This window comes from Maribacter aquivivus, assembly GCF_900142175.1.
Taxonomy (GTDB): domain Bacteria; phylum Bacteroidota; class Bacteroidia; order Flavobacteriales; family Flavobacteriaceae; genus Maribacter; species Maribacter aquivivus.
In genome coordinates, this window is record NZ_FQZX01000001.1 from 1,268,770 (window position 1) to 1,384,112 (window position 115,343).

Sequence of the window (115,343 nt, forward strand, 5' to 3'; positions counted from 1 at the left end):
GGGTTGGTCATATCCATAGATAAAGCAGAAGCCCCGGTTATGGTATCAACGAACAGTACATTTTTCCAAGTATCACCACCATCTGTAGACTTATAGATTCCTCGTTGAGAAGAAGGTCCATATTGTGCTCCTTGGGCAGATACAAAAATGATATCAGGATTTTTAGGGTCAATAATTACATCAGAAATATGCCTTGTTTCATTAAGTCCCATATGCTTCCAGGTTTTACCTGCATCGGTAGATTTGTATACGCCGTCGCCCATAGAAGTCATTACACCACGGGCAGCATGTTCGCCCATCCCTGCAATTACAATGTTAGGGTTGCTTTCAGAAACGGAGATTGCACCTACAGTAGCTGTTTTTAAAAATCCGTCAGAAATATTTTTCCAGGTAATTCCGTCATCCGTAGTTTTCCAAATTCCTCCGCCTACAGTACCCATGTAGTACACCATTGGTTGACCTAGAACTCCAGTCGATGCCACGCTTCTTCCGCCCCTGAACGGACCAATATTTCGCCATTTTAATCCGGTGAAGAGCGAATCTTTTAATTGAATAGTTGGTTCGGTATTCTTGTTTTTTCTGCGTTGAGATTGCAAAGCTAAAGGTGCCAAAATAATAAGCACGAGCAGAAGTCTAATAGTTTTCATGGTGTGGTCTGATTTGTTGTTGAATAGGGAAGATAATAAAAGCCTTTGTAAAAAGATAGTGTATGAAATGAATTTGGTTATTCTAAGTTTATGGGCTTAATTTTTATGGTTTTAACCAATATTAATTTGCTAAAATGACGAATTTGTTTTAATGAACCAGCAGCTTCTTTTTTCGCTTTTATCTGGTTAAGTTAGAAGAAGTATGACACACCAAATTAGAGTTTTAAAGCAAGAAATAACGACAGAAAAATTAAAAGAATACTTCCCTAAAGGAAGTTTTAAAACATATCCCAAAGGTTATGCTATCAGTTATATTCATAAAAAAGTCGAGACTTTTAGATGGCTCTTAGAAGGTAGTGTCAACTACTATATTTCACTTGACAACCCTGATAGCGATATTCTTGTTTGCCAAAACTCAGAACCTTTTTCTACTATTGGTTTAAACGGATTTAATACGCCCAAGCGATTTACCTATAAAGCTACTGTTGCTTCACCAAAAGCGTCATTCTTTGAAATACCATTTCAAGAGCTTGAAGCTTATCTGAAAAAAGGACATCAGAATATTTTACTTAAAAATATTGGTGCAAAATTGTACCGTGTGCTGCATACGGCTTTAACCAAACAAACGGAATTGTTGAGTCCAGTACGGTTTCAACCCTTTGTTGAAGATAGACAATTTTTTATATCACCTGTTGCCGAGCAAGAAGAGATTGTTTCATTAATGAGACGCTCGCCTTTTCTAGATTATTTTGAAGAAAAGAACTTAATGGCGTTGGCTGCTTTGGCAGAACGACGAGAGTATGAGCCAGATGAAGTTTTGTATGTGCAAGATGGCTCTAGTAACGGATTGTTTATTCTTATACATGGGGAAGTTACGGTTAAGCGAATAGAAAATACCATAGAGATCAAACAACGCTCCATTAAAAATTCCGGATTTGTATTTGGGTGGTCATGCCTATTGAAGGAGAAAGATATTTGCTCTGCTATTACGAACACGAAGACCTCTGCTTATTTTATTCCTGAAGGCGATTTAATGAAATTGTTTCAGCTAGATGATGCTTTTGAAGGTCAGTTTTATCAGCGATTATTGTGGTTAATGGGCAACCAATTAAATGCTGCTTTTGTACGTTATGTTGGCTTGTTGGGTAAGCACAATCTGCAGGCCGTTTATCAATTGATCAAGAATAATAAATCGCGATTATTGTTGTCGTCACCGTTGCATCAAGTGCCTCATCTTCTAAAAAGTAACACTACCAAACAATTTGCTTATGATGCATTAACTAGCTTGGTAAAAAAAGGAACTGCGTTAGAACGGCATATTGCCTCATTAAGTTTAGAACTGCTGGGTGAAGATCAAAAAGAGCATGAGTTTATAAGCGGTTTACAGCAGATTTATGAGAATGTAGCAGAAAAGAACAGTAAAGATGCTACGCAAAATAGAAAGGTTTGCGCCGAGTTGACCATGAAGGTGTTTAAAAACGTGCCCTATATTATTGAAGGTTGGGAGAATTTGCCTAATGATACCGGTAATATTTTCATCTATAACCACTTAATCAATGACCCACATTATACCTTAAACAATAATTTTCAGATTACGCTAGATTCCCATTTTCTAAGTGCTATGGTCTTATATAAAAAATATCAAGAACCGGGTATAAGAACAGTTAGAATAGGGCAGGGACAAGAATACGGTCATCAGAATTATTATGACAACCTTGGTTATATTAATGTGTATACTAAAGAATCTGATGAAACTTCTAATAATAGAAAAGAAGAGGCAAGAAGTATATTTTACAGTGAAGCATCTAAACATTTAAAACAGAAATACAATTTAATTATAAGCCCTGAAGGCACTTCTTACAGAACAGACGAATCTCCCGGCCCTTTTAAAATGGGCGCTTTTAAATTGGCATTACATACTGAGCCAGAGCCTTATATAATACCTGTAGTCATGGTAAATTTTGACCATAGAATTGGCAAATCTTTATATTACTGTGCTATTAAAGAACCCTTTTTATTGAGTGAAAAAGTACCTTCTAAAAGTAATGAAGATTTATATGCGTTTATGGAGCAATACCAAGCGGAATATCAAGGCTATGTACAAGAAGCGATTGAAAGAGCTGAACAATTGAATGTGTCTAGCTCGGGTGCAGATAGTTTAGAGGAGCCACCTGCTATTTGGTGTAATGAGATCAAAAGGCTTAAAAGACGAGTAGCTAAATTACCGACCCAAGAGAATCTGATAGCTTTCTACGGAAGTTCTTCGGTGCGTTTGTGGGTGAACATGAAGCGAGATCTTAGTCCCTTCAATGTGGTGAATCTCGGTTTTGGCGGGTCTACATTTGCTTGGTGTATTCATTATTTCGATGAGATATTTACTGAAGCGAATCCGTCTAAAATAGTATTGTACGCTGGGGAGAATGATTTAAATAGTGGTAAAACTCCGCAAGAGGTACTTTCTGGTTGTATGGAGTTGGTGGGATTGATAACTAACAAATATCCCGATGCAGAATTGGCGTTAATTAGTTTAAAACCAAGTGTAGAGCGTGAAGCTTTAATTCCACTGATTATGGAGACAAATTTAATGTTGTCCAAATATTTCATCACAGAATTAAATGCGCAATACATCAATGTTTTTGCACAGATGATTACCACAGATAACAGACCGATACCAGAATTATACCTTTCTGACGGATTGCATTTAAACAAGCAAGGCTATGCACTGTGGAGTACTGCTATAAAGAAAGCACTACAAGCAGCGGATAGCCTTGAGCTTGAAAATCAATTATAATTATTTATTCGTCTTGCCCACCTTTACGTTGTGGTGTTCTTGGTGTTGGCCATTCTCCTTTTTCACCAGATCTAGGGTTAATACCTAATACTGCTTTTTCGCGCGATGTTTTCTCTGGATCTTCACAAGCCATATAGGTAAGTATAGCAGTTAGTATGGCATTGTTACGCACATCATCGAATACAATCTTGTCATAGGTGTCTAAATTGGTGTGCCATGTGTAATTCCAATAATCCCAACTAAGAGAGCTTAGAGAAAAAGCCGGAGCACCTGCTGCTACAAACGAGGCATAATCAGATCCACCACGACTAGGTGACCCAGGAAAGGTAGTTTCTATTTCATTTTTATACGTTTCAGGTACAGCTTCTAACCAACGCCCTAAGTAATCGTAGGCATGTAAAAATCCTTGTCCCGATAAACGAACAACGCGACCAGTTCCATTATCTTGATTAAAAACAGCTTGTACACCCGCTACAATTTCTGGATTATCTTGAACAAATGAACTAGAACCATTCAATCCCTGTTCCTCGCTTCCCCAATGACCAATTAAAATCGTTCGTTTAGGATTCGGATATACCTTTTTAAGAATACGAGCAGCTTCTAACATGGTAATTGTTCCTGTACCGTTATCCGTTGCACCGGTACCACCATCCCATGAATCGAAATGAGCAGAAAGAATAACATACTCATCTGGGAATTCTGTGCCAGGTATGGTTGCAATAGTATTAAAAGTAGGTACTACACCTAAATCTTTAGATTCCGCCACTATTTTAATTTTAGTGTCTGCACCATGTTCTACCATTCTGTAAAGCATACCGTAGTCTTCTAAAGAAATATCTACAGCAGGAATTTTATCTGTACCTGCGCTGAAAATTTTGTTAGCTCCAAAGCCTTCAGACCATCTGGATTGTGCAATACCAACTGCGCCTGCTCTTTCAAATGCAGAATTGATATTTCTACTCGTATATCCTGTATTATTAATATTTTGTCTCCATATTTTTTCAATAGAATCGCGCTCCGCTTTCATTTTCTCGAAGGATGCTTCTGTCGCGTATTCTTCCCAGTTTTCATCAGGTCTACCTGTGGGTTGTAACATGCTAATCATTACTATTTTTCCTTTCACACTAGGAAGCCACTTTACAAATGATAATGAGTCTTTGAAACTAGGTAATGTAATTAAAGATGCGGTAACACCTTTAGTGCTTGTACCTGGGTTCCATGCCAATTGTGTAGCGTGAAGTGATGCTACTCGTGGCGATACCATATCTACATGTGTAACACCTCTTTGCCAACCTTTCCAAGTACCCCATTGTTGGTTTTCAGCAGAAATACCCCATTTTTTATAGGTATTTATTGCCCAATCATGTGCGCTTTTCATTTCTGGAGTGCCTACCAAACGTGGACCGTTGAGGTCCATTAATTCGTAAGCTAATTGCTCTAGTTGAGAGTTTTCAATACCTTCTTTTTCAATGGCATTTACAATGTCTTCGGTGGATTGAGAAAATCCGAAAGTGGCACATAACAAGTATGCACCAAAGAGTAGTCCTTTTTTCATGTTCAAGATAGTTTGTTAGTTGAACTAAGGTACTAATTTAAGGTCTTAAGAAGGATATTAAAATTTAATGGATTTCTGTAAGAATTCAAAAAGTCTTTTTTTAATCAGATACTTCCACCCCGCTACACCACTTTCTCTTTTAAACTCGGGGATGTCTGTTGGAAATTCTTTTAAAACTTCACTTGTAACTGTAAGTATTGTCCGGTGTTCTTCTTTTGAGAGCCTAAATGTAGAAATGCTCTCGCCAGGGTATTCGTCAAAAGTCCAACGATAACTAATTTTTGATTGAGGAATTACTTCCGTTACTTTCCAATTATGCGTAAAATTTCGCCCTTCGTTCATAATCAGAAAGCTTGTTTGAAAAGAGACTTCCGGTTTAAAATCAGTAATCACATCAAAATACCATAGCCGCATTTGTTTCACATTCGTTAATGCCTCCCATACCTGTTCTAAGGAAGCATTAAAAAGGTGCGTAACAATTATGGGTTCATTGTCTTTCATAAATGGTTATTTCAGTTTCTTGTCTAATGCCAATATGGTTTGCAAAAGTACATTGGCGCCATTTACCATGTCAACTGCAGAGGTAAATTCTTTAGGAGAATGACTAATGCCATTTTTACTGGGAACGAATATCATTCCCGTTGGGGCAATAAGTGCCATGTCTTGGGCATCATGACCAGCGCCACTTGGCATCGATTTGTAACTCAATTCAAGAGATTGAACACTTTTTTCAATTTCAGATTGTATGGTCAAATCCATAATTGCGGGGTCTGCTGTAGTATCTAGTTTGTTAAAAGTGATATCTACGCCAGATTCCTTGCTAATTTCTTCCGCTCTTTTTTTGATTGCAGTATATACCTTTTCAATAACCTCAGAAGACAAATCTCTAATTTCAAGACTCGTAACAACATGACCAGGTATTACATTAGGTGCGCCTGGTTCTGACTTTATTCTACCTACTGTAGCAACTTGGGTGCCATCGAAACTTGTGGCAACTTCGTTGACCGCAATGATAAATTTTGAGGCTGCTAATAATGCATCTTTTCTTGCATTCATTGGTGTTGTACCTGCATGGTTAGCAAAACCGTTAAATTCTACATCCCACCATTTTAATCCCACAATACCTTTTACTATTCCAATCTCTAAATTTTCTTTTTCAAGAGTGCCTCCTTGTTCAATGTGTAGTTCTAAAAAAGCAGCGACTTCTCCTTTTTTACGAGCAACTTCTGCAAGTCTGGTGGTGTCTCCACCTAATCTCATCATACCTTCACCAATGCTGTATCCTGTAGAATTTTTAACAGCAAAAGCACTTTCTTTCAAATGCCCGGCAATCGCTCTGCTACCTACAACACCACCTTCTTCATTAGAGAAGATTATAATTTCTAATGGGTGTTTTGTTTTAACGTTGTTTTCATTTAGCACCTTAAGAATTTCTAAAGAGGCCATACTACCAACACAGCCGTCATAATTACCCCCATGCGGAACGCGATCAATATGTGAACCAAATGAAATCGGTTTCATATTTGGTTTTGTGCCTTTTCGTATCCCAATTACATTACCGGCAAAATCAATATGGGTTTCAATATCCATGGCTTTTAATTGCTCAATAACCCATTGCTGGGCAGCAACATCGGCATCACTAAAAGCAACACGTTCGGTTTCTCCATTTTCTTGTATGCCAAACTGGGCAAGATCCTTAATGCGTTTTTCTAATCGCTCTTGATTCACCGACATTTGAGCAATACCTAATAATGGGCTAACAATTAAAAGTATAGCGATTATATTCTTATATTTTTTCATGTTTCTCTGTGCTAAAGTGTTTGTATTATTCTGCAAATATTCCAAAAATAGTTGAGCTAGAATTATAAACTATTGATTAACCTTTCCATTCTATTTTTCTGTGCAATCCATCGCAAAATGGTTTGTTTTCTGAAACACCACAATGACAAAATCCTGTAGTACCTTCTTTTGTGACAATTTCGCCAGAGGCTAATTGAATCTACATATTTTAAAGGTTTTAAGGTAATCAAAAAATGCCTGTTTTGAGAGTTATGGCAATAGCGAATTATTAAATAATTGTTTTGATTTTTTATATGGTAGTTTATAAACCCAATTTTATAATACGAATCGAGGTTGTATATTTATTGCCATAGTCAGTGATGAAAATTAAAATTTGAAATAGCATATATTAATGAAGAAGGAATTAAATATTGAGGAATGGAATAGGGCAGGTCATTTTAAGTTTTTTTCACAGTTCAGCGAACCTTTTCATGGGGTAACCGTAAAAGTGAATTGTTCTAAAGCCTATGATTATGCGAAACAATCTGGCAACTCATTTTTCTTGATTTATTTACATAGAACTTTAAAGGCTGCCAATGCCATAACTCCGTTTAAATATCGAATTGAAGATGGTAAGGTTTTCAAGTATGATCAGGTGCATGCATCGCCAACCATTGGTAGAGATAACGGAACATTTGGTTTTTCTTATATTGAATATGAGGAGTCATTTAATGAATTTAGAGACGCTGCCAATAAAGTGATTGAAGAGGTTAAAAAGTCAACGGGACTAGAATTGCCCACTTGCGGTATCAACGTATTACATTGTTCTAGCATGCCATGGCTAGATTTTACTTCGGTTTCTCATGCACGACATTTTGAATTTGCAGATAGCTGCCCCAAGATCTCTTTTGGTAAAATGACGGGTGAAGGTGAGCATAGGTCTATGCCGGTATCAATACATGTGCACCATGCTTTAATGGATGGTTATGAGGTTGGTTTGTTCGTTGCCGAGTTTCAAAGGCTTATGTCTTTAGATGGTGAAGCTTAATTTTTGGTCAAGTGATTAGAGTTATTGACTTAAAGTTTTAAATGTTAGAATAATCTCTGTACCCTTATTGATTTCACTTTTACATATGATTTCACCATCGTTCATTTCTACAAAATCTTTAGTGATCATTAAGCCAAAACCAGTACCTTTTTCACCATTGGTGCCTTCGCGAACTGTAGTTTGATTATTGTTTTCTGACTGATTATGCCAATCAGTATTCATTCCCAATCCAAAATCTTTGACCCTTATTTCAACACTATCAGAAGTGCATTGAGATGATAATATTACTTTTTGACCTCTCTTACTAAACTTAATAGCATTAGAAATTAAATTGCGAAGCATTACTTTTAGCATGTTTTCATCAATAACGAGTTCTTGACAAGAAATGTCTAGCTCTATTTCTATGGCTTTATCATCTGCCATTCTTTGAAATTCGTTTTTTATTGAATTAAAAAGAGTTTCTAAATTGCATAGTTTTTTGTCTAAAGTGACGCCTTCTAATTGTTTGTATGACCAATCAAGTAATACATTAACCATAGAAATTCTATCAGTTACTTCATTCTTTAATTTTTTGGTAATCTCTTTTAGCTCACTTTCGTCTAACTGACTTTCTATCATTTCAATAATCGTACTTACATTATTAAGCGGTCCTCTAACATCATGGGTAAGTAGTGAAAATAATTTGTTCTTAAGTTTATTTACTTTTTCAAGTTCCTCATTTTGTTTTTCTAAATCTTCTTTTGCTATTTGTAAATGTTTGGTCTGTTTTTCAACTTCGGTTGCAAGTTTATCGTTGGCTTCAACCTGCATATTAATATTATGGTCTTCAATAGATTTAAACTTATAACTAACTAAAATGGAGAACAAAATTAATTGTAATGTCACTAACACTGAGGTAATTAATATGACACCATCGGTTTCTACTTGATAATAATTTTTTGAAAACCAGGCTGCTATATAAAGAATTGAACCGAAAAGATACGGGGTGTATGAGTACAAATAATACTTGTTGAATTTTTCAGTGTTATATAATCGAAATCCTGAAAATAAACAAAGTAGGGTAGTGGATAATGCTGTCATTGCAGCTACCATTATTGTAATATTACGTATCCATTCAAGCTTTATTATAAAATGATTTAATATGTATACTACAGGTAGACTTACTAAAATTATGATAAACACTTTATAAATTGAAGACAGTGTTCGGTGGTTAATTGGAGATATGTTTAAATAGCTCTTTGTGAACATTAATAGTCCAAAAGTGGAAATGACTGCCGTGATTGGGGATACATTGTAAGCCATTAACTTTGCTTGTTCACTAAACGAACCTTCATAAATAAAAATGAGGCTATAATGTAGCGTCAAACCAATGATTAGAATAAAATAGTATAGTAAGATTTTGTGTCTTAGGACTATATAAGATAACAAGTGATAAATACCAAAAACGCCGTAAATTGACGTGAATAGTATAGTAGTAAATTGCTTGTAGTTCAAAATATCCATACTAAAGCTTACAGGTGTTTATGATATAGAGATTGGTTTAAATATCTCTGAACTTATAAGTTAGAGTTTTTTCTTGAGAAAGCGTAAAGGTATTTTAAGCTTCGTCCAAAATATTAGATGTTAGATTTAATTTTTGGAGTTTTTGTTTATTTTAAAGTTTGATTTGTTCAGGAATGAATATTTTGCACAACATAGAAAACTGATTGAAATGGCAGAACTCATAGAACAACTTAAAAATCCCGTTTGGTATTCGTTAAATGAAACACATAAAAGGTTTCTTGTTGAATATGACGGAGTACGATTCTATGATCAAGAGGTGTGCACTTTTGGATCTTTTTTCGATGCATCAAAAACCGAAAAGGCAGCTAGTCAATATATAAAAACGACTGATAGTTTCTTCTTCGTTTCAGAGAATCAAATTCCGATTATTGATGAGACTAAAATTGTTTTAGAACGAAAAATAGATGGTTGTCAAATGGTTTTAAATAAACTGCCGGAAGTTTCAATCACAGATGATATTGTTTTATTGACCAATGAATATATTGATGAGGTGTATGACTTAATCTGGTTGGTTATGCCTGGCTATTATCGTAGAAGAACTTTTGAAATGGGTAATTATTACGGAATTTTTAAGGATGGAAAACTGGTTTCAATAACCGGTCAGCGAATGCAAACTAACCTATTTGTAGAAGTAAGTGCCGTTGTAACTCACCCAGATTATACTAAAAGAGGACTGGCAAAACAACTCATAGCGCACACTACAAAGCAAATTTTAAAAGATAATAAAAAGCCAATTCTACATACCAATAAAGGTAACTTGGCTATACCACTTTATCAGAAATTAGGGTATGAATTAACAAGGGATATGAACTGGTGGATGTATCGTAAAATTTGATTCATCTCATTTTCTAAGGTTAATATTTTCGTATTTTTTAATGATTTAATGAATTAATCCCTTTTTTATTTCATTTTTAAATTTTTTAAAATATCTGATTATTAGTTATATAAAAGTTTTTAAACGACTGTAAACGATAACAAACGAAAGTAAGCGTTTGCAAACCGATTAATCTTTCAATGCTGTTCTAGGTTTGCAGTGTCGAGTCACAATGACTTGATAGTATGAACTGTTAAACCATAAAAATTAGAGAGATGAACGCATTAAAAAACAAAGTACAGTTGATTGGTAATTTAGGGCAAGACCCAGAAATCGTAAACTTAGAAGGTGGCACCAAATTGGCTAAATTTTCTATCGCCACTACAGATAGTTATAAAAACGCGAAAGGTGAAAAAGTTGATGATACACAATGGCATAATATTGTTGCCTGGGGAAAAACAGCTGAGATTGTAGAGAACTATTTAAGCAAAGGAAAGCAAGTTGCCGTGGAAGGTAAACTTACCCATCGTTCTTATGAAACAAAAGAAGGGGAGAAAAGATATATCACAGAAGTAAGGTGTAATGAATTGCTGATGTTGGGGAAGTAGATTGATACGTCTTCACGAGCAGCTACGACGAAGTGATCTGTTAGTTCGGTACACGAATTTGACAGATTGCTTCTTGCTTCGTAAAAATCTAATCCTGTGAAAAGACCTGCTAAAGACATTTTCAAACACTATTTTTGCAAAACATGATTACAACAGAAAAAGACTTAATACCATTATTAAAAAAGCATTTTGGTTACGATTCATTTAAGCCGAATCAATTATCAATAATTGAAGATGCACTTAGTAAAAAAGATGTGTTGGCCATTATGCCTACAGGTGGTGGTAAGTCCCTTTGTTATCAGCTGACGGCATTGGCTCTAGAAGGAACTGCAATTGTGATTTCTCCGTTAATAGCTTTAATGAAGGATCAAGTAGATGTTCTAAAAGCTAACGGAATTGCAGCTGAATATTATAACAGTTCTCAGACCCAAGAAACTCAGCAAGAAATTCTTGGAAAATTAGAAAGAGGAGAGTTGAAACTATTCTATGTAGCACCAGAGAGTTTAGGCTTTTTTAATAACATTCTCGGTAACTTAAAGATTAGTCTTTTTGCTGTAGATGAGGCGCATTGTATTTCATCATGGGGGCATGATTTTAGACCTGCATATACTCAGCTTGGCGGATTAAAAAGAAGATTTCCTAATATCCCAGTGATGGCTCTTACGGCAACTGCTGATAAGACTACTCAAGACGATATTGCTGATCAATTACAAATTCCGAATGCTGAGCGTCACTTGGCATCTTTTAATAGGCCTAATTTATATCTTGATGTAAAACCTGCTCAAGATCGAATAAAACATATTCTCGATTTCTTAGACGATAGACCAAACGAAAGCGGAATTATTTATTGTCTAAGTCGTAAGAGTACAGAATCTATTGCGGAGAAATTACGTAATGCCGGTTTTAAAGCCAAAGCATATCATGCAGGTATGTCTTCAGGTGAACGTTCTTCTGTTCAAGAAGAATTCATTACCGATAAGGTGCCTATAATTGCAGCAACCATTGCTTTTGGTATGGGTATAGATAAAAGTAATGTGCGTTGGGTCATTCATTATAACCTGCCAAAGAACATAGAAGGGTACTACCAAGAAATTGGTCGTGGTGGTCGTGACGGACTCCCAGCTCACGCATTATTATTTTACAGTTTTGCCGATGTGGCTCAGTTGCGTAGGTTTATTACACAAAGTGAAAATGCTGATGTTGAGTATGCTAAGTTAGAGCGCATGCAACAATTCGCCGAGGCATTGAGTTGTCGTAGAATTGCTTTGTTAAATTATTTTGGAGAACAAGTTAGCGAAGGTTGTGGAAACTGTGATATCTGTAATTCGCCACCAGCATATTTTGATGCTACATTATTAGCTCAGAAAGTTTGCTCTGGGGTTGCACGGCTAAAGGAACGCGAGCCTATGGGTATGGTAATAGATGTTTTAAGGGGTGCGCAGAACGCACACGTTTTAGAGAAAGGTTATCAGAACATAAAAACTTATGGTGCTGTAAAAGATGTTTCTTGGTTAGACCTGCAGCAATATGTTATTCAGCTATTGAACCAAGGCGTGCTAGATATTAATTTTAGGGAAGGTGCAAGACTCGGATTAACAGAACAGGCAAAAGAGGTTTTATTTTCTGGTAAAAAGGTTCAGCTTGCAGTATTGCAAAAGGAAACTGAAAAGAAAAAGGCTGCATCAAAATCACGAACTACGAAAACCAATTTATTCGAAAAGCTTCGTTTACTTAGACAACAAATTGCAACGGAACAGAATGTACCTGCTTATGTTGTTTTTGGTGACGCGAGTTTAAAAGATATGGAGGCTAAACTCCCCAAAAACAGGGAAGAGTTTATGCAAGTCTCTGGAGTAGGGCAGGCGAAGTTAGAAAAGTACGCAGATGTGTTTATTGCTGAAATAACTAAAAATGCCCCTGCTAAGAAGTCGAAAAAAGCAACGCACGACCAAACCTTTGAATTGTTTAGTAAAGGATCAACAGTTTCTGAAATAGCTACGTCAAGAAATTTGTCCGAAAATACGATATACGGACATCTAATGAAAAAACATGCCGAAGGTGAAGAGCTAGATTTAAATCAGTTTGTTGATTCAAAAGAAATAGCTGAAATAGAAAAAGCAAAATCTGAACTTACAGATGCTACCGGTCTAAAAGACTATTTTGAATATTTTGAAGAAAAAGTTCCTTATTGGAAAATTAAGTTTGCCTTGTACATGTTAGATTCTTAAAAATAGATATTAGTCCAGTTTAAAAATTAACGGTAACACCCAATTGACCTGGTCCAAAATTAAGATTCCAACTTACCATTTTTGTTTGGTCGTTGTATTTCTCATCATACCTTTTATCTAAATATCGATCAATAGATTCTACGGTAGCAATACTTATGGCAAAGGCAAACACCATATCACTTAAATAATGCTGGCCATCCCAAACACGAGAAATACCCGGAATTGCACCTAAAGTATAAATACCTGCTTTTACCCAAGGATTTTTAAATTGTTTCCCAATTGCGTAAGCATTTGTAAAAGCTAATAATGCATGCCCAGAAGGGAACGAATGAAAGTTTCTGCTTGAATTGAAAGGGTCAAAAGTATCTTTGCCTAAATCTGCCAAAGGTCTTGCTCTACCTACTACAGATTTTAGCACTTGTTGTAGAAGTCCGGCTGAAGTAGCTGATGATATTAATAATACACCTGTTCGTCTTAGTTTTTCATTTTTGGTAATTAATCCTACAGCATATACACCTGATGTTGCTAAATAATTATTTGAAGGACTGCCATAAAATTCACCATAATCACGAATAACTCTAGGGATACCTTCTCTGTTATTTCTAATAAATCTTGATGTTTCGTCATCTACTAAATAAATTAATCCTGTACCAGCTACAACAGCGCCAAATTGAGCCCATTGATCACCTTTCCAATGAAATGGGCGTGCATATGAATATCCAACCCCTGTAAAAATACTACCAACATCGTACTTAAGCATATTCCACCGTGTTTCTGTAGAATCTTTAACGGAGTCTTGAGCTTTTAATGAAATACAAAAGGTTATGCCTAAGAGGATTATTACTTTTTTCATGGCGTAAATTTAAAGTTCTAGTTGTTTATAATATAGTTAATAGCAAATAATATTTAACTCTAAAACTCTTGAAAGAGCTTAAAAATAAATGTTTTGTGCTAATCGGAATGTATTAGCATGCGCTTCAACTATAATCTTAATATTTGGTGAGTAACCACCGCCCATACTACATTGCACCGGTATATTAAAGTTATGACATGTACTTAAAACAAATTCATCCCGTTTTTTACATCCTTCTAATGTCATGCTAAGCGTGCCTAATTTGTCACTTTCTAGAATGTCAACACCACAGAGGTAAAAGATAAAATCTGGCTTAACTGTATTAATTAGTTTGGGTAAATTTTCCTTTAGTATAGAAAGGTATATTTCATCAGTAGTTCCTTTTGGCAATGGAATATCTAAGTCTGACTGTTCTTTTTTAAACGGATAATTACCTTCACCATGCATTGAAAATGTAAAAACTGCATCATCATTCTTAAATATTTCTGCAGTTCCGTTTCCTTGATGCACATCTAGGTCTATAATGAGAATTTTTTTAGCAAGACCATTATTCATTAAGTATCTAGCGCCAATTGCTTGATCGTTTAACATGCAAAATGCCTCACCATGATTGCTAAAAGCATGGTGAGTACCACCGGCAATGTTCATGGCAATTCCATATTCTAAAGCAAAATCACATCCTTTTATGGTACCATCTGCAATAATACGTTCGCGTTCTACCAAGTCTTCTGAAAGTGGAAAACCTATTTTACGTGCCATTTTGGGCGAAATCATCATATTCAATAAATCATAGAAGTACTCAGGATCGTGAACTGCTACAATATGTTTGTCATTTGGTATTTCTGGTTCAAAGAAATTTTCTTCTGCGCAGGTACCTTCATAAATTAATTGCTGTGGTAATAGCTCATATTTTTCCATAGGAAAACGATGTCCCTCTGGTAACGGATGTTTATATATAGGGTGATTTGCTATTTTTAGCATCCGGTTTAATTATTTATGTAGCTTTAATTGAATACGTTTTCTTTGAACATCAACTTCTAAAACTTTCACAATAATTTGCTGATGTAAGTGTACATGTTCATTCACATCTTTAACAAAAGAATCTGATAGGTTAGAAACATGAATTAATCCGCTTTCTTTAATACCGATATCTACAAAACACCCGAAGTTGGTAATGTTATTTACAATTCCTGGTAACAATTGCCCGCTATGTAAATCTGTTATAGATTTAATAGTTTGATCAAATGTAAAAACCTTTGCTTTTTCTCTACGGTCTAAACCTGGTTTTTCTAGTTCTGAGCGAATGTCTTCTAAGGTAGGTAGCCCAACCTCATTAGTACAATACTTATGAAGATCAATTTCTTTAAGTATTGTTTTGTTCCCAATCAGCGATAAAATTTCTGTTTCTTTATCTTTTGCCATTTGCTTAACTATGCCATAACTTTCTGGGTGTACGGCAGAATCGTCAAGTGGATTCTTAGCGTCTTTTATTCGTAGAAAAGCTGCACCTTGCTCAAATGCCTTACCACCTAAACGTGGAACATCCATAATATCTTTTCGACTTGTAAAAGCTCCTTTTTCTTTTCTCTGAGCAACAATATTTTCTGCTAATTTTGGTCCAATACCAGATACATAACTTAATAACGGAACGCTAGCGGTGTTGATGTTTACGCCAACAGAATTTACACAACTTTCAACAACCGTATCTAGTGAGTTCTTTAATTTGCTCTGATCAACATCATGTTGGTATTGCCCAACACCAATAGATTTTGGGTCTATTTTTACAAGTTCAGCAAGTGGATCTGCTAAACGCCTACCAATAGAAACGGCACCACGTACGGTAACATCATAATTTGGGAATTCATCTCTGGCAATTTTAGAGGCGGAATAAATGGAAGCGCCAGCCTCACTTACCACAAATACCTCAACAGGATTATTGAAAATCACCTTCTTTACAACTTGCTCTGTTTCTCTAGATGCCGTACCGTTACCAATGGCGATTGCCTCTATTTTATATGCATTTGCCAACGAACTTAATTTCTTTATTGCGCCAGCAACATCATTTTGTGGCGCATGCGGATAAATAGTTTCATTATGTACCAAATTGCCTTGAGCATCTAGGCAGACCACTTTACAACCCGTTCTAAAACCTGGATCTATGGCAAGAATTCGTTTTTCACCTAAAGGAGCACCCAATAATAATTGTCTTAGATTATTAGAGAAAACAGCAATTGCTTCATCATCTGCTTTTTCTTTTGCTGCTTTTAATAGTTCGTTGGATAAAGACGGGAATAGTAACCTTTTATATGCATCTGAAATGGCTAGCTCAATTTGTTTTCCACAGGCATTATTAGTTTTAATGATTCTGTTTTCGATTCGGTCCAGTAATCGTTCATCATCTAGCTCAATTTTAACCCGGATAAATTTTTCTGATTCGGCACGTAAAATGGCAAGTAATCGGTGAGACGGACATTTATTTAAAGGCTCGCTCCACTCAAAATAATCGCGGAATTTCTGTGCCTTTTCATCATCTTTTTTAGTACCTATTACTTTTGTACTAATAATGGCAAATCTTGCTAATTGGGATCTTATGGAACTTCTTATGTCTGTACGTTCATTAATCCATTCAGAAATAATGTGTCTAGCACCTTCTAAGGCATCATCTTCATTTTCTACCTCTTTGCTGAGATATTTAGATGCCGTAAATTCAATGTCATCATTTCGCTGCGCCATAATGATTTTAGCCAATGGCTCTAATCCGTTTTTACGTGCAACTTCAGCTTTGGTTTTTTTACTTTTTTTGAATGGGAGGTATAAATCTTCTAACTGGGTAAGATCTTCAGAATTATTGAACTTTTGTTTTAGCTCAGCCGTTAAGACGCCTTGTTCGTCAACAGCTTTTATAATGGCTTTTTTTCTCTTTTCTAATGCTTCAAACTGTTCTTTAAATTGAACGATAGCACCAACTTGTACTTCATCTAAATTACCAGTTCTTTCTTTACGATATCTAGAAATGAAAGGTATGGTACAATCGGCATTTAAAAGCTCAATAGTATTTTGAATCCCCTTCTCTGGTAGTTGGGTGTATTTAAGTATATATGGGAGTAATTGCATGTATAATCGTTTAGAACATTTAAAAATACCCATTATTAGGTATTGAAATCAAGCAGTACAAGGTATTTGTGTAGATTTTAATATCCTTTCTTTTCTATTTTTGAATATTTACGGATATCACCTTAAAACCTAAAAGTATAATTACGTCTATAACGGGGTTCTATTTAAAAGCAAAAAGCCTTGGTGAATATTCACCAAGGCTTTTTAAGTTATATTAAAATAGTCTCTAGTTAATCCCTTCCCCATTACCAACACTATCCTCATCTGGGTTTACAAACACTAATTTGCCATCGGCATTTTCCGTCATTAAAATCATGCCTTCACTATCAACACCACGTAAAGCTCTTGGTGCTAGGTTGACCAAAACAGTAACTTTTTTACCGACTATTTCTTCTGGTTTAAAGCTTTCTGCAATACCAGAAACTATAGTTCTAACGTCTAAGCCAGTATCCACTTTTAAGACTAAAAGTTTTTTAGCTTTTGCCATTTTTTCAGCTTCGATAATAGTACCAACACGCATATCTAGTTTTGAAAAATCATCATATGTTATGGTATCTTTTTGTGGCATTAGTTTTTTGTTTTCGTTTTCGTTCGCTTTTTTGGTCGCTTCTAACTTATCCAGTTGAGCTTGAATTTCAGTGTCCTCAATTTTTCTAAATAATAGTTCTGCTTGGTTTATTTGATGTTCAGGCTGTAATAATGCTTCTTTTGTTGAAACATCATTCCAATTTAGACCATCACCTGCGCTTGAATCGATATTTAGAATATTCTTTAACTTGTTAGAAGTAAACGGTAAAAATGGTTCGCTTAAAACGGCTAAACCAGCCGCAATTTGTAAAGCAATATTCATGATTGTTTTTACGCGTTCTTCATCAACCTTAATCACTTTCCAAGGTTCTGCATCGGCTAAGTATTTATTACCTAAACGAGCGAGATTCATTAATTCTTGACCCGCTTCTCTAAAACGGTAGCGCTCAATAGAACTGGAAATGATTCCTGGGTATTTTGATAATTGTTCAAGAGTCTCAGTATCAACATCGGTTAAGTTTCCTGCAGCAGGTACTTTGCCTTCATAATACTTGTTGGTCAGTACCACGACTCTGTTAATGAAATTACCTAAAATGGCTACTAGTTCATTATTGTTACGTGCTTGAAAATCTTTCCAAGTGAAATCGTTATCCTTTGTTTCTGGTGCGTTTGCAGTTAACGTATAACGCAACGAATCTTGCATTTCAGGAAAATCTACTAGGTACTCATGCAACCAAACCGCCCAGTTTTTAGAAGTAGACAGTTTGTTTCCTTCTAAATTCAAGAATTCATTTGCGGGTACATTTTCAGGTAGAATATAACTGCCTTCCGCCTTTAACATAGAAGGGAAAATGATACAGTGAAAAACAATATTATCCTTCCCAATGAAGTGAACTAATTTGGTGTTTTCATCTTTCCAATAGGGTTCCCAATCTTTTCCTTCACGGGCTGCCCATTCTTTGGTAGATGAAATATATCCTATAGGAGCATCAAACCAAACATATAATACTTTGCCTTCACCACCTGGTACAGGCACGGGTATTCCCCAATCTAAATCTCTAGTTACGGCTCTTGGCTCTAAACCGCCATCGATCCATGATTTACACTGTCCATATACATTGGGTTTCCAATCGTCTTTATGACCTTTTAGGATCCACTCTCTTAAAAAATCCTCATACCTGTCTAAAGGTAAAAACCAGTGTTTTGTTTCTTTAGTTGTAGGTACGGTTCCGGTTATGGTTGATTTCGGATTTATTAAATCTGTCGCATTTAAACTAGATCCACAATTTTCACATTGATCTCCGTACGCCTCTTCATTACCACATTTAGGGCATGTGCCTATTACAAAACGATCTGCCAAAAACTGTTGTGCTTCCTCATCATATAATTGTGCCGTAGTTTCTTCAATAAAATCTCCTTTATCATAAAGATTTATAAAGAATTCTGAAGCAGTATCGTGATGAACCTGTGCAGAGGTTCTTGAATAATTGTCAAACGTTATACCAAAATCTACAAAAGACTGCTTAATAATTGCATGATATTTATCGATAATATCTTTAGGAGTTACGCCTTCCTTTTTTGCTTTCATTGAAATGGCTACACCATGTTCATCGCTACCACAAACAAAGGCAACGTCTTTACCTGTTAATCTTAGGTAACGAGCGTAAATATCTGCTGGTACGTAAACACCGGCTAAATGACCAATATGTATTGGACCGTTTGTATATGGTAATGCAGCAGTAATCGTATATCTAGAGGGTGATTTAATATCGGACATCAAAATAAATTAAGCTACAAAAATACTGAATTTGAAGTGAGAATTACTAATTACTTGAGATTAGTAGTAAGCTACTAGATGAAAATTTTAACCGTTTCTAACTATGTCGTTCATGGATATTTTATACTAAAAACATTTAGAATCTGTTATAATGTAAGAAAATACCTATTTATAAACTAAAACATAGATGTTATGGCTGTTGGTAATTCAAGAAAGTTAAAGCTTGATGAAAGCTTAGAGAAATTTAACGCAGGAATAGAAGATGCACAAACAAGTAAAGAAGATGTTGTGCGGCTTTACAAAGACAAGAATCATAGAGTAAAAAAAGAATTGCGGTTTGAGTCCAAAATGAACAATACTAAATTATCATAAAATAAAAAGCCCTATTCAATTTAATTGAATAGGGCTTTTTACATAGTGGGAAACAGATTAAACTACCATCACTGATTTACTCATTTTTTGGTTTTGTACATTAATACGATAAATGTACTTACCTGTTGATAGTTGTTCGGGCATGCGCTCTCGTATATTTATTTCGGTAGAACCTTCAAACATCATTTCGTTAAAAACAGTGCCTACTTTCTGACCTAGAATATTAAAAAGTTCTATATCTACATGTGCCGAAAATGGCATTTCTAAATAGATATGTGGTGTACTATCCGTTGGATAAAAAGGTTTATGTACAACGGCATTTATTAAGTCTGGGTTAAACGGAGTCTCTGCTTCCTCATCAGGATACACAGGTGGTGTTACTTCGCCATCACTATATACAATATCGGGGAAAGCCTCTCCACTACAACTAAAGCCTAAGTCTACCGGTACATACGGTTTGTAATTCAATAAATGCGCCTCAACCAATGGTATGTCTACACATAGCCATTCTGCTAGAACGGTAGCATAGAGATCTCTAAAATCCATTGTGTATTCTAAGTTTCCGCGTCCATCTGGGTCGTCAAGGGTTGGGTGATCGCCAACAAATGCACTACCATTTAAACCTGAACCAAAAAATAAGGTCGGTGTTGCTTTACCATGATCGGTACCATTAGAGCCATTTTCAAAAATTCGTCGTCCGAATTCAGAGAAGGTCATGCTCAATACTTTATCATCTTGTTGGGTAAAGGCTATGTCTTCATAGAAGTTGTTTACCGCAACAGATAAATTGGTCATTAAATTGGCATGTGCCTGTGGTTGATTACCATGGGTGTCAAAACCGCCCATTGAAATCATATACACCTTTGTGCCAAGGTTACCTTTTATTAATCTTGCGATAAGTGCCAATTGGCGGGCAAAGCTATTGTCTTGATATTCTACTTGATTTTGCCCACGTGTGTAAGCATCGTGTATAATACCAGAATATTCATAAGTTGTATTGGCTACTCCTCTCAAAAATTTCAACTGGTCACCGTACATGCAGTCATTGAATAAGGTATCATCTAAACCATAGACAACGCCAGATTCTGCAATTTCCTCTAGTTGATCAACATTAGAAGTTACAAATGCATAGTTTGTTTCATCACCCTGAAAAACCAAACTACCAAACTGCCCAATTTGTATGGCAGCTGGTGCCGCTGGGGGATTAACTAAATAATCTGGGTACATGTTTTCAAAATGCCTACCCATCCATCCGGTATTTAAACCGCTGAATCCTGTAGTTTCTATGTCGGTGTTAGCAAAGATATCTGAACCTGTAAAGTGAGATAAACTTTGTCCTTCATAACCTACACCATGCACTGCTTTGAACTGACCTTCTTCCCACATTGGAGCCAAAGAACTCATGTATGATGGTACACCGAATTCATCAGTCAATTTTAAAACCTTACTTTCTGGTATATAGATATTAGGTCTTGCATTGGCATAACTATCATATTGTTCAATAGGTATGACCGTGCTTAATCCATCATTACCACCAGACAGGCGAATAAGTATTAAGATATTATCTGTTTCGGCAGCTGATATGCCCGCCGATAATGGCGATGGGGCAGAAGCCGATAACATATTTGCACCTAGCATCATTGAGCCTGAGCCCGCAATGCCCATTGCTTGTAAAAAAGAGCGTCTGCTCCATGTTTTATGTTCTTCATCATGACCTTCGTGTTGAAGACCTTTAAATGGGGAGTGGTGTGTGTTGCACATAAGAGTAGGTGTTATTTTAATTGAAACTCAGGTTGTCTAGCTAAATACTGAAAAAGGAGGTAAACTTGAAACGGACCTTGTTGCCAAGTAGCCAGCGTCCACGATTCTTGATTACCACCATTGTAGTAAACATCTTCTACATCACTTCTGAATATGGCAAATGCTTTGGCATATTCTTCTTCATTTAGAAGACCCTTAGTTAAAACGAAATCTATAATTAGTCTAGCAACCTCGTCGGGGTTTGAGCTTGTTAAACCTGTATTTCCTGATATTTCTAGTCCAAATGTTCTAAATTGCTCATTGTCTGCCATATAGAATTCTTCTAATATGCTTTCAATGGTAAGCCAACGCCCAATCATAAAATTGGTGTTGATCCATGACCTGTCTCTTTGCCAACCGGCAACATCAAAAGGTTCAAATATTTCTTGGCTTAATAAGGCACTGTAATTGACCATTTCGGCAACATTAGTGTCTGTGTAGCTAAAGCCTGATTCATTTAGTGTGTTAAAATAGAAATCTACCGGACTCTTTATAATTACTCCAATAGCTTCATCGTCAAAAAAGTGCTGACTCTTAAATAAAAGTCTTAACACTGGTGCCAATTCAAAGTCATTGGTTACTAATGTGGCAGCCAAACCATCAATAATCATTTGTGCGTTATTCGCATCATCTTTAGAATCTGGGTGCACAAAAAATTCATATAATTTACGGCAGATGAATTCTGCTATTTCTGGTGCTCTTTGTTCGAAGAGTATATTGATAACATCATCATATCCCCAATTGCCGGTTTGACCTAATATAGTTTTGGAACCTTCATCATGCTTAGTAGCATCAAAGGCTACAGGTGAACAACCAACTTCGCCACGTTCTACATAACCACTTAAGGCTTTTGCTGTTTCAATTATATCTTCTTCAGTATATCCGTTGCCTTCACCCAAAGTAAATAGCTCATACAATTCACGAGCATAATTTTCATTAGGGTTGTTACCATTGTTATACACACCATCTAAGTAATATAACATGGCATTGGTTAACCCAATTTCACTAGTAAAGGTTTTAAAATTACCTAAAGAGTTACGTTGAAGACAGTCTATATATTGATATAAAAAAGAATTACAGTTATAAACTTCTAATTCAGTAACAAAATGATTGCTCCAGAAAAAGCTTAACCGATCTCTTAAATTGTTATTTAAAAGACCATTGGCATACGCCAATTGAAATTCAGATTTTTGTTCTCTCTTTAGTTGATTGCTTGCATCACTGTCTGCAGGGTAATTGTCATTGTTCCAATTTGCCCAAGCTGGCGTAGCTATTTCTGGCATGCTTAAAGCTTCATCTATTAAACTATCTACCAATGCAGCGGCAGATTGACCGGTAGCTTGGTTTATAGTGGCGACAGAGGCGCTAAATCCTAATCGTCTGTATAAATGAGCTGCTCTTAGCTGATCTAGATTAGCTGTATACGGAGCAAGAGTAGAAGTATTACAATTAATGAAATATTCCATATCTTAAAATAGGCGTTTGTATTACGTTCGTAGAGTTGGGGCTTCTATGTAAACGTCTCGAAATTTGGTATAGTATTTAAAACTATCTATTTTCGATAATCAGAAGTCAAATAACGAGATTTATTGGTAAAAAGGCGTTAAAATTCCAATATTTTCGATGAATTGCACAATCCACTAACAACATCATGGGAAAACATAATGAATTTGGTAAAGAAGGGGAACAGATAGCAGTTGATTTTCTCAAAAAGAACGGGTATATAATTAAGTATAAAAACTATAGATATCTGCAGGCCGAAATTGATATTATAGCAAGAAAGGGTGACATTTTGGCAATTGTTGAAGTTCGTTCAAGAAGTTCAGATTTTATAGAGAATATAGCTGAAACGGTAACTGCAAAAAAAATTAAGCTGTTGGTTATGGCCGCAGACCACTACGTTACCGATAATAACTTAGACGTTGAGGTGCGTTTTGATATTATAACCATACTCAAAAATAAGAGTAAATTTGAGTTAGAACATTTAGAATCTGCCTTTTATCATTTCTGAGTAATCTACTAAAAGAGTAGATTTATTAAAAAACATTTTGTTTTATTTGTAACAAGTTGTTATATTTGCACAACAACCATACAGTAAAATGAAAACAATATCATCAGTCGTTGAAGAGTACATTAAGAAAAAGCCATTTTTACAAAGTGCTCTAGCTCAGGGTATCATCAATCTTACATCGCTATCTAGAATAGTGAAACCAGAGATTGAGCATGAATTAGGTAAAGACATTCGTAATGGCGCAATTGTAATGGCATTAAAACGCCTGTCCGATGATTTGGAGTTTAGGGCGACCCATAAGATCCTAAAAGTGTTGAAAAATATTGGTGAGATAACCGTAAGATCATCACTTACCGATTATACTTTTTTAGCTTCAGATAAAATATTGGTACATCAAGCTAAGTTGCTTGAAGAGATCAATAATAATCAAGATGTTTTCTACACCTCTAGCCGTGGTGTAAACGAAATCAACATAGTAATTAGTAATGTGATGGATAAAACAGTTGAGAGACTTTTCAAAGACGAAAAGTGTACTCAAAAAGCGGAAGAGCTTTCATCCATTACCGTAAAACTACCTGCAGAAAACGTTTCAGTACCTGGTATTTATTACTTTATATTTCAAAGGTTAGCTTGGGAAGGGATTGTTCTTTATGAAGTAATCTCAACCACAAATGAATTTACTATTCTAGTAAATGATGCTCAAGTAGATATGGCATTTAAAACAATAAAGGATTTAAAGGCGCTTTAGTTTTCTAAAAACTCTACCACTTCTTTATCAGATTCTGGTTTAGCCAAAAAACGTTTTTCACTATCCAATATAAAATAGGTAGGTGTGCTTTGTATGCCAAATGTATGTGCATACTCACTTTCCCATCTACCTAATGCTATAGCGTGATTAAAGCTTGGTAATGTTGCAGAAACTTCTTTCCAGTTAACATTATCATCTTCTAGACCAATAGCGATAATTTTTAGATTGTCATACTCTTTAACTTCTTCATGTAATGCAGGAAGCTCTTTTAAGCAGTGAGAGCAAGTGCTGCTCCAAAACACTAGCAGATAATTTTCGGCTTCTTCCATCGTTAAAAGCGATTGTTTTTTACCATTTGCCTGCCAAATGATATCTGGCGAAACTGCTCCAATTCTTAATCGAGCTGCCAGTTCTAGCTCATCGACCAATTTTTGATTATTGTTGGCTATTGCCAATTTCTTCAAATGGTTTTTAAAAATATAATCTTGAACACTAGGCATATCATTTACATCTGCTATTTTCCATAATTGATGCATAGACCTTTCTTGAAAACCGATCGGAGTAGATTTTATAAACTCAGCTGTGGTCTTTACGTTTTTGTTTACCTCAATTGCTAATTGTTCCTTTGTAGTGATATCTGTAGGGAGTGCCGAAAAAACATAACTAGCGAATTTATCGGTTAAGAAATTAGAGCCTTGTAGAACGGGATCATTTATTGCTAAATGGTCAAAATGATGTTGCTTTTTATTTTTAAGAAATGTTTCTAAATCTTCAAATTCTGAAGGAATGTAACTTCTGTTCGCCTTAATAAATTTGTGGGCAATAGTTGTAGCATGCTTTTCTTCAAAAGAGGTCTGTATCGCATTTAATTCTTTTATAATGCTTGTATATTCTTTGTTCGGTTCGTTATTGGTTTCATAAAACTCTATCAGCTTATCTTGCGCAGCAGTTATCTTAGAAAAGTATTCTCGGTACCACTTATTTTCTTCAGAATTTGTAATGGTCAAGCCATCTTGAAGATTGAAATTGAATTTTACATCTTCTTTTTTATTGTAAATGACATCAATATAAAATTCATCTTGTGGTACTGCATATACCAATCTATACATACCAGCTTGAGCGGTTAAAGGCATTTCTAGTTCAAATGAGCCATCTCTTACGGCGCTGTCAACGCTATAACGTTCACCATTTGGTGTTAGCTCATAGGCGATCAACCATTTAAAATCTTTTGGAGGGGAGAAGTTTCCGGCAATGGAACCTTGGGCTTGAATACTTAATGAAATAAATAGGAGGCAAATACTAATAAGAACTTTCATACTTTTTTTAAAACAATTATCGGACCAATATGTATTGTACTAATTACAAAATATGCTATTATGTTTTTATAAATCCATGTAAAACACTGATGTAATGGGGTATACTATAAAGTTAATAAAAGTAATATTCAGAAAGCAATTGTGGGCTTTAATTTTGAAAAGCTTATGAAAATTCTTTTTTGATCTCCATATGGCCCAGAGCTTCAGCTATTTTTACAAGCTCCTTATCGTGAAGAAAACCATCAGAAATAGCCACTTCGTTTAAAAGTTTGGCAACTTCTTTCTTTTTAGGTAAAGACATTAAGCTAAGAATATTAAAAGCTTTGTCCTTATTCAAATTTCTAGCTTGACCTACAAAGAAACTATCAAAAGTAAAACGATCCATTAATTGCGTAAGATATCGCATTTCGGCAGGGTCTACTTTGCTATCTGCTAAAATAACATAGTCTACCATTTTTACTAAAGCTAATTTCTCTTCTTTTGTAAAATCTACCATTCTCTTAATTACTCTGTTTCTTCTCCAAGACCAATATTAATAAATGTATCAATAATAAGGTCCATTTCTTTTTTATGGATGGCACCATCAGATATAGCTACTTCATCAAGAATCTCTGCTAAGGCCTTCTTTTGTTCGTGTGGTAAATTGTAGAGTGTTACTAAAGCATTATCATACTCTAACAATTTTGCGCGTTCTAAAAATGCATCGTCAAAACCAATTTTGACTTTAAGTTTATTTAAGGTTTCTACTTCTGCAGGATGAATTTTACCGTCGGCCTCTATAACTTCATAAATCATCTTTACAAAGGCTGCTTTTACAAACTCTTCAAACTCCATACATTTTATTTTTGGAGTCGAAAGATAAGGAAAATGGTAAGACTTTTTAATATGGTTGTGAAAGGAGTTCTACAACATTTTTAAAAGTTATGAGTAGTAGCTGTTAACAAGTTCGAAGCGAATATTTTAAGCTTTGTATATTTAATTTTTATTATGCTTTTTTAGAGAGCCCTATTTCAGAGAAAACATGTCGTATAACATCACTTTCTTTCTCATGAATATAGCCGTCAGATATGGCTACGTCTTTTAATATTTGGGCTAATTCGCTTTTTTTATCCTCAGACATATCTTTTAAGATGTTTACACTTTGCTCTAAATCGATACTTCTAGCCTGAATCAAGAAATTACTATCAAAGTCAATGATGGTCATCAATTTTGTTAGGGCATTAATTTCGCCGTTATGCACTTCGCCATCGGCTACAATAACTGAATCGATTAAATGAACCATGGCTAATTTTTCTGGTATTTCAAATTCCATTATACAGTTGTTTTTTCTTTAATTTCAAAAGGCTTTAATGCCAAATATGCTCTATCAGTAGATCTTATATTTTCAAAAACCAATAATAAGCGTAATCCGTTTCGGGTCTTTTTTTCTTTGATTTTACATTGCTGTGCATGTGACTGTACATATTGTAAAACCCTTGTAAATGTTGAAGTCTGGTAAAATTCTGATTGTTGGTCGCTTAAAAAGTACCCAATCATTTTACCTTGTTTCATCACTATTTTCTCTAGACCAATGCTATTTGCTATCCATTTTATTCGAACAGAATTTAATAGATCTTGAGCTTCTTCTGGTAATTCGCCAAAGCGATCCACTAATTGTGCCTCAAATTTTTGAAGCGCTGCTTCGTCTTTTACCTGGTTGAGTTCTGTATATAACGTTAGTCTTTCAGTTATATTATTAATATAATCGTCTGGAAAGAGCAATTCGAAGTCAGAATCTATCTGTGTTTCTTTAACAAAAATCTTCTCATGCTTACCTTCAACCTCTTCGTATAGGTCTTTAAATTCATTCTCTTTTAGTTCATCTATGGCTTCAGCTAATATTTTCTGATATGTTTCAAAACCTATTTCATTGATGAATCCGCTTTGTTCACCACCTAACAAATCTCCTGCACCACGAATCTCTAAATCTTTCATGGCAATATTAAAGCCGCTGCCCAATTCTGTAAATTGTTCTAATGCTTCAATACGTTTACGTGCATCATTGGTCATTACTTCATAAGGCGGAGTTATAAAGTAACAAAATGCCTTTTTATTTCCACGACCAACACGACCACGCATTTGGTGTAAATCACTCAATCCAAAATTATTGGCGTTGTTTATGAAAATGGTATTAGCATTGGTAACATCCAGCCCACTCTCAACAATAGTGGTAGAGACCAAAACATCGAACTCACTATTCATGAAGCCAAGCATTAATGCTTCTAGTTTTTTTCCTTCCATTTGACCATGACCAACTGCAACCTTGGCATCTGGTACCAAACGCTGGATCATTCCTGCAACTTCTTTAATATTTTCAATTCTATTATGAATGAAGAATACCTGGCCGCCACGTTCAATTTCATAACTAACGGCGTCTCGTATAATTTCTTCATTAAAGCGTACTACCCGACTTTCAATAGGGTATCTATTTGGTGGTGCCGTTGTAATCGTAGAAAGATCACGAGCAGCCATCAAACTAAATTGAAGTGTTCTTGGTATTGGCGTAGCCGTTAATGTAAGTACATCAACATTTTCTTTGATCGACTTTAATTTGTCTTTTACGGCTACTCCAAATTTTTGTTCTTCATCAACAATTAATAACCCTAGATCTTTAAATTGAACATTTTTGTTTACCAGTTGATGGGTACCAATAATGATATCGACCTTGCCTTCGCCTAATCGTTGTATTGTATCTTTTTTCTCTTTTGCAGTTCTAAATCTGTTCAGATAATCTACCGTTACCGGCATATCCTTTAATCGTTCTGCAAAAGTACGATGGTGTTGAAATGCCAATATAGTAGTAGGTACTAAAACTGCTACTTGTTTGCCATTATCAACGGCCTTGAATGCTGCACGAATAGCTATTTCTGTTTTTCCGAAACCTACATCTCCACAAATTAAACGATCCATAGGTCGCTCACTTTCCATGTCTCTTTTTACATCTTCGGTAGCAGTACTTTGATCGGGAGTATCTTCATAAATAAATGAAGCCTCAAGTTCATTTTGCAAATAACTATCTGGGTTATATTGAAATCCCTTTTCTAGCCTTCGTTTTGCATAAATTTTAATAAGATTAAACGCAATTTTCTTAACACGCGATTTGGTCTTATCCTTAATTTTTTTCCAAGCTCCAGATCCTAGTTTGTAAATTTTTGGCGGTGCACCATCTTTACCATTGAACTTTGAAATTTTGTGTAAAGAATGTATGCTAACGTATAGGATATCTCGCTCACCATACATCAATTTTATAGCTTCTTGCTTTTTGCCTTCAACATCTATTTTTTGTAATCCGCCAAACTTACCAATACCGTGATCAATATGGGTTACGTAATCACCAATCTCTAGTTTGTTAATTTCCTTTAAAGTAATTGCTTGCTTTTTAGCATAACCGTTTTTTAAATGGAATTTATGATACCGTTCAAAAATTTGATGATCGGTATAACAAACCAATTTTTGGTCGTCATCTATAAAGCCTTGAAATAGGGGAGAAACAATAATTTGATAATGTACATGTTCGTTAACCTCTTCAAAAATATCATGAAAACGTTTGGCTTGTTGCTCACTGGCACAAAAGATGTAATTGGTGTAGCCTTTATCTTTATAGCTATTTAAATTTTCAATTAATAAATCGAATTTTTTATTAAAAGAAGGTTGTGGTTTAGAGTGGAATTCGACAAAGTCAATAGCATCTCGCTTAGCATCTTGGGTTAAAAGTGTAAAGCCAGATAGTTGTTGTTTAAATTCAGCACCGCCCATAAATAACTCTTCTGGTTCGGCATGCTTAATGTCTTTTGATAATTTTGTAAAAGCTTCTTTAGCCTTTTCAAAGAAATCATTTAATCTGTCATATAAATAGTCGGTATTTTTAGCAAAAACGAGCGTATTCGATGCCACGTAGGTCAAAAAACTCTGTCTTTTATCAATCAAAAACTTGTCGGCCATATTCGGCACAATTGTTATTGATTTTACCTTTTCTTTTGAAAGTTGTGTTTCTACATCAAAGGTTCTAATACTATCTATTTCATCACCAAAAAACTCTATTCTATAAGGCTCATCATGCGAGAAAGAGTACACGTCGACTATACCACCACGAACCGAAAATTCACCTGGTTCGGTAATAAAATCTACTCGTTTAAATTTGTATTCAAATAAAATTTCATTTAAAAAATCTAAAGAAAGTGTATCCCCTAATTTCATTTTTAGGGTATTCTTGTCTAATTCTTTTCTTGTAACTACTTTTTCAAAAAGTGCGTCTGGGTAGGTGACTATTACCGCTGGTTTTTTTCTAGAGTTTATTCTGTTTAAAACTTCGGCGCGTAAAAGTACATTGGCATTATCTGTCTCTTCTATTTGGTAAGGTCTTCTATAACTACCTGGGTAGAAAAGTACCTTGTCTTCGCCAATAAGACGTTCTAGATCATTTAAATAATAGGCAGCTTCTTCCTTGTCATTAAAAATAGCCAAGAATGGCCGGTCTTCTGCATTGAATATACTGGTAAGCACAAATGAAAGTGATGACCCTACAAGACCTTTTAATTGAATGTTTTGGGATTCTGATTTTTTAGAATCGGCAATAGTATTTTGCAGTTTCCCTATCTGGGGAGACTGATTATACCGTTGTTGGATAGAAGAATGACTCAACAGTTTAAAATTTTTACAAATATACACATACCTAAGAAATGGATAAGACTCATTATTATCGAATATGGGTTACAAGTTGCCTCTAAAAAGTTGCACCTTGGAGTGTAGTAGAAAAAAAGTGATATGGAAGATAATGAGTTTGATGTTTTTGTAATAGGAAGTGGTATTGCAGGGCAAACAGTTGCTAAAGCCTGTGTGGCTAAAGATTTAAAAGTTGCCATTACCGATAATCGTGAATTTGGTGGCACTTGTGCAAATAGAGGTTGTGATCCTAAGAAAATATTACTTGGTGCAATAGAAGCATATGAGTTGAGTAAAAACTTAAAAGGAAAAGGTATAAGCAAAACTGCGAAAATTGATTGGAAGCAATTGCAAAAGTTCAAACGAAATTTCACCTCTAATATACCTGCATCTACAGAGCATAATTTGGCAGAACTGGGTATTACGTTGTTCCATCAATCTCCCGCGTTTTTAGACGAGAATACCATTTTGGTGGAAGGAAAGAAAGTCGTTGCCAAGAAAATTGTAATTGCAACGGGTTTAGTACCACGTACTTTAATAATGCCTGGAGCAAAGCACTTCAGGGAGAGTGATGATTTTTTAAATCTAAAAAAGCTACCAAAGAAAATTGTTTTTGTTGGAGGAGGATATATTGGGATGGAGTTTGCTCATATGGCAGCAAGAGCTGGTGCCAAGGTTACTGTAATTGATACAGGTAAGAGACCTTTACATGCTTTTGAGGCAGATTTGGTTGATGAACTTAGAAAGTACTCTGAATCTTTAGGGATAAATTTCATTTTTAAGGCTACACCAAAGGCATTGAAAAAGAAACGAAAAAAACTCACGCTAAGGTATGAGATAGAAGGGAAGGAACACACTATTGAAGCCGAAGCATTTTTTAATACCGCTGGTCGTGTACCCGCATTGGCAGGTTTAGATTTAGAAAAGGGAAATGTTCAATTTGGAGATAAGGGTGTAGAAACAAATACTTATTTACAAAGTACTAGTAACCCAAATGTTTATGCTTGTGGAGATGTGTCTGACAAGAATTTACCGCTTACTCCGCTTTCGGGCAGACAAGGTTATGTGGTTGCTGAAAATATAATTAATGGAAATGACAAGAAATTAGATGTGCCAGTAATACCATCTGTAGTATTTACTTCTCCAAACTTGGCTACTGTTGGGTATTCTGAAGAAGAAGCACGTAGCCGTTATAAAAATATAAGAGTAAATTTTGAGGTTGCAACTGGTTGGTTTAATGCAAAGCGAATAAATGCACCATTGTATGCATACAAAGTGATTATAAATGATAAAACTGGCGAAATTGTTGGTGCGCATCTGTTAGGACCTGATGCTGGAGAAACCATCAATATATTTACGTTGTCCATCAATAATAAAATGACTGATCGCGATATAAAATCTACTATATTCTCTTATCCATCTTGGGGTAATGATATAAAAAGTATGGTTTAAGATTTCTCTTGTAATCGTTCTTGCAATTTTTTAAACGGACTAGTTTCTCGGTTTTTGAATGCATGAAAGGCAATGGCAATAAAGAGAATTACGGTTCCTGTCATTGCTGCGTATGCGATGTAAATATTCGATTCATTATGTCGTACATAAATAGCGAATAATGCCCAAATACCAACAAGGGCAAATTCTCGCATATTTCTTTTCCAAATCATTAACAAATTAATGATGGTGGCTGCTACAATCATATTTATCGTCCAGGCTTGTTCAGATAATACTCCGCCGTTCCAATCTAATTTGCTCAAAAAAGCTGATATGTTTGCAATAGTGGCTACAGTAATCCATCCACTATAAAAACAAATGGGCCACCATATAAAGGCAATGGTAGTTACTGGAGCATCCCAACGCTCCATATTGGTATTTAGAATAATCTTAATCAATGAAAGCAATATTCCGAACATAATAATCACTGAGAGTCCGGTGTAGTTGTACATGAACGCAATTACCCAGCAACAGTTTAAAATGTTCGCTAAGACAAACCAATACCCTGTTTGTTCAATGAAATCGCTTGGTTTATCACTAAAAAAAGCTCTTTTTACTTGAAATATGCCATAGCCCAACAATCCTAAAAAGATTACGCCCCAAATGGCAAAAGCGTATGCTGCAGGAGTAAACAAGTTTGCATACTGTGCACTCATCTCACCAATTGTAGTATCGTTAAGTGAAAATGCTTGCGAAATGTAATTAACCACAATAACTAAAACTACAGATGCTAAATTGAGTATGGATAATTTCTTTTTCATAACTGTAAAGCTATTATGGTTATCTTATAAAGTTATGCTCTTTAGCGTATTAAAAGAACTATTTTCGGTAATTCCGCTTTTTTTTTACCTCTTTTATAGGAACGGGCAGTACAGCATCACCTAAAAGGGCGAAAACTTCACAACCTTCACAAGGTTCTAAGGTGTATGTACCTGTAAATTCACCAAATGCCGGTACAATCATTTGATGATCGGTTTTGTAAAAGCAAGGTAATCGAACAGATTGTCTTCCTAATCCACTAAGTTTTATTGCAGGATGTATATGTCCTGAAAAGTTGAATAAACCATCTCGTTCTTCTGGGTGATGGGTCAAAAGAAAAGATTCTAATACTAATTCTGGTATTACTTTTATATGTAATTCTTCATATTTCAGTGGAGAAATAATATCGTGATTGCCGCTCACTAAAATTATTTCTTGTGGAGTAGCCTTCACCCATTGTTCAAAAAGAAACCATTCTGTGTTTAATGCAGAATGAAACAAATCGCCTAAAAAAAGTATTGATTCTGGTTTAAAATGATTCACTACAGAGGTTAATGCATCAAAATTTTGTTGTACCGCCTGTTGTGGAACTGCAGCACCATATTTTCTAAAATGAGAAACTTTGCCTAAATGAACATCACTAATTATTAACATTGATTTTTCTACCCAAAAGAGCGAGCCAGAAAAGTGCATTTCAAAGGTTGAGTCGTGAAGGGTAATTGAATGGGTCATCGATGCAAAATTACCTATTTCTTCATCAATAGTGCAGCCATTTTTTTAATTCGGTCAGCCAATTTTTCACTTGATAATTTTTCGCGCCCCACACGTTCCGTAATCAAAGGGAAAGAAAATGGTGTAGGTTGCTCGCACGCTTTCCAAACAATATCTTGAGTGGCAATACGCTCTAATGAAAGTCTTAAACGACCTTCTTCTAACTGGTGTTCAAAAGTCTCTGTAAATGCTTGTTGAAATAATAGATTATCTGGTTCGTAATCTCTAAAAACATCGAACAATAATTGAGAACTGCTTTGTAAATGTTTCATTTTAATCCCTTTTTTAGGGTAGCCAGTAAATACCATTCCGCTAATAATAGCAACATCCCTAAATCTACGACGTGCCATTTCTGTGGCATTCAGACTTTTCTGTAAATCGTCTAGCATAAAATCTGTGGTAAACAAATCATTATCCAACACTTGTTGTATATCTATTGGTTGATCTGATAGTAGTTCAAAACCGTAATCATTAAAGGCCAATGAAAAAGTAATAGGGGATAGTAGGCTAATTCGATACCCTAATAAACTGCCCATGGCTTCATGTACAAATCTACCTTCAAAAGGATAAAAGAGATGATGGTAGCCATCGCGAGTTTTAAAGGTTTCAATTAGAAATTCTGATGGTTTGGGTACAATACTATCTCTTCTTTGTCGGTCAAAAAGAGGTTTCAATGCTCTTATTTCTGCAGATTGATTTTTTATAGGTTCGCCCGAGCTGTACAGTTCATTTCTGAGAAGCTCAGACATTTGTGCAGATAGGGTTAGACGACTTCCCATCCAACTAGAAATTTTATTGGTTTTCTTATTGGAATTTCGCACCTGTACGGTCATTTCTTTAATTCGAATAAATTCTAAATTTCTGCCAGCAAATGTGAATACATCACCTTTGTTAAGTTTAGAAATGAAAAATTCTTCAATAGAACCTATATACCCGCCTTTTTGGTATTTAACGGCTAAGTTTACATCGCCTACTATGGTGCCAATTTGAAAACGATGCCGCATTGCTACGCCACGATTGTTGACCTTGAATTTTCCGTCTTCTTCAACTTCTACTTTTTTATATTCATCATAACTCTGTAAGCTTTGACTACCCATGACCAAAAAGTTCAATAACCATTGCCATTTATCTTCGGTAAGGGCTTGATAGCAAAAAGTCTGTTTTACTTCTTGGTAAATTTCTTTAGGATAGAATCCGTCTGAAATCGCCAAGGTGGTCAAGTATTGCAATAGCACATCATAGCTATTAAGATATGGCATACGGTCTTCTACTGTGTTCAACTTTACCGCTTTTTGTAATGCCGATGCTTCTATAAGTTCAATGGCGTGCGTTGGTAGAAAATAGATAACACTTTCTTTACCAGGTCTATGACCACTGCGCCCTGCACGTTGCAGGAAACGAGCAACACCTTTGGGTCCGCCAATTTGAATAACAGTTTCTACAGGGGCAAAATCTACCCCCAAATCTAAACTTGAAGTACAAACTACCGCCTTTAGCTGTTCATTACGAATAGCATTTTCAACCCAAACTCTTGTCTCTTTATTTATACTGCCATGATGCATTGCCATTTCACCCGCATATTCAGGGTGTTTTTCCAAAATTTTCTGAAACCAGATTTCGCATTGACTTCTGGTATTTGTGAACAGTAGGGTGGTTTTGCTATTGTTTATAATGGGAATTACTTCTTCCAACAAATGAAGTCCTAAATGACCTCGCCAAGGAAAGGTTTCCATCTTTTTCGGAATAATACTCTTTACGGTTATCTTCTTATTGATATTGGCTTTGATGAGAACGGAGTTTTCTAGAGCTTTAGATTCAGTACCCAGTAACACATCTCTGGCTTGTTCTAAATTACCAATGGTTGCAGATATGCCCCAAATTCTTAATTGAGGGGATACATTTTTAAGCCGAGATAAGGCAAGTTCCATTTGTACACCTCTTTTGGTACCCAAAATTTCATGCCATTCATCTACTACAATGGCGGTGCAATCTTTAAATATTTTCTCGTAGCCTTTTGTAGCTAGTAATAGTTGCAAGCTTTCGGGAGTGGTAATTAGCAGATCTGGCATTTGCTTTTTTTGCTGCGCCCTTTCTTTTGTTGAAGTATCGCCAGAACGGATGCCAACTGTCATTTGCGTACCTAAATCTAAGGTGATGCGTTCTGCGGATTGTTTTATTTCTTGTGAAAGCGCACGCAGCGGAGTAATCCAAATTGCCTTTAATCCTTTTTTGTGTTTAGTTTTATAATTAGGATTGTTTTTAATGTAATTCAGTACTATAGGAAACCACAATGCATAGGTTTTACCACTGCCTGTCGGAGCGTTTAGTAGCCCGTTTTTACCCTGCAGAAATGCCTTCCAAGTATCTTTTTGGAATTTAAATGGTTTCCAATCTTGTTCTTGAAACCAATTTTCTGCAATGGAATACAATTGTTCTCGGTTCATTACGGAATTAAGTTTTTCAAATCATCCAACGTATTTGCTTCGTGAATGTTCTTGTCCTTTCTCCATCGTAACATTCTTGGAAAACGTGTGGCTATACCACTTTTATGACGTTTTGATAATGCAATACCTTCAAAAGCGATTTCGAATACATGATGCGGAGTAACACTACGAACAGGACCGAAACGTTCTAAAGTGTTTTTCTTTATCCATGCATCTAGTTTTCTAAATTCTGCATCTGTTAATCCGGAATAGGCTTTTGCAAACGTAACCAATTCCTTTTCTCCTTCTTCATTATCCTTCCAAAGGGCAAATGTATAATCTGTAAAAAGGTTGCTTCGTCTACCGTGACCTCTCATGGCATAAGTAAGTACGGCATCTATAGTTAATGGGTCTACTTTCCATTTCCACCAATCACCCTTTTTCCTGCCTACTAAATAAGGAGAATCCTTTCTCTTAAGCATGAGTCCTTCACTATGCATTTCGCGAGAGCGATCGCGTTCATCTGCCAATTCAATCCAAGAACTAAAATGCATTGTTTCAGATAGATGTAAAGGTATATTGGCTTGTTTATGTTCAGATACCACGTTTTTAAACATGTTCTCTAATATATGTCTACGCTCAATAAAAGGTAGCTGACGAATGTCTTTACCTTCCCATTCTAAAATATCATAGGCTTTTAAAATAACAGGAACTTTTTTTAAGAGTGCTGCTGATATATTTTTGCGACCTATACGCGTCTGTAGATCATTGAAAGTGCCGATGGTTCCTTCAATATAAGGTAGAATTTCTCCGTCTATAACGGTGCCGTTTGGTATAACGTTTACAAATTCATTAAACTCCGGGTACTTATCCGTTACCAATTCTTCACCACGGCTCCATACAAACAGTTCATCATTTCTAAGAATTACCTGAGAGCGAATGCCATCCCATTTATGTTCTGCCGACCATTCATTTATATCGCCTAAATCTGCTGCTTCGCCTTCTATAGCATAGGCTAAATAAAAAGGGTAAGGTTTAGATAGGTAATCGCTTTCGTTTTCTTCGAGAACCAACTGTTGAAAAGATATTGTATTTGGGTCCCAGTTCCCCATCAATTTATAAGCTAAAATATCCTCGTCTATTTCAGTTGCTTTAGCCAATGCGCGGGTCATTAATTTTTGACTAACGCCAATTCTGAATCCGCCAGTAATGAGTTTTGTAAAAACAAAGCGTTCATAATAGTTAAGCACTTTCCAGTTTTCATAGAGATATGCTTTTTTATCATCATCTGTCTTCTTTTTTAGGGCAATCATTTCTTCTAGAAAAACCGTTAAACCTTTTTCTGAAGATTGATTGGCTGCAGGAATGACCAAGGCAATAGTTTCTGCTAAATCACCAACGATATGGTAACTCTCTTCAAATAACCAAAGTGGAATATTTGCCAATTCAGACGCCCAAGTTCTTAGCAGGGTAGTGTTAACTGGTCTTGGTGGTCTACGATGCGAGAGTATGGCAATTGTCCAAACTTTGTCCACATCACTGGCTTTTAGAAAGTAGTCTGTTAAGGCCTGTACTTTTATAGTAGTCTTATTGGTACTATCTAGTGTTTTTATAAGGAGTGCGAAGTTTTTCATGCTGATATAGATGATTTTGAAGCTACGGCAGCTTCTATTTCTTCCTCTCCATATTGTGTTGCTTCGGTGCGGGCATCATAGCCTTGTTCGCGAAGGTATTTTGAAAATATATCTGTATATCCGTGTGTGCAAATAATCTTTTCGGCTCCTGTAGCTTCAATACTCTCTAAAAGCCCTGGCCAATCGCAATGGTCACTTAATACAAAGCCTTTATCAATTGCTCTTCTTCTTCGGGCACCTCTAAAAGTCATCCATCCGCTTGCGGAAGCAGTTACATATGGTACCATTTTTCTTATCCATGTACTGCCATGTGCACTTGGTGGTGCTAATACAATATTACCCAACAATTGCTCTTTATTCGTTTCTCTAGTAATAAGTGTTGTTTTTGGAAACTCTACCAGTGGGCGCAGCACCTCCGTCATATTTTCAATGGCACCATGGGTGTATATTTCACCAATATCAGTATTCAGGTATTTTAATAGACGTTGTGCTTTACCTAAGCTATATCCAAAAAGAATTGATGTTTTGCCTTCGGCTTTATTTTCTGCCCACCAATTATTTATATTTTCTAGAACTTCTGCTTGAGGTATCCATTTAAATGCCGGCAAACCAAAAGTGCATTCCGTAATAAACGTGTTGCATTTAATGGGCTCGTACGGAGTGGAGATACCATCATTTTCAGTTTTATAATCTCCAGTAAATACCCAAACCTCGCCTTTATGCTCAACTCTTATTTGTGATGAACCAATAATATGACCTGCTGGGTGAAGACTAAATTTTACATTGTTGATAACAAAAGACTCTCCCCATTCTTTTCCTTCAACATTAATTTCGCCTAATCGATGCAGAATAATCGGAACGTTTCTGTGGTGGGTAATATACTTTTTGTGACCATATCTACTATGGTCAGCATGCCCATGCGAAATAATGGCATGTTCTACTGGTTTCCACGGGTCAAGATAGACCTTAGCTTTTTCGCAATAAATGCCATTGGCAGTAAATTGTAATAGAGGAGTTTTCATAGCGACAACAAGTTACAAATTTCGCATGCAAACAAAGTTGATGACAAACTAAACTATGACCTCTAAAAAATTTATATTTGCTCAATAATTAAAAAATAAGATATGTCTTTTGCAGATTTATATAGTAGCGGTGAGCACAGAAGAAACTTAGCTCATTTCGCAGCTTTGGCAACTTTAGCGTCTATTGACGGTGAAATTAGTACTGAAGAAAAAAAATTATTAGATCGTTTCGCTACTAAATTAGATATCACTGATTCTGAGTATTTAGAGGTTTTTAAGAAAGAAAATAAATACCCTATTGATTCTACACCAGATTCTGAAAAAAGATTAGAGCGTTTATATGATTTATTCAGAATTGTATATTCTGATCATGAAATTGACGATGAAGAAAGACTATTAATAAAGAAATATGCTATTGGTCTTGGCTTTACTGAAGAAAAAGCTGATGTTATTATAGAACGTTCTGTAGCTATTTTTGGTGGTAAAATAGATTTTGATGATTATCTGTACTTAGTAAAACACTAAGTTTTTAAAAAAAAAGGAAAATAAAAAAAGGGAGCAATTTGCTCCCTTTTTTTATTAATGATACTTATTTAAAAATTCTTGTAGTTTTTCAACCATGTTTTTGCTTCCGCAGAAGAACGGAACCCGTTGATGGAGTTCTGTTGGTTGAATATCCATAATACGATTTTTACCGCCTATAGCTATTCCGTTTGCTTGCTCGGCTAAAAAAGCCATAGGGTTGCATTCGTATAACAATCTTAGTTTACCACTTTCACTTACGCTACTTTTTGGGTACATATATATACCACCTTTGATCATGTTTCTATGAAAATCAGAAACTAAAGATCCTATGTACCTAGAAGTATAAGGTCTGTCGTCCTCTTCCATTTGGCAGTACTTAATATAATCTTTTACCCCTTGATGAAAATGCACATAGTTTCCTTCGTTTACAGAGTAGATTCTTCCATTTTCAGGAAACTTCATATTAGGGTGAGATAGGTAAAAAGTACCTAATGCTGGGTTTAACGTAAAGCCATTTACACCATCACCAGTTGTATATACTAACATGGTAGAGGTACCGTACACTACATAACCTGCGGCAACTTGTTTATTACCAGGTTGTAAAAAATCTTCCATGGTAACCGGTGTACCTACGGGAGTTATACGTCTGTAAATAGAAAAAATAGTACCTACCGATACATTTACATCAATATTAGAAGATCCGTCTAATGGATCTATTAGTACTACATATTTATTTTGGTGATTGTCATCATTACTATTTATACTAATGAAACTATCTTCTTCTTCAGAGGCAATACCGCATACGATTTCCCTGTTTTTTAAAGTCTGAATAAATTTATCATTAGCAAATAGGTCAAGCTTTTGCTGATCTTCACCTTGAATGTTGGTTTCGCCAACTCCGCCTAAAATATCTATTAGACCTGCTTTGCTAACTTCATGGTTAACAACTTTAGCGGCTAATCTAATTGCATTGATAAGCTTTGATAATTCACCTGAGGAATATTGAAATGAATCTTGATTTTCAATAATAAATTCCCCTAGGGTCTGATTTCTTTTTGGAGACATCTTTTAGTTTATGGTTAATACAAATATCGTGTATTTTGTTAAACGTTCAATTTTGATTTTAATTACATTTTTTAAATTTATAACTTTGTGTTTTATTTGTAACAATTATGGATTATAGAATTAGAGTTGCCCAGAGAGAAGATATGAAGCAAGTGCTTCAATTAATTCAAGAATTAGCCTCTTTTGAAAAGGAAGATGATGCCGTGGAAGTGAGTGTGCAGAATTTAGAGGAAGATGGTTTTGGTAAACAGAAATTGTTTCACTGTTTTGTTGCAGAGAAGAACGATAAAATTGTGGGTATGGCTTTGGTGTACCCTAGGTATTCTACTTGGAAAGGACCTGTTATTCATTTAGAAGATTTAATTGTAACAGAAGAAATGCGTGGTAGTGGCTTAGGTACCGCACTTTTAAATGAGGTCGTTAAATATGGCGATGCATTAGGGGTAAAAAGAATAAGTTGGGAAGTAATTGATTGGAACGAGCCGGCAATTGGTTTTTACGAAAGTAAAGGTGCCAATGTAATGCGAGATTGGGATGTTGTTCAGTTAGATGAAACCGGTATGAAAGAGTATTTAAGCGCATTAGCTTAATTAAAAAGAACTATAAAATTTAGAGAGCAATAGCATATGAGAGTTTTTAAATTTGGAGGAGCATCGGTTAAAGATGCAAATGCGGTTAAAAATGTAGTTAAGGTTTTGAAAGAAGTAGGGTATGAAAATACGCTATTGGTAGTATCGGCAATGGGTAAGACCACCAATGCTATGGAAGATATTATAAATGCTTATTTCAATGATAAAAAAGATATACCATCTAAGGTAGCTGAAATGGTTGATTATCATTTAGATATCGTATCTGAATTATTTCCGAATGCACAACATGCTATTTATAAAGAAATAAAGGTGCTTGTAGATGAAATCAACGGCTTCTTAGTCTGGAATAAATCGCCCAATTATAATTTCGTTTATGATCAAATAGTCGGCTACGGAGAATTGATTTCTACTACGATTATCAGTGCTTATTTTAAAGAAATAGGTATCGCCAATAATTGGTTAGACGTTAGAAATTTTATTAAAACAGATAGCAATTATAGAGACACTACTGTAGATTGGGAGCGTACTCAAAAGAACGTTACTACAATAGATCAAAAAGTATTGAATATTACACAAGGATTTTTGGGTAGTGATGATAATAACTTTTCTACCACCTTGGGTCGTGAAGGTTCAGATTATTCTGCTGCAATATTAGCCTATTGTTTAAATGCCGATTCTGTTACTATTTGGAAAGATGTACCGGGAGTTTTAAATGCCGATCCTAGGTATTTTGAAGAAACGCAATTGCTTAATAATATATCTTATAGAGAAGCAATTGAGTTAGCATTTTACGGGGCATCTGTAATTCACCCAAAAACATTACAACCTCTACAGCGAAAAGAGATTCCACTACATGTAAAATCATTTGTTAATCCTACCGGTAAAGGGACTACGGTTGGTAAAGGTGTTGGTATAGAGCCAAAAGTACCTTGTTTTATAGTGAAGAAGAATCAGGTTTTAATGAAATTATCTTCGCTAGATTTTTCTTTTATTGTTGAAGATAGTATTAGCGAACTTTTTAGGCTATTTCATCAGCATAAAATAAAGGTAGGTTTAATTCAAAATTCTGCAATTAGCTTTTCTGTTTGTATCGATAATAAGTTTGGTGGGTTAGATGCACTTTTGCAGCAACTAAAAAGCAAATTTAAAGTGGCTCATCATGAGAATGTTTCATTATACACCATTAGACATTTTAATACTAAAGCGTTAGAATCATTACAGAACGGTCATGAGTTATTATTAGAACAACGTGGTACAGAAACGGTACAGTTGGTTGTGAAGTAGTTCTAGAGTCATTTCAATAATTTTTAATAGGTAGCTACAAAGGCTATTTTCCTATATTTACAGTCTAATCGATGATGATTTATGGGTTTAGTTACCGCTAAGGAAATTGCCACGGCTATCAATCTCTCTAAATATGGGGTTTTTGGTACTTTTATTGGTTGGGTATTACTGAAGGTAACACGCTTGTCTCGTATTAACAGAGATTATGATAGCATTGCCCATTTAGAAGGGGAAGATTATGCCAATGCTATTTTAAAGCTTTATGAAATTGACTACGAAATACCTGAGGAAGATTTTAGACGTTTACCGAAAGATGGTCCGTATGTAACCATTAGTAATCACCCGTTAGGGGCTATTGATGGTATTTTGTTGTTCAAATTAATGGTAAAGCAACGGCCAGATTATAAGATAATGGCTAATTTCTTATTACAAAGAATGGTGCCGCTAGAGCCTTTTGTTTTACCGGTAAATCCGTTTACCGAGCATAAAGATGCAAGAAGTAATTTAGCCGGATTCAAGAAAACTTTAGAGCATTTAAAAAATGGTCACGTGTTGGGCGTTTTTCCTGCAGGTGAAGTTTCTACCTATAAAGATGGTAAGCTCATTGTTGATAAACCTTGGGAAGAAGCTGCAATAAAATTGATTAGAAAGGCAGATGTGCCTGTTGTTCCTATTTATTTTCACGCCAAAAATAGTTCGTTGTTTTACCGTATTTCTAAATTGGGAGATTCATTACGGACGGCAATGATTCCTTCTCAATTATTTTCGCAAAGAAATAGACCTATAAAGGTTAGAATAGGGCAGCCTATTTCTGTGGCTACCCAAAAAGAACAACAAAGTTTAGAAGAATACACTGATCTTCTGCGTCGTAAAACCTATATGCTGTCTAACGCATATGAGAAAGAGCGTTTAATAGATCAAATACCGACTTCCCTTAAAATACCTAAGCAACCTAAAAAAATTGCAGATGCAGTTCGTAAAGAGGTTATGGAAGGTGAAATAGAGAAACTTAGAGAAAAAGACTGTCGTTTGCTGCAAAGTAAGAATTATGAAGTTTTTCTAGCTACAGAGAAGGATATGCCTTTTATTTTGAAGGAAATAGGAAGACAGCGTGAGGTTACCTTTAGAGCCATTGGCGAGGGTACAAATAAAGCAATTGATCTTGATAGTTTTGACAGCTATTATCATCATCTTTTTTTATGGGATTCTGAGGCTAAATGTATAGTTGGTGCCTATAGAATGGGGATGGGCTCTGAAATTTTTCCTAAATATGGCATTGATGGTTTTTATCTTCAAGATCTTTTTAGAGTAGAACCGGAATTGTATGATATGATGGAGCACTCTATTGAAATGGGTCGTGCCTACATTACTAAAGAATACCAGCAAAAACCAATGCCGTTATTTTTACTTTGGAAGGGAATTGTTCATACGACATTGAGGTTCCCAGAACACAAGTATTTAATAGGTGGGGTAAGTATCAGTAATCAGTTTTCTAACTTCTCTAAATCTTTGATGATCGAATTTATGAAATCTAATTATTGGGATCCTTATGTAGCGCAATACATTAGACCTAAAAAGGAATTCAAGGTAAAATTGAAGGATGCCGATAAGGAGTTCGTTTTTGATGAAACCCAAGCCGATTTAAATAAGTTTGATCGTTTAATTGATGAGGTAGAACCAGGTAATTTACGTTTACCGGTATTAATTAAAAAATACATTAAACAAAATGCGAGAGTGGTAGCATTTAATGTAGATCCATTGTTCAATAATTCAGTAGACGGATTAATGTATATTAAAATTGCTGATTTACCTGAAAGTACAGTAAAACCGGTAATGGAAGAGTTTCAGGCAGAATTGGAACGTAAATTACATGAATCTCAAAATTTAGATGCAGAGCAGTAATTTAATCTATACCCACAACGCTACTTCGTCTTTCAAAAAGTACATTATCTACCCACTTGCCGTGTAATTTGCCAACACGTTCGCGTTTGCCGATTTTTCTGAAACCTGTGGCTTCATGAAGTTTAATGCTACCATAGTTTGTTGGGAATACACCAGATTGTAGCGTCCAAATACCTTCTTGTTCGCTTGCGGTTATCACATGTTGTAATAATAATTTACCCAGACCGTTACCACGGCTATTTTTAGAAATATAAACGCTTATTTCTGCTACACCACCATAAACGCACCTATTGGAAACTGGTGATAGTGCAACCCACCCTAAAATATGATGATTGTTTTCTGCAACAAAACGACAAGTGCTCATATGTGCCGAGTTCCAAGCTTTATACGTTGGTACGTTTGTTTCAAAAGTGGCTATACCGGTATCAATCCCTTCTTGATATATATTGGCAACAGAATTCCAGTCCGTCGACAACATGGTTCTAATTGTTATATCATTCATATTAATTTCTATTAGCAACAGTTACCTTTAGTAGTGTCAAAGAAAGAATTAAGCAGTCTTTGTATCTCTGTCCATTTAGGTAGGTTAATACAGTAGCATACTTTTTTGCCTTCTATTTCACCTCTAATTAAATCTATACTCTTAAGTTCTTTTAAATGCTGTGAAATTGTAGGTTGTGCCAAGCCAATTTCATCAACGATATCATTGCAGATACACGCATCTTGCTGACTTATGTATTGTAAGATGGCAATACGGGCAGGGTTGGATAATACCTTGAAAATGACTGCGAGTTCATTCTGCTGTACATTGAATATTTGTGTTTTAGTAACTCCCATTTTATATTTATATATTGCTATATTACGATAATAATAAATATAAAAAAAGCCAGCTGAAATTTCAACTGGCTTATCGATTTATAAACTTTTAAACCAATCTTGGAAATATTCACCCAAAACAGGCGTCGGTACTTGTTTTTCATTAGCAGCATTAATTAAACTCATAACGACTAAAACCAGGCATATTATAAAAGCAAAACAACCAACAATAGGTATCCAGCTTAATACAAGAGTCAAAATCCATATTCCTAAAGTTTGTCTTATGTAATAACTACCTAATTCAGTTTTATTACCATTGTTCATAATAAGAGCAACTATCCATCCGATAAAGGTTATATGCGAAATTATAGCAACAGATTTTCCATTGTCTACATTACTGTTTTCGAAAGCTTTCTTGGCATCATCTGAAAACTCTTTTGCTGATTCTTTAGCACTATCAAAAGCATCTTCTGCTTTATCTCCAAAATCTTTATTCTCGTCTGACATTTTTTGTTGTTTGGTGGTTATTATAAGTATTAAATGTAGTAATTATTTAAACATCATAGCAATGCTTTATCAATTGGTTCCCAAAGTTCTAGCTTATTTCCGTCGGGATCTAAAATCCATCCGAATTTTCCGTATTCGAATTCTTGCATCTCTCCAACAACAGTAACTCCTTCTTGCTTCAAAACTTCTAATAGCTCTACAAGATTTTCAACCCTAAAATTCATCATAAAACTAGATTGGCTAGGTTTGAAATAATCAGTATCTGCATTCATGGGGCTCCATTGTGTTGAGCAATCATTTCCTTCCTTATCTTTCCACCAAAAAGTACAGCCATATTGGTCTGTATTCAGCCCTAAATGCTTGTTGTACCAATTTTTTGATTGATCTGGATCTTTGGTTTTAAAAAAGAATCCGCCTAAACCAGTTACTCTTTTTTTCATATCGATTTATTTTTTGATATTCTTCTCGTATAAACTAATCCATTCTGTCGGAGTCATTTTAGTACATAGTTCTGCAATGAGCTCGTAAGGAATATCATCCATACTTTTAAACCGAACACAACTTTTACCCATGTCTAACTTGCGTTTGCAATGATTTGGGTATTCGTTCTTGAACCAGTTCATTATAGCAGGCTCTGCATAAATGCCAGAGTGATAAAGCGCAATAAAGTTTTTCTGAGAAGCCAAATTAATAAAAGGTAACGGTAGTTCTGGTTGCACATGATACCCTGCCGGATATAATGAATGTGGCACTATATAGCCCAACATGCCATAACTTAATTGCTCTTCAAAACCATTAGGTAAATTTTCTAAAATAGTACCTCTTAGTTTTTCAATTACCACTTTGCGTTCTTGTGGTAATTGCGCAATATATTCATTTGGCGTGTTGGCTTCATATTTCATGCTACTCCAAAAATTTAGCTTTTATCTTGTCTACTACGGTCTGTGCTAATTTAATTTTACTTTCAACCGTCCACCCTGCTACATGTGGTGATAGGATTACTTGATCAGACTTAATTAGATATTGAAATGCTTCAGGTAAATTATCATCTGTGAACATATTTTCGAAAGAGGCTTTTTCATATTCCAGCACATCTAACCCAGCACCTAAAACTTTGCCCGATTTTAAAGCGTCTACCAAATCTGCAGTTATTATACATTTACCTCTAGCTGTATTAATTATCCAAATAGGATTATTGAATTTCTCAAGAAACTCTGAATTGACCATACCTATAGTCAATTCTGTCTGTGGAACATGTAGGCTTATAACGTCTACCCTATTTTGAAACTCTAGAATACCTACTTGACGTGCATTTTCATTTTCTACACCACCTTGAATGTCATAGCAAATAACTTCTTCTACATCAAAACCTTTTAGTTTTTTAGCAAATGCTTTACCCATATTACCATAACCAATAATACCAACAACCTTGCCTTCTAGCTCTATGCCACGGTTACCTTCGCGATCCCATTTGCCACTTCTTACCTCTTTGTCTGCGGTGTTCAGTTTATTAAACAGCGATAAAAGCATGCCTAGAGCATGTTCACCTACAGCATTACGATTGCCTTCTGGTGCGGCAGCAAGAAATATACCAAGCGACTTAGCATGTTGCGTATCTATATTCTCAAGTCCGGCGCCTAATCTTCCTATAAACTTCAGGTTCTTAGCTTTGTCTAAAAACGCAGCATCTATGGAGAATCTACTGCGGATTATGAGTCCGTCATAATCTTCTATTTTAGCTTCAATCTGTTCTTTGGTAGAGCTATAGTCTTCATCGTTCTGAAAACCTAATTCAGAAAACTGCTCAATGATAAGTGGGTGGTTTATATCTACGTGTAATATTTTCATTTATGCTTAATTATATTTTGGGGTAATCTGTTTGTGTTTTCTCGTCTTTTACATTACCGGTATGTGCAGTGCTTAATTTTTCAAATAACATGAGTTGTACCACTTCATCGTTTTTAGTCATTGGGCAGTGCTCAACACCTTTAGGTACTATAATAATTTCACCTTGTTGTACAACTTCTGTGCGATCTCTAAACTGCATATAAAGCGTTCCTTTGACTACTTGAAAAAGTTCGTCTTCATTTTCATGTGAATGCCATACAAACTCACCTTTAATCTTTGCCAATAAAACTTGCATATTGTCAACAATACCTATTTGGTGTGGATGCCAAAAATCATTTACATGATCATACTTTTCTTTTAGGTTGATACTTTTCATGTGTGTTCGTTTCATCCTGCTTTAGGATAAAAGGATAGTTTATTTTTTATAAATGTAAAATTTGATATAGTAAGATACACAAAGCGCCACTATTCTAAAAAGAAGATGAGCTGTTTATTAAATGCCTAAAATCAATTTTGCAATAGAGAAGTAAATTAAAATTCCGAAAATGTCATTACTGGTCGTAATGAAAGGTCCGGTTGCTATGGCAGGGTCTATGCCTCTTTTGTCTAAAAATAATGGAACAAAAGTACCAATGAATCCTGCTACTACGATTACAGCAATCAACGAAATTGAAATTGCTAATGAGGTAGGGAAATCTCCCTTCCATATCCATGTAAAAATCAATAATAAACACGAAAGAATAAATCCGTTCAGTAATGCCAAAAGCATTTCTTTAATTAATCTGCTACTTATACTTCCTTTAATATCATCATTTGCAAGACCTTGAACAATAATAGCGCTAGACTGAACACCAACATTACCTGCCATTGCAGCTATAAGCGGAGTAAAAAGGAATAGCACAGTATATTCGCGAAACATTTCTTCAAAACCTCCCATAATTACCGCTGCTCCTGCACCACCAAAAAGACCTAGAATTAACCACGGTAAACGTGCTTTTGTAAGATCCCAAATACTATCATCTGCTTCTACATCTTGTGATATACCCGCTGCCATTTGGTAATCGCGTTCAGCTTCTTCTTTTATAACATCTATAATGTCATCAATGGTAATACGACCTACCAGTCTACCAATTTCATCAACAACAGGTATGGCTTCTAAGTCATACTTACTCATTATTCTCGCTACTTCTTCTGGATCTTCGTTGACGTTGACAGAATCTACATTCTTTATAAAAACATCTTTAATGTGAGTTTTGGTAGAAGTGGTTAATAAATCTTTTAAAGATAATCTTCCTTTTAGTTTGTCTTCATCATCGACAACATAAATAGAATGTACGCGTGTAACATTTTCTGCCTGCGCCCTCATTTCTTTTACACAGGTAAGAACGTTCCAGTTTTCATTAACCTTTACAAGTTCTTTTGCCATAAGTCCGCCAGCAGAATCGTCAGCATATCTTAATAGATCAACGATATCTTTTGCATGTTCCCTATCTTCAATTTTAGAGATAACATCCTGTATCTGATCCTTGGGTAGCTCGCCAATGATATCTGCAGCATCATCAGTATCTAGCTCCTCTAGTTCACCAGCAATTTCTTTTGTAGAAAGACTGCTTAATATAGCTTCACGTACGTCTTCATCTAACTCTGTAAGTACATCTGAGGTTTTGTCACTATCTAATAACTTAATTAGATAGGTGGCTTTTTCCTTATCTAATTCATTGATGATCTCGGCGACATCTGCATAATGCACAGCACCTAACATAGAATTAAGTTCAGCATCATTGTTCTGTTCAATGAGCTGTTCTATCTCTACTACAAATTCTTCGGTAAGCTTAAAGGGTGTCATTTGCTATTTTGTTCGTCAATGCTATAAAATCGTCTACCGCTAATTGTTCTGGTCGAAGGTCAAATATAGTATCTTCTCTTAAATTATCTGATAATGTAAATGTTTTTAAACTGTTACGTAAGGTCTTTCTACGTTGATTAAATGCAGTTTTTACCACACGATACAAAAGTTGCTCATCGCAAGAAAGCTCAAAGTTTGCTTTACGGGTTAATCGTAATACGCCCGACTGTACTTTAGGCGGAGGGTCAAAAACATCTGGTTCAACTGTAAAAAGATATTCTGCCTTATAGAAAGCTTGTACCAAAACCGAAAGAATACCATATGCCTTACTACCTTCAGGAGAGCAAATACGTTGGGCGACTTCTTTTTGAAACATCCCTGAAAATTCAGGTATTTGATTTCTAAGGGTCAACATTTTAAAAACTATCTGCGTAGAGATATTATATGGGAAATTACCAGTTATACCAAATTGCTCATCGCCAAAAAGGGTTGAGGTATCAAAATTTAGAAAATCTGCTTCAATTACTTTGAAAGTACCATTGCCCTCAAATGCTTTGGGATGTTCTAGAGGGAAGGTCTCATTTAAGTAAGTGATGGACTCCGTATCCAAATCCATAGCCACTAAATTGCTATCTCGTAAAAGGAGGTATTTAGTTAGTACGCCTGTACCTGGACCAATTTCTATTACATTCTTATAATCTTGCTGTAAGAGGGTTTCTGCAATTTGTCTGGCAATGTCCTCATCTTTTAAAAAGTGTTGACCTAAGTATTTCTTTGCTTTTACAGGACCTTTTTCGTATTGCTTTTTATGAGCATACTTATCACCTTTATTCTTCTTTCTTTTCGTTCCCATAAGTTTGATTTAACGGTGCCTTATTTTGCAATGTAAGCCCAAGCATTTTTACCAGAAGCTAATTGAATTTGAATTCTTTCGTAAGCTTCACCTTCGTATCTATCTGCTTTTTGTAATTCTTGATGAGATATGGTATACACTTGCCCCTTTATAGCATCTTCCTTAACTCCTGTATGCCGTAAAGTAGGGTAGAGGTCCGCTACTTTTATATCAGAAATTGTATACAAAGGTAATTCGTCTTCAAATCCGTTTAAAGGTCTAGAGAAGACTCCCAATTGTACTTCTCTTTCTTGTAAAGTTCCGTACGTAAATAAATAATGTGTAGCAGTTGCTCTTTGTACAAAGAATTCATCTACCACTTCTAATTCGGTTTTAAAAGAAACCAATTGGCCAGCAAACTTCTTTTGAATACTTTCTATTAGCGCCGGTGCATCTTCTTCATAGTATCTTTCTAAGGTAGCTTTATCCTTTACGGTGTATTGTACTGAGTAAGTATAGCCGCCCATATCTTCTTCAACTAGTACTTTTGAGAATTTTGCACTTAAGAATTTACCGGTTGATAGTACTTGTGGAATATGTGTTTCTTTCATCCACTGCAGCCAGGTTTCATGAGCTGTTTCTTCAATATTCGTGGTAACGTTATATATATACATGGGTTATATCAAATTCTATTTGAAATGTAAAGTTAGTTCAACTAGGGCTTAAAACGAATTAGATAATACCTGATTTTAATTTATAGCGTCTCCCCTTAAGATTCTAAAGTTCTTTCTTGCTTCAGGAAAGTAGTAACTATCTTGATAATTGTAGATGATTTTCTCGTACTGCTCTTTAGCCTTTTGAGGGTCGTTCAATACTTTCCTATACAATTCGCCCAAAGCATAGTAGGCATCATCTGCTAGAATGCCATTACCATAGAATGTGATGATTTTCTGATAGTTTAATTGTGCCTCTTCGTATTTCTTTTGCTTCTCAAATAATTGTGCTTGTTTTAAAAGCGCCTCGTCTTCAATTTTTTCGCCCTTATGGTTTTCCAAAATATCGCCCAATGCGGTTATTGCTTCGCCGGTTTTATTCTGATAGGCTAAAAAATCTGCCCTTGCATATTTTTTTAGAGCAGTTTGTGTAGAGTCTTCAAGTGAGTTGTCTGATATTAATAGGCTCAGCTGCATAGCATCGTTAGCAATTAGTTGAGAAGTAGAACTTCGCAGTACCTTTAATTGCGTTAAAGCCCAATCGAAATCTCCTTTGTAAAAACTAGTTTGTGCTACTTTATAACGGGCATCTTGACCAAGTACATCGTTCTTTAATTTTTGCTGAATTTGTGAGAAGTAGATGAGTGCTTCGTTAAACTTTTTGTCATACACCAAAATATCGCCTAACGCTAATTTTAAATACGCGGTACCTCTGTCACTTAATGGCAGCTCTAAACTATTCTTCAATAATTTTTGTGCAGGTGCGGGATCATTCTTTGTAAATGTTAGAAAATTAGCATAGGCAACTTGAAGTTGTAATGATTGCGTTTTGTAGCCATATTCATCTACTAAAGCATCGTATTTTTTTTGAATAGCATCTAATTGATTAGTAGAAGCATTTAATAATTCAATATCAATGAGGTTTAACTCGGCATCTAACTGTGTTATTTTATTACTGGTATTTTCAATGATATAGCTGTAAATATCTTTGGCAACTTCATGTTCTTCATTGTCTAGGGCATCATTGCCTAAATTTTCTAAGCGAGTGGTAGAGCTGCCGTTCATGCGTTTGAAAATGGCTTTTTCTTGCCTAAACGCACTGCCGTATTGCTTTTGTTGAATGAATAACCAACTTAAAAGTTCGTTCCAAAGAATATCAGGATTCTTTTGTGCACGCTCTAAAAGTACTTTTTTTAATAGAATGTTGTTTTTGTCCTCAGCATCTTCAGAAACGAAATCATCAATACTTCTTAGTATGTTAGATTTAGATGTTTTACCGTCAATAACCAGATTTAGGTATGAATTATACATTGCTTCAACATTGCCTTGTTCCCCATAAATTCTAGCAAGCTGAAAGTTAAAGTTTAATGCAGGATTTAGCTTCATTGATGTTTGAAAGGCTTTTATAGCCATGTCTAAAAGACTGTATTTTTGAAATTGAAGACCTATCGCATATCCATAATTAGGATTTTTAGAGATGATATCCAACGCTTTATCATAATACGTTTGTGCCATTTCTTCTTTTTCTTGAAGGGCATAATTGTAACCTAAGTCTATTAATAATGTTGGGTAAGGATTACGGTCATTTAGGCGCTGATTTAAAAAATTTTCAGCTTCTTGGTAACGTTCTAATTGCTGATAGCAAGCAACTAAATCCTGAACATATTCTGTTCTTCTAGGGTTTTTTTCTACGAGCTTTTCATAAAAAACAACTGCTTTTTCAAAATCACCATCAGCAAAATATTGCTTTGCCAAGAAATCATCTTGGGCAAAGGCAAATGTAGATAGTGCTAAATATGTTATTAGGAAAAAGATAAAGCGCATAATCAAATATACATAGAATGCAGTAAGTTGTTGTTAAGTAGATGCTAACAAGCACTTGAATTTATGCTATAATAATTTTAATTTTTTAGTGAGCGAATTTTGTAATGACAATATCATTAATGAGATACTACTTTAAGTCCTATGATAGAACCTATTAATGTGGTAATGAAAAGTATACGTAAAAAAGTTGCTGGTTCTTTGAATACGAATATACCAACTAGTACTGTGCCTACTGCACCAATACCTGTCCATACTGCATATGCGGTACCGATTGGTAATGTTTGTGTCGCTTTCACTAATAGTATCATACTTATGGCAAGTGTGACTAAAAAGCCAACATACCACATGTACATTTCGTTGCCAGTGGTTTCTTTTGCTTTACCTAAACAGAAGGCAAAAGCTACTTCAAAAAGACCCGCGATTATTAATAGTGCCCAATTCATAATGCAAATATTTAGTTATACTAAAGGTCAATAATCTTTAAAATTTATTCATTGTAATGAAGGTATTTTTTTACTGTGGTGTCTTCGCAGATAAATGAAAGGTCTTCGTTGTAAATAGCTTGGTAATCAGTATAAACCTGATTGCAGTTGCTTTCGTTATAATGAATTATAATAACAAGTTTTTCGTCATCTAAAAAACTTTGGGCTCCAGAGGTATCCCACCAGTTTTTTTCATCATTGTATGATTCATAAGTGACACCATCAAAATCCTCTGCATTTTCAACGAAGTTCTTAGCCATGCACTTCATGCCTTTTTCATGCACATAATTACAAAGTTCTTGATAGTAGGCAATTCCTTGTTCTTTCGAAACTTCTATACCATATGTCTCTCGCGTTTCATCATACAATGCCCAATCCATATTATCAAACTCTACCCAATCAAAACCCAAATCTGCAATTTTATCAATTCGAGCTTTCATGACGTCGATTATTCCGGTTGTAGTAGTGTTCACAAAATATTCACCTGGCCACTCTGCCCATTGTTCGGTAGTTAAAAAAGGTTGAAGTTCATTAAAATCATCTCTCCAGTCTTCACCTGTACCAATACTGATATAGGCTGCTATTTGATTGCCGTTGGCTTTTATTTCAGCTATCGATTCTGCAACGTTATCTTCAAACGGATCAACTAATACATATGCATTTGTTGCATTTAAAGCAATGTAGGCTAATTGGTCTACTTCATAATTTTCAATATATGCATGGTTATAGACTGGTATAGCGCTGAAATTTTCATTTTCTTCCGTTACCTCTTCCGTATTTGTATAGTCATCTTGGTTACTGCAAGCAAGAAAGACCGATAACATTAAAAGTAGAATGAAATTTTTCATAATAAGTATTTAAGGTATAAATTTTATGGGGAATAAAAGACTGTCTGTTTATATACGCCTAAGAATAAGAATTAGCCTATTCGAACCTTAATATGAAAGTTGATGCTATTTTAAATCGGGTGATTTTCTGTGTTTGGTGCCCTGTTCATAAGAATAGGTAAGTCCTATTAAAATAGGCTCGTCATACATTCTGCCCAGAAACTGGAGTCCTGCAGGTAGATTATTATTTGTAAAACCCATAGGAACGGTAAAAGCTGGCTGCCCCGTATGCGGACTAATAATTTGACTATTGTCTCCCTTGTATTCTTCTTGAAATTGATCAATAGGTGCTGGTGGATTGTTCCATGATGGATATACAATGGCATCTAGTTGTAAAGAATCCATCATGTTTTCTATAGCTTCTCTAAAAGCAATTCTGCGTATATCTGTATAAGCATCTAAACAGGGTATTTCTGAATCTTCCCATCTTCCAGTGTGGGCGGTATTTCTTACTAACCTTTCTCTTGCAAAATCAGACTTGCTTCCTACTTCAATAATATCTTCAATGGTTTTTAGTGAATCATTTTTAACATAATCAGATAAAAAAGTCTCGACATCTTTGCGAAAAGTGGCACACCATTGGTTTTGTTTTAAGTTTTGAAAATCAGGTACGATAACCGAATCGATTACCGAAGCTCCTAAAGAGTCTAATTGGAGAAGTGCATTATTAAATAATTGATTTATTTCAGGATGCGGACTGTCATCACTTAAGGTTCTCAGAACACCTATTCTAGAACCGTTAAGGGCATCTTTTTTAAGGAATTGTGTATAACCTGCTGGTGTCTTCCCTTCTGAATATGCTGTTAGTGGGTCTTTAGGGTCTATGTCTGCAATAACTTCTAAAACTTTAGTTGCATCTTCAACAGTTCTGCACATAGGGCCAACTACATCATTCCTCAAATAAAGCGGAACAATTGCGCTTCTACTAACTAAACCTAGGGTGGTTCTAAACCCTACTAATGCATTATGAGAAGACGGGCCTCTAATGGAATTTCCGGTATCTGTTCCTAGCCCTATAGTTCCGAAATTAGCAGCGATAGAAGCACCTGTACCACCACTAGATCCAGCAGGTACATAATTGGTATTATATGGATTTCTAGTTGTGCCAACTGTTGAACTTTCACTGTGCATTGGGCTAAATGCCCATTCGGCCATGTTGGATTTTGCAATTATTATAGCACCGGCTTCCACAAGTTTTTCAATAATAAACGCATTTTCTTCAGGTATATAGTTTTGCAGTGCTAGTGAACCGGCAGTAGTAGGTAAACCTTCTGTATTGATATTGTCTTTAACAATTAGCGGTATGCCGTGTAAAGGTCGTAGAGTGCCTGTTCGTTGGTATTCTTTATCAAGTTCTTTTGCTATTTTTAGGGCTTGGGGGTTGATCACAGTAATTGCGTTCAAAGTGCTATCAAAATTTTCAATTCTTTCAAGATAGATCTTCACTAGCTGTTCACTGTTGAAGGTTTTATCTTGATATGATTTATGTATATCGGAAATGGTTAATTCTTCAATATTTATCTCTTTTTCTTTTATACTTTTTTCATCAGAGCAGCCAAGAAAAATCATACTCATAATTAATAGACAGCAATTGAATTTGAAATTCATAATGAAGAAGGTTTTAAGATTTTACCAGTTCATGTTTGAACAGGACGTTTTACTAAAATAATGAATATAGATGTGGTTATATAGAAGAATTCTTTCATAAAAAGTGGTTTCACGAATTCTTCATTTTTGACCATATCATTTAAAGAAAACCCTATTTAAATAGCCATTAAATCGCAAAGGGTTTTAAATTGACTATAGAATAAAAAAAAGATTGTTTTATCTTATCAAGGAGAAGTGCCCAGTAACAATTGTACTTCCTTCTTCTTCAACAAACCTATACCAATAATCTGTTGCCGTTAGTCTTCTTCCATTAAAAGTTCCGTTCCAGCTTCCGGTTTCGGCATTGAACTGATAAAGTAGTTTCCCGTAGCGGTCATAAATGGTAACTGTTCCCCTAAGAGTGAAGAAATCTTGGTCAACCTCCCAAACATCATTAGTGCCATCTTCATTAGGGGTAAAGAAATTAGGGAATTTTAATTTTATCGCTTCATCAGAATTTTCACAGGCTATTAGATCTATAGTAACTTGAAAACTTGATTCAGCAAAACAAACTTCATTAGTATCATAAATATAGATTGTACTATTTTCTGTTATAGATTCACCAGCTGTCAAAATACTTCCTGCTCCGCCGGGCTGAGTGTAATAGATTCCGTTGTTTAATTGCGGTAAAATAAATACTCCACATTCTGTGACATCTTCTAATTCGTCAACTGCTAAAACAGGTTCTATAGTCACCGTAAAATTGGATTGATCTGAGCAATTACCTACACCAGCATAAATATAAATGGTCTGCGTTATGGTAATATTTTCTCCAGCCTGTAATTGAGTGCCTTCGGCATTGGGTTGTGTATAGTAGTTGTTGCTTAAATCTAATTCTGGCAACGTAAAACTTCCGCAAACCGTTGTATCTGCTAATTGTTCTGCAGTGGCAGGCAATGTCGTTATCAAATTAAACGAAGTCTCGTCAGAACAACCACTAGAATTGACAACGCGAACAGTTATGGTTTGTGTGTTGGGTGTGGTGTTGGTAAAATTGTCGATTAAGGGCAGGGGATTTCCTGATACATCGTAATAGGAGACTGTCAACCCTGTTTGGCTTCCAATTGTTTGAGATTCCAAGTCGGCAAGATTGATAGGGAAAATGGCAAATCCGTCTCCATCCGGATCACAAATACTAATATCTACTATTTCATTGGCGGTAGGTGCATTATTGTTTACTGTAACAGTTATAGGGTTTCGCTCTAGGGTCAGGTCTGTTACTATGGTGCTTGTAATTTCGCAAGTATACACTCCTGCATCTGTTACACTTAAAGGATCAAGAATTAGATCAGCATCGTTTGCTCCTGATATGGGAGAGCCATCTTTAAACCATTGATAAACATTTGCCGTACCACTAACTAGAGTTGATAACGTTACGCTAGAGCCTACGCAATTATCAAAAGTTTCAATATCATTTACGCTGGCTTGGTCATTATAGAAAAACCCAAAAAGTTCTTGGTTGTAATAATCAAATTCATCTTCGAAATCTCCAAATTGAAACCTGTTATTGTTTATTTGTATGAATTCTCCCTGAATGTCGTCAGTAAGAACAGCTGTGAAATCCGGTACTGGTCCTTCAAATTGATTATGTTGAAAATTAAGTCCTTGCGCATTGGTCCAGTTAGCAAAATCTGGAGATAGTTGACCGCTGAATTGATTGTGACCTATATTAAATATTTCTAGATTAGTCCAATTGGAATACGTATCTGGTAGTTCGCCACTAAATTCATTATCACGTATATTTAAATATGTAATATTATTCCAGTTTGAAAAGAGAGGAGATAATTCTCCTGAAAAATTATTATAAGATACTTCGAAATTGGTCATATTAATAAAACTAGCATAGCTTTCAGGAATGAAGCCTGTAAGTTGATTGGATCCCGCTTTAAAGGTTATTAATTGACTCCATTGTCCAAAATTAGGTGATAGTTCGCCTGATAATTCATTATTGAAAACTTCAAAATTTCTTAGTTGTGTTAGATTGGCAAGTGAAGCCGGAATTGTACCTGTTAGTTCATTTATATATAGACGTAAACTTTGTAACTCAGTAAGATCTCCGAATGATTCTGGAATACTGTCAGATATATTCGCTGAACTAATGTCCATAAACTCTAAGTTACTTAGGTTTCCAAGATTGTCTGGTAGAGTACCATTTAAATCATTTCTACCAATATTTAAAAACCTTAAGCTAGTCATATTGCCTAGTTCAGGAGGGATAGTCCCCGTAAGTGAATTGCTGAATAAATAGAAAGTTTCAAGATTAACGAGGTTTTCGTACTCAGGATATAAAAAGCCTGTAAGTTGGTTTGATCCAAGTTTTAAAGTTATCAATTGAATCATATTAGTCAATTCAATCGGAATTTCTCCTGATAGGTTATTACCTGAAAGTTCTAAAGATTCAAGATTGGTAAGCGTTGTTATAGAAACCGGTATTTCTCCATCAAAATTGTTGTTGGTAAGGTATAAATTGACAAGGTTAACGAGTTGAGAAATCTCGTCTGGTATTTCTCCAGATAAATTATTGGCCACTAAATTGAGATAGGAAAGCTCGGTTAAATCAAAGAGACTGGCAGGTAAATTTCCTGTCAGGTTTTCGCCTGCTAAATTAAGTAGCCTTAAAGATGGGAAATTACCAATTTCATTGGGTATTGTACCTGTTAGATTATTTGCCTCAGTTATTAATTGATTAGGGTTCATGTTAATACTTATCACATTGCCGCCAAAGATTGTTATTCCTTTCCAGTCATTCGTTACAGGACCAGAGAAATCCCAATCGTCTGTTGGGTCAGCATCATTCTCGCTAAACCAATTTGGACCATCTGTTGCATTATAAAAGGCTAACAACGCTGCTCTTTCTGCCGGAGTAACTTGGGCTTGTGATAAATGACAAAAAGTGAAGGTGATTAATAGTAAGCAGAATCTCATGTAATAGTGGTTGATTTTGTTGTTTGAAAACAACTTTGGTCAAGACAATATACAATTTTCACTTGTCTTGTATATACAGCGGTATCTAAATTTAATTGAGATGGACATATATTTGATGAAGGGTAAAATTGAACTTTTCTAAGTTCTAATTATTTACAAAATATAAAAGGGGTATTGTATGTGCTACAATACCCCTTTTATGTGCTTAAATTTATTAGCGATTATTGAATAATCAAGGTTAATCAATCATATCAAAACCACAATAAGGTACTAATACATCTGGAATTTTAATTCCGTCTGCAGTTTGGTAGTTTTCTAGAATACCAGCTAAAACACGAGGTAATGCTAAAGAGCTTCCATTTAATGTATGAGCTAGTTGATTCTTTCCGCTTTCATCTTTAAAACGTAGTTTTAGTCTATTAGCCTGGTATGTTTCAAAATTTGAAACAGAGCTAATTTCTAACCATCTGTCTTGTGCAGTTGAGAACACTTCAAAGTCAAACGTAAGTGCAGCTGTAAAGCCTAAATCACCACCACATAGTCTTAGAATTCGGTATGGCAATTTTAATTCTCGTAGAATATTTTTTATATGCTCAACCATACCATCTAAGGCATCATATGATTTTGAAGGATGCTCTACACGTACAATTTCAACTTTATCGAATTGGTGTAAGCGGTTTAGACCACGTACATGTGCGCCATAACTACCTGCTTCTCTTCTAAAACATGGAGTATACCCCGTATATGTAATAGGAAAATCACTTTCATTTACAATAACATCTCTAAAAATATTTGTAACCGGAACTTCTGCAGTTGGTATTAAATAAAGATCATCTGCCGTTACATGGTACATTTGACCTTCCTTGTCTGGCAATTGACCTGTGCCATAACCTGAAAGTTCGTTTACCAAATGCGGAACTTGAATTTCAGTATAACCAGCTTCGGTATTTTTATCTAAGAAATAGGCAATTAAAGCACGTTGTAAACGGGCACCTTTACCTTTATACACAGGAAAACCTGCGCCTGCAATTTTAACACCTAATTCAAAATCTATAATATCATATTTCTTCGCCAGCTCCCAATGCGGTAGGGCACCTTCAACCAATTTAGGAATATCGCCTTCGCTGAATATTTCTTCATTATCTTCTTCAGTCGAACCTTTTTTAACAGAAGCATGCGGTGCATTTGGTAATTGGTAAAGTAGTGTTTGTAACTCTTCTTCTGCTAAGTTTAAATCTTCACCTAATTTTTTGGATTCTTCCTTTAGTTTTACCGTTTGTTCTTTTAAGGAATTTGCTTCTTGAGCTTTTCCTGTTTTGTACAACACACCAATTTCTTTGGAAATTTTATTTGACTCTGCCAAAATGTTGTCCAAACTTGTTTGGGCAGCACGTCTGTTTTCATCTAATTGAAGCACTTTTTCAATTAAGGGTTGTGCATCAATATTTCTTTTTCCAAGGGCAAGGATAATATCTTCTTGATTATCTCTAATGGTCTGTATTTGTAACATTATTGAATTGTATTTGACTGCAAATTTACGTTAATCTTGTTATTTATAAACGGTTCTTTTAAAGACTAAATTGTAATTAACTAATTTTTAATTTTATTATCAGATTGTAGAATCCAAGTATGATGTTCTGTTTGGTGCCAAATCTCTGCCGCTAGATCAGTTTTGGCGTCTATAAAGGGTTTATATGGTTTACGGTTGATGCTAATTTTAGAGTTTTCTAGGTAAACTGAAATGTCTCTGTCATTTTGCTCGAACTCTTTTTTTAAATATTGGGCAAACTGCCATGCAAAATCTGGGTAGGCGAATACTTTACGTTGTTGACCAAGAGTAATATACTTTTTCGGGTCAATTATAAATTCCTCTTTCGTAACATTGTCGACTACCTTAAAAGTGCCTTTGCCACGTCTGCTACGTAACATCATTCTCCAGCTCATTCGGTGTCCCTCTTCTGTCCAAAGCACATCACCATCAATAGCGTAATGACGAATGGGAAGTAGTAATTGAATAATAAAATATACAGAAAAGCCTAATAGAAGGGCGTTTTTGTGTGTTGGAACTATGAGTTTTGACGGGGTAAACGGCTTCTTAGATTTGAAAAATATCTTACGAATAGTTTCTGGTTCAAAAAAGAAGACACTAAAAGCAATCGATAAGTATGGGAAAATACCAATTTGAAATATAATGGAATTAAATAAGTGAAAGAATAATGAAATAAAGAAAGCCGCTTTTCTTGTTGGTTTCCAAAGTAAAGCTGGCACAATGAGTAAATCAAACAGAATACCAACTGATCCAATTATACTATGTATCCATGGTTCTTGTAAAATATCGCCAACTAGCCAGTAATTCTTTTTAGAATTCATTAATACGGCTATTGTGCTAAAATCAAGCCAATCACCGTACATTTTGGCAATTGAGGCGTAAACGTAAACTATAAACAATTGTAGCACAACAGCCCATTTTACATAGGCATACATAGCATTGATTTCTAGTTCAGGTTTCATTTTTACATCATATGAACGACTTCTCTCTGCAGGGAAAAAGCACATAAGTAATGATATTAATATAAGTAAGTAGTAATGATTGTTATAAGCCGTTTTTTGCATCAAATACGTTGCAGTCCACAGCACGGTAAATGAAATGATACTTGCTCTATATTTGAATCCTATAGCAATGCATAACCCAAGTAAGCCCATTGTGCAGAAGTAAAAATACATGCCATAGCCAGGTAATGGTTGTAGAAATTCAAAATCAATGAAAGGAAATTTGTATTCGGGAGTGATTAGATTCCGCTTTACCCAGCCCGTAGCAATAGCGCCAAAACATTCTAATGAGACGAGTATACCGAAAAATATACGAAAGATGATTAACGGGCTATTATCTATTCGTTGAAATAATAACCTATTGAGCATAATTACTTTTTAATATAGTGTAGCGATTTTTCTTTGTCTTTGGCTAGTTGAGCTTTTAGAGCATCAATAGATTCAAATTTATGTTCATCTCTTAAGCGAACCAAAATATTAACCTGAATTTTTTGATCATATAAATCGGCATCAAAATTGAAAAAATTAATTTCTATCGATTTCTCTGTGCCATTTACGGTTGGGTTATAGCCAATATTCATCATGCCGTAAACAACTACACCATTTAAAATGCTATTTACAACGTAAGCACCATTTTTAGGAATCAGCTTGTAATCTTCAGCTATAGCAAGGTTTGCCGTTGGGTACCCCAGTTGTTTGCCAATGCCCTTGCCTTTTATAATTGTACCGGTAAGCATATATTCATACCCTAAGTAACTGTTAGCGGTTTCAATATCGCCATCTTCTAATGCTTTTCTGATCTTGGTAGAACTTACAGATACATCATCGATTTCTTGAGCAGGAATTTCTTCTACCGCAAAGTCATACGTGTTGCCAAAAGTGATTAAATCTGTTATGTTGGCATTTCTATTTCGTCCAAATCTATGGTCATACCCAATAATTACCTTTTTTATATGTAAGGTGTTTACAAGCATATCTCGTACGAACTCAATAGCCGTAAGTCGAGAAAAATCTTTGGTGAAAGGGTGTATAATAAGTACGTCTAGACCAAGTTTTTCTAAAATATGAATCTTTTCGTCTATGGTATTTAGCAGTTTTATATTCGCATCTTTTTGTAAGACCATTCTTGGATGCGGAAAAAACGTAAGAACCGAAGATTTTAATTCGGTACTTTTGGCATGATTTATGATTTTACTAAGTATTTTAAGGTGACCTATATGTACACCATCAAAGGTGCCTATGGTAATGACCGTAGGATATTCTTCTTTATATTTAGAAATGTTGCGGACTGTAATCACCTATGATAGAAAATAAAAAGACTTATATTTGATTTTGAGTTAAAAGCCTCTTAATGATTGCAAAATTACGCCTAGTTTTTACAATTACCATAGTATTTCTTTCCTTTTCCGGTATGGCACAAACTGCTTATTGGAAAAATACGGAATTTAATAATAAGGCTAAGCAATTCACTAAGCAACAGTTAAGAGTGAATAAAGGAACAGCTTTTACTCTTAATCAGCAACAATTTTTACAGGCACTTTCAGAGAATAAAACTTCCAAGATTATTTATTTTCCTGATGAAACGGGTAAGTTAGTTCCCTTTCTAGTGGAAGATTCTCATCTTTTTTCTGAAGAATTAGCACTTAAATATCCATCCATAAAATCATATAAAGGTATTGCCTTGCATGATGCCACTACCCAAATTAGGTTTAGTGTTTCTCCTAAAGGTATTCAAAGTACTATGAGTACTTCTGGTGAAAACGGAGCATTGTTTATGCAGAAGTCTGCAGATGATACCTATGTGTTATATCGTAGAACAGAGCAAGACGAACGTGATATTGATTTTGTATGTAAAACAATGCCAGAGGTTAAAAATTATTCGCAGAACCTTACTGCTAAGTTAGTGGATGACCAAACACTAAGAAAGTTTAGAGTAGCCATTTCTGCTTCAGGTGAATATACAGAATTTCATGGAGGTACAAAGGCTGATGCACTTGCTGCCATTAATGCAACGTTAACTAGAATTAATGCCGTATTTGAACGCGATTTAGCAATAACTTTAGAGTTAATAGTAAATACAGACCTTGTAATTTATACAGATCCAGAAACTGATCCTTATACAGGTAGTTTAAGCTCTCAGGTGCAAAATACATTGACAAGTGTAATTGGAGAGGCAAATTATGATATAGGCCATCTTTTTAATCAACAGGATAATACTTTGGACGGTAACTCGGGTTTTATTGGTGCCGTTTGTACAGATAGTAGAAAGGGTAGTGGTTATACTACATTGTCTTCACCGGTTGGTGATGCTTTTGATATTGATTTGGTTGCTCATGAAATGGGACATCAGTTTGGTGCAAATCATTCATTTTCACATATTTCAGAAGGTACAACGGTACAGGTTGAGCCAGCTAGTGGTACAACAATAATGGGGTATGCAGGGATAACAGGAAATAATAATGTGGCTTCTAATAGTGATGATTACTTTCATTATGTTAGTATAGTTCAAATACGAGATTATTTAGAAACTGTTTCATGCGGTGTCACAGATGTGATAACCAATAATCCGCCAACGATTTCGCCATTAACAGATTATATTATACCTAAAGGAACTCCTTTTGTTCTTACGGGTTCGGCTACAGATGTTGATGTTGCAAATGTGCTTAGTTATACTTGGGAGCAGATTGATAACGGAATAGTTACTCAGGCTACATTTGGACCGGATAACCCGGCCGGAGCAAATTTTAGATCTTTGCCACCTAAACTTACTCCAGAAAGATATTTTCCTAGTTTGAATAGAATTTTAAGCGGAGAACTAACTCAGACAGTACCAACTTCTGGTTCTGCTTGGGAAACGCTTTCTACTGTAGGGCGAGATATGAATTTTTCATTGACCGTACGCGATAATGCTTTAAATGGCGGACAGTCAGATTCAGATGAGATGACAGTTTCGGTAGTCAATGAAGCCGGACCCTTTTTAATAAGTTCTCAGGCTGCAGAAGAGTCGTTTGAAGCTGGATCAGTGCAAACTATTACTTGGGATGTTGCCAATACTGACATCTCACCCATAAATGCTGAAACTGTTTCTATCTTTTTATCTACTGATCGTGGTATAACTTTTCCTGTTTTATTAGTAGAAAACACTTTGAATGATGGTAGTCAGACTATAATCATACCAAATATTCCGACAAGTACAGGGCGTATTATGATCAAAGCGGATGACAATATTTTCTTTGCAGTTAATGATGTAAATTTTTCTATAACTCCCTCAGAGATCGTACTTAATTTTGAAGAGGTTGTTTTTGATATATGTAAACCAGATGATTTAAGTGTTGATTTTACTTATGAGACGGATTTAGGTTTTGATGAAGAAAGTGCCTTTAGCGTACTTGATTTGCCAATAGGTGTTACAGCAACTTTTACACCTTCAGTTGCGGATGCGGACGACACGTTGGTTACCATTGATTTTGAAGGAATATCAACAGTAGATCCCGGTATTTATCCTATTAGAGTTTTAGCCACAGCAGATACGGTTACAAAAGAAATTACCCTGCAGTTAAGGATTTATGATGATAATTTTGAAGAGGTAATTCTAATTTCGCCTGTTGATAGTTTTGAGAATGCCTCTACAGATGTGTTGCTAGAATGGAAAACATCGGTTGGTAATACGCAGTATGATATTGAAATTTCAGATGATACTGCTTTTACCAATATTATAGAGTCAATCACGGTTAATGGTGGTTCGTTCTCGCCTACACTTTTAGATAATAATAGCACTTATTTTTGGAGGGTAAAGCCAAGAAATGATTGCGGTGAGGGTGTTTTTAGTGCCCCTTTTAGCTTTTCTACAGTTCAGTTTAATTGCGCTACAAAAAGTGCTACGGGTATGCCAATCGCTATATCAAGTAGCGGTACACCGGTTATCACTTCTAAAATCGTGTTTTTTGAAGATTTGCCAGTAGCTGATATTAATGTAATATTAGATATTGAACATACCTTTTTAGCTGATTTGGTAGTTAGCTTAACATCGCCGGCAGGTACTACGGTAACATTGGTTTCTAGTTCATGCGGTGATGCACGAAATATTAATGCAACTTTTGATGATGATAGTCCGGCTTTTACTTGCTCGGTTAATCCTGGTATTAGTGGTTCGGTAAAACCGTTAGGAAGTTTAAGTTCTTTTAATGGAGAATCAATATTAGGCGAATGGACTTTAGAAATAAAAGATAACGCACCTTCAGATGGTGGTAGTTTAAATTCTTTTGTTCTTGAAGCTTGTGTTGAAGGAGATTTTAGACCAGATGCCGATAATGACGGAGTGTTTGATGATGGTGATGATTTATGTTTAGGTACACCTGCTGGTCAAGAAGTAGATGCTTCTGGTTGTGCTATATATCGTTTCCCTGTAGAGAACTTTATTATTAGCTTGGCAAGTGAAACATGTAGAGATAATAACGATGGTTCGTTATCTATTGTGCCAAAGTTAGCGTTAGATTATCAGGTGGTAGTTTCTGGTAATGGATTAAATCTAACACAGAATTTTTCAAATGCCTTTAATTTGGCAAATTTAGGGTCTGGTACTTATACCTTATGCGTAACAGGTACAGATGGTGTTATCGCGTATCAAGAGTATTGTGTTGAAGTACAGATTACAGAACCTTCAGCACTTAATGTAACTTCTAAAATTGCAGCAGATGGTTCTCAAATAACACTTGAAATGAATGGGGGATTATTTTATACTATAGAATTGAACGGTGTGGCAATACAGACAGAAGAATCAACAGTAGTACTAGATTTAGATAAGGGATTGAATACTTTAAAGGTTTTTACAGATATACCATGCCAAGGCGTTTATGAAGAGCAGATCCGTTTTTATATAAAGCCGGTTGTATATCCAAATCCTGTAAAAGATATTGTTCAGGTCTATTTAGGTACTCAGCAAGAAGAAGTAACGGTAAGAGTTTTTAGTGCCGATGGTAGATACATTTCTAGTAATTCTATTCTACCATTAAACGGAATCATAAGTTTAGATTTGAGTTCGCTATCTACAGGTATTTATTACTTAAAGTATGAGGGTATAACAATAAATGGAACTTCTAAAGTAATTAAAGAATGATGCGCTTTTTAGTACTTATTACGTGTTTGTTTATGGCTGTTACCAGTTGTAAAAAGAAAAGTGCTGCGAACCCACCAGAAGCGGTTCTCTTAGTGTTCCCAGAAGAGAATTCTGAATGCACTACAGGCACAAGTTTAGGCGAAGAGACGAGTAGAGTAGAGTTTCGTTGGGGATTGGCAGATAATACAGAGACGTATGAATTACGTGTAACTAACATCGCTACTGGCACTGTACAGACCATTGTATCGGCATCGAATTCTGCACAATTACCTTTGGCAAAAGGTGAGCAATTTTCATGGTTTGTGCGCTCAAGAAATAGTGAAGTAGAACAGACCGTGTCTAGTAAAGAGTGGTATTTTTATAATTCTGGGTCTAGAACGACATTTGCACCTTTTCCTGCAACTATAATAAGTCCGGCTTCTTCAGACAATGTTTTTAAAGATATTAATAACCAGGTTGAGCTATCATGGTCTGCTTCTGATTTAGACAATGATATTGCTAGTTATGAAGTGTATTTTTCTGTAGAAACACCATCAATAGATTTGATTAGAGAATTGTCATCAGCAGTAACAAGTATAAAAGTATCAGTAACATCAGATACTGTGTATTACTGGAGAGTTGTTGTTATTGATGAAGAAGGTAATAGATCAGATACCGGTGTTTTTACGTTTAAAGTTCTTTAAGAATTATTGAATTGATTCATTGTTCTAGCAATACCCGCTAGTGCAAACGAATTAATAATCTCAGTTGATTTTTTTAATCGTTCTGGCATTAGTGCTTTTTCTTCCTCGCTCCATTGCCCTAAAACATATTCTACCTGTCTACCTTTGCCGAAGTCAGCTCCAACTCCAAAACGATATCTGTTGTAAAGTATGGTCTGTAGAAACAGCTCTATATCTTTTAATCCATTATGACCTCCATTGCTACCTTTAGTTTTGATTCTAATGGTGCCGAAAGGTAAATTGATGTCATCTGTTATGACTAGAATGTTACTTTGAGGTATGTTTTCTTTATCCATCCAATACTTCAGAGCCTTTCCGCTTCTGTTCATATATGTAGAAGGTTTAAGACAAATTATAGTTCTTCCTTTTACCTTGTACGACCCTATATCGCCAAGCTTTACGGTTTCAAAAGTAAAGTCATTTGCGCGGGCTACTTCGTCTAGTACTTTAAACCCAATATTATGTCGGGTTTCTGCATATTCATCTCCAATATTACCAAGGCCAACAATTAAAAATTTCTTCATGGGATCTTTCTCTTCTAGTATGATGTTCTGTTTTGTGAAAAGAGCTTTAAAAAAACCGAACATTTGTATTGTGATTTAATTGATAAAAATACAAAAGCATCCTGATACAAGTACCAGGATGCTTTATTATGAATCTTAAACTGTAAAAGACTACTCTTGAGCAGCTTCTTCAGTTGCACCTTCTGCACCTTCTTCTCCTTCTTCATCTTCGTCGTCAGTAACAACTGCAGTACGTGCAGTTTTAACTTGAACAACAACTTGACTTTCTGGATGTAAGATGGTAAAATCTTCATTCATTAACGTTGCAACAGAAATATTTTGACCGATTTTCAATTTAGAAATATCGATGTTAAAGAAATCTGGCAATTTGCTTGGTAGAGCTTTAATGGAAAGTTTACGTTTTCTGAACAATAAACGTCCACCGTTGCGTACACCTGGCGAATTTCCTTCTAATACTACAGGAATATCCATAGTAACCATTTTATCATCGAATAATTGATAAAAATCAATATGGATAATAGCATCTGTTACAGGGTGAAACTGAATATCTTGCATAATTGCTTTTACAGAAGTTCCACCATCTAATTCAATTGCAACTGTGTGCGCATTTGCAGTGTAAACCAAGTCTCTGAACGCTAGTTCATTTGCTGAAAAATGTAATGGTTTATCCCCTCCGTATACTACGCAAGGAACCTTTCCAGCATTACGTAAGGCTTTGGTTGCTTTTTTGCCTACGCTTTCTCTTTCTGATCCTTTAATTGTAATTGACTTCATTATATGTATTAAAAATTAATATTCTTGTTTTGGCTTCTAACTTACATTAAGAACTTAGAAGAGATAGAGTTATTGTTATGTACTTTGTCCATTACCTCGGCAAATAGATTAGCGCAACTTAAAACTCTTACTTTATCACTCTTTATTTCAATCGGAATAGAATCTGTAATAATCAGTTCCGTTAATTTAGATTTTTCAATTTTTTCGTATGCATCCCCTGATAATAAGCCGTGTGTGGTAATAGCTCTAACACTAAGTGCACCACGCTCCATCATTAAATCAGCTGCTTTGGTCAATGTGCCTGCAGTATCTACCATATCATCTACAAGTACTACGTTTTTGCCTTGTACATCACCAATTAACTCCATATGTGAAATTATATTGGCTTTCGCTCTTTGTTTGTAACAAACAACAACGTCGCTATCTAATGCTTTAGAATATGCGTATGCTCTTTTTGAACCACCCATATCTGGCGAAGCTATAGTAAGGTCTTTTAGACCTAAGTTTTTTAGGTATGGTAAAAACAAGGTAGATGCAAAAAGATGATCAACAGGTTTTTCAAAGAACCCCTGTATCTGATCAGCGTGTAGGTCCATTGTAATAATTCTAGTAGCACCTGCTGTTTCTAGCATTTTGGCAACTAATTTTGCCGCTATTGGTACTCTAGGTTTGTCTTTTCTGTCTTGCCTTGCCCAACCAAAGTATGGCATAACTGCTGTAATATGACGTGCAGATGCTCTTTTTGCAGCATCTATCATTAACAGCATTTCCATCAAGTTTTCAGGACCAGGGTGTGTTGAACCAATAATAAAGATTCGCGTTCCACGTATAGATTCTTCGAAAGAAGGTTGAAACTCTCCATCACTATAACGAGAAAATGATATTTTACCCAATTCCGTTCCATAAGCCTTAGCGATTTTCTCGCCTAAGATTTTACTTTGTGTACAAGCAAATATTTTCGGTTGTGGAACTTGGTATGGCATGTCTTTCTTATTGTTTTCCAAACAGTTGCTTCAATAAAGTATTAAAGTCTTTGTTTTTAAGGAGGTGCAAATTTAAAAATTAAATTTGGTTGCTAATGCATAAATCTTGATATTTTTGGTGTTGGAAAGAAAATAATTATTTAGTTTTGCAGTCCTGTTTTACAGGATGCCGTTTCTTGATGGTAAAATATGCTCGAGTGGCGGAACTGGTAGACGCGCTGGATTCAAAATCCAGTTCTTCGGAGTGCGGGTTCGATTCCCGCCTCGAGTACTTCTAAACCCCTGACAATCTATATTGTCAGGGGTTTTTATTATATTATTGTTGGTAATTAGTATGTATTTATGTATTAAGATTTGTTTGACCTATTTTAGCTCAAATAATATTTATTCAAAGGTTTAGATTTATAATTAAAAATTTTATGTCCGTAAATAAATGATTGCCTTTTTAAAAAAGTACGAAATATGGGTGTTTTTAGCACTCGCGCCTTTACTTAATTTTGTTATTACTTACTTGAAAAGTAAGGGGGTTATTGAGTTTTTTCCATATACTAACGGTCGCTTTTACGCACTAATGTTCTTATTGCTATTTATTGTGAAAATCACAAAAGGTAATGAAGGCATAAAGAATTTATTTAGACCTATGCTAGTTTGGAAAGTACACCCAAAGTGGTATGTATTTAGCTTACTATTCGCATTTACCATAGGTTTAATAACATTAGTAATTGTAGCCTTTTATAATGGAGATATGTCCATTCTTGATTTCGAAATTTATATACCTACCTTAAAATTCACTTTGTTTCTACTGTCTTGGGCATTTTTAGGTGAAGTGGTATGGATTGGTTATGCATTTCGTGAACTTTCGAAAATCACTAAACCATTTTACGCAACTCAGGTTATCGGCTTTGTATGGTCTTTATGGTGGCTACCTTCTGTTTTTATTAATGTTGGAGTAATAGAAGATTTACCTGTGTGGCCATTGTTTTTGAATATGATGGGAGCTGCTGGTATGTGTGCTATTGTATATTCAAAAACCAAAAGTGGAATATGTGTTTTGGTAATACAGTCGATGTTAAATATGTCTCTTGTTTTGTTGCCGATTTCACCAGATGCAGGTGACCATACCTATACTATATTTGCGGTTCTTTATTTTCTGGTCATGTTGATTTTCATGTATTTTATGCCGCCGAAGTTAAATTTTGAATCGTCGAATAAATTAAATAAGGCTTAAAAAATAAATTACCTGTCTATATCGTATCTAGACAGGTAATTTATCTGCTTTTGTATTTTGCTTCTTTTTTAATTTATCATTAGCCTTTAATTGCTTCATAATACTATTGGCTAAAAATTTCGCCAAGTTAACAGGTACCGCATTACCAATCATTTTATAGCCTGCCGCTACTTTTTTGTAGTGAAAGGTAAAATCATTGGGAAATGTCTGTATTCTTGCGCATTCTCGTACGCTTAACCTTCTGTATAAATCTTCTTTACCTGGTACAAACACGCGAACATCTTTTTCAATAAGCTTCATTTTTGGTGCCTGTGGATGTATCGGTGCATGTCTGCCACCTGCCTGTATGGTGAACGATTGTTCGTCCCAATTGCGAACACGATTTCTAGACATATACATGGTTGAAAAGCCACCGATCATATATTCATGATTGGGAATAGTACAATTTTCGCCATTGGTATTATTGAATTCTAAAGCAGGAATTGCCGCATCCTTTAAATCTGAAATGGCTGTTTCAAGTGTAATTTTAGGGAAGGTCTCGGTCGGGAATTCATATTTAAAATTCAAGTCTTTTCTAATGCCTATAAAGAAAACTCTTTTTCGGTCTTGAGGTACATTGTAGTCAGATGCATTTAGCATTTTAAAAGACAGGTCATAACCTGTGCCAGCGTTTTTCAAAAGATTTTTTATGCCATCAAGTGCTGTACTGTGCTTGCCAATTAGCATTCCGCTTACGTTTTCTGCTAAAAAGAATTTGGGTTGCTTGGCTTCCAGTATTCTTATAAAATCATAGAATAATTGTCCTCTTTTATCTTGTATACCCCTTGCAGCACCAGCGGCGCTCCAACTTTGGCAAGGCGGTCCACCAATGATCCCGTCACAATCAGGCACATCATCCGCAGGTATATCAACAATACTTCTTTTGTCGAATGTAGTATTGGGGTGGTTCTTTTCATAAGTCTCCCAAATATCCTTATCATATTCGTTTGCCCAAATTACATTAAAGCCAGCTTGTTCAAAACCAAGATCTAGGCCGCCTGCTCCAGCAAAAAAGGATACTATATTCATTTTCTTATGTTATTCTATATTTCTTAGATTTTCTAAAATAATTTTTAGAAAACACATCTCAAGAAGGCAAAAATACATTTTAGAATTTCAAATTGCTTTTAAATCAACCATCTATTTTACTCGATAATCGAGATTTGAATGTTCCCATGCGTGCGTCTAAATATTAATTATGTCTTCAAGTTAATACCTCGTGGGCTTGTCCCGAAGTTAATTACTTGTATGGTTTCCTTCTTACGTTTAATACTGGCGACATTATTTTCAAAAGCTTTTATGGTACTTTCGTCTTTAATGACAAGATGCATACCTACTTCGCAATGTATTCCGCTATAACTCAAATCTGGCATGTTCGTGAATTGAGTGATATTCACGTTGTCTAGATAAATAAATTGGGTGGGAGTGAAATTATAAGAGCAGTATATAAGTGTGTTGTCTATTAGTATGAATTTTGAATGTATGTGCTCATTTACAAAGTATTCAATATTCTCAGAGCTCTTGATCTGACTGTAGAATTGCTGAAAGCTATTTGTGTTCGCAGGGCTTCTAAATTTTATCTGTTTAAATTTCTCTGCATCTTCTGTCAATGGCGCAAAGGTTTGAGATAAACAAGTAACTTGTATGCCTTTGTTAGCCATGGTAATTACATCACCTAATATACCTTTACGAATTTCATTTTTATTGATAGTAGAATGATGATTAGCATTGAATTGGTAATTAAATGCTGCCAAATGCTGGGCGCAAACTATAATTCTTTCTTTTGCTGCTACTATATATTCTGACAATGTTTTTTCTAGAATATTAGCAGAATTGTCATAAAATGGTGCCGTAGTAAATGCCGAATTTGAAAATTTAAATTCAAGTTTCTCGTACGTATTACATGTGGTATTTAAAGATGCTTTGTAATCTTTAATAGCAATTGAATTACTGATTAAATTATTGTAAAAAGTTTTTATGCCCTCCTCGTAATTTGGTTCATCTTCTATGCAAATCATAGATTCGTTTTTGACCAAATCTCGTACGGCTAAATTAGATGAACTTAATAGGATGATATACCCGCTTTTCTTTCTAATGTAAGCAGATTTAATATGTAAAGAGTAGGGTAGAGAACCTCTAGAGAATTTTTTTATGCGGGCACTTCGTACATATAAATGAGGAAACACAAATAAATTAAAATTTTCATGCGATGTTGATCTGTACATTTCCCCATAAATTTTTCTTGCTAAATTATATTTGGTCACACTTTTGTCTGACTTTTCTCCTGTTGCAAGATTTTCTAGAATTTTAGGTTTGTTATTATCATAGCCTTCTAATGGTATAGTAATTACATTCACGATTATGCCATCTGCTGCTACTTCTTTCAAATATTCATGCAAATGTTGGTTGTTATACAAATACCAAGAAATGTTGATTTCTTCAATAGCACTTCTTTGCTTCTCAATAGTTTCTATAAATTTCTCAAGCAATAATGGTGAACCGCCTTGCTCATAAAAATCGAATCGATTCTTATAGTTTTTGGGTTCATCAAAAAAAGCTTTAAATGACATTTATGCTAATAATAGTTAGGCTACCTAATTAGATTTTATATTAGGTTGTGCTTTAAAGATAGGCATCTGTTTCTTTTAAGCCTCATTTTTAGAACAATTGAAATGGTTGAAAATATATTGTAAATGATTTTTTTACAGAAGAAAAAGTGATTGATAAATAGTTAATAAAATAAAATGGGCGCATCAATTTTAGTACTACTTTCGGCCTTTATTTTTTAAAGGTTAATACATTGATTGTTAGTGTTAAAAAAGACTATATATCACAATTATAAATGGAACAATACATTTTTTATTTAGGCTTTATTGTAGCAGCATATGCTGTTATAGCTAATGATGTTATACAGACATTGGGTACGTTTATGACATCTAATGCAAATGTTAAATGGTGGCTTTTATGGGGTTTTGCAGGCTCTGTTCTAACGGTTACTTTGGTTTATGGTTGGTATATAAACGGTGGTGATGTTTCTTATGGTAGGTTGTCAAATATTCCGCTACCTGATCCAATGCCATGGTGGTATTTATTAGCACCAATCTCTTTAATGGTAATTACTCGTTTTGGTATACCTGCAAGTACTACGTTTATGATTTTAAGTGTTTTTTCATCTAGTCAATTGATAGAGAAAATGATACTTAAATCTGTATTTGGTTACGCACTTGCTTTCGTTGCTGCATTTGTGCTGTATTTATTTTTGACGAAAAAATTTGAATCTCCGGCATCTATTAGATTAATGGATAAGAAAAAGCAGCGACCTTTTTGGATAGTAGCGCAATGGTTTTCAACAGGCTTTCTTTGGTCGCAGTGGTTAATACAAGATTTTGCCAATATTTTTGTATTTCTTCCAAGGCAATTATCATTGTATGAATTAGTATTTTCTTTAGCGCTCATTTTGCTTATTATGGCATATATATTTAATTCGAAAGGTGGTAAGATTCAAGGTATAGTGAATCAAAAATCAAATACACAGCATATACGTTCAGCAACAATTATAGATGCTTGTTATGCTTTGCTATTGTTCTTTTTTACGTCAGTAAATACAATACCAATGAGTACCACCTGGGCATTTATAGGAATTTTGGCGGGTAGAGAAATTGCTATAAGCTACCGCCTAAAGAAAGGGGAATTGAAGAAAACCTATAAAATGCTGGTCAATGATTTTGCCAAAGTAAACATGGGTCTTTTTGTGAGTATTCTAATTGCTTATCTAATTCAGTTTATGAAAGGGTAATTTACTTTACACTGATCAATACCGCTTCGCAGCTTTTTAGGTCGGAGTTCAAAACAATGTTTTCAGATTTTTCGCCATCAGATATTTCTACTGATACCGTATTTGGTGGCGAATCGCCTAAGTTATGGGCGTAAAGGAACAAATCATTAGATTTTGTGGGGTCAAGTTTAATTTTGAATTCCTTCTTCCAATAGGTTAAATAGTACTTTTTAATTACTTGAACACCGTTCAGATATATAGAAACAATATCGCCATCTTGCCTGCCGTGATCCCATATTTTTATAACTATATCTTCAGAATTGAACTCGAATTCTTTGGTATATGAAATTTTTCTACCATCGAAGCTATCTCTAACTTCAGGTTTGCTTTCAGTTGTAGGCTCAGGCTTATTCTCGGCTTGGGCAACTGCAGTTCGCTTAGGTGCTATTTTCTCTTTTGCTTTTTTCTTTGCTTTCGATCTAGACTTCTTATTTTTTGGAGTTACAGTGTTGGCATTTGCTAATTGCTGCTTTTTCTTTCTTTCGTCAGATGCCGCATTCATAATTGAAAAGAACGGAGTAGCTTTTTTAGCAATATTGAATTTGTCATCTGGGAATAGTTCTATGGCAACTACCTGGTATCTATTGCCGGATCCAATGTTTTTTGCCAATTCTATTCCGTCTTCAAATCCATCATTTTTAAAAGAACCAAGTTCTTGCACTACCATTTCATTACGTACTAGAAAAAAACGAATGGACTTGCTAGTATCTATTTTTACGGTATTCCACTGTAAAGCAATTTTGTCGGGAATGTTCCAGACAGTGTTTTCATTTGGGGAAACGATATTTATAGTAGCTATATCTTGCGCATAACTAAAAGTAGATATTAGTAATAGGGCAGATAAAAATATAAAATGAATTTGGCGCATGTGTAATATGTTATCTTAAAGATAGTATTAAACGATTCTTGTTTAAGACCTCTATAATCTACAAGATATATGATACTAAACGAAAATTTATAGCAATTTAATATAATAGTAAGCGCCTTTTAATTCATTAACTTCAAATTAATCTCTTTTCAATAGCTGTATTGTTCAATAATCGAAATTTTACGATTGTCCTTTTCTAATGCGTTGATGGCTAGCTTCGAGATAATTTACTTATTGCATACTATTTGTAGCAAGAACTTTTTAATGTTAAATATTGGAAATAATCCCAATAATTGGAAATAATCCATAATTTAGCTATCCCGATTTTTTAGAGGGATAGTTATGAGCAAAACAATACTGCATATAGATTTAGATACTTTTTATGTATCTGTAGAACGACTCAATAATCGTGAGTTGCAGAATAAACCATTATTGGTGGGCGGTACGGGAGACCGCGGCGTGGTAGCGGCATGTAGTTATGAAACCCGTGGCTTTGGTGTGCACTCCGGGATGCCCATGAAAATGGCGCGCGAACTGTGTCCTGATGCTGTTGTAATTAGAGGTAATGCTGGTGATTATAGTAAGCACTCAGATGTGGTAACGGAAATCATAAAAGAATACGTACCTGTATTCGAAAAATCTAGTATCGATGAGTTTTATGCAGACCTCACCGGTATGGATCGTTTTTTTGGTTGCTACCAATATGCTTCCCAAATGAGAAAGAAGATTATTCGAGAAACAGGACTTCCCATTTCCTTCGGATTGTCGGCTAATAAGGTCGTTTCTAAAGTAGCAACGAACGAGGCGAAACCAAATAATCAGTTGAAGATAGATGAAGGATTGGAAAAGCCTTTTTTAGCACCGCTATCCATCAAAAAAATACCAATGGTGGGTGATAAGACTTATCAGACTTTACGGAACCTTGGGCTACGGCAAGTGCGTACAGTTCAAGAAATGCCTATGGAAGTCATGCAGCGTGTTTTGGGTGCTAATGGCGGAGTAATATGGAAACGTGCCAATGGTATTGATAATACACCTGTGATTCCGTTTTGTGAGCGAAAATCAATATCTACCGAAAGAACTTTTAATAAAGATACGATTGATGTAAACAGACTACGTGGTATCCTCATTGCCATGACCGAAAATTTGGCATATCAATTACGACGTGGAGATAAGCTGACCGCTTGTATTTCAGTAAAAATTAGATACTCAGATTTTAATACCTATTCAAAGCAAATGCGCATTCCGTATACCAGCGGAGACCATATTTTAATACCCAAAATTTTAGACCTGTTCAAGACCTTATATAACCGTAGGTTATTAGTGAGGCTAATTGGTATACGTTTCAGTCATTTAGTGTCCGGTAATTATCAAATCAACCTTTTTGATGATACCGAAGAAATTTTAAGCCTATATAATGCTATGGATGAAATTCGAAAACGCTACGGAGACAAAAGTGTGTTGCGGGCATCGGGCATGGGTGCAAAAACAATAGGAAGAATGCATAATCCTTTTAATGGATTGCCACCTGTTGTGTTGGCACATAGGAAGATTTAGTTCTTGGTTGATGGATGTTGGTTGTTGAGGATGAAAATGCTTAGCGCAAAAACGTCTTCACGAGGAGGCACGACGAAGTGATTTATTGAAGTGGGGTGACAATGATAATCGGATGTACTTACTTTCGGCAGATTGCTTCGGTGAAAAACCTGGCAAAGACGATACCCGTTCACTGAGCGTAGCCGAAGTGAAATCTCGAGTGAGAAAGCAAACAATAAAAAAAGCGTACTGCGCAAAGCGAATAGCGTGAAGCGCTTAGCGCAAAAAAACAACAACCAATAACCAACAACGAGCATGTACCTAAACTGCCATACATATTACAGCCTTCGCTACGGGACTTTTTCCGAGATTGAGCTTTTGCAATTAGCGAAGGCACATGGGGTAACGCAATTGGTATTGACAGATATTAATAATACATCGGCTTGTTTAAACTTTGTTCGTAAAGCAGCTGAATATGATATATGTCCTATTTTGGGTATCGATTTTAGAAACGGAGTGGAGCCATGCTTTGTTGGTATAGCAAAGAATAATGCAGGATTTTTGGAACTCAATAACTTTTTGTCGCATTACATTCATCATGACAAGAAAATACCAGAAATAGCTCCGGATTTTAAAGATGTGTTTGTTATTTACCCCTTTGAGAAAGTGTTGGAGAGTGAAAAGAAAATCTTTGCAGCACATGAGTTTATAGGAGTTTCTGTAAATGAGCTGAAACGACTTCGGTTTTCAAAATTACTAGAGCAGCGAGATAAGATTGTATTGCTGCAGCCGGTTACTTTTAGAAATAAGCGCGATTTTAATGCACACCGATTATTGCGCGCCATAGATAATAATACTTTGTTGAGTATGCTATCGGTAACCGAGCAGGCACGCGATGATGAACATATGTATGCGATACCAAACTTGGCCGCGCACTTTTCTGAACATAGTTTTATACTAGAAAACACCCAGCAGTTGATGGATGCCTGCTCTATTCATTTCGATTTTACCACAGGGCGAAAACCTCAGAATTTAAGCACCTATTTAGGCAGTACTGAAGAAGATGAGGTGTTTCTAGAACAGTTATGTCAAGAGGGATTGCCCAAGCGTTACCCAGAAATAAATCAGGCTGTTTTAGATCGTTTAGCGAAAGAGCTTTACCTCATTAAAGAGATGAATTTTGTCTCTTACTTTCTTATCAATTGGGATATTATCTCTCATGCTCGAACGCAGAATTTCTTTTACGTGGGGCGAGGTAGTGGTGCAAATAGTATTGTGGCATACTTGCTTTTTATTACCGATGTAGATCCTATGGAGCTCGACTTGTATTTTGAGCGGTTCATTAATTTATACCGAGTAAATCCGCCCGATTTTGATATTGATTTTTCCCATAGGGATAGACCTATTATGACGGAGTATATTTTTAATCGTTTTGAAAATGTAGCATTGTTGGGTACCTACGTTACTTTTCAATCTCGTGGAGTTATTCGCGAATTAGGTAAGGTATTTGGCTTGCCAAAAGATGAAATAGATTTGTTGTGCGACGGTAATATTCAGGCAAGTCGGTTAGATACTATTTCGACTTTGGTATTGAAATACACACAGCTGCTACATGGTATGCCTAACTATCTCAGTATTCATGCAGGAGGAATTCTAATTACCGAGAAACCTATTCACTGGTTTTCGGCAACCAATATGCCACCAAAAGGTTTCCCCACTACGCAGTTTGATATGATTATTGCTGAGGATGTCGGTATTTTTAAGTTCGATATTCTTGCCCAACGCGGACTCTCAAAAATAAAGGAGACACTGGATATTCTGGAACGCGACCGACCCGAAGAATTTGCCAAGTTCGATATTCATGATATCAAGGCGTTTAAAAAAGATCCTAAAATCAATAATTTGGTAAAAACAGCGCAGTGTATGGGTTGTTTTTATGTGGAATCTCCCGCCATGCGGATGTTATTGAAGAAGCTGGAAGTAGATACCTATTTGGGTCTCGTAGCGGCAAGTTCTATTATTCGTCCCGGAGTATCCAAAAGTGGTATGATGCGAGAATATATTCTACGACATAGAAACAAAGGTAGGGCAGAGGAATTTGCGCATCCGGTGATGTTAGAAATTATGCCTGAGACTTATGGGGTAATGGTTTACCAAGAAGATGTAATAAAAGTAGCCCACCATTTTGCTGATTTAGATTTGGGGGAAGCCGATGTATTACGACGTGGAATGAGTGGTAAGTTCCGTTCTCGGGAGGAGTTTCAAAAAGTGCAAGACAAGTTTATGGACAACTGCCGTAAAAAAGGATATGCCGAGAAACTCATTCAAGAAATTTGGGATCAAGTAGCGAGTTTTGCAGGCTATGCTTTTGCAAAAGGGCATTCGGCATCGTATGCAGTAGAAAGTTATCAGAGTTTGTTTTTACGTGCCTATTATCCGTTAGAATATATGGTGGCGGTGCTTAATAATGGTGGCGGATTTTATAAGCCTGAGTTCTACGTGCATGAAGCTCGCATGTTGGGTGCAACAATACATCCACCGTGTGTGAATAGGAGTAATGCGGGTAATCGTATTTATGGAAAAGAATTGTATTTAGGATTAGGTTATTTACGGGAATTGGAGCAACGGGTGATGGAGCGTATACTAAAAGAGCGCTTTGTGAAAGGTAATTTTATGTCGTTAGAAGATTTCTTGGATAGGTTGATAATATCCATAGAACAAGTCAGTATTTTAATACGTATTGATGCATTCAGATTTACCGAAACCAATAAACACGAGCTCCTCTGGAAAGCACATTTGTTTTTGAACAAGACCAAGAAAATAGACCACCCAAAACTGTTCGCGCCACGGCACCAACATTTTGAAATTCCGTCATTATACAGTACCAATTTAGAAGTCGCCTTTACGCAATTAGAGTTGTTAGGGTTTAGTTTATGTAGTCCATTTGAGTTGTTGGTAGAAGCACCATTAAATACTTCGGGGAGTAAGGATTTCGAAAAGTATCTAAATAAACATATCGATATCTACGGATATTTAATAACTGTAAAACGTACAAAGACCCATAAAGGGAAAGCCATGTTTTTTGCGACATTGTTAGACCAACAAGGGCAAGTATTTGATGCCGTATTATTTCCGCCAGTTGCAGAAAAATATATGTTTAGGGGAAGAGGAATTTACAGATTCTATGGTAAAGTAGTCAGTGAATTTGGATTTTTAAGTATAGAAGTAATTAAACTTATAAAACAAGATTTCATTCAAGACCCTAGGTATGCAGACATGAAAACTAGTGCTAAAGTTTTTGACCAAAAGAAGGCGAATAACCAAGAAGGGGAAAGAGAAGAGAAAATTGACGTTAGAGAATAGAGGAAGCGCTACTCGCTATTCGCCACGCGCCACGCGCTCAGCGCAGATTACGCGTATAGCGTGAGGCGTCCAGCGCTTGGCGCAATGACTATCAACCGACAACCGACAACCATCCTCAAAAAGCCTCTAATACATAACCGAATATCCAGTATAGTATAAGAAAAACAAAAACGGTTCCAATACAACCACATTTACCTCCGCCAATTTTCTTTGCGCCGTACCACGCACCAATAATTTGAATTAGTTTTTTCATGATGGCAATTTACGAGTTTAGTTGGTTGTTATTGAAGTAAAAATTAGCTTGAAAAGTAGTGTAAGTAATATTATTTACAAAGCTAGAGTTGTTGGATACTTTGAAATTATAACTTATTATATTTTTTAAACCACTGAATAAAAATTGAAACACCGGTTTTAATATCTACAGAACTTTTATATCCCAACTCTTGTAAATGTTTGGTGTCTGCCCAAGTTCTAGGTACATCTCCTGGTTGCATTGGTAAATATTCTTTTTGGGCCGTAATTCCTAAACTAGTCTCAATGGCTTTTATAAAGTCTAATAAATTTTGAGGCTTTCCATTACCAATATTTAAAATGTGGTAAAATAGATTGTCCTCATTTACTTTGGGTTTATGATTGATCAAAATTTCAATACCGTTGATAATATCATCAATGTAAGTGAAATCGCGACTCATATCTCCATTGTTAAAAACTTTAATTGCTTTCCCTTTTGTAATTGCGTCAGCAAAAAGTATAGGTGCCATATCTGGTCGACCCCATGGTCCATAAACAGTGAAAAAACGTAAGCCTGTTGTGGGTAAATTATATAGATGGCTATAGGTATGGGCCATTAACTCATTACTTTTTTTGGTGGCGGCATATAAAGACACTGGTTTGTCAACACTATCATCTTCTGAAAAAGGAACTTTTGAATTTGTTCCATAAACAGAAGAGCTCGAAGCATATAAAAAGTGCTCAATCTTGTAATTTCTGCAACACTCTAAAAGATTTACAAAACCTACTAAATTAGATTGTACATACGCATGTGGGTTTTCGATAGAGTAGCGAACACCTGCCTGAGCAGCTAAATGAATTACGTAATTAAATTTTTCATGTTCAAAAAGATGTTCCAGTTTTGTTAAATCTGTAATATCCATTTTAGTAAACCGATAATTAGCATACTTCTGGCTAAATGTCAATTGTCCATTTTCAGAAATTAGATGGCGTTTAATTCCTGAGTCTTCTAATCTGGCATATTTTAAATTTATACCGTAGTAATCATTAATGTTATCAAGACCAATTACCTCATGTCCAGTTTTAATTAGCTTTTCAACCAAATGATAACCAATAAATCCTGCAGCTCCGGTTACTAAAATTTTCATATGAATTCTACTTTATAAAATTTTATTTGAAATCTACAATTAGGCTTGAAAGATTCTGTATTTAAAAAAGGTGGTGTGTATTAAGACTTAAAAGTTAATAAAGACAAAGCTAATAGAATTAAGTGTCAACATCATAAATTGAAATTTTTTATTAATAATAATTAAATTTTAATTCTAAATAGGATAATTTTTTAACTACGAATTTTATTTTACAATATATACGCTATCTATTGAAATGAAAGTATTAATTATGCCACCAAAGTGGCATGGTTTTAGTTAAGTAATATGTAGCAATATATAGAGGTTAACTTCGTTATCTTATCACGTGCTTCATATATTAGCGTGTAGATATTATAGGAATTTTAAAGTAACTAACCAGTCCCCATTTTAATGCAAGAAAGCAATGTACCTCTTACTAATTTACCAAAATGGTTCGTTTTGGTTGTTAAGACAAAGCGAGAGAAACAAGTTGCTGAAATTTTAGAGCGTCATGGCTTTGAAATTTACTGTCCTGTTAAGAAAGAAATTCGGCAATGGAGCGATAGAAAAAAAGTTATAGAGGTTCCCGTTTTTCAAAATTATTTGTTTGTAAGACTTAAGGAATCAGATAGAGATACGGTCTTTATTACTTCTCATATAAAAAAATACCTATACTGGTTAGGGAAAGTTGCTATAGTACGCGATGTTGAAATAGCCGTTATCAAAGAATGGATGACTAATGATAACATTTGCAATATCAAATCATCACATTTACAAAAAGGTAAAGTTATAACTATTGAAAAAGGTGCTTTCAAAGATAAAGAGGCTACAATACATGAAGTTCGTAAAAATGAACTCAAACTTGTTCTAAATGGTTTAGGTATTGTTTTGTTGGCTAAAATTAGAGATGTGGCTTAAGCTATTAATAAGCGTGTGCCTCTATTTTATAATTCAATCAAAAGCGCAGGTTTACCATTTAAAATCGATTAGTTATCTCTTTTTTGTGTAATTAATCTTAATTACGCAACTTATCTTTTTTATTCCTTTCAAATTACTTTTATTTGTCTTACCATAACTATTAATTTGCTAAATACGAAGTATTTGTAAGGTTTTTCAATCAAACAAATAAAGAGAACATAGCAAATACACTAAACACTAATCCATTTTAATTTTTGCACTATCTTAAAAGTGCAAATTTTCATGTGGATTTAACGGCGGAGCCGTTGAATTTCTTCAAGTAGAATTCAATCAGAAGTATTGAGTTTACTTCCCAAATTCATTCTGAATCTTTGAAGTTATTTAAGTGATAATTTTATTAGTTGGTTTTAAATTGTAAAAATCTTTTTAGCGTTATTTAATGTTGGGCTATATTTAAAATATCAAAACTTAAGACATTATCAAGTAAAATAACTCGTTCGTCGATTGTTATTGGAGCTAAAAACTAGTTTTCCCATTTTTAAGAATTCATAATAATCATAGTATTAGGCTTATCTTTTTTTAATAAATGAAATACCGTAACTCAGACTATATAATTCCGATCTCTATATTCTTAAATTTATGTATCATAAATGGAGTGCTCTTAATATTGACTCCAGAGACCTATTTGAATGTATTTAATATTGCTTACTATAATATCAGCTGGCTGTTTATTGCGTTTATTTTAAACTACTACACTACTGACAGAAAGGAGCTTTTTTTTACGAGGTTCCATAAAATCATACAAATTCTCTTTGTCTATTTCCTTTCTTATTTTGCATTGTTTGCCATAAGAGATGAAAGCATACCATCTATTAGTTATCAATATGTAGTATTTGCAATTTTATCAATTTGCCTTATTTGGTATAGGGTATTATTCTTTTGGGTAAGAGGTAAGTTTAGGGTTATTGGTCGAAATAGTGTTAAGGTAGTAGTACTCGGTAGAGACAGAAATTTAAAGAAAATCAGAAAAGTTTTTGACAACCCTACTTTTGGTTATTTCTATTCGGGATATTTTTCGGATAATGAATCAAAAAGCCCTACATATTTGGGTCAAATAAAGGATTCTTTTGGCTATATCTTAAATTATGATATAGACATTATATACTGTGTAGCTTCTAATTTTAGTGAAGATGAACTAAAGAACTTTGTAGATTTTGCCGATAATAATTTAATACGATTTAAAGTTATTTTGGATGATATGGATGTGTTTAATCGTGCTATGTCAGTAGAAACTTACAATACTACCCCTGTACTTAATCTACGAAATGTGCCATTAGATACCGAATATGGTCGTATCATTAAACGTGCTTTTGATATTATTTTTTCTGGTTTGGTGATTCTTTTAATACTGTCATGGCTAACCCCTATATTATATATATTAATTAAAATAGATTCTCCAGGAGATTTTTATTTTAAACAAATGAGACATGGGTACAAAAGGCAAACATTTTGGTGTTATAAATATCGTTCCATGACGGTGAATAAAGAATCCGACTCTCAAATGGCGAAGAAGGGTGATATGAGAGTTACAAGAATTGGTAAGTTTATACGTAAAACCAGTATAGATGAATTACCTCAATTTATAAATGTGTTTAAAGGAGATATGAGTATTGTAGGGCCAAGACCTCATATGGTGGTTCATACTACAGATTTCGAGAAGTCAGTAGATAAATATTTGGTACGTCATTTTGTAAAACCAGGTATCACAGGTTTAGCTCAAATAATGGGTTATAGAGGTGAAATTATCAAACCCTCTGATATTAAGAATCGTACGCGATTAGATATCTTTTATGTAGAACGATGGTCTATGGGTTTAGATATACATATTCTTTTTTACACTATATATAATGTAATTAAGGGTGAAGAAAAGGCTTACTAAGGTCTTTTTAATCCCATATTGCCTTTTAAATGAGGAGTTATTGTATTTGTTGCCATTCAATACCATCAAACTGAAGCCAGATTGTGCTATTTTTATTTAAAACAGTCATATTTCTATTTTTAAGATCTTTATATTGAATGTTTAAAGATATGTTGCTGTTACCTATGTTTTTTAAAATAAAAAGCAGCCCAGATTGTTCTGTTGAAGTGTAAGGGAAAATTAATTGCGATACGCTTTCTTCTAATATTAAAGTTTCATCTGTGATAGTTAAAGCTTCTTTCGAATTGGATAGTCTTCTGATTGATTTTAAAACGGTGCTATTGGTTTCTGTTTTATAAGTGCCGCCAGAGGTGGTTAATGTACCGTCAACGATTAAGTTGCCTCCAACATGTAAAGTAGCTAATGGGTTTTGTACGTTGACGCCAACATTGCCATTTTCAATTATGCGCATTGCTTCTTGACCATTCGCCGAAAAGCCTAATTGATTAGTTTGAGGAACGTAGAGACCTGTTGATGTACTTCCTTGAAAATGATAACCAGGATAACCAGCTGAACCTCTACCATTTTGAATTCTACTTGCAGTGATTAAACCAATTACCTCTAGTGCTGTTCTAGGAGTTATAGTGCCTATCCCTAGCCTTTTGGTGTTATTGTCGTAAAAGAGATTAGCTTGGTCAAAGGTTGGAGCACCAGCGCTATCTCCAAAAAACAGAGCTCCATTTATACCCGTGTGACCAGCTGTCTCAATTAAAAATGTATCATCATCTGTAGTTACTGTATAAGTGCCATTTTCATTATTAACTATAGTTATATTTTCGCTAGTTCCTGTTCCGGCGGTTCCTGGTTCACCTTGAATACCCTGTTCACCTTGAGGACCTTCGATACCTGGTTCACCTTGAATACCCTGTTCCCCTTGAGGACCTGGTTCACCTTGGGGACCTTCTGGTCCAGTAATTACTTCTGGGTCAGTAATTGTATTGTTACACAGATTATTCCATTGGGTTCCATCAAAAAAGAAAAGACATTCAATATCGGTATTATAAACCAATGCACCCCTCAAAGCATTTATGGTTTGCATTTGACTTGAAGAAATACGACTTACTACAAGTGTATGAGTGGTGCTTTCCAGTTCTAAAAGTGATGAACTATTAATATTCTCAGGATTGTCACCAATTTTAATTTGGGCTAATATCACTTGTGTTGTGAGCAAACATAAAAACGTAATATATGTGGTGAATTGAAAATGTTTCATTTTTGAATTTTTTGATGTCAAAGCTATGATAATTAATTTGTAATCAGTTAGTACAAAAAAAAATCATTTTTTAATGGTTTACTCACAGTACACCTTTAACTACCTTAATTTTAGTTGAGTTACAGAATACAGATAGTTTTATTTAATCGTTATACTGAATATCGGCTTACAAGTTTTATATAAACCTTACACTAAAATTTATAAAGAAATTGCATTCCAAAAAATAGTGCTGATATTTGTATTAATAATTAATAGTTGATTTATATTGAGAAAGTTGATAAATTTTTTTTTAAATAAAATAAATTCTAGTTCTGATCGTACTAAAAATATTATTAAACATATTGGATGGTCTTCTTTATTTAAAGCAGGTAGTGTTTTAATAAGCTTTCTCCTTGTTCCACTTACAATAACCTATTTAAATAATGAAAACTATGGAATTTGGCTTACTTTAAGTTCTTTTATAAGCTGGTTTACTTTTTTAGATGTAGGCTTAGGCAAAGGGCTTCAAAATAAATTTGCAGAAGCAAAAGCTAATAAGGAATATGATTTAGCAAAGGCGTATGTAAGTTGTGCTTATTTTACTATAGGTATTGTGAGTTTAATTTTGGTTTTCATATTTTTTATTCTAAATAAATATATAAACTGGGCTCAAGTATTTAATGCAAATGACTCATTAAATGATTCCTTAAATATTTTATTACCTATTATTTTTACTTTCTTTGGTTTTCAGTTAGTTAGTAAATTAATCGTTTCAATATACATAGCAGATCAACATCATTCTATTAATATAAAAATTGAATTCTTTACAAGAGTATTTTCATTGTTAGCTGTTTGGATTCTTATAAAAACTACGGAAAGTTCATTATTAATTTATGGGTGTATTTTGTCTATACTTCCATTTCTTGTTCTATTAGTGCTGAATTTAATAGGTTTTAAAGGGGAATACAGGCACTTTAAGCCTGTGTTAAGTCTTTGGAAACGAAAATATTTAAAAGATATAACGGGTGTTGGACTTAATTTTTTTGTTATTCAAATTTCAACATTAATACTTTTTTCTACAGATAATTTTATTATAGCAAAATTGTTTACAGCGGCAGATGTTGTTCCTTATAATGTAGCATTCAAGTATTTTTCTATTATGGTCATGTTGTTTACGATAATAGTGACTCCTTATTGGTCTTCAATAACTGAGGCATATACTAATAATGATTTTCTTTGGATTAAAAATTCTATAAAAAGATTACAAATACTGTGGTTTGCAGTACCAATATGTTTATTAGTAATGTTGGCACTCTCTAATTGGTTTTATAATTTTTGGGTAGGAGACAAAGTCAACGTTGAATTTAACTTATCTTTTTCTATGGCTATTTTTGCGATGTTAATGACCTTTAATATGATTTATGTTAACTTTATTAATGGTGTAGGTAAAATTAAATTACAATTGTACTTAGGGATATTTAGTATGATAATTAATATTCCCTTGAGTATTTTTTTTTCAAAAATACTTCAGTTAGGGTTATCAGGTGTTGTTTTAGCAACATGTTTTTCCTTGTTATTACAATCCATTTTGTCACCAATTCAATATTTTAAAATTATTAATGGAAAGGCTAAAGGTATTTGGAATAAATAAATGTAAATCGTTGTGTCATAAAATAATTTTTGTAAAATTCAATTGCTCTCATGGTGTTAGAATTCAAGGATATTTTGAAAAAAGGTCTATCATCTAGTTTTTATTATTTTTGCGTCATAATATAAATGTTATTTCAGTTAATTTTAGAATTACTTAGAAGTCAAATGGAGTAATCTAGCTTTTGTTTGCAGTAAAGCATTAGAAATATTTTTATTGTTTTATTATATTTTGGTTTATTATCAATAAAACACCTTTCCTTAGGCTTGGATAAGCAAGTAAATATATTGATGAATTGGTAGTAATAAAATTAATACGTAGGTTTTATAGTTCAATAGGTTTTTGTCTAAATTAAAGTTGATGTTGAAAAAATTTTTGATAAAATATTTTATTTTTAGAAATAAAATTCTTTTTAAAAAAAAGGGAATATCTCATGGTAAACATTTAATGGTAATGGGACCTATTCAATTACTTGTAATGGGTGAATTGAAGGTTGGGAATCATTTTAATATGATTAGCGGTATTATGACTAATGCCCTTGGAAGAAATTTAAAATCAACTTTGAGAGTGGACCTAGGTGCTAAAATAATAATCGGAGATAATGTAGGTATGAGTTGTGTTTCAATTTGGAGTAAGGAAGAAATAATAATTGGTGATAATGTAAAATTGGGAGCTAATGTTATAGTTTTTGATTCTGATATGCATTCATTAGATTATCAATTAAGGAGAGATATATCTACTGACGGGATAAACTCTAAAAGTTCACCTATAGTTATTGAGGATGATGTGTTTATAGGAGCTAATTCTATTATAACCAAAGGAGTTAAAATTGGTAGGCAAGCTATTATAGCAGCAGGAAGTGTTGTAGTGAAATCAATTCCTGAGAGACAAACTTGGGGTGGAAATCCAGCAAGATTTATTAAAGAAAATACAAAATAGTTGAGGAAATTAATTTTTGACATAGCAATTACAGGTCATCATTCAGAGTATATTGAACATCTTGTAAATTATTTAGAATCTCAAGTTCTAATAAATGATATTTATTATTTTGTAATACATCCAGAATTACTTGAAAGATTTCCTAGAATTAAAGATAAGTCTAGAGAAAATAATAAGATTAATTTTGTACCAATTTCAAAAGAAGAATTAAGGGGGGTTGTATCCGTAAAAAAAATTAAAAATTCTCTAGCTCAATTTAAAATAATGAATCACTATGCAAAAATCTTGGACATAGACCATGTGATTTCATTAGATTTTCATTCTATAAAATATGGTGTTCTTTTAAAAAAGCCAGCATTTACTATTAGTAGCATTTTATTTCTTCAGTTTTTCCGCTTACCGAAGAAAACTCTAAATGAAAAAATGGAATATTATAAGCGTTATTTTATCATTAAATGGGCCGTAGCAAATAAGCAAATAAAAAATGTATTTGTACTAAATGATGATAGGACAGTAGACTTTATGAATAAAGAATTCAACACAAATTGTTTTCAAATATTACCCGATCCAATACCCGTTTTAAAACCATTAGAGAGTTTCAATATTAACAAATATTATAACATATCACCTGGAAGAAAGATTTTTTTACATATTGGCTCTTTAGGTGATAGAAAAGGTACTAATGAGGTTATTGAATCAACTTTTTGTTTAGATGAAGATGTTCAAAGAAGTATAGCAATTGTATTAGTCGGAAAGGCAAGCTTTTTGGAAGATGAAAAAAAATATCATGCTAAAATGAGATTGGTCCAAAATAAAACAGAAGTACAGATAATATGGGATAATCAATTTGTAACTCGCGAAATGATGAAAAGTTTATTTGATAATTGTGATGCAGTTTTATTGCCTTATAAAAATGCTGAATTTTCTAGTGGAATTCTAGGGCATGCTGCAGCTTCTCGAAAAACAGTTATAGCAACGGGTGCGGGATTAATTCAAGAATTAGTTAATAAGTATAATTTAGGTATTCTTTTAGAAAAACCTGATGCTGATTCAATAGCAGAAAAAATCTCTTTTTTTTTAAAAGATAAGCCTGCTACAAGTATGGCAGATGATTTTGTGGCAGAACATAACCCAAATAAATTTTGTAAGGTTTTACTTCAAATCAAATAAAAATCATCTGATTATTGTTTTATGAATTATTTAAATCAATACAAAAGTAAGTATCATTTTTCTGTTAATTTCTGGAGTGTTTTATTGGTTTTTACATTTGTTCCGGATTTGTTAGGAATAGAAAACGGTATAGTTAAATATGGCTTTTGGGCTTTAAGATGTGCAAGTGCCTTTTGGGTAGTTTTTAACTACAAGAAGAAAATTTATCATTTAAACTCTTCTGAGAAATTATTCTTTTTTGTAATAATTATTTTTTTTATTAACATCTTCATTGATGTTTTATTAGAAAATAATAGGAATGGATACGGTACTACAGTAGATTTAGCTGCATTCGCAATTGCAATATTAGTATCATTTTCCTTTAGATATGATCCAATGTTTTCTGGTCAAAAATCATTTAATTTTTTTGCACTTACACTCGCTTTAGGCCTTTTTGTCGCTTTTTTTTTAGCAGTACCTAGCCCTTTACCTTGGGTTGGTAGAATGGATGCAAACTCAAGTTTTAATACTATTAATTACGGTCAATTGGGCTGTGCAATGAGTCTAGTGTCTATATATAGTTTAACAAAAACTAAAAATATTTGGTATAAAATATTATGGGTATTAGGTGTGTTTTTAGGTCTTTTGTCAATTATGAAAGCAGGATCAAGATCACCTATTGTTGTGTTATTTGTGGTAGTTTTATTTTTTCTTTTTGCTAAATCTGGTTTTTCTAAAGGTCTTATATTATCTGTTTCACTATTACTTTTTTTATGGTTTATGTCTGATTTTTTAATTGAAATAGCAGATTCTATGGGCAGTAGTTTGCCAGCAAGAATACTATCGGCATTAGAGTCGGGTGAGTCAAGTGGGCGAGATAAAATTTACGCTAATACTCTATCTTTAATTAATGATTCTCTTTACTTTGGAGATTCATATTTAATTCCCTCAGGTATTGGTAAGGGTGGCTATCCACATAACTATATATTAGAGGCTTTTTTGACGTGCGGGCTATTTGGTGGTATACCTTTTTTAATTATGCTGTTATTATCACTTTATAAATCCTACAACTTACTTCGAGATGGGCATCAATCTGGTTGGATAGTTGTAATATTTGTTCAACTATGTACTTTTGGTATGTTTAGTTCATCTCTAAGTAGTTCTCAAGACTTTTGGGCATTAAGTTTTTTCATTCTATCTATTGATATTTCTGAAAAGCATAATAGAAAAAGGCTTCCAGAAGAAACTTAATGAAAAGGACCAATTATTTTAAAAAGTATTTATAACTAATATTTAGTGATTTTAATTTTTATAATTTGAATTTTTATGGAATATGATAACTTAAGTCCAATTATTCTTTTTACGTATAATCGTTTAGAAGAGTTAAAGCAGACTATAGCAGCTTTACAAAACAATAAGTTAGCGAATAATAGTATTCTATATGTGTATTCTGATGGCGCTAAAACGGCTAATGATAATATAGCTGTGGATGCAGTTAGAGATTTTTTAAAAACAGTTTCTGGATTTAAAGATGTGATTTTAAAATTTTCTGAAAAGAATAAGGGTTTAGCTCCTTCCATTATTGAGGGAGTAACCACAATTTTGGAGAAGCATGGGAAAGTTATTGTTTTGGAAGATGATCTATTGGTAAGTGATAATTTTTTATCATTTATGAATAGTGGGCTTGATTACTATTATAAAAACCCATCTATTTTATCTATTTGTGGGTATAATATGAAAGTGGAAAAACAAAAAGCGGACAATTATTTATTTGATATGTTTTTCGCAAAACGATCGTCTTCATGGGGTTGGGCAACTTGGAAAAATAAATGGAAAGGAATTGATTGGAATGTAGAAGATTATGACGCCTTTTCTCAAAATAGAGAGCAACGTAAAGCATTTAACGAATGTGGAAGTGATATGTTTGGGATGTTAAAAAGACAGCAACAAGGTAAAATTAATTCATGGGCAGTTCGTTATAATTATCATCAATTTAAGAATGATTTGTGGAGTGTGTTTCCGATAACATCTAAAGTCAAGAATATTGGTTTTAGTAGTGAGGCAACACATACAAATCAGAAATACAGTCGTTTTGATGTTAACTTAGATAAATCTGGTAAAACTGATTTTAAATTTACAGAAGAGATTGTATTGGATATAGATATACAAAAACAATTTAAGGATGTAAATAGTATTAAGAACCGTATTATCTACAAGATTAAAAATCTTTTTTAATTCTAAATTCAATGCTTAAAACAGTATTCCAAGATTGGAATTATAATAAAGGTAATATTAAAGCCCGCCTTATTCTAGTTGGCTTTAGAATTGCACATCTAGCAATTAAAACAAGATTACTTTTTATTATTCTTATTCCTCATTTAATAATTTATCGTGTAATTGTTGAGTGGTTTTTAGGTGTAGAATTACCTTATAAGACCATAATTGGTAAAGGGCTTAAAATATATCACGGTCAAGCCTTAGTAGTTAATGATGGGACAATAATAGGCTTTAATTGCACTTTAAGAAACTCAACTACCATTGGTAATAAAATATATATGGATGGTAACCCATCTAAAAGCCCTGTAATAGGCAACAACGTAGATATTGGTTGTAATGTGAGTATTATTGGACCTGTAGTCATAGGAGATAATGTTATCATTGGGGCAGGTTCTGTCATAGTAAAAAATGTGCCGTCTAACAGTATTGTTGCAGGTAACCCTGCAAGAGTGATTAAATTTGTTGATTAAAAGAAAGTCGCTATAAATAAAAATTATGATAATTAAACCAAAGGTGTTATTTATACTTCACTTTCCACCTCCTGTAAACGGAGCTGCAATGGTAGGGCAATATATAAAAGATAGTGAACTCATAAATAGAACTTTTGAAGCTGATTTTGTCAATTTGACGGCTTCATTTAGTTTAAAAAGTATTGGTAAAGGTGGGTTAGGTAAAATGATTACCATCTTAAAGATTTTAAAAAATGTTTTTTTTAATTTAAAGAGAAAAGACTATGATCTTTGTTATATGACACTAACTGCTAAAGGAGTTGGGTTTTATAAAGATTTTTTAATAGTTGTATTATTAAAAATGTTTCGAAAGAAAATTGTATTTCATTTTCATAATAAGGGAGTTTTAAAAAGTAGTTCGAATAAACTAAATAATTTATTATACAACTTCACCTTTAAAAATACTGATAGTATAGTACTTTCACCTTCTCTTTCATATGACATTGAAAAATATGTAGATAAAGATAGAATTAAAGTCTGTCCTAATGGTATTCCTGAAATATTAGAGGATTCTGCTTCAAACATGGCAAATGTAGATAATAATGATACTTGCAGGTTTTTATTTTTATCTAACATGATGGAAGAAAAAGGTGTGCTGGTATTACTTAAAGCTCTTGACCAATTAAAGGATAAAAAAGTAAATTTTGAATGCCATTTTATTGGTGCTTGGTCAGATATTAGTGATATAAAGTTTAATACAGTAGTCAAAGAGTATGAGCTTACAAATTATGTATTTGCACATGGAAAAAAGTATGGGGATGAAAAAGCCCAGTATTTTTTAAATTCTGATGTTTTTGTATTTCCAACTTTTTATCATAATGAATGTTTTCCACTTGTTCTTTTAGAGGCTATGCAATATTCTCTCCCAATTATATCGACCCCTGAAGGAGGAATCGTAGATTTAGTAAGAAACGGAAAAACCGGTATTTTAGTTAAACAGAAAAGCATTGAGGAACTTACCAATCAATTACAGTTAATGAGTGAAAATAAAATATTACGAGAAAATTTAGGCAAGGCAGCAAGAATGCGTTATGAAGAGTTATATACTCTTTCAGAATTTGAAAAAAACTTTAGTGCTATTCTTAATAACATTGTTGCGAATAACTAATTATGTCAGATATAGAGTAAGAAAGGCAATTTTAAAACTATATCCTTAATTGGTGTAGTTGGTTTTTAGAAAAATTAATATTGCATTTATTTAAATTAGGTAATACACTTTAAAATTAAATATTAGCAATTATTTTGCATATTAAATTTACATTAATAAGATGAGTAAAGAACAACATGATTATTATTCTATAGAACAAGATACTCCTGATTTTAGGACAATTTTAGATCGATATTTAAAATATTGGTCTTGGTTTGTTATATGTGTAGGAGTTGCCATGATTTTGGCAACAATATATTTGACATTTAAAAAATCTACCTATATGGCCATAGCTACGATTATAATAGAAGATGAAAAAGGTAAAGGAGCTTCTGTAGATACTGGTTTTGCTGATTTATCACTGTTAAGCGGAATATCTACTAGTAGTATTGAAAATGAATTAGGTTTATTACGTTCTAAAAGGTTAATGAACAATGCCGTAAAAAACTTAGAACTGAATATAGAATATTTCAGTACTAACGGATTTGTAAAAAAAGAATATTATAAAAATAGCCCATTCATTATTCGTACAGCTCTTTTAGATGAAGATTTGTTAAGAAAAGCTGTGCAGCTTGAGGAAAATAGCTTTGTAATTAATTATTTAAATAAAGATGAGGTTGAACTTGTTTTTAATAATGATAAAGAATCTATAATAAATAAAATAGGAGATGTAGTCGAATTAGATTATGTTCAGTTTTTTATAGAATTAAATAAAAACGAAGCTGACAATATTGATGATGATGACACTTTAAAAAGTGTGGAAGTTGTCATTTCTGAAATTGCGAAGGTTGCAACATCGCTAGAGTCTAGTTTGGTTGCTGGTTTAGTAGATGAAAATTCAACAATGATAGAATTAACTTTGGTTAATTATATTCCGGCCAAGGCAAAAGATATTTTAAATCAATTGATATTTGAGTACAATCAAGAAGCTATTGAAGATAAGGATTTAATAGCACGAAATACTGCATTTTTTATTGATGAGCGATTGGCTATTATAAACTCTGAGTTAGATTCGGTAGAAACGGGTAAAGAACAATTTAAAGAAACTAATTTATTAACTGATATTGATACAGAGTCTGAGTTAATTGTTAAAAATGTTAGTGACTATAATAATCAACAACAGAAAATCAGTACAGAACTTGAACTAACAACTTCCTTGATTAATCATTTAAAGAGAAATAAATCTAGTCTTTTACCCACAAATATGGGTATAGAAGATTCGGGCACTAATAGTTTAATTCAAGAATTCAACTCAAATGTTTTAGAGAGAAATAGATTACTAAAAAGCGCAAGTGAACAAAACCCAATGGTAATTGGTCTTAATAATCAAATAGATCAAATTAGGGAAAATGTGATGGAAAGTTTAAGTAGAATGCAATATAATTTAAATATTAAGAAAAATAATTTAGATAGGCAATCAGGAGTATTAGCTACACAAATTTCTAATGTTCCAGCTCAAGAACGAGCTTATAGAGGTATTGAGCGCCAGCAGAATATAAAAGAAGCGTTATATCTTTTCTTATTACAAAAACGTGAAGAAAACTCGTTGTCGTTAGCTGCAAGCGCACCAAAAGCTAAATTGGTGGATCAAGCTTATTCTTTAGCCAAACCAGTTTCCCCTAATTCAAAAATTGTTTTATTAGTAGCATTTTTAATGGGACTGTTTATTCCATTTTTAGTAATAAATTCAATATCTCTTTTAAATAATAAAGTCACGGATACTGATCAGGTAAAAAAGCTTTCACGGGATTTACAAATTTTAGGTGAATTACCTCATATTCTACCCAATCAATCTTCTGTTATTGAGCCTAATGTACGTACAGTTTTATCAGAGTCTTTTAATATTCTGGCTTCCAGTGCTCAGCATTTTGTAGAAAATACCAATTCAGAAGGAGCATCTAAGTGTATTTTTATTACTTCTTCTTTAAAAGGTGAGGGTAAGACTTTTACATCTGTAAATTTAGGAATAACCTTAGCTTCCGAAGGAAATAAAGTAATTGTAATTGGAGGTGATTTAAGAAATCCACAATTACATCGTTATCAGAAAAATGCAGATTCTCGTATTGGGTTGAGTACCTATTTAAACGATACCAGTTTAATAGTGCAAGATTACATTCGGGATACAGATTTACACAATAACCTTAAATTTATGTATACAGGAGCTATTCCAAATAATCCGATTGAGCTTCTTAAAAAATCTAAACTAGGGGGCATGTTCCAAGAATTAAAAAAAGAGTTTGATTATATTATTGTCGATACAGCTCCAGTGCTTCAATTAGCGGATACATTTGTTCTAAATAAATATGCAGATTTAACACTGTACATGTTAAGGGCGTCGGTTACAAAAAAGAGTTTTGTTGGTATGGTAGAAGAAATAGAAAAATCTAAAAAGCTTAAAAATTTAGTGCTAGTTCTAAATGATGTGAAATTAAAAGACTCGTCCTACGGTTATGGTTATGATTATGGTTCGTAAGACTTATTTGCGAAAGTTCAATTAAAGCTTTTTCTGTTATCTAATTTACCTATAGTATCCATAACAAGTAACCCATCTTCAGCTTGGCAAGGATTTTCTTCCTTGCCAAGAAAATAATCAACTGTAGCTTGTATCATAGGTTCTTGAACGTGCTTTGGGTTAGTGAATGATAATATTTGTTCTTCTTTGATGGTTTTTAAAATAAGCTCGCTTCCAAAAAAAGAAAACTCAATGCTTCCTTCACTGCCATAAATAATGCACTGATCTTTTTGGTTATTTTCTGCTACATTGAAATTCCAGATACCACGAAATTGAATTCCATTTTGAAATGAAATAATTCCATTAACAATCTCTTCTACGTTTGCATTTCTAGTTGTTGATTTAGTTAATCCGAGAACTTTATCTATTGGTCCAAAGAAATAAATCATTAAATCTATATGGTGTGGTGCTAAATCGTAAAAGTATCCTCCACCCGATACTGCTGGTTGAATTCTCCAATTGTCTTTAACATTTGCAACAAATAGTTTCTTTTTAGATTGTAAAACTTGAAGATCAATATGTAGTATGACACCAATGCTATTTGCCTCTAATAGTTCTTTTACTTTTAAAAAAGCAGGTAGTTTACGACGATAGTGTGCCATGGTAAGCTTATTGGTACTGTTTTTAAGTGCATTGCATATTTGTTTGGCTTCATCAGCGTTTAAAGCCATTGGTTTCTCCAAGTATACATGTTTACCAGCTTTCAATGCTTGTAATGCATATTTTAAATGTGATGATGGAGGCGTGGCAATATATACTGCATTTATATTTTTATTATTAAGAATATCATTGGGATTAGAAGTCCAATGTTGAATATTATGCCGTTTTGCAAAATCTTTAGCTTTTTCTTCATTTCGACGCATAACGGATAGTAAATTAGAATTAGCCACTCTTTGAAAAGCGGGTCCGCTCTTTACTTCGGCTACATCTCCACAACCAATTATTCCCCAATTAATCTCTTCCATCTTTTTGTCCTTAAAATTCTTAAAATCTATCTGCTCTTTATCTTTTTAAAATTACAAATTACCGGCGATTTATCTTTTTTACGAATAGAATTCTCATAAATGAATTGGTTAATTTATTTTTGACCAAAATTAGAAATACATGGCTTCAGGTTTTTTTGCAATTTTAGATGATGTAGCGGCACTTTTAGATGATGTTGCTGCAATGAGTAAAATAGCCACTAAGAAGACAGCTGGTATTCTAGGTGACGATTTAGCCGTAAATGCTGAAAAAGCATCAGGGTTTGTTTCTCAGCGCGAATTACCGGTATTATGGGCGATTACCAAAGGTTCGTTGCTCAATAAAATTATAATTCTACCCATAGCCTTTTTATTAAGTGCTTTTTTACCCTGGGCGGTAACCGTAGTTTTAGTACTTGGCGGAATTTACCTTGCTTTTGAAGGTGCTGAAAAAATCCATGAATTCTTTGTGCCTCATGAACATGACCATATAGCTGCTGAAGCAAAGCCAATGACTAAAGAAGAGATTCTGGAACTAGAAAAAACCAAAGTAAAATCTGCCATAGTAACCGATTTTATTCTATCCATTGAAATAGTAATTATTGCTCTAGGTGCGGTGATAAAAGAGCCTTTAGTTACACAAATTGCAGTAGTATCTGTTGTTGCACTGTTAGCTACTGTAGGTGTTTACGGCATAGTAGCACTAATTGTACGCATGGATGAGTTTGGTACACGATTAATTAACCTGAACGAAGAAGAGAATAGTATCTCTGATAAAATAGGTAGGTTCTTTGTTAATGCACTACCTAAAGTAATTAAGGCTTTGTCGGTTATAGGAACTATAGCTTTACTATTAGTTTCGGGCGGAATATTTGTCCATAATATTGATTTCTTTCATCATTTTCTTCCGAATGTACCTAGTATGCTAGTAGAGTTTGTGGTGGGGCTAATTGTAGGTTTTGTAGCACTGATACTCTTCAATGGCGTTAAGATGCTATTTAAAAAGAAATAATTAATAGGCTTTGGCTTCCCCTTTAATAGCATTGTAAATTGTTAAGAATACAATTTTGGCATCTAAGGCAAGTGACCATTTTTCCATATAAAAAATATCATACCGTACCCTATTAATAATATCGGAACGATCAAGAATCTCTCCTCTACAGCCTTGAATTTGTGCTAAGCCTGTAATGCCTGGTTTTATAAAGTGTCTTACTAAATATCTATCTACAGAGTTTTCATACTCTTGGGTATGTACCACCATATGTGGTCTAGGACCAACAACACTCATGTCGCCCATTAGTACATTAAAAAATTGAGGTAATTCGTCTATGCTTGTTTTCCTTAAGATTTTACCCAATTTAGTAACTCTGACATCATTTTTAGTAGCCATTTGTGTATCACTAGTAGTACTCTTGGCCATGGATCTAAATTTGTAGCACCAAAATACATCTCTATTGACCCCGTGGCGCTGCTGTTTAAAAAACAAAGGACCTTTAGAATCAATCTTCATTAATATATATACTAGCGGCGTTAACCATGACAATACAAACAGTATAGCAAAGCTTGATATTAGAATATCAAAAATACGTTTGATCATGTTGGAATAATCTAAATCTAACGGTGATGCCCTTAAGTTTAAAATTGGAACAGCACCATATAATTCTATTGACATAGCGCTAGAGAATAATTCTTTATTATCTGGAATGATCTTTATCCTTTTAAGACTATTATCGGCAATTTTCATTACATACTGTATTTCTGCTTTAGATAGTTTAGAAGCCATACAGTACACTTCTTCAACATTATTTTCAAAAATATAATTGAAAGAACTTTCAATATCTCCTAAACAAGTAGGGTGATCTGATTTTACATTATCAAAATAGCCCATATACCGATAGCCGTATTCTGGATTATCGAAAATACGTCTTAATTTTTGTAGGTTCTTGTCTTTTCCGATGACAACAACTCTAGTGCTATTAAACCCTTTGGTTCTATATAATTTTTTAGCCCAATAGAATAATACCCTGAACAACGTTAATAGAAAACAAATTTGCACATACACCAATGATAAATAAATAGGTGTATACGAATTCATGCCTAAGAACACAAAAGAGGTAAAATAGACCAAGCCATAGATGACAAATAGTACAACGAAAGTTTTAAAATTGGTCATAAAACCATCTCTTCTAGCCGTTGGGTAGAAGTTTAAGCTATACGTGGTAATTAGCCATGTAAGATTGTAATAAAGTATGCTAGAGCCATTAAAATAGGTATCTGGTATGTATGCGTATAGTGTTAAGTTAATTAACAGTATATGCACCACAAATGATAATGGTATAATAAAATTCGATTTCTTCATTTAAGCTTTTAGTAATGGTTGGTTAAAGAGCTAATGATAGGTTATTAATGTTGACCGATAGCTTTACAGCTGCCGGTCAACGTTAAATCTGAGTTCGATAGAAATCTGTAGGTAAATAAACAATTAATTCTTAGCGGTATACCAAGAATATACTTGTTCTATTCCTTGTGATAATGAAACGGTGTGCTTCCATCCAAGGTCATGTAATTTTGAGGGGTCTGTTAGTTTTTTTAATGTACCATCTGGTTTTTCGGTATTAAAATACAGTTCACCTTTAAAATTGATTTTCTGCTGTATTAGTTCAGCTAAATCTTTTATGGTAATATCTACACCAGTACCTATGTTGATGTGCGTATTACGAACTTCTTTGGTGTCTTGTGAATAACAGTCTTTGAAATCTCGCTGCTCCATTAAGAAAACACATGCATCTGCCATGTCTTCGCTCCATAGAAACTCTCGCATTGGTTTACCTGAACCCCATATTTCTAAGTAAATAGTGTCATTTTTTCGTTTAATACCATACTTATCTAAAACAGCAAGTATGTCATTTTCAGATGAATTTCCATTCACACCTTCAATAGGCAATGCATTTAAATCTTTAGCAATTGTATTCCAATCATTATTTTCTAGCGCCTTACCTAAGTGCATTTTTCTAATTAATGCCGGTAATACATGCGACTTTTCTAAATCGAAATTATCATTAGGTCCGTACAAATTGGTGGGCATTACAGAAATAAAATTGGTGCCGTACTGTAAATTGTAACTTTCGCACATTTTTATACCTGCTATTTTAGCAATGGCATAGGGTTCGTTTGTATACTCTAGCGTATCTGTCAATAAATAGTCCTCTTTCATTGGTTGAGGACAATTTTTAGGATAAATACAGGTACTACCTAAAAAGAGTAATTTTTGCACTCCATGAATATGACTTTGATGTATGACATTATTTTGAATCATAAGATTCTCATAAATGAAATCTGCTCTATACGTGTTATTCGCAACTATACCACCAACTTTGGCAGCTGCAAGAATAACATAAGAGGGTTTTTCAACCTCAAAAAAGGTTGCGACATCTGTGGGGTTAGTCAAATCTAACTCTTTGTGAGTTCGGTAAACTAAATTAGTATACCCTCTACTCTCAAGATTCTTAACTATTGCACTACCCACAAGACCACGATGACCTGCGATATATATTTTAGCTTCTTTATTTAACATTTGGCACTATTTACCTACTATTAGAAGAATTGATAGTTTATAATTATTTATTCAAAATAATTATACGTTACATAACCACCTTTTTTCAAATATTGATCTTTTTGCATCAATTTTAAATCATGTGTCATCATGTCTTTTACCAAACCTTGTAAGTCATATTCAGGAATCCAGCCTAATTTAGTATTTGCTTTTGTCGCATCACCAATTAATAGTTCAACCTCTGTTGGTCTAAAATATTTAGGATCAACCGCAAGAACTTCTTTACCGATTTCTACTTGAATATCCGGATTAGAACATGATTTAATATATCCTTTCTCTTCAACACCTTCTCCTTTAAATTCTAGTTCAATACCCATTTCTGCAAATGCCATTCTTACGAATTCACGAACAGGAGTAGTTTTGCCAGTTGCAATAACCCAGTCTTCTGCCTCTTCAGCTTGAAGAATCATCCACATCATGCGCACATAATCTTTAGCATGACCCCAATCTCTTTGCGCATCTAAGTTACCTAGGTAAATTTTGTCTTGTAAGCCTAAACCAATTCTTGCAGCTGCTCTTGTTATTTTTCTAGTCACAAAAGTTTCTCCTCTAATTGGCGATTCATGGTTGAAAAGAATACCATTGCAAGCAAACATATTGTAAGCTTCTCTATAGTTTACAGTAATCCAAAATGCATACATTTTTGCAACTGCATACGGGCTACGTGGGTAAAAAGGAGTAGTCTCTGATTGTGGTACTTCTTGTACTTTTCCGTATAATTCTGAAGTGGATGCTTGGTAAATACGTGTCTTTTTCTCAAGACCTAATAAACGTACGGCATCTAAAATTCTTAGTGTACCTAAACCATCTGCATTACCAGTATATTCTGGAACTTCAAATGAAACCTGCACGTGGCTCATTGCCGCTAAGTTGTAAATCTCATCTGGTTGAATTTCTTGTATTAATCTAATAAGATTAGTACTGTCTGTCATATCACCATAGTGAAGTACAAAATTTCTATTCTCAATATGTGGGTCTTGATAAAGATGATCAATTCTGTCTGTATTAAACATAGACGCTCTTCTTTTTAGACCGTGTACTTGATATCCTTTTTTTAATAAAAATTCGCTTAAATAAGCGCCGTCTTGACCTGTGACTCCAGTGATTAATGCTACTTTCATACTATTGTAAAATGGATTTATAATGTTTTATTGTTTCTTAATTATCTAAAAGCTTTATTTAAAAGTTAGATAATTGTACTATTTAAAATATATTTGAATTAATGTTTCCGCCAAACAATCCACTATAATAAGTATTTTGTTTTACTGATAAATAATTTAAAAGGTTTAAATAAGTATAGGGAATCATTTTGTAAAGTTATTATAACTAGTTTTTAAAAGTATAATTATGTTTTACCACAACCTAGATTATAATAATTTAAGTCTTTAGAAGTCAGTATAGATATTAATAGCAGTACTAACTGTGGTTAATGGTTGTGAGGCAAATTTAGAATATTATTTGAGTATTATCGCTCAAAAAAATCAAACCTTAGGCCAACTATTGATATATTCGATAAACTGTGTTTTCAATGCACTATATAATGGTAATGTGCGATGAATGTGATGAAATCTTAATAAGTGTGGGATTTCTTTTTTGATGATTCATTAAATTATTCGTTGTTATTTTTAATAATCAGAAGTCTTTTAAAGTCATCGATTGTAGTTGTGCAAAGATGATATGTAATTGTATTGTAACCTTTGTCCTACTTGACTTTGTGGTAATTGTTATATTTTACTTTGTGACTAAGTCAGTGGAGTATTGATGTTAAAATTAATTAACGTTATACAAGTAGAAATGTAGTTGCAGCTTGCTTATTACAGTGCTTGTTTCAATAGGATTAAACTTACCTAAAGGACCATTCTATAATTAGCAATTTGTATTAAATTTTGTTAAATTTTAGTAAAATTCATACAAAAGCGGTGCAGTTATTAATATTTAGCTTAAGTTTATTTCATCAAAATTTAACAGATATCTCTAATGTATTAGAAATAGATTTGAATTTTGATTTGAAATTTTTATTGTTTTTCCCCGTTATTTTATCAACTTAAACCACCATACGATGATATCTAACATTTTAAACGGGAAACTAACATCTTCTTATCAGAAGAAAAAGTTAGTTTCTCTTGAAGATTGCTACATGCACCTTAAGCCTTATTTTAGGTTAAAGAAAAGTGCGAAGAGTAACGAAACCGATAATGTATTGGTTCGTAAAAAATCAAAGAGTGCAAAAGTTAAAAATGCATTCAATTCCATTGAGCAAAATCAAATTTTGTACGCCAAAATTATGACCGAAAGGTTGTTGAAAGTTTAGGCAATTAGAAAATGAGAATGTTTTCTTTATGAAAGTGTTTTCTATTTTAAACAAAAAGTGCTCAATTGGTATTTAATATAAAGTGTAATAATGAATTTTAGTAATTCATTATTACACTTTTTGCGTTTTATATTAAACGTTATAGCTTACCTAGCTCTCAATTTTTAGCGGACTTATTAAGCTCAAATGCTTCCATAATATTTATGTTTTTTCTTCTCTTTCAAACGCACATCTAGTATTCACTACACATCAGCGAAACTAAATATCTATTCTATAGATTTATAATATATTTATCGCACAATGTTATAATTGTAAATTTTAATCGCTGCCATGATAATGTTCGTTTAATAAGTTAGAGACCTTTTGTTTATTTTTAATGAAGTAGTAAATACCTGATTAAAATGACTAAAGAAACTTTAAGTTATAAGACCTTTGTGGCTGTTGGTTCCCCTAAATTTTGAATTGCAATAACCTATTTATTAAAGAATCTTGGAAGTACTGACACATTTTAATCCTTTTGAAGGCCCAGAGATAAAACATATTCTGCACACTACAGATGCGCAAGAAGAGATTTGGTATTCTTGTTATTTTGGTGGTGACGATGCGAATAAAGCATATAACCTTTCATTGATCATTGAATTTGAAGGTAATTTAGATATTACCGCATTACAATGGTCTGTTGACATGCTTATTAGTAGGCATGAAGCTTTACGTTCTGTATTTAGTCCTGATGGAAAATTTATTAATGTATTTGCGGCTATCATCGCAAACATAGATTTACAAGACTATGCTGGTCTATCTTCTCAGGAAAAAGATGCTGCAATAAAAAGCTATACCAAGAACGATACTGGTAAGGTCTTTGATCTTACCAAAGAACCATTAATACGATTTGCGGTTCTTAGAACTGAAGCTGACAAATTTCAGTTTATAATGACCACGCATCATATTGTTTGTGATGGTTGGTCCTTAGGTATTATCATGCAAGAATTAGGAGCCTTGTATTCTGCAAAGGTCAAAAATGTTTCTCATAATCTTCCTGATTCGGTGCCGTATACTGAGTATGTGGCGCATCAAAATGAAATAAAAATAAGTCCGGAATTCAATCAAACGGAACAGTACTGGTTGAATGTCTTTCAAAACGATATACCGAAAACTAATCTTCCTACAGATTTTAAACAGATAACCAAGAGAACCTATAACGGTGCACGAATTAATCAGTTATTAGATAAAAACGTAGTAAAAGGTATTAAACAAACTGGTATTAAGGGTAACTCTAGTTTGGTACTTACCTTAATGGCGGCTTTTGAAATATTACTGTATAAAATTACCAAACAAGAAGGTATTGTGCTGGGGTTGCCTGTTGCAGGGCAATCATCTATGGGCGCAAAGCATCTTGTAGGGCATTGTGTGAAGTTGTTACCGATGAAGAGTAATCTAGACATTGACGACAGTTTTATAGACTATTTAAAGAAAAGAAAATCTGCCAATTTTGATGCTTTCGAGAATCAAGAATTGTCATTTGGTAGCTTATTAAAGAAGCTTAACATTCCTAGAACTCCAGGTAGAGTCCCATTAGTACCTGTAGTTTTTAATGTTGATATGGATTTGGACGATGGCGTTACTTTTGAAGGGCTTTCGTATAAATATCATAGTAATGAACGAGAATATGAAACCTTCGAATTATTCTTGAATGCCACAGGGTCGAAAGACAATATAGTTTTAGAATGGTCATATAATACCAACTTATTTAAAGAAAGTACTATACATGCTATGGGCGAATCTTTCAATGCTATTTTAAATAAATTGATTGAACAGCCTAATGCTAAATTATCTGAAATACTAAACAGATCTAATGAAGATAGTATTGTAACGGGATTGTCATTAGACTATCCTAATACTACGCTTCATGAATTGTTATATAAGCAGGCTACAAGTACGCCAACAGCAATTGCATTAGAATTTAAAAACGAAAAGGTTACCTATGCAGAGTTGCAGCGAAAAATTAATAGTACTGCTGTGTACTTGTGGGAAAAAGGTATAAGACCAGGAGATACAGTTGCTATTTCATTGGAGAGATCACCTGAGTTAATTGCGACGCTATTTGCAATTCTTCAGTGTGGTGCTAGATATGTGCCTATAGATACCGGATACCCTGATAATCGTACCTTATTGATGATTTCAGATGCTGAATCGGCGTTCTTTATTTGCGATACATCTAAACAAGCGCTAGAACATGGTGCTAAAACGATTTTCATTGAAGAATTAAGAATCAAAGCAAATGAAACTAGTGAAACCATTATTGATGTAAAAGTACCTTCTGATGCAGGAGCGTACATTATATATACTTCTGGATCTACAGGAAAGCCAAAAGGCGTGCAGGTAACACATAATAATGTTGTGAACCTGTTGTTTTCTATGGGTAATGAGCCAGGTATTACACCAAATGATAAAATATTTGCTACCACAACAATCTCTTTTGATGCCATGGTTATGGAGATTTTCTTGCCATTGATTCATGGTGCCAGTGTGGTATTGGTCGATGAAGAAACACGAAAAGATGGTCACCTTTTATTACAAAAAGCAATAGAAGATAACATAACCGTTATATGGGGTACGCCAACGATATGGCAAATTTTACTGGATTCTGGTTGGAAAAAACCATTGCACATTAAGGCTCTTATTGGTGGCGAACCGGTTTCTAAAGCACTTTCATTAAAGTTGCTAGAAAAGGTTGATGAAGTATGGAATATTTATGGTCCTACGGAAACCACCGTTTGCTGTATACTTACAAAAATTACAGATCAAGATGATCCTATTACCATAGGCAAGCCTATTGCAAATACAGATATTTATATTCTAGATGCTAACGGTAAACCAGTGAGAACTGGGGAAGTTGGAGAAATAGTTATTGGTGGCGACGGAGTAACCAATGGATATTTAGGACAGGAAGAACTTACCAACGAGCGTTTCGTTAACAATACGTTTCAAGCTGAAACGAGCACTAAAATGTACTTGTCTGGCGATTTGGGTAAACTTTTGCCTAATGGTCAAATTGAATGTTTGGGTCGTAAAGATGGGCAGGTTAAAGTTCGCGGACATAGAATTGAACTTGGCGAAATTGAACATTCTTTAAATAAATTGAAAGGAATTCAGTCTGCAGCCACTGATGTTAGAAATAATGCTTTAAAAGCATATGTTGTTTATGAAGGTACAAACGATGAATGGGATACTGATGTTGCACTTTGGAAGAAGCAACTAGCATCTGAGTTACCCGTTTTTATGTTGCCCCATGAATATATTAAATTAGATGAATTACCAATTACCTTAAATGGTAAATTAGATAGAAAAAATCTGCCAGATGGTACGCATATAATTACTAATAAAGTAGAAAGCACGCAACCTTTTACCAAGGCGGAAAAATTAGTTTCTGAAGTTTGGAAAGAGTGTTTGTTTTTAGATACTATTAATTTAAACGATGATTTCTTTGAATTAGGTGGACATTCTTTAATTGCTGCCAAAGTAATGACTAGGCTAGAAGAAAAATCTGGTCAACGTTTGCCGTTATCTTCTTTGTTTGAATATTCAACGGTTAAAAGTCTGGCGAGTTTATTAAAAATTGAGGAGAATACCGTAACCTGGGATTCAATGGTGCCAATTCAAAAAAACGGATCTAAAACGCCACTATTTATAGTTCATGGTGCAGGGTTAAATATACTTTCTTTTAAAACTTTAAAGCATAATATGGATCCTGAGCAGCCTATTTATGCTTTTCAGGCTAAAGGTTTAGACGGTAAAGAAGATTTATTGACTTCTGTAGAAGAAATAGCAGCACATTATAATGAGTCTCTTTTGGCAACACAACCAAAAGGACCTTATAAGTTAGCGGGTTATTCTTCTGGGGGTATTATCGCCTATGAAATGGCAAAACAATTAATGGCAAAAGGGGAAGAGATTTCTGCTTTGGTATTGTTAGATACCTACGCCTATGCCCATTACGGTAAGAGTACTAGTTTAGGTAAAAAGATAGCTTATGGTAATTATTTAGCTAATAAGACCTTGCATGTTTTAAAGCAATTATCAAGTAGAGAAGGGTTTAAATATAGGATTGGAGTCACAAAAGCTAACTTGAAGAAATTGTATTTAAGATTAAAGAAAGATAAAACTACAGTATCTAAGACGGATTATGATTGGGAGTATGAAGGTCGAATTATTGAGCATAATAAGGTTGTAGATAGGTATCATTTAAAATCCTTGCCAATAAAGGTCGATTTATTTAGAATCGAAGATGTTATTGATTATACGCATGATAGTGTAAATCTTGGCTGGAAATCTTTTGCAGAAAACGGAATTGAGCTACATTATGTACCAGGAGATCACCTAAGTATGTTTAGCCCTCCTAATGATAAAGTTTTATCAGCATCGCTGCAAAGAGTGCTTGATAACAACTAAAGCTTAGAAGTTTTCTAATAGTTAAATAGTAATAGCCGCTAAAATTTCTTTTTCGCTATAATTGTCAGCACCCATATAGCTTAGATAGTGCTCTGTACTGCTATCTTTTCTGGAGTGATGCCATAAATTAAAGCCTGCATTTTTGAACAGTAGTTCGTAATTGTGAGAAAATGAACGCTCATAACCATAAGGTTCAGAATGCTTATTAATTTTTAAATCATGATCAACGCCGTTGGGTTCAATAGCAATGAAAATGGTATTTCCTAAGCGATTTACCTGTTGTAGAAAATCTTGTAGTCTACTTTCAGTAAAGTACTCTAGAACTCCTCTAGAAGTTACAAAGATCATATTTTTGTTAGCATAGGTATTAACCCAATCAAAAGCATCACTAGCTACGAATTCAAGTTGCGTGTTCTTTTTGTAAGTTTCCTTGTTCTGTTTAATCTGATTTTGATTTAAATCAATACCTACAAATCTTTTAATTTGAGGGAGCTGTTCGCTTAGGTAATTCAAGACCTTTCCATTACCTGTCCCTATCTCAACTATAGTATTGAAACCCTCATTTTCAGTTGATAATTTCTCCTTCAGCAATTCAAAAATAAAAGAGCATTCCGGTAAGAAATTGTTTTCAAAAGAGTCTTTTGTTGCAGCAAAAAAGTTGTCACCCTGATGTTCCCAATATGCTTTATGAAATTTAGACAGGGTTTCGTGATCTGAATTTTCTTCTACTTTTCTTAAAAGAGATTTGCGGATAAAACGTTCAGTTAAAGTAATTTTGTTTCCGTCAGTGATAGTCATGCCGGTTTTAGCAAATTCTTCAGCCTTTTTAGGCATTAGAAAGACAAGTAAATCACCAATAAAAATTATAATTTTACTTTTCATCACAGTGTAAAAAAAAATAATTGATATGCAATATTAGGTATAAAGTCGATTGTTTTTAAAAAAACTTAATTCTCTTAGTGGAAATTTTTAGTCATTTATCGATGAAATCTGCTTATAAACTATGGTTATTTATCCTCTTTTTTTAATCTCAATTCTATTTCGAAGAACGTCATTTTTTTCTCGATGAAATTTTAGGGAATAAAAAAATAATAAATGGAGTGATTTGCACTAATGTTTACTGTAAAATATTGATATTCAATTATTTGTGATATTTTAGTTATCAAGATATTACTTTTAAGCCACTTCTTTGTAGTCAAATTGTTTATGATATTTAGTAATTTTACTTGATTGATTATTTGCAATATTTTAGACAGACATGTGTATTGAAAATGAATTAGTTAAAACATTAGATGGATTAAATTTCTATATAATCCATCTAATGTTTTAAAAGTTCGCCATTTTCAACTAAAAATAAGTAAATAGCAACCCCACAAGTCTATACCTAATTATCATTTTATAATGGAAGCCAAAAAAGCGAATTTAATAACTGATTCTACCATAGCATATTGGAAGAATATTTTATTAGATGATGTCAAATTATTAGATCTACCTAGTAGAAAGTTAACTGTAAAAAATAGTGTTGATCAAGGTTCTTTGTTACGTACCCAATTTTCTGCTGATGTCACAAGTAAAGTAAAAGCCAATATAGTTGGCGATAATAAGATTGAGGCTTTTTTTATTACAGCGTTAAGTATTCTTTTACAACGATACACCAATCAAATTGATATTGCATTCGGTTTAACTTTCGATGATAACGACAATGCTCATAATAATCTAGCGTTATTTAGAAATAGCATAGACCCTACTACAGACTTTACTACTTTAAATAATCAAGCAAAAGAAATACTTGCTTTACATAAAGCGAATCCATACCCGACCGATAAATTTTTAAAAGATTTTAATCTGGTAAAGGACAATGGTGAGAACGTTGTTTTAGATGTTGTACTAGCCATAAATTCTATAAAAGATTCGGCTACTATTTCAAACGATACCGATGCTACAGATGCCATTGAATTTATTGGCTCGGTCCATTCTAAGTCGAATATTAAGGTGGTATTGAATATTGCTGATGAGCATATTAAATTCGATCTAATTTTCAACGAGAATATTTTTGACAAAGAGTTGATCATGCAATTCATGCAGCACTATAAGCATATTGTGCCACTCTTAATTGAACAATCTTCAACAGCAGTTGGTAGTCTTAATATTCTTTCAGAAAAAGACCAATCTACATTATTGAATGAATTTAATAACCCTTATGCAGCATACCCAAGAGAGAAAACTATTGTTGATTTATTAAATGAGCAAGCAGTTAAAACTCCGAATAACATAGCGGTAGTTTACGAAGAAAATTCGTTAACCTATGCTGAGCTTCATAAATTATCGAATCAATTTGCCGACTATCTTATTAAAAAACATGGCGCCGCCAAAGGTGATTTTGCGTGTTTAATACTGGAGCGTAGCGAATGGTTGATTGTAAGTATGATGGGTATTATAAAGGCAGGGGCTGTGTATGTACCTGTAGACCCAAATTATCCCGATGAGCGAATAGATTATATTAAAGAGGATAGTAATTGCGATTTTACGGTTGATGCTGCGGCAATAGAAGAATTTAATGCCACTAGTGATACGTATTCTACTGAAGAAGTTAAAGACATCAACTTAGAACCTAGCGATTTAATATATATTATTTACACTTCTGGTACTACGGGTAAGCCCAAAGGTGTGCAATTAGAGCATAGAAATATTGTTAGTCTGTTCGTAAATGATGAACCATTCTATGATTTTAATGAGACTGATGTTTGGACCATGTTCCATTCGTATTGTTTTGATTTCTCGGTTTGGGAAATGTACGGGGCATTGTTATTTGGGGGTAAACTTATTATTCCTTCAAAAGAGGTGATTAAGGATCCTTACGAGTTCATGTCCTTGGTAATTAAGGAAAAGGTGACGATTTTAAATCAAACACCTTCATCTTTTTTAAACATTATGGGTAGTTTGCCTACAGATGATGTTGATTTAAATTTACGATATGTCATTTTTGGGGGAGAAGCTTTATTTCCTAAGTATCTAGAAAAGTGGTACTGTAAATTTCCAAGTATTCAATTTGTAAATGGGTATGGTATTACAGAAACGACCATATTTACAACGTTTAATATCATTGATGACGAAGATATCAAAACCAATATTTCTAATATTGGTAACTGTATATCAACATTATCTTCTCATGTGGTGAATACCAATAACCAATTGCAACCTATAGGAGTTATAGGTGAATTATGTATTTCTGGTCATGGTCTTGCAAGAGGATATTTGAACAGACCAGAACTGACTGATCAAAAGTTTATTGATAATCCTTTTGAAGATGGAGAAAAAATGTACCGTTCAGGTGATTTAGTAAAAAGACTTTCTGATGGTACTTTAGAATATATAGGTAGAATAGATCACCAAGTTAAGATTCGTGGGCACAGAGTAGAATTAGGGGAAATTGAATCTTCTATTGATGCTATTGCAGGGATAAAGCGTACGGTGGTATTGCCTAATACAAATGCAGAAGGTGAAGCCAGGTTGGTTGCATACCTTTTAGCTGATGGTGATAAACCTGAAATAAGTAGTATTAAGCAAGAGCTTTTTGATAAACTTCCAGAATTTATGATGCCTACATTTTTTATGTGGGTAGATGAGTTTCCAACAAATTCAAACGGTAAAATCGATAAAGAAAAATTACCGGAGCCAGAGTATCTCAGGGCAACATCAGATGTAATTTTTAGAAAACCTCGTACTAAGACTGAAAAAGGACTTGCCAGTATTTGGGAAAAAGAACTAAAAGTATCGGGTATAGGTTTAGACGATAACTTTTTTGAAATGGGCGGTACTTCTATTGTAGCGCAAAAAGTGGTTAACGCCATTATGAAAACACTTCAAGTAAGAATACCGGTAACCAAATTATATCAGTATACTACTATTTCTGGGCTTTCAGCATTTATGGGAGGCGATAAAAAAACAGCATTGTTTTCTAATAAGCGAAACGTAAAAAATAAAAATAAATCTAAGGATGTAGCTATTATTGCCATGTCTGCTAGATTTCCAGGAGCTAATACTATTGATGAGTTTTGGGATGTTTTAAAGAATGGAAGAGAAACAATTTCATTTTTCACTCCAGAGGAATTAGACCAAAGTATTCCTGAAGCGACACGAAAAGATCCTTTGTATGTTGCCGCAAGAGGTATTGTCCCTTCTGCAAAAACATTTGATGCCCGCTTTTTTGGATTGACTCCTAAATTTGCTGCGGCAATGGATCCTCAGCAACGTTTGTTCTTAGAACTGGCTTGGGAAGTACTTGAAGAATCTGGTCACTTGCCAGAACATTATACAGGTAGAGTAGGGGTTTATGCTGGTACGGGTACAAATACCTATTATAAAAAGAATATACTGCCCAATAGTGAAGTTGTAGAGGCTATTGGTCAACTGCAGTTAGATACCGCAAATGAGAAAGATTATATAGCATCAAGAACAGCATATCAGTTAGATTTAAAAGGACCTGCAGTTAGTGTGCATTCCGCTTGTTCTACATCGTTATTGGCAATTGCCGAGGCGGTGGAAGCAATACGTAACGGGCAGTGTGAAATTGCTGTTGCAGGTGGGTCTAGTATTACGGCACCAATGAATAGCGGTCACTTGTATCAAGAGGGGTCTATGCTGAGTACAGATGGCCATTGTAGACCTTTTGATGCTCAAGCTAGAGGTACCGTTTTTAGTGATGGTGCAGGTGCTATTATACTTAAAGATTTAGAAGAGGCAAAGAAAGATGGCGATATTATTTATGGCGTTGTAAAAGGTGTTGGTATAAATAATGATGGTGGTCATAAAGGTAGCTTTACAGCGCCTAGTGCAGAGGGTCAGGCTAATGCAATTGCAGCAGCTATTAATGATGCTAATATTTCACCAGATACTATCAGTTATATTGAAACGCATGGTACGGCGACACCATTAGGTGATCCTATAGAAGTTGAGGGATTAAACCTTGCCTTTGGGGAACAAGAGAAGCAGAATTTCTGCGGGCTAGGTTCTGTGAAAAGTAATATGGGGCATATGACTGCAGCAGCAGGTGTTGCCGGTATAATAAAAACAGTTTTAGCATTTAATCATAAAGTAATACCACCTTCATTAGGTTTTGATAAGCCTAATCCTGAAATAGACTTTGAAAACAGTCCGTTTTATGTCAATAATAAGCTGTCTGATTGGAATGTTAAAGGTCAGCGAAGAGCAGGTGTAAGTTCATTTGGTGTAGGTGGAACCAATGTGCACATTGTAGTAGAAGAATATGAAATGGAAGCGAGGACTTCTAAATTTCAACGCCCTTTACAACTACTACCTATTTCTGCGAAAACCAATACAAGTTTAGCTGGATACGAAACAGTATTAAAAAAACATATCGATGCTAAACCAGATTTAAATTTGGCAGATGTAGCTTACACGTTAAGTACTACTAAAGCAAGTTTCAATAATCGTAGATTTATTTTAGCAAGTGATACAAAAGACGCTTCTGCATTTTTGATTGATAACGATCTAAAAACGACACAGTCATCAGTTGTAAAAAACATTCCTAGTGAGATCGTATTCTTACTCCCAGGTCAGGGTTCCCAATATTTGAACATGGGTAAAGACCTTTATGATGGGGAAAGTGTTTTTAGAGAAGCTGTAGATATTTGTGCTGATTTATTATTAGATACCATAAAAGTAGATATCAGAGAAATCATTTTTCAGGATGCAAGTTCTGAGGAAGCAGAAAGTAAGTTACGAGATACCCGCTATACACAACCTGCATTATTTACTATAGAATATGCGCTTTCACAATTATGGATGAGCTGGGGAATACAGCCTACTGTATTATGCGGACATAGCCTTGGGGAATTTGTAGGTGCTCATTTAGCCGGAGTTTTCAGTTTAGAAGATGCCTTGAAATTAGTTTCAATGCGGGGTATTCTGGTAAGCGGACTTCCAAAAGGGAGTATGCTTACCGTGAGAATAGATCAAGAATCGCTAGAAAAAATTCTTCCGAAGACATTAGCTATAGCAGCTGTAAACTCAGCAAAGCTTTGTGTAGTATCTGGTGAAGATGATGAGATAACGAAATTCAGTGAACTTTTAAAAGAGCAGAGTTTAGCATACCGTTTAATTGCTACCAGTCATGCTTTTCATTCCTTTATGATGGATCCTATTTTAGAGGAATTTGGTGATGTGGTCAAGAATATCAACTTAAATATTCCTGAATTACCAATAATATCAACCGTTACAGGTACTTGGCTTACAAATGAAGAGGCTGTAGATCCTGTATACTGGACAAACCATTTACGAGATACCGTAAGATTTTCAGATGCTATGGATACCATAGTAAAGTTAGAAGACGTTGTCTTGTTAGAAGTGGGTCCGGGTAATACGCTTACTACTTTAAGTCGCCAGAATAAAGGTGCAAAAAATATAAAATCTTTAGCTTCATTAGCTATCCCGAAAAAAGAGGAGAATTCTTATAACGGGGTATTGAAAGCTTTAGGGCAATTGTGGTTAACTGGTCTTACCATAGATTGGAACGCCTTATACACAAACCAAGAAAGGCAAAAACTTAGATTACCAACCTATGTTTTTGACCGCAAACCATGCTGGATCGATCCTCTGGTTTCTATTCCAAAAGAAAGAACCCATTTGAATGCCGATCAGCCGATAACTAGAATAATAGAAAAACCAAAAAGTGCCGCACCAATGAGAAACGTCTCTATTTTAAATAAAATTTCAGAGTTAATTTCAAATTCATACGGAATTGAGCTTGAAGTTGCCGACAAAGACAGTAGCTTTTTAGAATTAGGATTAGATTCTTTAATTCTAACACAAATGGCTATTACCTGTAAAAAAGAATTTAAGATACCAATTACATTTAGACAGCTAAATGAAGATATAAATACTCCTGAGCTTCTTGCCAATTACTTGGATAAGAACTTACCGGCAGATGTAATGGCACCACAACCGGTTGTAGAAGCAGCTCCTCAGCCAGTTGCCGCTTTTAATCAAGTTCAACAAGTTGTTCCTGCTAATTATACCACTTCGGCTACAAACCAAACGGCTATAGGTCTAATAGGTGAGCAGCTTAATTTGTTAAGTCGACAGCTTCAGTTATTACAGGGTAATACTGTAGCTCAAGCCCCACAGCCTGTTGCTGTTCCAAATCCTGCTCCTGCAAAAGTGGTGAATGGGTCTTCTACTTTAGATGCACGTTCAGAACAAGAAACGATGGAACATAAAAAACCATTTGGAGCATCACCTAGAATTGAAAGGCAATCCACTGGTTTAGATCAGGCACAATCGCAGTATTTAAAGGATCTTACAGTAAGGTACAATACCAAAACTATTGGTAGCAAAAACTACGCTCAAAATAATAGAGCTAAAATGGCAGATCCTAGAGTAGTATCTGGTTTTAAGCCATTAACCAAAGAGTTGGTTTATCCAGTTGTAATCGGTAAATCTAAGGGTAACCGTCTATGGGATGTAGATGGTAATGAATACATAGACGCCTTAAACGGATTCGGATCTTGCTTTTTTGGATATCAGCCAGATTTCATTAAAAAAGCCATGCATGACCAAATTGAATTGGGTTATGAAGTAGGACCACAACATCCTTTGGCAGGCGAGGTTTGTGAACTTTTATGTGAATTTACAGGTCATGATAGAGCTGCTTTATGTAACACAGGGTCAGAAGCTGTTCTTGGAGCTATGAGAATTGCTCGTACTGTAACCGGGCGTTCGCTTATTGTTGCGTTTACAGGTGCTTATCATGGTATTAATGATGAAGGTATTGTAAGAGGTTCTCAGAAAAAGAAAACGTTTCCGGCAGCAGCTGGTATTTTACCAGAAGCAGTTCAGAACATGTTAATTCTTGATTATGGTACAGATGAAAGTTTGCAAATAATTAAAGATAGAGCTCATGAAATTGCAGGAGTGCTAATAGAGCCTGTTCAAAGTCGTAGACCAGAATTTCAACCCATAGAGTTTATTAAGAAAGTAAGAGAACTAACTACTGCAGAAGAGATTGCTTTTATTTTCGATGAGGTTATTACCGGTTTTAGAATGCATCCGGGTGGAGCGCAGGCATTATTTGATGTTAAAGCTGATTTAGCAACTTATGGTAAAGTAATTGGCGGCGGAGTATCCATCGGTGCTATTGTAGGTAAAAAAGAGTATATGGATGCGCTTGATGGCGGATTTTGGCAATATGGTGATGACTCATACCCTGAGGTTGGGGTTACCTATTTTGCGGGTACTTTTGTACGTCATCCTTTAGCACTGGCTTCTGCAAAGGCAGTCTTGCTTCACATGAAAGAACAAGGTCCAAGTTTGCAGGCAAATGTATCTGCTATGACAGAACGTATGGCAAAAAGCTTGAATGCTACTTTTGCAAAAGACGGACTCCCAATAGAAATCACTTATTTTGGATCTTTATGGAGATTGAAATTCAAGAAAGATATTCCGTATTCAGAATTGTTGTTCGTTAGTATGCGTGAAAAAGGAATTCATATTTGGGACGGTTTCCCTTGTTTCTTGACCACTGCGTATACGAGCGATGATGTTGATTTCTTGATGAAAACGTTATTGTCTTCTATAGACGAATTGGTAGCTGTAGGTATATTATCTAAGGAAGCAGTAAATGGTAATCATGTGGTTAGCTCGCAATCTTCTTTTGATAAATTGAATACGCCTCCGGTACCTGGTGCACGTTTAGGAAGGGATGAAAAAGGCCAACCAGCTTGGTATGTCGCAGATGCTAGCCAAGAGAGCGGTTACTTGAAAATTGAGATTTAAAAAT

The 115,343-nt window shown here is 34.5% G+C and carries 88 protein-coding genes and 1 tRNA gene (1 of these 89 running past the window's edge); 34 read left to right on the forward strand and 55 right to left on the reverse strand.

Features of this window, described 5'->3' with window-relative positions:
• On the reverse strand, nt 1–647 hold the start of the coding sequence (locus BUC31_RS05405; protein WP_073241944.1) for a WD40/YVTN/BNR-like repeat-containing protein. Its footprint begins 2,509 nt before the window's first position; the window shows 647 of its 3,156 coding nt (coding positions 1–647); its start codon is at nt 645–647; its stop codon lies off the left edge, out of view.
• A 202-nt stretch (nt 648–849) separates the two neighbouring features.
• Between BUC31_RS05405 and BUC31_RS05410 the strand changes: the two genes are divergently transcribed.
• Nucleotides 850–3,438 carry a cyclic nucleotide-binding domain-containing protein gene (locus BUC31_RS05410; RefSeq protein ID WP_073241945.1) on the forward strand — a complete coding sequence of 863 codons (2,589 nt, stop codon included), beginning with the start codon at nt 850–852 and terminating at the stop codon, nt 3,436–3,438.
• Nucleotides 3,439–3,442: 4 nt separating this feature from the next.
• Here the strand turns inward: BUC31_RS05410 and BUC31_RS05415 are convergent, their stop codons facing one another.
• The 4 genes from BUC31_RS05415 to BUC31_RS05430 form a co-directional block, all read right to left on the reverse strand.
• On the reverse strand, nt 3,443–4,993 hold the full coding sequence (locus tag BUC31_RS05415; protein ID WP_073241946.1) for a M20/M25/M40 family metallo-hydrolase: 1,551 nt from the start codon (nt 4,991–4,993) through the stop codon (nt 3,443–3,445).
• Nucleotides 4,994–5,050: 57 nt separating this feature from the next.
• Nucleotides 5,051–5,494: an SRPBCC family protein gene (locus tag BUC31_RS05420; protein WP_073241947.1), complete on the reverse strand. Its 444-nt coding sequence runs from the start codon at nt 5,492–5,494 to the stop codon at nt 5,051–5,053.
• A gap of 6 nt (nt 5,495–5,500) precedes the next feature.
• Nucleotides 5,501–6,793: a Zn-dependent hydrolase gene (locus BUC31_RS05425; RefSeq protein WP_073241948.1), complete on the reverse strand. Its 1,293-nt coding sequence runs from the start codon at nt 6,791–6,793 to the stop codon at nt 5,501–5,503.
• Between the two features lie 76 nt (nt 6,794–6,869).
• Nucleotides 6,870–6,992, reverse strand: coding sequence for a CDGSH iron-sulfur domain-containing protein (locus BUC31_RS05430; protein WP_084134999.1), 123 nt, complete (start codon nt 6,990–6,992; stop codon nt 6,870–6,872).
• Nucleotides 6,993–7,184: 192 nt separating this feature from the next.
• Here BUC31_RS05430 and BUC31_RS05435 point away from each other — a divergent pair, with 192 nt between their 5' ends.
• Nucleotides 7,185–7,820 carry a chloramphenicol acetyltransferase gene (locus BUC31_RS05435; protein WP_073241950.1) on the forward strand — a complete coding sequence of 212 codons (636 nt, stop codon included), beginning with the start codon at nt 7,185–7,187 and terminating at the stop codon, nt 7,818–7,820.
• A 21-nt stretch (nt 7,821–7,841) separates the two neighbouring features.
• Here the strand turns inward: BUC31_RS05435 and BUC31_RS05440 are convergent, their stop codons facing one another.
• A complete protein-coding gene (locus tag BUC31_RS05440) occupies nt 7,842–9,323 on the reverse strand; it encodes a sensor histidine kinase (RefSeq protein ID WP_073241952.1) in 1,482 nt (493 codons plus the stop codon).
• A 208-nt stretch (nt 9,324–9,531) separates the two neighbouring features.
• Between BUC31_RS05440 and BUC31_RS05445 the strand changes: the two genes are divergently transcribed.
• From BUC31_RS05445 to recQ, 3 genes are all read left to right on the forward strand, one after another.
• A complete protein-coding gene (locus tag BUC31_RS05445) occupies nt 9,532–10,218 on the forward strand; it encodes a GNAT family N-acetyltransferase (protein ID WP_073241953.1) in 687 nt (228 codons plus the stop codon).
• 254 nt (nt 10,219–10,472) lie between these two features.
• Entirely contained in the window at nt 10,473–10,805 is a 333-nt protein-coding gene (locus BUC31_RS05450) for a single-stranded DNA-binding protein (RefSeq protein ID WP_073241954.1), read from the forward strand.
• A gap of 143 nt (nt 10,806–10,948) precedes the next feature.
• Nucleotides 10,949–13,033, forward strand: coding sequence for a DNA helicase RecQ (gene recQ / locus BUC31_RS05455; RefSeq protein WP_073241955.1), 2,085 nt, complete (start codon nt 10,949–10,951; stop codon nt 13,031–13,033).
• Between the two features lie 19 nt (nt 13,034–13,052).
• Here the strand turns inward: recQ and BUC31_RS05460 are convergent, their stop codons facing one another.
• The 4 genes from BUC31_RS05460 to metG form a co-directional block, all read right to left on the reverse strand.
• On the reverse strand, nt 13,053–13,886 hold the full coding sequence (locus tag BUC31_RS05460) for a phosphatase PAP2 family protein (protein ID WP_073241956.1): 834 nt from the start codon (nt 13,884–13,886) through the stop codon (nt 13,053–13,055).
• Nucleotides 13,887–13,964: 78 nt separating this feature from the next.
• A complete protein-coding gene (locus BUC31_RS05465; RefSeq protein WP_073241957.1) occupies nt 13,965–14,867 on the reverse strand; it encodes a histone deacetylase family protein in 903 nt (300 codons plus the stop codon).
• A 9-nt stretch (nt 14,868–14,876) separates the two neighbouring features.
• Nucleotides 14,877–17,000: a Tex family protein gene (locus tag BUC31_RS05470; RefSeq protein ID WP_073241958.1), complete on the reverse strand. Its 2,124-nt coding sequence runs from the start codon at nt 16,998–17,000 to the stop codon at nt 14,877–14,879.
• 226 nt (nt 17,001–17,226) lie between these two features.
• A complete protein-coding gene (gene metG / locus BUC31_RS05475) occupies nt 17,227–19,305 on the reverse strand; it encodes a methionine--tRNA ligase (RefSeq protein ID WP_073241959.1) in 2,079 nt (692 codons plus the stop codon).
• A gap of 192 nt (nt 19,306–19,497) precedes the next feature.
• On the opposite strand from metG, the gene BUC31_RS05480 reads away from it, so the two are divergent.
• A complete protein-coding gene (locus BUC31_RS05480; RefSeq protein WP_073241961.1) occupies nt 19,498–19,677 on the forward strand; it encodes a hypothetical protein in 180 nt (59 codons plus the stop codon).
• Nucleotides 19,678–19,734: 57 nt separating this feature from the next.
• Here BUC31_RS05480 and BUC31_RS05485 read toward each other — a convergent pair whose 3' ends face one another.
• Together BUC31_RS05485 and BUC31_RS05490 are read right to left on the reverse strand one after the other, a co-directional pair.
• The gene (locus BUC31_RS05485) at nt 19,735–21,438 is read right to left on the reverse strand and encodes a DUF1501 domain-containing protein (protein WP_073241963.1); all 1,704 of its coding nucleotides are present in this window, start codon (nt 21,436–21,438) and stop codon (nt 19,735–19,737) included.
• An 11-nt stretch (nt 21,439–21,449) separates the two neighbouring features.
• Complete coding sequence (locus BUC31_RS05490; RefSeq protein WP_073241965.1) at nt 21,450–22,943, reverse strand: DUF1800 domain-containing protein; 1,494 nt, start codon at nt 22,941–22,943, stop codon at nt 21,450–21,452.
• 185 nt (nt 22,944–23,128) lie between these two features.
• Here BUC31_RS05490 and BUC31_RS05495 point away from each other — a divergent pair, with 185 nt between their 5' ends.
• Complete coding sequence (locus BUC31_RS05495; RefSeq protein WP_073241967.1) at nt 23,129–23,488, forward strand: YraN family protein; 360 nt, start codon at nt 23,129–23,131, stop codon at nt 23,486–23,488.
• A gap of 88 nt (nt 23,489–23,576) precedes the next feature.
• Nucleotides 23,577–24,236, forward strand: a complete 660-nt coding sequence (locus BUC31_RS05500) for an aspartate kinase (protein ID WP_073241969.1) — start codon at nt 23,577–23,579, stop codon at nt 24,234–24,236.
• Here BUC31_RS05500 and BUC31_RS05505 read toward each other — a convergent pair.
• From BUC31_RS05505 to mfd, 5 genes are all read right to left on the reverse strand, one after another.
• Nucleotides 24,233–25,552: a TlpA family protein disulfide reductase gene (locus tag BUC31_RS05505; RefSeq protein ID WP_073241971.1), complete on the reverse strand. Its 1,320-nt coding sequence runs from the start codon at nt 25,550–25,552 to the stop codon at nt 24,233–24,235. The genes BUC31_RS05500 and BUC31_RS05505 overlap by 4 nt on opposite strands.
• Nucleotides 25,553–25,715: 163 nt before the next feature.
• Complete coding sequence (locus tag BUC31_RS05510; RefSeq protein ID WP_073241973.1) at nt 25,716–26,048, reverse strand: tellurite resistance TerB family protein; 333 nt, start codon at nt 26,046–26,048, stop codon at nt 25,716–25,718.
• 8 nt (nt 26,049–26,056) lie between these two features.
• Complete coding sequence (locus BUC31_RS05515; RefSeq protein ID WP_073241975.1) at nt 26,057–26,386, reverse strand: hypothetical protein; 330 nt, start codon at nt 26,384–26,386, stop codon at nt 26,057–26,059.
• Between the two features lie 151 nt (nt 26,387–26,537).
• Nucleotides 26,538–26,864, reverse strand: a complete 327-nt coding sequence (locus BUC31_RS05520) for a TerB family tellurite resistance protein (protein WP_073241977.1) — start codon at nt 26,862–26,864, stop codon at nt 26,538–26,540.
• Complete coding sequence (gene mfd / locus BUC31_RS05525) at nt 26,864–30,232, reverse strand: transcription-repair coupling factor (RefSeq protein ID WP_073241979.1); 3,369 nt, start codon at nt 30,230–30,232, stop codon at nt 26,864–26,866. The genes BUC31_RS05520 and mfd overlap by 1 nt, the downstream gene beginning before the upstream one ends.
• A gap of 123 nt (nt 30,233–30,355) precedes the next feature.
• Between mfd and BUC31_RS05530 the strand changes: the two genes are divergently transcribed.
• Nucleotides 30,356–31,705 (forward strand): dihydrolipoyl dehydrogenase family protein, encoded by a 1,350-nt coding sequence (locus tag BUC31_RS05530; RefSeq protein WP_073241981.1) that lies wholly within the window; start codon nt 30,356–30,358, stop codon nt 31,703–31,705.
• Here BUC31_RS05530 and BUC31_RS05535 read toward each other — a convergent pair.
• From BUC31_RS05535 to BUC31_RS05555, 5 genes are read right to left on the reverse strand one after another with little or no spacing between them, the layout of a single operon-like run.
• Nucleotides 31,702–32,505: a hypothetical protein gene (locus tag BUC31_RS05535; protein WP_073241983.1), complete on the reverse strand. Its 804-nt coding sequence runs from the start codon at nt 32,503–32,505 to the stop codon at nt 31,702–31,704. The genes BUC31_RS05530 and BUC31_RS05535 overlap by 4 nt on opposite strands.
• A gap of 58 nt (nt 32,506–32,563) precedes the next feature.
• A complete protein-coding gene (gene pdeM, locus BUC31_RS05540) occupies nt 32,564–33,235 on the reverse strand; it encodes a ligase-associated DNA damage response endonuclease PdeM (protein WP_073241985.1) in 672 nt (223 codons plus the stop codon).
• A 14-nt stretch (nt 33,236–33,249) separates the two neighbouring features.
• On the reverse strand, nt 33,250–35,718 hold the full coding sequence (locus tag BUC31_RS05545; RefSeq protein ID WP_073241987.1) for a ligase-associated DNA damage response DEXH box helicase: 2,469 nt from the start codon (nt 35,716–35,718) through the stop codon (nt 33,250–33,252).
• The gene (locus BUC31_RS05550; protein WP_073241989.1) at nt 35,718–37,331 is read right to left on the reverse strand and encodes an ATP-dependent DNA ligase; all 1,614 of its coding nucleotides are present in this window, start codon (nt 37,329–37,331) and stop codon (nt 35,718–35,720) included. The genes BUC31_RS05545 and BUC31_RS05550 overlap by 1 nt, the downstream gene beginning before the upstream one ends.
• On the reverse strand, nt 37,328–38,353 hold the full coding sequence (locus BUC31_RS05555; RefSeq protein ID WP_073241991.1) for a ligase-associated DNA damage response exonuclease: 1,026 nt from the start codon (nt 38,351–38,353) through the stop codon (nt 37,328–37,330). The genes BUC31_RS05550 and BUC31_RS05555 overlap by 4 nt, the downstream gene beginning before the upstream one ends.
• A gap of 102 nt (nt 38,354–38,455) precedes the next feature.
• Between BUC31_RS05555 and BUC31_RS05560 the strand changes: the two genes are divergently transcribed.
• Complete coding sequence (locus BUC31_RS05560; protein WP_073241993.1) at nt 38,456–38,878, forward strand: tellurite resistance TerB family protein; 423 nt, start codon at nt 38,456–38,458, stop codon at nt 38,876–38,878.
• A 54-nt stretch (nt 38,879–38,932) separates the two neighbouring features.
• On the opposite strand, the gene fbp is transcribed toward BUC31_RS05560, so the two are convergent.
• The gene (gene fbp / locus BUC31_RS05565) at nt 38,933–39,943 is read right to left on the reverse strand and encodes a class 1 fructose-bisphosphatase (RefSeq protein ID WP_073241995.1); all 1,011 of its coding nucleotides are present in this window, start codon (nt 39,941–39,943) and stop codon (nt 38,933–38,935) included.
• A gap of 107 nt (nt 39,944–40,050) precedes the next feature.
• On the opposite strand from fbp, the gene BUC31_RS05570 reads away from it, so the two are divergent.
• The 3 genes from BUC31_RS05570 to BUC31_RS05580 all read left to right on the forward strand — a co-directional run bounded on the left by BUC31_RS05570 (nt 40,051) and on the right by BUC31_RS05580 (nt 43,719).
• Nucleotides 40,051–40,533, forward strand: coding sequence for a GNAT family N-acetyltransferase (locus tag BUC31_RS05570; RefSeq protein WP_073241997.1), 483 nt, complete (start codon nt 40,051–40,053; stop codon nt 40,531–40,533).
• 36 nt (nt 40,534–40,569) lie between these two features.
• Nucleotides 40,570–41,817, forward strand: a complete 1,248-nt coding sequence (locus BUC31_RS05575; RefSeq protein WP_073241999.1) for an aspartate kinase — start codon at nt 40,570–40,572, stop codon at nt 41,815–41,817.
• Between the two features lie 81 nt (nt 41,818–41,898).
• Complete coding sequence (locus BUC31_RS05580; protein ID WP_073242001.1) at nt 41,899–43,719, forward strand: GNAT family N-acyltransferase; 1,821 nt, start codon at nt 41,899–41,901, stop codon at nt 43,717–43,719.
• A gap of 1 nt (nt 43,720) precedes the next feature.
• Here BUC31_RS05580 and BUC31_RS05585 read toward each other — a convergent pair whose 3' ends face one another.
• The 18 genes from BUC31_RS05585 to BUC31_RS05670 form a co-directional block, all read right to left on the reverse strand.
• On the reverse strand, nt 43,721–44,221 hold the full coding sequence (locus BUC31_RS05585) for a GNAT family N-acetyltransferase (protein ID WP_073243778.1): 501 nt from the start codon (nt 44,219–44,221) through the stop codon (nt 43,721–43,723).
• An 11-nt stretch (nt 44,222–44,232) separates the two neighbouring features.
• Nucleotides 44,233–44,556, reverse strand: a complete 324-nt coding sequence (locus tag BUC31_RS05590) for an ArsR/SmtB family transcription factor (RefSeq protein ID WP_073242003.1) — start codon at nt 44,554–44,556, stop codon at nt 44,233–44,235.
• Between the two features lie 78 nt (nt 44,557–44,634).
• Nucleotides 44,635–45,042, reverse strand: coding sequence for a hypothetical protein (locus BUC31_RS05595; protein ID WP_084134948.1), 408 nt, complete (start codon nt 45,040–45,042; stop codon nt 44,635–44,637).
• Between the two features lie 53 nt (nt 45,043–45,095).
• Nucleotides 45,096–45,482 carry a VOC family protein gene (locus BUC31_RS05600; RefSeq protein WP_073242005.1) on the reverse strand — a complete coding sequence of 129 codons (387 nt, stop codon included), beginning with the start codon at nt 45,480–45,482 and terminating at the stop codon, nt 45,096–45,098.
• Between the two features lie 6 nt (nt 45,483–45,488).
• Nucleotides 45,489–45,944 (reverse strand): DUF1801 domain-containing protein, encoded by a 456-nt coding sequence (locus BUC31_RS05605; protein ID WP_073242007.1) that lies wholly within the window; start codon nt 45,942–45,944, stop codon nt 45,489–45,491.
• 1 nt (nt 45,945) lies between these two features.
• A complete protein-coding gene (locus BUC31_RS05610) occupies nt 45,946–46,890 on the reverse strand; it encodes a 2-hydroxyacid dehydrogenase (protein ID WP_073242009.1) in 945 nt (314 codons plus the stop codon).
• A gap of 10 nt (nt 46,891–46,900) precedes the next feature.
• Nucleotides 46,901–47,266, reverse strand: a complete 366-nt coding sequence (locus tag BUC31_RS05615; RefSeq protein ID WP_073242011.1) for a cupin domain-containing protein — start codon at nt 47,264–47,266, stop codon at nt 46,901–46,903.
• A 117-nt stretch (nt 47,267–47,383) separates the two neighbouring features.
• Nucleotides 47,384–48,736 (reverse strand): magnesium transporter, encoded by a 1,353-nt coding sequence (gene mgtE / locus BUC31_RS05620; protein ID WP_073242013.1) that lies wholly within the window; start codon nt 48,734–48,736, stop codon nt 47,384–47,386.
• Nucleotides 48,723–49,589: a 16S rRNA (adenine(1518)-N(6)/adenine(1519)-N(6))-dimethyltransferase RsmA gene (gene rsmA, locus BUC31_RS05625; protein ID WP_073242015.1), complete on the reverse strand. Its 867-nt coding sequence runs from the start codon at nt 49,587–49,589 to the stop codon at nt 48,723–48,725. Before rsmA ends, mgtE begins: the two co-directional genes overlap by 14 nt.
• Nucleotides 49,590–49,609: 20 nt before the next feature.
• Nucleotides 49,610–50,242, reverse strand: a complete 633-nt coding sequence (locus BUC31_RS20630) for a DUF4286 family protein (RefSeq protein WP_073242016.1) — start codon at nt 50,240–50,242, stop codon at nt 49,610–49,612.
• Between the two features lie 75 nt (nt 50,243–50,317).
• On the reverse strand, nt 50,318–52,105 hold the full coding sequence (locus BUC31_RS05635) for a tetratricopeptide repeat protein (protein WP_073242018.1): 1,788 nt from the start codon (nt 52,103–52,105) through the stop codon (nt 50,318–50,320).
• A gap of 116 nt (nt 52,106–52,221) precedes the next feature.
• Nucleotides 52,222–52,548, reverse strand: coding sequence for a DMT family transporter (locus BUC31_RS05640; protein ID WP_073242020.1), 327 nt, complete (start codon nt 52,546–52,548; stop codon nt 52,222–52,224).
• A 44-nt stretch (nt 52,549–52,592) separates the two neighbouring features.
• Complete coding sequence (locus tag BUC31_RS05645; protein ID WP_073242023.1) at nt 52,593–53,435, reverse strand: endo alpha-1,4 polygalactosaminidase; 843 nt, start codon at nt 53,433–53,435, stop codon at nt 52,593–52,595.
• A 105-nt stretch (nt 53,436–53,540) separates the two neighbouring features.
• Nucleotides 53,541–55,082, reverse strand: a complete 1,542-nt coding sequence (locus BUC31_RS05650; protein ID WP_073242025.1) for an amidase — start codon at nt 55,080–55,082, stop codon at nt 53,541–53,543.
• A gap of 216 nt (nt 55,083–55,298) precedes the next feature.
• The gene (locus BUC31_RS05655; RefSeq protein ID WP_073242027.1) at nt 55,299–58,046 is read right to left on the reverse strand and encodes a T9SS type B sorting domain-containing protein; all 2,748 of its coding nucleotides are present in this window, start codon (nt 58,044–58,046) and stop codon (nt 55,299–55,301) included.
• A gap of 238 nt (nt 58,047–58,284) precedes the next feature.
• Nucleotides 58,285–59,556 (reverse strand): serine--tRNA ligase, encoded by a 1,272-nt coding sequence (gene serS / locus BUC31_RS05660; protein WP_073242029.1) that lies wholly within the window; start codon nt 59,554–59,556, stop codon nt 58,285–58,287.
• Nucleotides 59,557–59,636: 80 nt separating this feature from the next.
• Complete coding sequence (locus BUC31_RS05665) at nt 59,637–60,965, reverse strand: HTTM domain-containing protein (RefSeq protein WP_073242031.1); 1,329 nt, start codon at nt 60,963–60,965, stop codon at nt 59,637–59,639.
• Between the two features lie 2 nt (nt 60,966–60,967).
• On the reverse strand, nt 60,968–61,894 hold the full coding sequence (locus BUC31_RS05670) for a bifunctional riboflavin kinase/FAD synthetase (protein ID WP_073242033.1): 927 nt from the start codon (nt 61,892–61,894) through the stop codon (nt 60,968–60,970).
• 53 nt (nt 61,895–61,947) lie between these two features.
• Between BUC31_RS05670 and BUC31_RS05675 the strand changes: the two genes are divergently transcribed.
• Together BUC31_RS05675 and BUC31_RS05680 are read left to right on the forward strand one after the other, a co-directional pair.
• On the forward strand, nt 61,948–65,712 hold the full coding sequence (locus tag BUC31_RS05675; protein WP_073242035.1) for a zinc-dependent metalloprotease: 3,765 nt from the start codon (nt 61,948–61,950) through the stop codon (nt 65,710–65,712).
• On the forward strand, nt 65,709–66,395 hold the full coding sequence (locus BUC31_RS05680; protein ID WP_073242037.1) for a hypothetical protein: 687 nt from the start codon (nt 65,709–65,711) through the stop codon (nt 66,393–66,395). The genes BUC31_RS05675 and BUC31_RS05680 overlap by 4 nt, the downstream gene beginning before the upstream one ends.
• Here the strand turns inward: BUC31_RS05680 and pth are convergent.
• The 3 genes from pth to BUC31_RS05695 all read right to left on the reverse strand — a co-directional run bounded on the left by pth (nt 66,392) and on the right by BUC31_RS05695 (nt 68,715).
• Nucleotides 66,392–67,021: an aminoacyl-tRNA hydrolase gene (gene pth / locus BUC31_RS05685; protein WP_073242039.1), complete on the reverse strand. Its 630-nt coding sequence runs from the start codon at nt 67,019–67,021 to the stop codon at nt 66,392–66,394. The genes BUC31_RS05680 and pth overlap by 4 nt on opposite strands.
• Before the next feature lie 87 nt (nt 67,022–67,108).
• On the reverse strand, nt 67,109–67,732 hold the full coding sequence (locus tag BUC31_RS05690) for a 50S ribosomal protein L25/general stress protein Ctc (protein WP_073242041.1): 624 nt from the start codon (nt 67,730–67,732) through the stop codon (nt 67,109–67,111).
• 41 nt (nt 67,733–67,773) lie between these two features.
• A complete protein-coding gene (locus BUC31_RS05695; RefSeq protein ID WP_073242043.1) occupies nt 67,774–68,715 on the reverse strand; it encodes a ribose-phosphate pyrophosphokinase in 942 nt (313 codons plus the stop codon).
• A 191-nt stretch (nt 68,716–68,906) separates the two neighbouring features.
• On the opposite strand from BUC31_RS05695, the gene BUC31_RS05700 reads away from it, so the two are divergent.
• Nucleotides 68,907–68,986: transfer RNA gene (locus BUC31_RS05700), tRNA-Leu, on the forward strand.
• Nucleotides 68,987–69,307: 321 nt separating this feature from the next.
• Nucleotides 69,308–69,943: a CPBP family glutamic-type intramembrane protease gene (locus BUC31_RS05705; protein ID WP_139251898.1), complete on the forward strand. Its 636-nt coding sequence runs from the start codon at nt 69,308–69,310 to the stop codon at nt 69,941–69,943.
• A gap of 27 nt (nt 69,944–69,970) precedes the next feature.
• On the opposite strand, the gene BUC31_RS05710 is transcribed toward BUC31_RS05705, so the two are convergent.
• On the reverse strand, nt 69,971–71,011 hold the full coding sequence (locus tag BUC31_RS05710; protein WP_073242047.1) for a DNA cytosine methyltransferase: 1,041 nt from the start codon (nt 71,009–71,011) through the stop codon (nt 69,971–69,973).
• 167 nt (nt 71,012–71,178) lie between these two features.
• Entirely contained in the window at nt 71,179–72,552 is a 1,374-nt protein-coding gene (locus BUC31_RS05715; protein ID WP_073242049.1) for a hypothetical protein, read from the reverse strand.
• A gap of 272 nt (nt 72,553–72,824) precedes the next feature.
• On the opposite strand from BUC31_RS05715, the gene BUC31_RS05720 reads away from it, so the two are divergent.
• Nucleotides 72,825–73,778 (forward strand): hypothetical protein, encoded by a 954-nt coding sequence (locus BUC31_RS05720; RefSeq protein ID WP_073242051.1) that lies wholly within the window; start codon nt 72,825–72,827, stop codon nt 73,776–73,778.
• Nucleotide 73,779: 1 nt separating this feature from the next.
• Here the strand turns inward: BUC31_RS05720 and BUC31_RS05725 are convergent, their stop codons facing one another.
• Complete coding sequence (locus BUC31_RS05725; protein ID WP_073242053.1) at nt 73,780–74,685, reverse strand: hypothetical protein; 906 nt, start codon at nt 74,683–74,685, stop codon at nt 73,780–73,782.
• Between the two features lie 342 nt (nt 74,686–75,027).
• On the opposite strand from BUC31_RS05725, the gene dinB reads away from it, so the two are divergent.
• Together dinB and BUC31_RS05735 are read left to right on the forward strand one after the other, a co-directional pair.
• Entirely contained in the window at nt 75,028–76,242 is a 1,215-nt protein-coding gene (dinB, locus tag BUC31_RS05730) for a DNA polymerase IV (protein WP_073242055.1), read from the forward strand.
• A 294-nt stretch (nt 76,243–76,536) separates the two neighbouring features.
• The gene (locus BUC31_RS05735) at nt 76,537–79,584 is read left to right on the forward strand and encodes a DNA polymerase III subunit alpha (RefSeq protein ID WP_073242057.1); all 3,048 of its coding nucleotides are present in this window, start codon (nt 76,537–76,539) and stop codon (nt 79,582–79,584) included.
• Nucleotides 79,585–79,699: 115 nt separating this feature from the next.
• Here the strand turns inward: BUC31_RS05735 and BUC31_RS20290 are convergent, their stop codons facing one another.
• Nucleotides 79,700–79,837 carry a hypothetical protein gene (locus BUC31_RS20290; protein ID WP_027065147.1) on the reverse strand — a complete coding sequence of 46 codons (138 nt, stop codon included), beginning with the start codon at nt 79,835–79,837 and terminating at the stop codon, nt 79,700–79,702.
• Nucleotides 79,838–79,943: 106 nt separating this feature from the next.
• The gene (locus BUC31_RS05740) at nt 79,944–80,963 is read right to left on the reverse strand and encodes an NAD-dependent epimerase/dehydratase family protein (protein WP_073242059.1); all 1,020 of its coding nucleotides are present in this window, start codon (nt 80,961–80,963) and stop codon (nt 79,944–79,946) included.
• Between the two features lie 390 nt (nt 80,964–81,353).
• On the opposite strand from BUC31_RS05740, the gene BUC31_RS05745 reads away from it, so the two are divergent.
• Nucleotides 81,354–81,860: a UpxY family transcription antiterminator gene (locus BUC31_RS05745; protein ID WP_073242061.1), complete on the forward strand. Its 507-nt coding sequence runs from the start codon at nt 81,354–81,356 to the stop codon at nt 81,858–81,860.
• A 586-nt stretch (nt 81,861–82,446) separates the two neighbouring features.
• Nucleotides 82,447–83,799, forward strand: a complete 1,353-nt coding sequence (locus BUC31_RS05750) for an exopolysaccharide biosynthesis polyprenyl glycosylphosphotransferase (protein WP_073242063.1) — start codon at nt 82,447–82,449, stop codon at nt 83,797–83,799.
• 37 nt (nt 83,800–83,836) lie between these two features.
• Here BUC31_RS05750 and BUC31_RS20425 read toward each other — a convergent pair whose 3' ends face one another.
• Nucleotides 83,837–85,051 (reverse strand): collagen-like triple helix repeat-containing protein, encoded by a 1,215-nt coding sequence (locus BUC31_RS20425; RefSeq protein ID WP_211573846.1) that lies wholly within the window; start codon nt 85,049–85,051, stop codon nt 83,837–83,839.
• Nucleotides 85,052–85,316: 265 nt separating this feature from the next.
• Between BUC31_RS20425 and BUC31_RS05760 the strand changes: the two genes are divergently transcribed.
• The 8 genes from BUC31_RS05760 to BUC31_RS05795 all read left to right on the forward strand — a co-directional run bounded on the left by BUC31_RS05760 (nt 85,317) and on the right by BUC31_RS05795 (nt 95,172).
• Nucleotides 85,317–86,681 carry a lipopolysaccharide biosynthesis protein gene (locus BUC31_RS05760; protein WP_170861930.1) on the forward strand — a complete coding sequence of 455 codons (1,365 nt, stop codon included), beginning with the start codon at nt 85,317–85,319 and terminating at the stop codon, nt 86,679–86,681.
• A gap of 357 nt (nt 86,682–87,038) precedes the next feature.
• Nucleotides 87,039–87,617 (forward strand): acyltransferase, encoded by a 579-nt coding sequence (locus BUC31_RS05765; protein WP_073242067.1) that lies wholly within the window; start codon nt 87,039–87,041, stop codon nt 87,615–87,617.
• Nucleotides 87,618–88,787 carry a glycosyltransferase gene (locus tag BUC31_RS05770; protein ID WP_073242069.1) on the forward strand — a complete coding sequence of 390 codons (1,170 nt, stop codon included), beginning with the start codon at nt 87,618–87,620 and terminating at the stop codon, nt 88,785–88,787.
• A 21-nt stretch (nt 88,788–88,808) separates the two neighbouring features.
• Nucleotides 88,809–90,017, forward strand: coding sequence for an O-antigen ligase family protein (locus BUC31_RS05775; RefSeq protein WP_073242071.1), 1,209 nt, complete (start codon nt 88,809–88,811; stop codon nt 90,015–90,017).
• Nucleotides 90,018–90,092: 75 nt separating this feature from the next.
• Nucleotides 90,093–91,001 carry a glycosyltransferase family protein gene (locus BUC31_RS05780; RefSeq protein WP_073242074.1) on the forward strand — a complete coding sequence of 303 codons (909 nt, stop codon included), beginning with the start codon at nt 90,093–90,095 and terminating at the stop codon, nt 90,999–91,001.
• 11 nt (nt 91,002–91,012) lie between these two features.
• Entirely contained in the window at nt 91,013–91,513 is a 501-nt protein-coding gene (locus BUC31_RS05785; RefSeq protein ID WP_073242076.1) for a serine O-acetyltransferase, read from the forward strand.
• 25 nt (nt 91,514–91,538) lie between these two features.
• Nucleotides 91,539–92,660 carry a glycosyltransferase family 4 protein gene (locus tag BUC31_RS05790; RefSeq protein ID WP_073242078.1) on the forward strand — a complete coding sequence of 374 codons (1,122 nt, stop codon included), beginning with the start codon at nt 91,539–91,541 and terminating at the stop codon, nt 92,658–92,660.
• A 160-nt stretch (nt 92,661–92,820) separates the two neighbouring features.
• Nucleotides 92,821–95,172 carry a GumC family protein gene (locus tag BUC31_RS05795; RefSeq protein ID WP_073242081.1) on the forward strand — a complete coding sequence of 784 codons (2,352 nt, stop codon included), beginning with the start codon at nt 92,821–92,823 and terminating at the stop codon, nt 95,170–95,172.
• 17 nt (nt 95,173–95,189) lie between these two features.
• Here the strand turns inward: BUC31_RS05795 and BUC31_RS05800 are convergent, their stop codons facing one another.
• On the reverse strand, nt 95,190–96,176 hold the full coding sequence (locus BUC31_RS05800) for a Gfo/Idh/MocA family protein (RefSeq protein ID WP_073242083.1): 987 nt from the start codon (nt 96,174–96,176) through the stop codon (nt 95,190–95,192).
• 139 nt (nt 96,177–96,315) lie between these two features.
• Between BUC31_RS05800 and BUC31_RS05805 the strand changes: the two genes are divergently transcribed.
• A complete protein-coding gene (locus BUC31_RS05805; protein WP_073242085.1) occupies nt 96,316–97,185 on the forward strand; it encodes a DUF808 domain-containing protein in 870 nt (289 codons plus the stop codon).
• On the opposite strand, the gene BUC31_RS05810 is transcribed toward BUC31_RS05805, so the two are convergent.
• The 3 genes from BUC31_RS05810 to gmd form a co-directional block, all read right to left on the reverse strand.
• Nucleotides 97,186–98,532 (reverse strand): undecaprenyl-phosphate glucose phosphotransferase, encoded by a 1,347-nt coding sequence (locus BUC31_RS05810; RefSeq protein ID WP_073242087.1) that lies wholly within the window; start codon nt 98,530–98,532, stop codon nt 97,186–97,188.
• A gap of 123 nt (nt 98,533–98,655) precedes the next feature.
• Nucleotides 98,656–99,747, reverse strand: coding sequence for a GDP-L-fucose synthase family protein (locus tag BUC31_RS05815; protein ID WP_073242089.1), 1,092 nt, complete (start codon nt 99,745–99,747; stop codon nt 98,656–98,658).
• A 47-nt stretch (nt 99,748–99,794) separates the two neighbouring features.
• Nucleotides 99,795–100,907, reverse strand: coding sequence for a GDP-mannose 4,6-dehydratase (gene gmd / locus BUC31_RS05820; RefSeq protein WP_073242091.1), 1,113 nt, complete (start codon nt 100,905–100,907; stop codon nt 99,795–99,797).
• Between the two features lie 938 nt (nt 100,908–101,845).
• Here gmd and BUC31_RS05825 point away from each other — a divergent pair.
• Nucleotides 101,846–102,097: a hypothetical protein gene (locus BUC31_RS05825; RefSeq protein WP_073242094.1), complete on the forward strand. Its 252-nt coding sequence runs from the start codon at nt 101,846–101,848 to the stop codon at nt 102,095–102,097.
• A 489-nt stretch (nt 102,098–102,586) separates the two neighbouring features.
• Entirely contained in the window at nt 102,587–106,546 is a 3,960-nt protein-coding gene (locus tag BUC31_RS05830; protein ID WP_084134949.1) for a non-ribosomal peptide synthetase, read from the forward strand.
• Between the two features lie 21 nt (nt 106,547–106,567).
• Here BUC31_RS05830 and BUC31_RS05835 read toward each other — a convergent pair whose 3' ends face one another.
• Entirely contained in the window at nt 106,568–107,428 is an 861-nt protein-coding gene (locus BUC31_RS05835; RefSeq protein ID WP_073242098.1) for a class I SAM-dependent methyltransferase, read from the reverse strand.
• 519 nt (nt 107,429–107,947) lie between these two features.
• On the opposite strand from BUC31_RS05835, the gene BUC31_RS05840 reads away from it, so the two are divergent.
• On the forward strand, nt 107,948–115,339 hold the full coding sequence (locus BUC31_RS05840) for a hybrid non-ribosomal peptide synthetase/type I polyketide synthase (RefSeq protein WP_073242100.1): 7,392 nt from the start codon (nt 107,948–107,950) through the stop codon (nt 115,337–115,339).
• Nucleotides 115,340–115,343: the final 4 nt, after the last annotated feature.

Coding starts and splice junctions, on each gene's coding strand:
- fbp (WP_073241995.1), bottom strand. CDS start 39,943: ATGTCTCCAAAAAGAAATCAGACCCTAGGGGAATTTATTATTGAAAAT.
- pth (WP_073242039.1), bottom strand. CDS start 67,021: ATGTTCGGTTTTTTTAAAGCTCTTTTCACAAAACAGAACATCATACTA.
- BUC31_RS05505 (WP_073241971.1), bottom strand. CDS start 25,552: ATGAAAGTTCTTATTAGTATTTGCCTCCTATTTATTTCATTAAGTATT.
- BUC31_RS05460 (WP_073241956.1), bottom strand. CDS start 13,886: ATGAAAAAAGTAATAATCCTCTTAGGCATAACCTTTTGTATTTCATTA.
- gmd (WP_073242091.1), bottom strand. CDS start 100,907: ATGAAAGTAGCATTAATCACTGGAGTCACAGGTCAAGACGGCGCTTAT.
- BUC31_RS05710 (WP_073242047.1), bottom strand. CDS start 71,011: ATGAATATAGTATCCTTTTTTGCTGGAGCAGGCGGCCTAGATCTTGGT.
- BUC31_RS05765 (WP_073242067.1), top strand. CDS start 87,039: ATGTTGAAAAAATTTTTGATAAAATATTTTATTTTTAGAAATAAAATT.
- BUC31_RS05555 (WP_073241991.1), bottom strand. CDS start 38,353: ATGAAAACTCCTCTATTACAATTTACTGCCAATGGCATTTATTGCGAA.
- BUC31_RS05805 (WP_073242085.1), top strand. CDS start 96,316: ATGGCTTCAGGTTTTTTTGCAATTTTAGATGATGTAGCGGCACTTTTA.
- BUC31_RS05785 (WP_073242076.1), top strand. CDS start 91,013: ATGCTTAAAACAGTATTCCAAGATTGGAATTATAATAAAGGTAATATT.
- BUC31_RS05445 (WP_073241953.1), top strand. CDS start 9,532: ATGGCAGAACTCATAGAACAACTTAAAAATCCCGTTTGGTATTCGTTA.
- BUC31_RS05740 (WP_073242059.1), bottom strand. CDS start 80,963: ATGAAAATTTTAGTAACCGGAGCTGCAGGATTTATTGGTTATCATTTG.
- BUC31_RS05450 (WP_073241954.1), top strand. CDS start 10,473: ATGAACGCATTAAAAAACAAAGTACAGTTGATTGGTAATTTAGGGCAA.
- BUC31_RS05610 (WP_073242009.1), bottom strand. CDS start 46,890: ATGAAAATATTACACGTAGATATAAACCACCCACTTATCATTGAGCAG.
- mgtE (WP_073242013.1), bottom strand. CDS start 48,736: ATGACACCCTTTAAGCTTACCGAAGAATTTGTAGTAGAGATAGAACAG.
- BUC31_RS20630 (WP_073242016.1), bottom strand. CDS start 50,242: ATGTATATATATAACGTTACCACGAATATTGAAGAAACAGCTCATGAA.
- BUC31_RS05590 (WP_073242003.1), bottom strand. CDS start 44,556: ATGGGAGTTACTAAAACACAAATATTCAATGTACAGCAGAATGAACTC.
- BUC31_RS05515 (WP_073241975.1), bottom strand. CDS start 26,386: ATGGAGTTTGAAGAGTTTGTAAAAGCAGCCTTTGTAAAGATGATTTAT.
- BUC31_RS05690 (WP_073242041.1), bottom strand. CDS start 67,732: ATGAAGTCAATTACAATTAAAGGATCAGAAAGAGAAAGCGTAGGCAAA.
- BUC31_RS05750 (WP_073242063.1), top strand. CDS start 82,447: ATGAAATACCGTAACTCAGACTATATAATTCCGATCTCTATATTCTTA.
- serS (WP_073242029.1), bottom strand. CDS start 59,556: ATGTTACAAATACAGACCATTAGAGATAATCAAGAAGATATTATCCTT.
- BUC31_RS05440 (WP_073241952.1), bottom strand. CDS start 9,323: ATGGATATTTTGAACTACAAGCAATTTACTACTATACTATTCACGTCA.
- BUC31_RS05585 (WP_073243778.1), bottom strand. CDS start 44,221: ATGAATGATATAACAATTAGAACCATGTTGTCGACGGACTGGAATTCT.
- BUC31_RS20290 (WP_027065147.1), bottom strand. CDS start 79,837: ATGAAAAAACTAATTCAAATTATTGGTGCGTGGTACGGCGCAAAGAAA.
- BUC31_RS05600 (WP_073242005.1), bottom strand. CDS start 45,482: ATGAAAAAAAGAGTAACTGGTTTAGGCGGATTCTTTTTTAAAACCAAA.
- BUC31_RS05425 (WP_073241948.1), bottom strand. CDS start 6,793: ATGAAAAAATATAAGAATATAATCGCTATACTTTTAATTGTTAGCCCA.
- BUC31_RS05615 (WP_073242011.1), bottom strand. CDS start 47,266: ATGAAAAGTATCAACCTAAAAGAAAAGTATGATCATGTAAATGATTTT.
- BUC31_RS05510 (WP_073241973.1), bottom strand. CDS start 26,048: ATGGTAGATTTTACAAAAGAAGAGAAATTAGCTTTAGTAAAAATGGTA.
- BUC31_RS05570 (WP_073241997.1), top strand. CDS start 40,051: ATGGATTATAGAATTAGAGTTGCCCAGAGAGAAGATATGAAGCAAGTG.
- BUC31_RS05720 (WP_073242051.1), top strand. CDS start 72,825: ATGGAACAATACATTTTTTATTTAGGCTTTATTGTAGCAGCATATGCT.
- BUC31_RS05675 (WP_073242035.1), top strand. CDS start 61,948: ATGATTGCAAAATTACGCCTAGTTTTTACAATTACCATAGTATTTCTT.
- BUC31_RS05415 (WP_073241946.1), bottom strand. CDS start 4,993: ATGAAAAAAGGACTACTCTTTGGTGCATACTTGTTATGTGCCACTTTC.
- BUC31_RS05795 (WP_073242081.1), top strand. CDS start 92,821: ATGAGTAAAGAACAACATGATTATTATTCTATAGAACAAGATACTCCT.
- BUC31_RS05550 (WP_073241989.1), bottom strand. CDS start 37,331: ATGAAAAACTTCGCACTCCTTATAAAAACACTAGATAGTACCAATAAG.
- BUC31_RS05780 (WP_073242074.1), top strand. CDS start 90,093: ATGGAATATGATAACTTAAGTCCAATTATTCTTTTTACGTATAATCGT.
- BUC31_RS05580 (WP_073242001.1), top strand. CDS start 41,899: ATGGGTTTAGTTACCGCTAAGGAAATTGCCACGGCTATCAATCTCTCT.
- BUC31_RS05645 (WP_073242023.1), bottom strand. CDS start 53,435: ATGAAAAATTTCATTCTACTTTTAATGTTATCGGTCTTTCTTGCTTGC.
- BUC31_RS05500 (WP_073241969.1), top strand. CDS start 23,577: ATGAAAACAATATCATCAGTCGTTGAAGAGTACATTAAGAAAAAGCCA.
- BUC31_RS05725 (WP_073242053.1), bottom strand. CDS start 74,685: ATGCGCCAAATTCATTTTATATTTTTATCTGCCCTATTACTAATATCT.
- BUC31_RS05650 (WP_073242025.1), bottom strand. CDS start 55,082: ATGAATTTCAAATTCAATTGCTGTCTATTAATTATGAGTATGATTTTT.
- BUC31_RS05715 (WP_073242049.1), bottom strand. CDS start 72,552: ATGTCATTTAAAGCTTTTTTTGATGAACCCAAAAACTATAAGAATCGA.
- BUC31_RS20425 (WP_211573846.1), bottom strand. CDS start 85,051: ATGAAACATTTTCAATTCACCACATATATTACGTTTTTATGTTTGCTC.
- BUC31_RS05560 (WP_073241993.1), top strand. CDS start 38,456: ATGTCTTTTGCAGATTTATATAGTAGCGGTGAGCACAGAAGAAACTTA.
- BUC31_RS05745 (WP_073242061.1), top strand. CDS start 81,354: ATGCAAGAAAGCAATGTACCTCTTACTAATTTACCAAAATGGTTCGTT.
- BUC31_RS05435 (WP_073241950.1), top strand. CDS start 7,185: ATGAAGAAGGAATTAAATATTGAGGAATGGAATAGGGCAGGTCATTTT.
- BUC31_RS05800 (WP_073242083.1), bottom strand. CDS start 96,176: ATGGAAGAGATTAATTGGGGAATAATTGGTTGTGGAGATGTAGCCGAA.
- BUC31_RS05810 (WP_073242087.1), bottom strand. CDS start 98,532: ATGAAGAAATCGAATTTTATTATACCATTATCATTTGTGGTGCATATA.
- BUC31_RS05655 (WP_073242027.1), bottom strand. CDS start 58,046: ATGAGATTCTGCTTACTATTAATCACCTTCACTTTTTGTCATTTATCA.
- dinB (WP_073242055.1), top strand. CDS start 75,028: ATGAGCAAAACAATACTGCATATAGATTTAGATACTTTTTATGTATCT.
- BUC31_RS05840 (WP_073242100.1), top strand. CDS start 107,948: ATGGAAGCCAAAAAAGCGAATTTAATAACTGATTCTACCATAGCATAT.
- BUC31_RS05520 (WP_073241977.1), bottom strand. CDS start 26,864: ATGGAATTTGAAATACCAGAAAAATTAGCCATGGTTCATTTAATCGAT.
- BUC31_RS05775 (WP_073242071.1), top strand. CDS start 88,809: ATGAATTATTTAAATCAATACAAAAGTAAGTATCATTTTTCTGTTAAT.
- BUC31_RS05735 (WP_073242057.1), top strand. CDS start 76,537: ATGTACCTAAACTGCCATACATATTACAGCCTTCGCTACGGGACTTTT.
- metG (WP_073241959.1), bottom strand. CDS start 19,305: ATGTCCGATATTAAATCACCCTCTAGATATACGATTACTGCTGCATTA.
- BUC31_RS05480 (WP_073241961.1), top strand. CDS start 19,498: ATGGCTGTTGGTAATTCAAGAAAGTTAAAGCTTGATGAAAGCTTAGAG.
- BUC31_RS05545 (WP_073241987.1), bottom strand. CDS start 35,718: ATGAACCGAGAACAATTGTATTCCATTGCAGAAAATTGGTTTCAAGAA.
- BUC31_RS05470 (WP_073241958.1), bottom strand. CDS start 17,000: ATGCAATTACTCCCATATATACTTAAATACACCCAACTACCAGAGAAG.
- recQ (WP_073241955.1), top strand. CDS start 10,949: ATGATTACAACAGAAAAAGACTTAATACCATTATTAAAAAAGCATTTT.
- BUC31_RS05410 (WP_073241945.1), top strand. CDS start 850: ATGACACACCAAATTAGAGTTTTAAAGCAAGAAATAACGACAGAAAAA.
- rsmA (WP_073242015.1), bottom strand. CDS start 49,589: ATGGGAACGAAAAGAAAGAAGAATAAAGGTGATAAGTATGCTCATAAA.
- BUC31_RS05465 (WP_073241957.1), bottom strand. CDS start 14,867: ATGCTAAAAATAGCAAATCACCCTATATATAAACATCCGTTACCAGAG.
- pdeM (WP_073241985.1), bottom strand. CDS start 33,235: ATGACCCATTCAATTACCCTTCACGACTCAACCTTTGAAATGCACTTT.
- BUC31_RS05815 (WP_073242089.1), bottom strand. CDS start 99,747: ATGTTAAATAAAGAAGCTAAAATATATATCGCAGGTCATCGTGGTCTT.
- BUC31_RS05640 (WP_073242020.1), bottom strand. CDS start 52,548: ATGAATTGGGCACTATTAATAATCGCGGGTCTTTTTGAAGTAGCTTTT.
- BUC31_RS05575 (WP_073241999.1), top strand. CDS start 40,570: ATGAGAGTTTTTAAATTTGGAGGAGCATCGGTTAAAGATGCAAATGCG.
- BUC31_RS05485 (WP_073241963.1), bottom strand. CDS start 21,438: ATGTGCAACACACACCACTCCCCATTTAAAGGTCTTCAACACGAAGGT.
- BUC31_RS05695 (WP_073242043.1), bottom strand. CDS start 68,715: ATGCCATACCAAGTTCCACAACCGAAAATATTTGCTTGTACACAAAGT.
- BUC31_RS05495 (WP_073241967.1), top strand. CDS start 23,129: ATGGGAAAACATAATGAATTTGGTAAAGAAGGGGAACAGATAGCAGTT.
- BUC31_RS05635 (WP_073242018.1), bottom strand. CDS start 52,105: ATGCGCTTTATCTTTTTCCTAATAACATATTTAGCACTATCTACATTT.
- BUC31_RS05790 (WP_073242078.1), top strand. CDS start 91,539: ATGATAATTAAACCAAAGGTGTTATTTATACTTCACTTTCCACCTCCT.
- BUC31_RS05680 (WP_073242037.1), top strand. CDS start 65,709: ATGATGCGCTTTTTAGTACTTATTACGTGTTTGTTTATGGCTGTTACC.
- BUC31_RS05535 (WP_073241983.1), bottom strand. CDS start 32,505: ATGAAAAAGAAATTATCCATACTCAATTTAGCATCTGTAGTTTTAGTT.
- BUC31_RS05605 (WP_073242007.1), bottom strand. CDS start 45,944: ATGAAATATGAAGCCAACACGCCAAATGAATATATTGCGCAATTACCA.
- BUC31_RS05825 (WP_073242094.1), top strand. CDS start 101,846: ATGATATCTAACATTTTAAACGGGAAACTAACATCTTCTTATCAGAAG.
- BUC31_RS05490 (WP_073241965.1), bottom strand. CDS start 22,943: ATGGAATATTTCATTAATTGTAATACTTCTACTCTTGCTCCGTATACA.
- BUC31_RS05835 (WP_073242098.1), bottom strand. CDS start 107,428: ATGAAAAGTAAAATTATAATTTTTATTGGTGATTTACTTGTCTTTCTA.
- BUC31_RS05665 (WP_073242031.1), bottom strand. CDS start 60,965: ATGCTCAATAGGTTATTATTTCAACGAATAGATAATAGCCCGTTAATC.
- BUC31_RS05530 (WP_073241981.1), top strand. CDS start 30,356: ATGGAAGATAATGAGTTTGATGTTTTTGTAATAGGAAGTGGTATTGCA.
- BUC31_RS05420 (WP_073241947.1), bottom strand. CDS start 5,494: ATGAAAGACAATGAACCCATAATTGTTACGCACCTTTTTAATGCTTCC.
- BUC31_RS05595 (WP_084134948.1), bottom strand. CDS start 45,042: ATGTCAGACGAGAATAAAGATTTTGGAGATAAAGCAGAAGATGCTTTT.